This window comes from Streptomyces sp. NPDC000878, assembly GCF_053599695.1.
Window position 1 is genome coordinate 1 of record NZ_JBSFMT010000034.1, and the last position, 105,450, is coordinate 105,450.

General features: G+C 71.6%; 84 protein-coding genes and 1 rRNA gene. 50 read left to right on the forward strand and 35 right to left on the reverse strand.

The window, feature by feature from the left end:
* Positions 1 to 92 (reverse strand): 16S ribosomal RNA (locus ACWDR4_RS27220); the annotation flags it as partial.
* Between the two features lie 591 nt (positions 93 to 683).
* The gene (locus ACWDR4_RS27225; protein ID WP_450412537.1) at positions 684 to 1,691 is read right to left on the reverse strand and encodes a stage II sporulation protein M; all 1,008 of its coding nucleotides are present in this window, start codon (positions 1,689 to 1,691) and stop codon (positions 684 to 686) included.
* A 130-nt stretch (positions 1,692 to 1,821) separates the two neighbouring features.
* Here ACWDR4_RS27225 and ACWDR4_RS27230 point away from each other — a divergent pair, with 130 nt between their 5' ends.
* The gene (locus tag ACWDR4_RS27230) at positions 1,822 to 2,757 is read left to right on the forward strand and encodes an RDD family protein (RefSeq protein ID WP_450412539.1); all 936 of its coding nucleotides are present in this window, start codon (positions 1,822 to 1,824) and stop codon (positions 2,755 to 2,757) included.
* Here the strand turns inward: ACWDR4_RS27230 and ACWDR4_RS27235 are convergent.
* The 9 genes from ACWDR4_RS27235 to ACWDR4_RS27275 all read right to left on the reverse strand — a co-directional run bounded on the left by ACWDR4_RS27235 (position 2,754) and on the right by ACWDR4_RS27275 (position 12,921).
* The gene (locus ACWDR4_RS27235) at positions 2,754 to 3,371 is read right to left on the reverse strand and encodes a hypothetical protein (protein WP_450412541.1); all 618 of its coding nucleotides are present in this window, start codon (positions 3,369 to 3,371) and stop codon (positions 2,754 to 2,756) included. The two genes, ACWDR4_RS27230 and ACWDR4_RS27235, sit on opposite strands and share 4 nt — an antisense overlap.
* 152 nt (positions 3,372 to 3,523) lie before the next feature.
* Positions 3,524 to 4,981 (reverse strand): adenosylhomocysteinase, encoded by a 1,458-nt coding sequence (gene ahcY, locus ACWDR4_RS27240; RefSeq protein WP_450412543.1) that lies wholly within the window; start codon positions 4,979 to 4,981, stop codon positions 3,524 to 3,526.
* Positions 4,982 to 5,274: 293 nt separating this feature from the next.
* Positions 5,275 to 6,252, reverse strand: a complete 978-nt coding sequence (locus tag ACWDR4_RS27245) for a cation diffusion facilitator family transporter (RefSeq protein WP_450412545.1) — start codon at positions 6,250 to 6,252, stop codon at positions 5,275 to 5,277.
* Between the two features lie 105 nt (positions 6,253 to 6,357).
* On the reverse strand, positions 6,358 to 7,509 hold the full coding sequence (gene manA, locus ACWDR4_RS27250) for a mannose-6-phosphate isomerase, class I (protein WP_450412547.1): 1,152 nt from the start codon (positions 7,507 to 7,509) through the stop codon (positions 6,358 to 6,360).
* Positions 7,510 to 7,617: 108 nt separating this feature from the next.
* Entirely contained in the window at positions 7,618 to 8,757 is a 1,140-nt protein-coding gene (locus ACWDR4_RS27255; protein ID WP_450412549.1) for an SIS domain-containing protein, read from the reverse strand.
* A gap of 29 nt (positions 8,758 to 8,786) precedes the next feature.
* Entirely contained in the window at positions 8,787 to 8,957 is a 171-nt protein-coding gene (locus ACWDR4_RS27260) for a Trm112 family protein (protein WP_007382472.1), read from the reverse strand.
* Between the two features lie 229 nt (positions 8,958 to 9,186).
* Positions 9,187 to 10,554 carry a phosphomannomutase/phosphoglucomutase gene (locus ACWDR4_RS27265; RefSeq protein ID WP_450412551.1) on the reverse strand — a complete coding sequence of 456 codons (1,368 nt, stop codon included), beginning with the start codon at positions 10,552 to 10,554 and terminating at the stop codon, positions 9,187 to 9,189.
* Positions 10,555 to 10,697: 143 nt separating this feature from the next.
* A complete protein-coding gene (locus tag ACWDR4_RS27270) occupies positions 10,698 to 12,314 on the reverse strand; it encodes an L-lactate permease (protein WP_450412553.1) in 1,617 nt (538 codons plus the stop codon).
* 184 nt (positions 12,315 to 12,498) lie between these two features.
* Positions 12,499 to 12,921 carry a DUF3499 domain-containing protein gene (locus tag ACWDR4_RS27275; protein WP_450412555.1) on the reverse strand — a complete coding sequence of 141 codons (423 nt, stop codon included), beginning with the start codon at positions 12,919 to 12,921 and terminating at the stop codon, positions 12,499 to 12,501.
* Between the two features lie 280 nt (positions 12,922 to 13,201).
* Between ACWDR4_RS27275 and ACWDR4_RS27280 the strand changes: the two genes are divergently transcribed.
* Complete coding sequence (locus ACWDR4_RS27280) at positions 13,202 to 13,651, forward strand: metallopeptidase family protein (RefSeq protein WP_450412678.1); 450 nt, start codon at positions 13,202 to 13,204, stop codon at positions 13,649 to 13,651.
* Positions 13,652 to 13,672: 21 nt separating this feature from the next.
* Here ACWDR4_RS27280 and ACWDR4_RS27285 read toward each other — a convergent pair whose 3' ends face one another.
* From ACWDR4_RS27285 to ACWDR4_RS27295, 3 genes are all read right to left on the reverse strand, one after another.
* Positions 13,673 to 15,160, reverse strand: a complete 1,488-nt coding sequence (locus ACWDR4_RS27285) for a DUF5719 family protein (RefSeq protein WP_450412557.1) — start codon at positions 15,158 to 15,160, stop codon at positions 13,673 to 13,675.
* On the reverse strand, positions 15,157 to 18,825 hold the full coding sequence (locus ACWDR4_RS27290) for a glycosyltransferase (RefSeq protein WP_450412559.1): 3,669 nt from the start codon (positions 18,823 to 18,825) through the stop codon (positions 15,157 to 15,159). Before ACWDR4_RS27290 ends, ACWDR4_RS27285 begins: the two co-directional genes overlap by 4 nt.
* Before the next feature lie 208 nt (positions 18,826 to 19,033).
* On the reverse strand, positions 19,034 to 19,297 hold the full coding sequence (locus tag ACWDR4_RS27295; protein WP_010034659.1) for a WhiB family transcriptional regulator: 264 nt from the start codon (positions 19,295 to 19,297) through the stop codon (positions 19,034 to 19,036).
* Positions 19,298 to 19,979: 682 nt separating this feature from the next.
* On the opposite strand from ACWDR4_RS27295, the gene ACWDR4_RS27300 reads away from it, so the two are divergent.
* The 6 genes from ACWDR4_RS27300 to ppgK all read left to right on the forward strand — a co-directional run bounded on the left by ACWDR4_RS27300 (position 19,980) and on the right by ppgK (position 26,216).
* Complete coding sequence (locus ACWDR4_RS27300) at positions 19,980 to 20,510, forward strand: cysteine dioxygenase (protein ID WP_450412560.1); 531 nt, start codon at positions 19,980 to 19,982, stop codon at positions 20,508 to 20,510.
* 80 nt (positions 20,511 to 20,590) lie between these two features.
* A complete protein-coding gene (gene cofD / locus ACWDR4_RS27305) occupies positions 20,591 to 21,550 on the forward strand; it encodes a 2-phospho-L-lactate transferase (protein WP_405537111.1) in 960 nt (319 codons plus the stop codon).
* A 53-nt stretch (positions 21,551 to 21,603) separates the two neighbouring features.
* Positions 21,604 to 22,950 (forward strand): coenzyme F420-0:L-glutamate ligase, encoded by a 1,347-nt coding sequence (locus ACWDR4_RS27310; RefSeq protein WP_450412680.1) that lies wholly within the window; start codon positions 21,604 to 21,606, stop codon positions 22,948 to 22,950.
* A 72-nt stretch (positions 22,951 to 23,022) separates the two neighbouring features.
* The gene (locus tag ACWDR4_RS27315) at positions 23,023 to 24,030 is read left to right on the forward strand and encodes a DNA-3-methyladenine glycosylase family protein (protein WP_450412563.1); all 1,008 of its coding nucleotides are present in this window, start codon (positions 23,023 to 23,025) and stop codon (positions 24,028 to 24,030) included.
* A gap of 372 nt (positions 24,031 to 24,402) precedes the next feature.
* Positions 24,403 to 25,440 (forward strand): 4-hydroxy-3-methylbut-2-enyl diphosphate reductase, encoded by a 1,038-nt coding sequence (locus tag ACWDR4_RS27320; RefSeq protein ID WP_450412564.1) that lies wholly within the window; start codon positions 24,403 to 24,405, stop codon positions 25,438 to 25,440.
* A gap of 29 nt (positions 25,441 to 25,469) precedes the next feature.
* The gene (gene ppgK / locus ACWDR4_RS27325) at positions 25,470 to 26,216 is read left to right on the forward strand and encodes a polyphosphate--glucose phosphotransferase (protein ID WP_450412565.1); all 747 of its coding nucleotides are present in this window, start codon (positions 25,470 to 25,472) and stop codon (positions 26,214 to 26,216) included.
* Between the two features lie 54 nt (positions 26,217 to 26,270).
* On the opposite strand, the gene ACWDR4_RS27330 is transcribed toward ppgK, so the two are convergent.
* Positions 26,271 to 26,825: a DUF6542 domain-containing protein gene (locus ACWDR4_RS27330; protein WP_450412567.1), complete on the reverse strand. Its 555-nt coding sequence runs from the start codon at positions 26,823 to 26,825 to the stop codon at positions 26,271 to 26,273.
* Positions 26,826 to 27,067: 242 nt separating this feature from the next.
* Between ACWDR4_RS27330 and ychF the strand changes: the two genes are divergently transcribed.
* The gene (gene ychF, locus ACWDR4_RS27335; protein WP_450412569.1) at positions 27,068 to 28,156 is read left to right on the forward strand and encodes a redox-regulated ATPase YchF; all 1,089 of its coding nucleotides are present in this window, start codon (positions 27,068 to 27,070) and stop codon (positions 28,154 to 28,156) included.
* Here ychF and ACWDR4_RS27340 read toward each other — a convergent pair.
* The 3 genes from ACWDR4_RS27340 to ACWDR4_RS27350 all read right to left on the reverse strand — a co-directional run bounded on the left by ACWDR4_RS27340 (position 28,146) and on the right by ACWDR4_RS27350 (position 31,221).
* On the reverse strand, positions 28,146 to 28,358 hold the full coding sequence (locus ACWDR4_RS27340) for a hypothetical protein (RefSeq protein ID WP_450412570.1): 213 nt from the start codon (positions 28,356 to 28,358) through the stop codon (positions 28,146 to 28,148). The genes ychF and ACWDR4_RS27340 overlap by 11 nt on opposite strands.
* A 302-nt stretch (positions 28,359 to 28,660) precedes the next feature.
* Positions 28,661 to 30,988 (reverse strand): TOMM precursor leader peptide-binding protein, encoded by a 2,328-nt coding sequence (locus ACWDR4_RS27345; RefSeq protein WP_450412572.1) that lies wholly within the window; start codon positions 30,986 to 30,988, stop codon positions 28,661 to 28,663.
* A gap of 32 nt (positions 30,989 to 31,020) precedes the next feature.
* A complete protein-coding gene (locus ACWDR4_RS27350) occupies positions 31,021 to 31,221 on the reverse strand; it encodes a hypothetical protein (protein ID WP_389348495.1) in 201 nt (66 codons plus the stop codon).
* A gap of 249 nt (positions 31,222 to 31,470) precedes the next feature.
* On the opposite strand from ACWDR4_RS27350, the gene ACWDR4_RS27355 reads away from it, so the two are divergent.
* The 7 genes from ACWDR4_RS27355 (at position 31,471) to ACWDR4_RS27385 (ending at position 37,722) form a co-directional block, all read left to right on the forward strand.
* Positions 31,471 to 32,163: a tryptophan 2,3-dioxygenase family protein gene (locus ACWDR4_RS27355; protein WP_450412574.1), complete on the forward strand. Its 693-nt coding sequence runs from the start codon at positions 31,471 to 31,473 to the stop codon at positions 32,161 to 32,163.
* A complete protein-coding gene (locus ACWDR4_RS27360) occupies positions 32,160 to 33,011 on the forward strand; it encodes an alpha/beta hydrolase (RefSeq protein WP_450412576.1) in 852 nt (283 codons plus the stop codon). Before ACWDR4_RS27355 ends, ACWDR4_RS27360 begins: the two co-directional genes overlap by 4 nt.
* Entirely contained in the window at positions 32,996 to 33,643 is a 648-nt protein-coding gene (locus ACWDR4_RS27365; RefSeq protein WP_450412578.1) for a 4'-phosphopantetheinyl transferase family protein, read from the forward strand. The genes ACWDR4_RS27360 and ACWDR4_RS27365 overlap by 16 nt, the downstream gene beginning before the upstream one ends.
* Positions 33,644 to 33,762: 119 nt before the next feature.
* Entirely contained in the window at positions 33,763 to 35,313 is a 1,551-nt protein-coding gene (locus ACWDR4_RS27370; protein WP_450412580.1) for an amino acid adenylation domain-containing protein, read from the forward strand.
* Positions 35,314 to 35,454: 141 nt separating this feature from the next.
* Entirely contained in the window at positions 35,455 to 35,676 is a 222-nt protein-coding gene (locus tag ACWDR4_RS27375; RefSeq protein ID WP_450412582.1) for an MbtH family protein, read from the forward strand.
* Between the two features lie 42 nt (positions 35,677 to 35,718).
* Positions 35,719 to 36,657, forward strand: coding sequence for an ATP-binding cassette domain-containing protein (locus ACWDR4_RS27380; RefSeq protein ID WP_450412682.1), 939 nt, complete (start codon positions 35,719 to 35,721; stop codon positions 36,655 to 36,657).
* A 42-nt stretch (positions 36,658 to 36,699) separates the two neighbouring features.
* The gene (locus ACWDR4_RS27385; RefSeq protein WP_450412584.1) at positions 36,700 to 37,722 is read left to right on the forward strand and encodes an ArsR/SmtB family transcription factor; all 1,023 of its coding nucleotides are present in this window, start codon (positions 36,700 to 36,702) and stop codon (positions 37,720 to 37,722) included.
* Between the two features lie 131 nt (positions 37,723 to 37,853).
* On the opposite strand, the gene ACWDR4_RS27390 is transcribed toward ACWDR4_RS27385, so the two are convergent.
* The 5 genes from ACWDR4_RS27390 to ACWDR4_RS27410 form a co-directional block, all read right to left on the reverse strand.
* Positions 37,854 to 40,433, reverse strand: a complete 2,580-nt coding sequence (locus ACWDR4_RS27390) for an FtsX-like permease family protein (protein ID WP_450412586.1) — start codon at positions 40,431 to 40,433, stop codon at positions 37,854 to 37,856.
* Entirely contained in the window at positions 40,382 to 41,179 is a 798-nt protein-coding gene (locus ACWDR4_RS27395; RefSeq protein ID WP_450412588.1) for an ABC transporter ATP-binding protein, read from the reverse strand. The genes ACWDR4_RS27390 and ACWDR4_RS27395 overlap by 52 nt, the downstream gene beginning before the upstream one ends.
* 90 nt (positions 41,180 to 41,269) lie before the next feature.
* Complete coding sequence (locus ACWDR4_RS27400; RefSeq protein WP_450412590.1) at positions 41,270 to 41,791, reverse strand: flavin reductase family protein; 522 nt, start codon at positions 41,789 to 41,791, stop codon at positions 41,270 to 41,272.
* Positions 41,788 to 43,080, reverse strand: a complete 1,293-nt coding sequence (locus ACWDR4_RS27405; RefSeq protein ID WP_450412592.1) for a cation:proton antiporter — start codon at positions 43,078 to 43,080, stop codon at positions 41,788 to 41,790. The genes ACWDR4_RS27400 and ACWDR4_RS27405 overlap by 4 nt, the downstream gene beginning before the upstream one ends.
* 21 nt (positions 43,081 to 43,101) lie before the next feature.
* Positions 43,102 to 44,652 (reverse strand): tryptophan halogenase family protein, encoded by a 1,551-nt coding sequence (locus tag ACWDR4_RS27410; protein WP_450412593.1) that lies wholly within the window; start codon positions 44,650 to 44,652, stop codon positions 43,102 to 43,104.
* Between the two features lie 344 nt (positions 44,653 to 44,996).
* Between ACWDR4_RS27410 and ACWDR4_RS27415 the strand changes: the two genes are divergently transcribed.
* From ACWDR4_RS27415 to trpC, 12 genes are all read left to right on the forward strand, one after another.
* Positions 44,997 to 45,782 carry an AfsR/SARP family transcriptional regulator gene (locus tag ACWDR4_RS27415; protein WP_450412595.1) on the forward strand — a complete coding sequence of 262 codons (786 nt, stop codon included), beginning with the start codon at positions 44,997 to 44,999 and terminating at the stop codon, positions 45,780 to 45,782.
* A gap of 181 nt (positions 45,783 to 45,963) precedes the next feature.
* Complete coding sequence (locus ACWDR4_RS27420) at positions 45,964 to 46,899, forward strand: LysR family transcriptional regulator (RefSeq protein ID WP_450412597.1); 936 nt, start codon at positions 45,964 to 45,966, stop codon at positions 46,897 to 46,899.
* A 104-nt stretch (positions 46,900 to 47,003) separates the two neighbouring features.
* Positions 47,004 to 47,282 (forward strand): acyl carrier protein, encoded by a 279-nt coding sequence (locus ACWDR4_RS27425; RefSeq protein WP_450412599.1) that lies wholly within the window; start codon positions 47,004 to 47,006, stop codon positions 47,280 to 47,282.
* Between the two features lie 32 nt (positions 47,283 to 47,314).
* Positions 47,315 to 48,586 (forward strand): beta-ketoacyl-[acyl-carrier-protein] synthase family protein, encoded by a 1,272-nt coding sequence (locus ACWDR4_RS27430; protein WP_450412601.1) that lies wholly within the window; start codon positions 47,315 to 47,317, stop codon positions 48,584 to 48,586.
* A complete protein-coding gene (locus tag ACWDR4_RS27435) occupies positions 48,586 to 49,671 on the forward strand; it encodes a beta-ketoacyl synthase N-terminal-like domain-containing protein (RefSeq protein WP_450412602.1) in 1,086 nt (361 codons plus the stop codon). The genes ACWDR4_RS27430 and ACWDR4_RS27435 overlap by 1 nt, the downstream gene beginning before the upstream one ends.
* A 62-nt stretch (positions 49,672 to 49,733) precedes the next feature.
* On the forward strand, positions 49,734 to 50,480 hold the full coding sequence (fabG, locus tag ACWDR4_RS27440) for a 3-oxoacyl-ACP reductase FabG (RefSeq protein ID WP_450412604.1): 747 nt from the start codon (positions 49,734 to 49,736) through the stop codon (positions 50,478 to 50,480).
* An 18-nt stretch (positions 50,481 to 50,498) separates the two neighbouring features.
* Positions 50,499 to 51,203, forward strand: coding sequence for a DsbA family protein (locus ACWDR4_RS27445; protein WP_450412606.1), 705 nt, complete (start codon positions 50,499 to 50,501; stop codon positions 51,201 to 51,203).
* A gap of 47 nt (positions 51,204 to 51,250) precedes the next feature.
* The gene (locus ACWDR4_RS27450; protein ID WP_450412608.1) at positions 51,251 to 62,512 is read left to right on the forward strand and encodes an amino acid adenylation domain-containing protein; all 11,262 of its coding nucleotides are present in this window, start codon (positions 51,251 to 51,253) and stop codon (positions 62,510 to 62,512) included.
* Between the two features lie 145 nt (positions 62,513 to 62,657).
* A complete protein-coding gene (locus ACWDR4_RS27455) occupies positions 62,658 to 63,536 on the forward strand; it encodes an ABC transporter permease (RefSeq protein ID WP_450412610.1) in 879 nt (292 codons plus the stop codon).
* A gap of 30 nt (positions 63,537 to 63,566) precedes the next feature.
* Positions 63,567 to 64,814 carry a cytochrome P450 gene (locus tag ACWDR4_RS27460; RefSeq protein ID WP_450412612.1) on the forward strand — a complete coding sequence of 416 codons (1,248 nt, stop codon included), beginning with the start codon at positions 63,567 to 63,569 and terminating at the stop codon, positions 64,812 to 64,814.
* Between the two features lies 1 nt (position 64,815).
* A complete protein-coding gene (locus tag ACWDR4_RS27465; RefSeq protein ID WP_450412614.1) occupies positions 64,816 to 65,766 on the forward strand; it encodes a TauD/TfdA family dioxygenase in 951 nt (316 codons plus the stop codon).
* Positions 65,767 to 65,851: 85 nt separating this feature from the next.
* Complete coding sequence (gene trpC / locus ACWDR4_RS27470; protein WP_450412616.1) at positions 65,852 to 66,631, forward strand: indole-3-glycerol phosphate synthase TrpC; 780 nt, start codon at positions 65,852 to 65,854, stop codon at positions 66,629 to 66,631.
* A gap of 287 nt (positions 66,632 to 66,918) precedes the next feature.
* On the opposite strand, the gene trpD is transcribed toward trpC, so the two are convergent.
* Entirely contained in the window at positions 66,919 to 67,995 is a 1,077-nt protein-coding gene (gene trpD, locus ACWDR4_RS27475; RefSeq protein ID WP_450412618.1) for an anthranilate phosphoribosyltransferase, read from the reverse strand.
* Between the two features lie 99 nt (positions 67,996 to 68,094).
* Here trpD and pdxR point away from each other — a divergent pair, with 99 nt between their 5' ends.
* Positions 68,095 to 69,477 (forward strand): MocR-like pyridoxine biosynthesis transcription factor PdxR, encoded by a 1,383-nt coding sequence (gene pdxR, locus ACWDR4_RS27480; protein WP_450412620.1) that lies wholly within the window; start codon positions 68,095 to 68,097, stop codon positions 69,475 to 69,477.
* On the opposite strand, the gene ACWDR4_RS27485 is transcribed toward pdxR, so the two are convergent.
* Positions 69,470 to 70,051 carry an anthranilate synthase component II gene (locus ACWDR4_RS27485; RefSeq protein ID WP_450412622.1) on the reverse strand — a complete coding sequence of 194 codons (582 nt, stop codon included), beginning with the start codon at positions 70,049 to 70,051 and terminating at the stop codon, positions 69,470 to 69,472. The two genes, pdxR and ACWDR4_RS27485, sit on opposite strands and share 8 nt — an antisense overlap.
* Positions 70,048 to 71,574: an anthranilate synthase component I family protein gene (locus ACWDR4_RS27490; protein WP_450412624.1), complete on the reverse strand. Its 1,527-nt coding sequence runs from the start codon at positions 71,572 to 71,574 to the stop codon at positions 70,048 to 70,050. Before ACWDR4_RS27490 ends, ACWDR4_RS27485 begins: the two co-directional genes overlap by 4 nt.
* A gap of 175 nt (positions 71,575 to 71,749) precedes the next feature.
* Here ACWDR4_RS27490 and ACWDR4_RS27495 point away from each other — a divergent pair, with 175 nt between their 5' ends.
* Positions 71,750 to 73,102 carry a class II 3-deoxy-7-phosphoheptulonate synthase gene (locus tag ACWDR4_RS27495; protein WP_450412626.1) on the forward strand — a complete coding sequence of 451 codons (1,353 nt, stop codon included), beginning with the start codon at positions 71,750 to 71,752 and terminating at the stop codon, positions 73,100 to 73,102.
* A 15-nt stretch (positions 73,103 to 73,117) separates the two neighbouring features.
* Here the strand turns inward: ACWDR4_RS27495 and ACWDR4_RS27500 are convergent, their stop codons facing one another.
* The gene (locus ACWDR4_RS27500) at positions 73,118 to 73,846 is read right to left on the reverse strand and encodes a thioesterase II family protein (protein ID WP_450412628.1); all 729 of its coding nucleotides are present in this window, start codon (positions 73,844 to 73,846) and stop codon (positions 73,118 to 73,120) included.
* A gap of 234 nt (positions 73,847 to 74,080) precedes the next feature.
* On the opposite strand from ACWDR4_RS27500, the gene ACWDR4_RS27505 reads away from it, so the two are divergent.
* The 10 genes from ACWDR4_RS27505 (at position 74,081) to ACWDR4_RS27550 (ending at position 88,345) form a co-directional block, all read left to right on the forward strand.
* Positions 74,081 to 75,148: a cysteine synthase family protein gene (locus tag ACWDR4_RS27505; protein ID WP_450412629.1), complete on the forward strand. Its 1,068-nt coding sequence runs from the start codon at positions 74,081 to 74,083 to the stop codon at positions 75,146 to 75,148.
* Positions 75,145 to 76,620, forward strand: coding sequence for an argininosuccinate lyase (gene argH / locus ACWDR4_RS27510; RefSeq protein ID WP_450412631.1), 1,476 nt, complete (start codon positions 75,145 to 75,147; stop codon positions 76,618 to 76,620). The genes ACWDR4_RS27505 and argH overlap by 4 nt, the downstream gene beginning before the upstream one ends.
* Complete coding sequence (locus tag ACWDR4_RS27515; protein ID WP_450412632.1) at positions 76,617 to 77,858, forward strand: ATP-grasp domain-containing protein; 1,242 nt, start codon at positions 76,617 to 76,619, stop codon at positions 77,856 to 77,858. Before argH ends, ACWDR4_RS27515 begins: the two co-directional genes overlap by 4 nt.
* Positions 77,855 to 81,178, forward strand: coding sequence for a non-ribosomal peptide synthetase (locus ACWDR4_RS27520; protein WP_450412634.1), 3,324 nt, complete (start codon positions 77,855 to 77,857; stop codon positions 81,176 to 81,178). The genes ACWDR4_RS27515 and ACWDR4_RS27520 overlap by 4 nt, the downstream gene beginning before the upstream one ends.
* On the forward strand, positions 81,175 to 82,068 hold the full coding sequence (locus ACWDR4_RS27525; RefSeq protein ID WP_450412636.1) for a GHMP family kinase ATP-binding protein: 894 nt from the start codon (positions 81,175 to 81,177) through the stop codon (positions 82,066 to 82,068). Before ACWDR4_RS27520 ends, ACWDR4_RS27525 begins: the two co-directional genes overlap by 4 nt.
* Positions 82,069 to 82,156: 88 nt before the next feature.
* On the forward strand, positions 82,157 to 84,361 hold the full coding sequence (locus ACWDR4_RS27530; RefSeq protein ID WP_450412637.1) for an MMPL family transporter: 2,205 nt from the start codon (positions 82,157 to 82,159) through the stop codon (positions 84,359 to 84,361).
* Between the two features lie 50 nt (positions 84,362 to 84,411).
* A complete protein-coding gene (locus ACWDR4_RS27535) occupies positions 84,412 to 85,599 on the forward strand; it encodes a sensor histidine kinase (protein ID WP_450412639.1) in 1,188 nt (395 codons plus the stop codon).
* A gap of 2 nt (positions 85,600 to 85,601) precedes the next feature.
* Positions 85,602 to 86,249, forward strand: a complete 648-nt coding sequence (locus tag ACWDR4_RS27540; RefSeq protein WP_450412640.1) for a response regulator — start codon at positions 85,602 to 85,604, stop codon at positions 86,247 to 86,249.
* 168 nt (positions 86,250 to 86,417) lie between these two features.
* Positions 86,418 to 87,656 carry a sensor histidine kinase gene (locus ACWDR4_RS27545; protein ID WP_450412642.1) on the forward strand — a complete coding sequence of 413 codons (1,239 nt, stop codon included), beginning with the start codon at positions 86,418 to 86,420 and terminating at the stop codon, positions 87,654 to 87,656.
* 80 nt (positions 87,657 to 87,736) lie between these two features.
* A complete protein-coding gene (locus ACWDR4_RS27550) occupies positions 87,737 to 88,345 on the forward strand; it encodes a response regulator transcription factor (RefSeq protein WP_450412644.1) in 609 nt (202 codons plus the stop codon).
* A gap of 63 nt (positions 88,346 to 88,408) precedes the next feature.
* Here the strand turns inward: ACWDR4_RS27550 and ACWDR4_RS27555 are convergent, their stop codons facing one another.
* Together ACWDR4_RS27555 and ACWDR4_RS27560 are read right to left on the reverse strand one after the other, a co-directional pair.
* Positions 88,409 to 89,035 (reverse strand): NADH oxidase, encoded by a 627-nt coding sequence (locus ACWDR4_RS27555; RefSeq protein WP_450412646.1) that lies wholly within the window; start codon positions 89,033 to 89,035, stop codon positions 88,409 to 88,411.
* A 34-nt stretch (positions 89,036 to 89,069) separates the two neighbouring features.
* Positions 89,070 to 89,882, reverse strand: a complete 813-nt coding sequence (locus tag ACWDR4_RS27560; RefSeq protein ID WP_450412647.1) for an AfsR/SARP family transcriptional regulator — start codon at positions 89,880 to 89,882, stop codon at positions 89,070 to 89,072.
* Positions 89,883 to 90,331: 449 nt separating this feature from the next.
* On the opposite strand from ACWDR4_RS27560, the gene ACWDR4_RS27565 reads away from it, so the two are divergent.
* From ACWDR4_RS27565 to ACWDR4_RS27585, 5 genes are all read left to right on the forward strand, one after another.
* Entirely contained in the window at positions 90,332 to 90,895 is a 564-nt protein-coding gene (locus ACWDR4_RS27565; RefSeq protein WP_450412649.1) for a cysteine hydrolase family protein, read from the forward strand.
* Between the two features lie 346 nt (positions 90,896 to 91,241).
* Positions 91,242 to 91,388, forward strand: a complete 147-nt coding sequence (locus ACWDR4_RS27570; protein ID WP_450412651.1) for a hypothetical protein — start codon at positions 91,242 to 91,244, stop codon at positions 91,386 to 91,388.
* A 169-nt stretch (positions 91,389 to 91,557) separates the two neighbouring features.
* Complete coding sequence (locus ACWDR4_RS27575; RefSeq protein ID WP_450412652.1) at positions 91,558 to 94,239, forward strand: BTAD domain-containing putative transcriptional regulator; 2,682 nt, start codon at positions 91,558 to 91,560, stop codon at positions 94,237 to 94,239.
* 106 nt (positions 94,240 to 94,345) lie between these two features.
* Positions 94,346 to 95,263, forward strand: a complete 918-nt coding sequence (locus tag ACWDR4_RS27580; protein ID WP_450412654.1) for an LLM class F420-dependent oxidoreductase — start codon at positions 94,346 to 94,348, stop codon at positions 95,261 to 95,263.
* Positions 95,264 to 95,270: 7 nt separating this feature from the next.
* Positions 95,271 to 95,930 carry a hemerythrin domain-containing protein gene (locus tag ACWDR4_RS27585; RefSeq protein WP_450412656.1) on the forward strand — a complete coding sequence of 220 codons (660 nt, stop codon included), beginning with the start codon at positions 95,271 to 95,273 and terminating at the stop codon, positions 95,928 to 95,930.
* Between the two features lie 29 nt (positions 95,931 to 95,959).
* Here the strand turns inward: ACWDR4_RS27585 and ACWDR4_RS27590 are convergent, their stop codons facing one another.
* Entirely contained in the window at positions 95,960 to 96,175 is a 216-nt protein-coding gene (locus ACWDR4_RS27590) for a hypothetical protein (protein WP_450412657.1), read from the reverse strand.
* Positions 96,176 to 96,654: 479 nt separating this feature from the next.
* Between ACWDR4_RS27590 and ACWDR4_RS27595 the strand changes: the two genes are divergently transcribed.
* The 3 genes from ACWDR4_RS27595 to ACWDR4_RS27605 all read left to right on the forward strand — a co-directional run bounded on the left by ACWDR4_RS27595 (position 96,655) and on the right by ACWDR4_RS27605 (position 98,797).
* The gene (locus tag ACWDR4_RS27595; protein WP_450412659.1) at positions 96,655 to 97,017 is read left to right on the forward strand and encodes an ANTAR domain-containing protein; all 363 of its coding nucleotides are present in this window, start codon (positions 96,655 to 96,657) and stop codon (positions 97,015 to 97,017) included.
* Between the two features lie 194 nt (positions 97,018 to 97,211).
* Positions 97,212 to 97,961 carry a sigma-70 family RNA polymerase sigma factor gene (locus tag ACWDR4_RS27600; protein ID WP_450412660.1) on the forward strand — a complete coding sequence of 250 codons (750 nt, stop codon included), beginning with the start codon at positions 97,212 to 97,214 and terminating at the stop codon, positions 97,959 to 97,961.
* Positions 97,958 to 98,797: a DUF1206 domain-containing protein gene (locus ACWDR4_RS27605; RefSeq protein ID WP_450412662.1), complete on the forward strand. Its 840-nt coding sequence runs from the start codon at positions 97,958 to 97,960 to the stop codon at positions 98,795 to 98,797. Before ACWDR4_RS27600 ends, ACWDR4_RS27605 begins: the two co-directional genes overlap by 4 nt.
* 28 nt (positions 98,798 to 98,825) lie before the next feature.
* Here ACWDR4_RS27605 and ACWDR4_RS27610 read toward each other — a convergent pair whose 3' ends face one another.
* The 4 genes from ACWDR4_RS27610 to ACWDR4_RS27625 form a co-directional block, all read right to left on the reverse strand.
* The gene (locus ACWDR4_RS27610; protein WP_450412664.1) at positions 98,826 to 99,542 is read right to left on the reverse strand and encodes an ANTAR domain-containing protein; all 717 of its coding nucleotides are present in this window, start codon (positions 99,540 to 99,542) and stop codon (positions 98,826 to 98,828) included.
* A 78-nt stretch (positions 99,543 to 99,620) separates the two neighbouring features.
* On the reverse strand, positions 99,621 to 100,379 hold the full coding sequence (locus tag ACWDR4_RS27615; RefSeq protein ID WP_450412666.1) for an ANTAR domain-containing protein: 759 nt from the start codon (positions 100,377 to 100,379) through the stop codon (positions 99,621 to 99,623).
* 127 nt (positions 100,380 to 100,506) lie between these two features.
* Entirely contained in the window at positions 100,507 to 100,932 is a 426-nt protein-coding gene (locus ACWDR4_RS27620; RefSeq protein ID WP_450412668.1) for an STAS domain-containing protein, read from the reverse strand.
* A gap of 474 nt (positions 100,933 to 101,406) precedes the next feature.
* A complete protein-coding gene (locus ACWDR4_RS27625; protein ID WP_450412670.1) occupies positions 101,407 to 102,009 on the reverse strand; it encodes a YceI family protein in 603 nt (200 codons plus the stop codon).
* A 100-nt stretch (positions 102,010 to 102,109) separates the two neighbouring features.
* Here ACWDR4_RS27625 and ACWDR4_RS27630 point away from each other — a divergent pair, with 100 nt between their 5' ends.
* Together ACWDR4_RS27630 and ACWDR4_RS27635 are read left to right on the forward strand one after the other, a co-directional pair.
* On the forward strand, positions 102,110 to 102,964 hold the full coding sequence (locus ACWDR4_RS27630) for a helix-turn-helix domain-containing protein (protein WP_450412672.1): 855 nt from the start codon (positions 102,110 to 102,112) through the stop codon (positions 102,962 to 102,964).
* A gap of 166 nt (positions 102,965 to 103,130) precedes the next feature.
* A complete protein-coding gene (locus ACWDR4_RS27635) occupies positions 103,131 to 103,967 on the forward strand; it encodes an oxidoreductase (RefSeq protein WP_450412674.1) in 837 nt (278 codons plus the stop codon).
* 42 nt (positions 103,968 to 104,009) lie between these two features.
* Here ACWDR4_RS27635 and ACWDR4_RS27640 read toward each other — a convergent pair whose 3' ends face one another.
* Complete coding sequence (locus ACWDR4_RS27640; protein ID WP_450412676.1) at positions 104,010 to 105,122, reverse strand: pyridoxal-phosphate dependent enzyme; 1,113 nt, start codon at positions 105,120 to 105,122, stop codon at positions 104,010 to 104,012.
* Positions 105,123 to 105,450: the final 328 nt, after the last annotated feature.

Sequence of the window (105,450 nt, forward strand, 5' to 3'; positions counted from 1 at the left end):
CTAATCCACCCCGAAAGGCTTCATCGTTCGACTTGCATGTGTTAAGCACGCCGCCAGCGTTCGTCCTGAGCCAGGATCAAACTCTCCGTGAATGTATAACCGGTAATCCGGTCAACACGCATGAGAGCGGAACAGTCAGGCGGAATAAGCCCGACCGTTCACAGCGTCCTCGCTGTGTTGTATTACTTCAAAGGAACCTCGCCCCAACCGATAGTCGGCCGGGAACGGGGTATCAACAAATCTGGCGTTGATTTTTGGCACGCTGTTGAGTTCTCAAGGAACGGACGCTTCCTTCGTACTCACCCTCTCGGGCTTTCCTCCGGGCTTCCCTTCGGTCTTGCGTTTCCAACCTTACCAGACCGTTTTCCGTTCCGTTTCCGGTTGGGATTTTGATCCAGTACCCGTTGGAGGGCTTCCGCCTATTCGATTGCCTTCCGGCTCTCTTTCGGCGAGTCCGACTTTATCAGAAGTTTTCGGCCGGACTTACCGGCCGCTCATTCCTGAGGTAATCGGGAAGTGGTCCTCAAGAATCCAAGTCCTCGAGAAACCCGTAGATTTTCACTGCCGCCACCGAGCCTGTCCGGCTCTAGGCAACTGTTCTAATCTACCTCCCCACTCTCTCCGCGTCAACGGCTCTTGTGGGGCGAAGAGGAGACTAGCAGCCCGGCCGGTGTGTCCGCACATCAGGCAGCCGTGGGTACGACGGCGCTGCGCTCGACCGCGTCGAGGTCTCCCGTCTCGCCGGCGCGTGCCGCTCGACCGCCGAGGACATAGACGTATGCGAGGAAGGTCAGTTCGGCGACGACACCGATCGTGATGCGAGCCCATGTGGGCAGGCCGGACGGGGTGACGAAGCCTTCTATGGCGCCCGAGACGAAGAGGACCAGGGCCAGGCCTATCGCCATGCCCAGGGCTGCTCGTCCCTCCTCGGCCAGTGCCGTGCGGCGGGAGCGCGGGCCCGGGTCGATGACGGTCCAGCCGAGGCGCAGGCCCGTACCCGCGGCCACGAAGACGGCGGTCAGTTCCAGGAGGCCGTGCGGCAGGATCAGGCCGAGGAAGGTGTCGAGGCGGCCGGCCGAGGACATCAGGCCGATGCCGACGCCCACGTTGAGCATGTTCTGGAAGAGGATCCAGACGACCGGTAGGCAGAGGAAGACTCCCAGGACCAGGCACATCGCGGCGGCCTGGGCGTTGTTCGTCCACACCTGGGCGGCGAAGGACGCGGCGGGATGGCTGGAGTAGTACGTCTCGTACTCGCCACCGGGGCGGGTGAGGTCGCGCAGTTCGTCGGGCGCCGCTATGGAGGACTGCACCTCGGGGTGGGTGCCTATCCACCATCCCAGGAGGACCGCGACCGCTGTGGAGATGAGCGCGGTGGGGACCCACCAATGGCGTGACCGGTAGACCGCCGCGGGGAAACCGTGGGTGAGGAAGCGGGTGACGTCGCGCCAGGAGGCGCGGCGGGTTCCTGTCACGGCACTACGCGCGCGTGCCACGAGTTGGCTGAGCCGACCGATCAGCTGAGGGTCGGGGGCGCTCGACTGGATCAGCGAGAGGTGGGTGGCGGTGCGTTGGTAGAGGACGACGAGTTCGTCCGCCTCGGCTCCGGTGAGGCTGCGCTGGCGGCGCAGCAGTGCGTCCAGGCGGTCCCACTCGGCGCGGTGGGCGGAGACGAAGACGTCGAGGTCCATCGTTTTGCCTGCTCCTCGGCTGGTCGTCGACTGCGCGTCGTGGGTGTCGGCTTGTCGTACTGGGGCGCGATGCCCCTTCAGCTTGGCAGACTGGCGGTTCCAGGGGCAGGTCAGGTGAAGGGCGGCAGGCGTGAGTGAGCTGGTTACGGGCGAGGCGGTGACGCTGGAGCTACGTCCCGCGAAACTGCCCAGCAGGGCGCTGGCCGTGTTGCTCGACCTTGTTGTGGTCGGATTGGTCTACACCGTCGTCACCATTGTTCTGGTCATATCCACGGCTTCGCTGGACGAGGCGGCACAGTTCGCTCTCTCCATCGCCGCGTTCATTCTGGTGCTGGTGGGTGCGCCCATCGCGGTGGAGACGCTCAGCCATGGGCGGTCGCTCGGCAAGATGGCCTGTGGTCTGCGGGTGGTGCGGGACGACGGCGGGCCGATCCGGTTCCGGCATGCGCTGGTGCGGGGTGCGGTCGGTGTGGTCGAGATTCTGATGACGTTCGGTGTGGTGGCCTGTATCGCCTCGCTCGTCTCGGCGCGGGGGCGACGGATCGGTGATGTCGTCGCGGGCACGCTCGTCGTACGGGAGCGTGTGCCCGTCGGTCAGACCGCCTTCGTTCCTCCCCCGCCGCCCTGGTTGTCCGGACGGTTCGCGGAACTCGATCTGTCGGCCGTGCCCGACGGGCTGTGGCTGGCCGTGCGTCAGTACCTGACGCGCATGCGGCAACTGGATCCGCAGGTGGGCTGGGCCATGGCCGAGCGGCTCGCTTCCGATGTGGCGGCGCGTACGGGGGCTCCGGCGCCGCACGATGTTCCGCCGGCGGCCTATCTGGCGGCCGTGGTGCAGGAACGGCAGGTGCGGGAGGCTCGGCGGGCGTTCGGGAGCGGGGCGCCCAACAGCGGGCCCGGGGTGCCTGGCTCGTTCGGGGCTCCGGTCCAGCCTCAGGCGCCGGCTGCGGTTCCGTATCCGCCCGCCGCCGTCCCCCTCCCTCTCCCCCTCCCCGTCACCGAAGCCGCGCCGCAGGACCCGGTTGCCGATCGCCGCCCCTCCGGTGGGTTCGCGCCGCCTGCCTAGTCGGGGAACGCCGACGGCGGGGATTCGAGGTGTTCCAGCTCGATGCCCGGTGCGGCCAGGACCACGTCGCCGGTGATGTGCACGGCGTGCTGTTCGCCCGTGTCCAGGGCTGTGACCTGGTATTCGTCCACGGTCAGAGGGCCGTTGTCAGTGGCGTGTGCTTCTCTTTTCACCAAGGCCCAGGACTGGTCCACGGTGCGCGGGGCGAGGACCGGATCCGTGAGGGCTACGAGGCGTACGCGGGTTGCTGAAGAGGAGGGGGTGAGGCGTAGGAGCCGGGCGGTGGCGATCAGGAACGCGGGGGATGTGCCGGTGAAGGCGTGGGCGCGGACGGTGCCTTCGGTGGCGTGAGCGCCGGTGGGGTCGGTGCGGACCCAGGTGACGCCGTCCAGGGCGGCGCCGCGGACCTGCCAGCTCGACGCGTGGAGTTCGAGGCGGATGGGACGGCCCAGGTCGTCTAGGGCGAGGTCGACGGAGCCGGTGTGGTCGCCCGAGGGGGCGGTCAGCTGGGAGACGTAGCGCCAGCCGGAGGGACCGGGGGCGCAGTGGAAGTGTTCTTCTGCGAGGGGGGTGTGGTCGTGCGGATCGTGGAGCGAATAACGGCCGCGGGGCATGGGGGTCCTGGGTGATCTCGGGCTGTTCCTTGAGCCTCGCAAGGGGACAGGCCCCCGGCACGGGGGTGCGGGGGCCTGTCTCGGAGCGGTGGACCTGCTGGTGGTGAGCGTGTCAGTGCACGGACGTGCTCACCACCGGCGGGGGTGTCGGCTCAGTAGCGGTAGTGGTCCGGCTTGTACGGGCCCTCGACCTCTACGCCGATGTACGAGGCCTGCTCGGGGCGGAGCGTCGTCAGCTTCACGCCGAGCGCGTCGAGGTGGAGGCGGGCGACCTTCTCGTCGAGGTGCTTGGGCAGCACGTAGACGTCGGTCGGGTACTCGTCGGGCTTGGTGAACAGCTCGATCTGGGCCAGGGTCTGGTCCGAGAAGGAGTTGGACATCACGAACGACGGGTGACCGGTGGCGTTGCCCAGGTTCAGCAGGCGGCCCTCCGACAGCACGATGAGGACCTTGCCGTCGGGGAACTTCCAGGTGTGGACCTGCGGCTTGACCTCGTCCTTGACGATGCCCGGGATCTTGGCCAGGCCGGCCATGTCGATCTCGTTGTCGAAGTGGCCGATGTTGCCGACGATGGCCTGGTGCTTCATCTTGGCCATGTCGCCGGCCATGATGATGTCCTTGTTGCCGGTCGTGGTGATGAAGATGTCGGCCTTGTCGACGACGTCGTCGAGGGTCGCGACCTGGTAGCCGTCCATGGCCGCCTGGAGCGCGCAGATCGGGTCGATCTCGGTGACGATCACTCGGGCGCCCTGTCCGCGCAGGGACTCCGCACAGCCCTTGCCCACGTCGCCGTAGCCGAAGACGACCGCGGTCTTGCCGCCGATGAGGACGTCGGTGGCGCGGTTGATGCCGTCGATCAGGGAGTGGCGGCAGCCGTACTTGTTGTCGAACTTCGACTTGGTGACGGCGTCGTTGACGTTGATCGCCGGGAACAGGAGGGCGCCGTCGCGCTGCATCTCGTACAGGCGGTGGACGCCGGTGGTGGTCTCCTCGGTCACGCCGCGGATCTCCGAGGCGACCTGGGTCCACTTCTGCGAGCCGTCGGTGATGGTGCGGTCGAGCAGTTCGAGGACGACGCGGTGCTCGTCGGACTCGGCGGTGTCGGCCGAGGGGACCTTGCCGGCCTTCTCGTACTCGACGCCCTTGTGGACGAGCATGGTGGCGTCGCCGCCGTCGTCCAGGATCATGTTCGGGCCGCCGCTGGGGGTGTTCGGCCAGGTCAGGGCCTGCTCCGTGCACCACCAGTACTCTTCCAGGGTCTCGCCCTTCCAGGCGAAGACCGGGATGCCCTGCGGGTTCTCGGGCGTACCGTTCGGGCCCACCGCGATGGCGGCTGCGGCGTGGTCCTGGGTGGAGAAGATGTTGCAGGAGACCCAGCGGACCTCGGCGCCCAGGGCGACCAGGGTCTCGATCAGGACGGCGGTCTGCACGGTCATGTGCAGCGAGCCCATGATCCGGGCGCCGGCCAGCGGCTGGGTGGCGGCGAACTCCTTGCGGATGGACATCAGGCCGGGCATCTCGTGCTCGGCGAGGGTGATCTCCTTACGGCCGAACTCGGCCAGGGAGAGATCTGCGACCTTGAAGTCCTGTCGGGTGTCGACAGTCGTCATTACGGGCTGCTCCTCAAGGTTGGGGCGAGGTGGGTACGGCCGGTCTGCGCGGCGGCGGACACAGGGGTGCCCGAAGAGGGCACAGGCATGCCCGAGTACGCGCAGCGCAGTCCGTCGGAGGCCCTCTCTCCCTCGGCCGGTCCGCGAGGGGACCGACCGACCGCCATCAGCAGCGACGTCTGGCTCCGTCCCAAGCTACACCTGTCGGCCCGACCGCCCCCAGTCCGCCTACGAACACATCAGGACAGATCGAGACCGAGCGGAGGGATCGCGGAGGGGACGTGGAAGGGGACTCAATGGGCGGCGGGCCCGGCCGGACCGCCCGGGGTCGCCTCGCGGTCGGAGCCCTTGGCCGCTTCCGCCTCGCTGTAGATGTCCGGTTCGAGGTAGATGACGCGGGCGATCGGGACGGCGGCGCGGATGCGGGACTCGGCGGCGTTGATCGCGGTGGCCACCTCGGTGGCCGTGTCGTCGTGCTGTACGGCGATCTTGGCGGCGACCAGGAGTTCCTCGGGGCCGAGGTGGAGCGTACGCATGTGGATGATGCCGGTGACGGTGTCGCCGTCGACGATCGCCTTCTCGATCGCCACGACTGATTCCGCACCCGCGGCCTCGCCCAGCAGCAGGGACTTGGTCTCCACGGCAAGCACGAGCGCGATCAGGATGAGCAGGATGCCGATGCAGAGGGTGCCGATGCCGTCCCAGACGCCGTCGCCGGTGGCGAGGGCGAGGCCGACGCCGCCGAGGGCCAGGATCAGACCGACGAGCGCGCCGAGGTCCTCCAGGAGGACGACGGGCAGTTCGGGGGCCTTGGCGTGGCGGACGAATTCCTTCCAGGACTGCTGGCCGCGCAGGGGGTTGGACTCCTTGATGGCCGTACGGAAGGAGAAGCTCTCGGCGATGATCGCGAAGACGAGGACGCCCACCGGCCAGTACCAGTGCTCGATCTCGTGCGGGTGCTTGATCTTCTCGTAGCCCTCGTAGATCGCGAACATGCCGCCGACCGAGAAGAGCACGATGGAGACGAGGAAGGCGTAGATGTACCGCTCGCGGCCGTAGCCGAAGGGGTGTTGCGGGGTCGCCTCGCGCTTGGCCTTCTTGCCGCCGAGGAGGAGCAGGCCCTGGTTGCCGGAGTCGGCGAGCGAGTGCACGGACTCCGCGAGCATCGACGACGAACCGCTGAAGAGGAACGCCACGAACTTCGCTGCCGCGATCGCGAGGTTGGCGCCGAGTGCCGCCACGATCGCCTTGGTGCCGCCTGACGCGCTCATGTGTTCGCGTTGTCCCTTCAGTACGTACGCTGTCCCGGGCTTTGCCCGCCCTTTGCCGGTGGGCCATTGTTGCAGCACCCTCCGACAACGACGCGCCAGGTGGTGTCAGACGACGACCGTCGCCCGGAACACCGTGCCAGGACCGGACAGTTCGGCCTTTTCGTTCGCCGGCACGAAGACCGATTGGCCGGGGGCGAGTTCTATGTCCCCGGTACGGACCGAGCCTGCCGTGCAGAGCAGGATCTGCGGGGTCGGGAGGGTGAGGTCGCGGGCGGGCGTGCTCTCCGGGAGGACGTACCGGGAGAGGCGGAACTCGTCAATCGGGGTGTCGTAGACCTCCTCGCCGTCGGGGGACGCCTCCGGGCGCAGTACGCCGGGGTCGCTCGCCTCGAAGCGGACGATGCGCAGGAGTTCGGGGACGTCGACGTGCTTGGGGGTCAGTCCGCAGCGCAGGACGTTGTCGGAGTTGGCCATGATCTCGACGCCGAGGCCGTTGAGGTAGGCGTGCGGGATGCCGGCGCCGAGGAACAGGGCCTCGCCGGGCTGCAGTCGGACGTAGTTGAGGAGCATCGCGGCGATGACGCCCGGGTCGCCGGGGTAGTGGTGGGCGATGTCCGCGTAGGGGGCGTAGTCGCCGCCGAGGCGGGCGCAGGCGGTCGCGGCCTCGGTGACCGTGCGGGCCATGTCCTCGCGGTCGGCGCTGAGTACGGCCGTCAGGACCTCGCGCAGCGCCGCCTCCTCGGGGTGGGCGCGCAGCAGGTCGACGTACGGCTTGAGGGAGTCGACGTCCAGGGCCGCGAGGAGGTCGGCGGCCTGCGCGGGGTTGCGGAAGCCGCACAGACCGTCGAACTCGGTGAGGGCGCAGATCAGTTCGGGCTTGTGGTTGGCGTCCTTGTAGTTGCGGTGCCCGGCGTCCACCGGGATCCCGCGGCGCTCCTCGTCCTCGTAACCCTCCTTCGCCTGGGCGAGATCGGGGTGCACCTGGAGGGAGAGGGGGGCGCCGGCCGCGAGGATCTTGAGGAGGAAGGGCAGGCGGGGGCCGAACTTGGCGACGGCCGCCGCGCCGAGTTCGGCCTGCGGGTCGGCGTCGATGACCTCGACGAGCGTGCCGCGTCCGGTGCGCGAGGGGGCGCCGGGGTGGGCGCCCATCCACATCTCCGCCTGGGGTTCGCCGGTCGGCTCGGTGCCGAGGAGCGCCGGGATGGCGGTGGTGGAACCCCAGGCGTAGGGGCGGATGGTGTTGTCGAGGCGGTCCATAGCGGTCTTTCTGCGTGCGGGAGGCAAGAGGCGGGCGGGAAGGGGTGGGACGAAGTGGAGTGGGGTGGGGTGGGGTGGTTCGGAAGCTGTTCTGGCGGTTCCTGGTTGTCAGGTGCCTGCCGTCAGTGCCAGGTACACCGCCGCGAAGTCCGTGGTGGCGATCAGTTCCGCCAGGGCCTCCAGTTCGGCGCCGTCCTCCGGTTCGAGTTCGCTGATCGCCGTGTCGTGGCCGAGGGCGAGTTCGCGGGCGGCGGGGGCGGCGCTGAGGCCGCCGGTCGGGCGGTCGCGGAGGAGCACCACGCGCGCGTGCAGGGCGGGTGCCTCGTTCACCCGGTCCCGGAAGAAGTCGTCGGGGTCAGCGCCTGCGGCGAGGCGGCTCGCGAGCAGGGCGCCGTGCGCGGCGAGCGCCTCGGGGAGTTCGGCGGCGAGCGCGGGGCGGCCGGCCAGTTCGGCGAGGGCGGCGGCGAAACGGCGGCCCGCGGGCCCGGCGGACGTGCCCTCCGTCCAGATCACCGGGAGCGTGTCCGCGAGTTCGGCGGCGAGGGTCTTGGCCGGGTTGCTGTACGTCGCGATGGCCGGGCCGCACCGTTCGGCGATGTGGTCGAGGCGGTCGGCGACCTTCTCCAGGGCGTCCGGCGGGGCGGTGAGCAGGCCGGTGCGGTCGAGGAGGGCGAGCAGCGGGGTGAGCAGCGCCCACAGGACGCCGGGGGCGGATGCGGCGAGCGGCTGGTCCGCCTCCTCCTGCTCGTACGGGGCGGTCGCCATCCGTACGAACAGGCCGTGGGCCGCGCCCTGCACGGTCTCGGAGAGCGGGGTGCCGGCAGGCGCCACGGCGACGACCGTGCAGCCGCGGCGGTAGGCCTGCTCGGCGAGCAGGGACAGGCCCGGTTCGGTGCCGTCGGGGGTGGCGATCAGGAGCAGGTCCACGGAGCCGGCCCAGCCCGGCAGCTCCCAGCGCAGGGCGCCTGCCGCGGGGGCGACGCCGGTGGGGGCCAGGCGGGTGACGGGGGTGGTCGCGCCGGCGAGGGTGCCGAGGAGGTCGGCGACGCAGGTCGCTGCGGCTCCTGGGCCCACGATCAGGACGGCGCGGGGGCGGCCGTCCGGTTTCAGTTCGTTGATGCCCGCCTCGGCCGCGTGCCGGGCCGCGGTGCGGACGCGGGCGCCTGCTTCGGCGGCTCCGCGGAGGAGGCCGCGGTGGTCTGCTTCCGCCAACGCCTCGGGGGCGTCGAGCAGCGATTCGTCGAGCATGGGTGGCACCTCCGATCGCCGGGGCGGGGTTACGCGGGGCGGCGGGCCTCGTCGACGAGCAGTACGGGGATTCCGTCCCGGACGGGGTACGCCAGGCCGCAGTCCTGGCCGGTGCAGATCAGCTCGGTGTCCTGCTCCTTGAGGGGAGCGTGGCAGGCCGGGCAGGCGAGGATCTCCAGGAGGCCGGCTTCGAGCGGCATGTGGTGTCCCTTCGGGGGTGCGGTGATGTGGCCTGGTCAGGGTACCGCCGTGGGGGGGGGGGGGGGGGGGGGGGGGGGGGGTGCGGGCGGTGAGGGTTTTCGCCCCCGCCGCCCTTACCCGTCCCATCCCTGGGGGCTGCGCCCCCAGACCCCCCTTTGTCGCGCTGAACGCGCTCGTCCTCAAACGCCGGACGGGCTGAGTTAGTCAGCGCAGCCCCCAGGGGAGAAGTCAGCCTCGGATGATCGCCAGTGCCTCGTCCCGGACCTTCTCCATCGTTGCCTCGTCCCTCGCCTCCGCGTTGAGGCGGAGCAGGGGCTCCGTGTTGGACGGGCGGACGTTGAACCACCAGTCCGTCGCCGTGACCGTCAGGCCGTCCAGTTCGTCGAGGGTGATGCCCTCCTGGCCCTCGTACGCCGTCCTGATCGCGGCCAGGCGGGCTGTCTGGTCGGTCACCGTGGAGTTGATCTCGCCGGAGCCCGCGTAGCGGTCGTACTGGGCGACCAGGGCCGACAGGGGGCCGTCCTGGCCGCCGAGTGCGGCGAGGACGTGGAGGGCGGCCAGCATGCCCGTGTCGGCGTTCCAGAAGTCCTTGAAGTAGTAGTGGGCGGAGTGCTCGCCGCCGAAGATCGCGCCGGTGCGGGCCATCTCCGCCTTGATGAAGGAGTGGCCCACGCGCGTGCGTACCGGTGTGCCGCCCTGCTCGCGGACGACCTCCGGGACCGACCAGGAGGTGATCAGGTTGTGGATGACCGTCCCGGAGCCGCCGTTGCGGGCCAGTTCGCGGGAGGCCACCAGGGCCGTGATCGCCGACGGCGGGACCGGGTCGCCGTTCTCGTCGACCACGAAACAGCGGTCCGCGTCGCCGTCGAAGGCGATGCCGAGGTCGGCGCCCTCCTCGCGCACCCGCTTCTGGAGGTCGACGATGTTGGCCGGGTCGAGCGGGTTGGCCTCGTGGTTCGGGAAGGTGCCGTCCAGTTCGAAGTACATGGGGACGACGGTCAGGGGCAGGCCGGCGAAGACCGTCGGGACGGTGTGGCCGCCCATGCCGTTGCCCGCGTCGACGACGACCTTCAGGGGGCGGACGGAGGTCAGGTCGACGAGAGAGAGGAGGTGCGCCGCGTAGTCCTCCAACGTGTCACGCTGCGTGATCGTTCCCGGGGTCACGGGCTCCGGCTCCGGTGCGCCCTCGTCCAGCCAATTCTCGGCCAGTTCGCGGATCTCGGTCAGGCCCGTGTCCTGGCCGACCGGTGCCGCGCCCGCCCGGCACATCTTGATGCCGTTGTACTGGGCCGGGTTGTGCGAGGCGGTGAACATGGCGCCGGGCAGGCCGAAGGCGCCCGACGCGTAGTAGAGCTGGTCCGTGGAGCACAGGCCGATCTCGGTCACGTCGACGCCTCGTGCCGCCGCCCCGCGCGCGAAGGCCCGCGACAGGCCGGGCGACGAGGGGCGCATGTCGTGTCCGATCACGATCGCGTCCGCCCCGGTCACCTGGACGAAGGCGGCGCCGAACAGTTCCGCCAGCGGCTCGTCCCACTGGTCCGGGACCACACCACGTACGTCGTACGCCTTCACGAGCTGCGACAGATCTGCAGACACGGCCAACCTTCCTGAGCGTCCTATCGGTCACCCCAAACTACTCGCCCCCACTGACACCCCCGCCGACCGGAATCCCTGGTCACGCGCCCGCGCCTGCTCTCCCGTCCGCGCTCATGTCCACGCTCTCGTCCCCGCTCCCGTCCTCACGGCAGCATCCAGCCCAGCACCACCGTGCTCTGCCCCACCACGATCAGGCACATCACCAGCAGCAGCCCCAGGCTCCAGGGCAGCACCTTCCGCAGCAGGTCTCCCTCACGGCCGGCGAGCCCGACGGCCGCGCACGCGATCGTCAGGTTCTGCGGGGAGATCATCTTCCCGAGGACACCGCCCGAACTGTTCGCGGCGGCGAGCAGCTCCGGGGACAGCCCGGACTCCCGCGCCGCCGTCACCTGGAGGGCGCCGAAGAGCGCGTTCGCGGAGGTGTCCGAGCCCGAGACGGCGACGCCGAACCACCCCAGCACCGGCGACAGGAAGGCCAGCCCGGCGCCCGCCGCCGCCACGAAGTGACCAATGGTGGCGGCCTGTCCGGAGAGGTTCATGACATAGGCGAGGGCCAGTACGGACGTCACGGTGAGGATCGCGAACCGCAGTTCGTAGACGGTCGCCGCCCATTCCTTGACCGCCACGCGCGCGTGGACCCCGATCACGGCCGCCGTGCACACTCCGGCGAGCAGCACGAGCGTGCCGCCGGTCGAGACGATCGGCCAGGTGTAGACGTTGCCGCCGACCGCCTCCCCGTCGGGGTTCACGACGTTCAGGAAGGGCCAGTCGTACGTCCGGGTCGCCCCGGCCAGCCAGTCCTTGACCGCGGGGATCTGCGCGACGGAGAAGATCGCGACGATCAGGGCGTACGGGGCGTAGGCGCGCAGGACTTCGGGGCGCGGGTCCTCCTCGTCGAGGTCCTCGCTGCGGACACCGGTGAGCACGGCGACACGTACGGGTTCGGTGGCCGGCCTGCGCGCGTGCGGTACGGCCATCAGGGCGCCCGCGCCCGCCAACGCGGCGCCGATGTCGGCGAGTTGCGCGGAGACGTAGTTGGAGGCGGCGAACTGGGCGACGGCGAAGGCGAATCCGCAGGCCACGGCGGGCACCCAGGTCTCGCGCAGCCCGCGCCGGCCGTCGACGAGCCAGACGAGCACCAGGGGGACGACGAGGGCGAGGAGCGGGGTCTGGCGGCCGACCACCGAGGCCACCGAGTCCAGTGGCAGGCCGGTGACTTGAGCGAGTGTCACGACCGGCGTGCCCATCGCGCCGAAGGCGACGGGCGCCGTGTTGGCGACGAGCGCGACGACCGCCGCGCGCACCGGGTCGAAGCCGAGCGCGACGAGCATGACCGAGCAGATCGCGACGGGTGCGCCGAAGCCGGCGAGCGCCTCCAGGAGGGCGCCGAAGCAGAAGGCGACAACGAGGGCCTGGATGCGCGGATCGTCGGACAGGCGCCCGAAGGAGCGGCGCAGGATGTCGAAGTGCCGGGTGCGGACGGTCATCCGGTACACCCACAGGGCGTTGACGACGATCCACAGGATGGGGAAGAGGCCGAACACGGCTCCCTGGGCCGCGCTGGAGAGCGTCTGGCCCACCGGCATGCCGTAGGCGAGGCAGGCGACCAGACCGGCGGCCAGGAGGCCGATCAGGCCTGCCCGGTGCGCCTTCATGCGGACGCCGCCGAGCAGGACGAGAACGAGGACGAGGGGCAGGGTCGCGACGAGAGCGGACAGGCCGAGCGAGCCGGCGACGGGTTCCAGTTCCTGGACGTACACGGGCGCCTCCCCGGATTCCGTGATGCGGAAAACGATTTCTCACGGGTGCCGGAATGGTCGTGTCCGCGACAACCTCACGTCAATGCGCGTGCACCACTCAATGAAATCGCCGTACAGGAATCAGCCGTACAGGGATCACGGAAGTGGGTAGCGCGTTGCGACCCGAAGAACCCTGTAGCCGCGCTCAGTTGTCCGGGGAGCGCAGCACCCTCAGGTGTCCGCGGCGTGGTGCGACCTCGCGCGGGTCCGCCGTGCGTGCGCCGCCGGCCTCGGCCGCCCGACCCTGCGGACGGGCCGCTTCGCGGACCGCGTTGGCAAGCGCTTCCAGGTCGTCCCCGCTGGGACGCGCGGGAGCGGAGGAGTCGAGGAGCCGGACGACCTCCCAGCCGCGCGGCGCGGTGAGGCGCTCGGAGTGCTCGGCACAGAGGTCGTAGCAGTGGGGTTCGGCGTAGGTCGCGAGGGGGCCGAGGACCGCGGTCGAGTCGGCGTAGACGTACGTCAGCGTCGCGACGGCGGGACGGCCGCAAGCGGTGCGCGAACAGCGACGTACAGGGCTCACGACGTTGGACGGTACCGCACTCTTGAGCGGGCCGCGACGACTCCCCACCAGGTCACTCCCCCGTGTCGTGGTGTGAAACCGCCCACACGGGTCTTCCGGGACGCCTCGTTGACCTGGGGGAACACCGGGTTGCGAGATACCGAACAACCCTGACCCCGATCACTACTTGGTGTGAATCATGTCAATTACCGTGAAACAGACGGCCAAGACGGTCCAGGAGGGATACGAAATCAAGCCCAACCTTGGCTGGAATGATCATCCTGGACGCTGCCTGGCGCAGCGTGCCCGGCGCCCGTGCGGGGTTCGCGGGGACTACTCTTCGTCAGTGATGGACAACCCCGTACCGCCCCGCGCCGCAGGCCCCGGCCCCCGCCGCCGCGATCGCCACGGCCGTGGCATGCGCGGCCCCGTGGCGCCGCCGCAGGTTCCGCTCTCCGCGAGCCGGGCCGAGGCGTTCGCGGATCTGGTGCAGGACTCCGTGGAGCGGCTGGAGCGGCGCTGGCCGCAGCTCGCGGACATCGACTTCCTCGTCCTCGAAGTGCCGAGGCTCGAAGGTCCCCCCGAGGCCTGGGCCGACGAGACGGTCCCCCTGGGGGGCACGATTCCCGCCCGCGAGGGTCACTCCGCGCGCGTGGTGGTCTATCGCCGCCCGGTCGAGATCCGCACCAAGGGCCGCGACGAACGCGCGGCCCTGGTCCACGAGGTCGTCGTCGAGCAGGTCGCCGAACTGCTGGGGCTCACCCCGGACACCGTGGACCCCCGGTACGGCGAGGACTGACGACGACGCCCCCAAGGGCGGTCACTTCTGCAGGACCGACAGATCCTGCTCCGCGTCCGGCACCGCCACCGTCCCCCGGTCGTCCGGGAGCGTCTGGATCGTGAACGCCGGGACGCCGTCCGCCGGGGCCGCGAGGGTTCTGGACGCGTAGACGGCGCCTCCGGAGACCCGCTCGACCGTCAGCGCGTACGTGCCCTTCAGCCCGGCCGGGACCGGGAGTTCGACGTCCTGGGTGGTGCCGCCCTTGATCGTGTACGTCTTCGTCGCCGCCGTACCGCCCTCGCTGCCCACGGACGCCGTGACCTTGACCTGGGCGGCGCTGCCGGGGGCGGTCAGGGAGAGCGTGGTGCCCTTGGCGGTGTTGGCGGCGGCCGTCGCGCGCGCGGAGACCGGGCCCGTGGCCGGGATGAACGCGGTCTCCTGGTTGGCGCCCTTGCCGCGTACGACCTTCAGGGCGGCGACGAACGGCACCGAGTTGTCGGTCGGGGTGAGCACCAGGGAGCCGGCCTCCCCGCGCGTGACGTCGCCGAGGTCGACGGCGGCGGTCATGCCCGCCTTGATGTGCAGCGTCTCGTTCCCGGCCGGGGTGATCAGGCCGTTCGGGGAGGCCAGGCGCACCTTCAGGTCGGCGTCGCTCTCACTGGGCGTGAAGGCGATCAGGCGCACCGAGGTGGCGTCCTTGGGGATGCCCGGCAGGACCAGGCTGCCCGCCGGTTCGGCGGACGCGGTCAGCCAGTCGCCGCCGGTCTTGGCGTCCAGGGCCTGGACGGCCGCGCCGACCCGGCCGCTGCGCACGCTCACGTGCACGGTGAGGTCGGCCTGCGGTGCGTCGGTGAGCGTGGACAGCAGGATCGGCTCGCTGCCGTGCGGCGGGACGGTGATGCCCTCGCCCACGTCGGACTTGAGGGTGCCGTCCGTGCCGTACAGCTCGATGTCGACGACCGCGGCGGAGTCGTCCGGGTTGGTCAGGTGCACGTAGTCCGTACGGTCGGCGGCGGTGCTTGCGCCCGGGAACCAGAACTCGGTGTCCGGGACGGTGCAGTTGATGCCCAGCAGGCCGCGTCCGGTGCCCGCGGCGACCTCGGTGGTCTCCTGCACGGCCCAGCCCGGCGCGAACCTGCCCTCGGCGGTGCCGACGAACGCGGGCGTGTCACCGCCCGAGGTGTCCCCGGTGACCGGCTTGCCGGGCTCCTTGGGGGTGAGGACGGGCTTGACGGCCTTCGCCTTGCCCTTCGCTCCGGTGGCGGACTCGGCGGTGGCGGCGGCCAGTTCGGCCTTGCCGTCACTCCCGGTGCCCTCTGTGACGGGCGTGAAGGACGTGTACGTCGTGTCCGCGAGGTCGGAGGTGCTGGGAGCCGGGCAGAGCAGGTTCGTGCGCTCCACGGGCAGCTGGGCGGCTGCCTTGGCGGTGCCCGCGTCGGCCGTGTCCGGTGTGCTGAGCGAGGCGAACCCGGTGACGGCGGCGAGCGCGGTCGTGCCGGCGATCAGGGAGATGGTGGTGCGGTTCACTGCTGGCTCCCGTCGGGGTGCTCACCCTGCGGGTGGGGCTGGTGTGGCTGCGCCGGGTCGTACGCGGGGTCGTAGCCCTGGGTGTACGTCTGGTCGTAGGCCGTCGGCTGGGGCGAGGTGCCGTACGCGTACGGGTCGTACTGGCCGTTCTGGTACGGATCGCCCTGGTACGCCGGGTCGTAGGTGCCCGGCGGGTACTGCTGGGTGTTCTGGTACTGGTCGGCGCTGTAGCCGTCGTACTGGGTGCCCGTGTAGGCCGCGGTGTTCCATTCGTCGCCGTACGGCTGCTGCTGCGGGACCGCCGCCGGGACCTCCTCCGCGGGGGGAGGGACGTCCGTCGGGAACTCGGCCTGTTCGTCGGTCTGTTCGGCCTGGTCGGCCTCCGCCTGGGCGCGCAGGCGGCGGGCGCGGCGGCCCTCGCCGGTGGTGGCCTGGGCGGGGATCTCGCGCTCTTCCTCGGGCAGGTCGTCGTCGACGTCCCGGCGCCGGCCCGGCAGGGCCATGACGACGAGGACGACGGCGAGCGAGCCCTGCGCCCACAGCCAGGCGGTGTGGCCGATCGGGGTGTCGAAGGTGACGTCCAGCTTCCCTCCGGAGGAGGGAAGCTCGAAGCCCTGGGCCCAGCCGTCGAGGGTGGTGGGGGTGAGGGGCCTGCCGTCCAGGGTGGCCGTCCAGGCCTCGTCGGCGGAGTCGGCGAGGCGCAGGACGCGGCTGCCGGAGCCGGCCGGGATCGTGGTGTGGATGTCGACGGGTCCGGCGGCGACGGGCTGCGCCTCGCCGGAGCCGGACGCCGGGACGATGGCGGCGCGCGAGACCTCCTGGTCGACGCGCCACAGCGCGCCGCCGTCCTGCTGACTGAGCCTGCTCAGGCCGGGCGTGGCGTCCAGGACGCGGCTGACCTGGCGGGGCGCGCCCCGGTGGACGAGGACGTAGCGCACGGCGAAGCCGCCGAGTTCGTCGGCCTGGTCGGCGCCTGAGCCCGCGACGAGGTTGGCGACGACCTTGTCGAGGAGCGCGTTCTCACCGCTCTCGGCGGCGAGTTCGCCGTCTCCGAGACGGGCGCCGGAGCCACGGACGAGGGTGTAGCCGACGCGGGCGGTGGAGTCGCTGGCCAGGACCAGCGTGCGGGCCTGGTCGCGGGTACCGCTCTCCTCGGCGACGAACGCGGGCACCTGAACGGGGTCGCGTCGTTCCAGGGGGCCGTCGGCGCCGCGGATCATCCAGCCGGCGGCGAGCAGCAGCGGGCCCGCGGCGGCGGCGAACGCGATCAGCGCGGCGACCGGCTGGCGCCAGCCGAAGCTCTGCTCGGCCACGCGCGAGCGTGCCCCGTCGGCGCCGAGCGCGGCGGCGGCCAGCAGGGCGAGGCCGTAGACGAGGGTGGCGGGGCCGGCCCACGCCGAACTGTTCGACAGGACCGCGAAGACGAGCGCGACCAGGGCGACCGCCCAGGCGGTCCAGATGCCGAACTGGCGTTCCGTGCGCAGCAGGGCGGCCAGCGCCGCCAGCACGACGCCGATGAGCATCAGTCCGCTGACCGTGCCGGGGCCGCCCGGGTTGGCGCTGAGGAGGTCGAGGGCGCCCGCGGTGCCGGAGCCGTACTCCAGGCCGGCCTCCTGGAAGAAGCCGAACGGGAGCAGGGAGAGCGACCAGGGCGCGAGGACCAGCAGCGGTACGCCGAGCTGGGCCAGGAAGCGGAGGCCGTAGGCGGTGATCTCGCCTCGTCGTACGACGAGGAGCGCGACGCCGAGCAGCAGGGCGATGGGCCACACGATCGGCGTGAAGGCGGTGGTGACCGTCAGCAGCAGCGTGTACGCCCAGGTGGCGCGCCAGCTGCCGCGCGCTCCCGAGGCGTGCGTCAGACCGCTGGCCGCGATGCCCGCGCGGGCCGCCAGCGGGAGGAGGACGGCGAGTACGGCGGTGCCGATCCGGCCGCCCGCGAGGGCGCCGGTGGCGGCGGGCAGGAAGGCGTAGACGACGGCCGCCCACGCGCGCAGGAGGCGCGATTCGACGAGCGGGCGGGAGGCGAAGTACGCGGTGAAGCCGGCCAGCGGCACCGAGGCGATCAGCAGGACGGTGACCGCGAGGCCCGTCGAGCCGAACAGCGTGGAGGCGAGCATCGCGACGAGCGCCAGATAGGGCGGCGCCGACGAGGTGTCGCCCACGCCCACCGGGTGCCAGGCGTCCAGATAGCGCGCCCAGAGTTCGGCGGAGTCGGCCGGGGCGGGCAGCAGGGCGCCGCCCGCGAGGGCACCGCCGCCGAGCAGTTCACGGCAGGCGACGAGCGAGACGAACAGGAGGACGAGGAAGAGCACCGGGCCGGGCTTGCGGGCGACGCGCTTGAGCCGGACGAACTGCTCGACCTCCAGGAAGTCGGCGTCGTCACCCCCGGGACCCGACTCGACCGCGCCGCCGTGCCGCCCCGCACCGGAGGTCACCTCGGGGTCGGAGCGTCCGCCGAACTCGCCGGCGGCCTGTTCGATGGTGGCCCGCACGGTCGCGCCGGGCGGCGGGAACAGTGCGCGCAGCTCGCCCTTGTCGATCTGCGGAACGCCTCTGCGGCGACGCCCGGCGATGATCCGCTCGGGCCGCAGCAGGGTGCCCAGGAGGCCGCGGATCTCGTCGACGGCCTGTCCGGGTGCCTTGCCGACCAGATACGCCACGGTGCGCAGCAGGGTGCCGAGGACCACGCGCAGCAGCACCCAGGGCAGCTGTGCCGTACGGCTGTTGACGAGCAGGGTGTAGACGGCGCCGGCCTTGTCGACCTTGTGCGGGGACGCGGAGGTGCGGCCCACGCAGTCGACGGTGCGGCGCTCGCGGGAGGACGCCTCGGCGTGCCGTACGACCGCCTCGGGGGCGACGAGAACCCGGTGGCCGGCGGCGGTGGCGCGCCAGCACAGGTCGACGTCGTCGCGCATCAGGGGCAGCCGGCGGTCGAAGCCGCCGAGTTCCTCGAAGACGTCGCGGCGTACGAGCATGCCCGCGGTGGACACGGACAGCACCGGGCGGACGTGGTCGTGCTGGCCCTGGTCCTGCTCACGGCGGTCCAGGCCGGTCCAGCGGCGGCCGGAGTTGGCGATGGTGACGCCGACTTCGAGGAGCTGTCGGCGGTCGTACCAGCCGCGCAGCTTGGGGCCGACGACCGCGATGTCGTCCCCGCGGCCCAGTTCGTGCTCGGTCTCCACGACGCGCAGCATCTGGGCGAGGGCGTCCGGGTCGGGGGCGCAGTCGTCGTGCAGCAGCCAGAGCCATTGGACCGGCTCCCCGTAGGGCAGTTCCGGCATGTCGTACGCGTCGTCGCGCCAGCTGCGGGTGACGGGGTCCCAGCCGCTGGGGCGCTTCAGGTACGTCAGCTCGTCCGGGGTGAGGACGGGCGCGGTGCGGTTGGCCTCCTCGACGGCCTGGCCGAAGCCGGTGCGGCGGGCGAGGTGCAGGACGCGGTCGGCGCCGAGGGCGTCGGTGACCAGCTGGGCGGAGTCGTCCGCGCTGCCGGTGTCGGCCGCCATGACGTTCTGCACCGGGCGCTCCTGGCCGAGCAGCCCGGCGAGCGCGTCGGGCAGCCAGCGGGCGCCGTCGTGGGAGACCAGCACCGCGGTCACCACGTGACGCGGGAACTCGGGCGTGGTGGCAGTGCCGTAGTCGGCTGCCGTGTGGCTGTGCGCGGACATCGAGGTACGGGCCCCGGTTCGGTGGACTGTGGTGGACGCCTGAGCCCTCTGTGAGCGGCGGGGCGTCTCGGACGAGCAGCCACACTAGCGGCTGGGCACCACAGCGGCCCGCCGCCTGTGGATAACCCACCCGCGACGGGCCGTTCGCTGCGCTGTCCTGCGTTTGCGTTGCGTTGTGCCTTTTACGTGGAGCCCGGTGCCGTACGCCTCAGACGGCGGCCTTCTTCAGCCGGCGGCGTTCGCGCTCGGAAAGGCCGCCCCAGATGCCGAAGCGTTCGTCGTTCGCGAGGGCGTACTCGAGGCACTCGGAGCGGACCTCGCAGGCGAGGCAGACCTTCTTGGCCTCGCGGGTCGAGCCGCCCTTCTCGGGAAAGAAGGACTCGGGGTCGGTCTGGGCGCACAGCGCGCGCTCCTGCCAGCCGAGTTCCTCGTCCGCGTCGTCGACCAGCAGTTGCTGCACCGTCTCGGTCATGTGCGCCCCTCGTCCGTCTTTCGCGTCCCCGTGAGGTTGCCGTCAACCGATATCGGCCGAACGACACGAGTGAAATTACAAGTGTGCTGCTCCGGGCGAGTCAAGCCGAGATCTGCTATTGGGCCCCTTATTCACTCTGCGGAACCAAGGCCATGCGGAAAGTGTTCAAATCGGCATAAACCTTGACAGGCAGAGGAGGCCCCTGGAGGACGACCGCCCCCGCACAGAGCCTGTACGGGAGAGGACGCCCAGAAGTTCGATCTCGTTCCGAGATCGGTGCGCCTGGTTGTGCGCCATGTGTCCCCGAAGGTGCACGCACAAACCTTTCACCTCGGAGATGAACCGGATGAGGTGAAACATGTCCCACATACCGGGCGTCGAGTTGACAGTGAAGGTGTGAACCGCTGTTCTTGTGGGCATGCTCGCGAACTCGGCACTCACCTCGACCCGCCCCGTGCGGTCCCCCGGTGCTGCCCCTGCTCGCTGTAGCTGTTGTTGCTGTTCCAGCTGTTGAGCCCAACGCGCTCCGGCTGCCCTTGAGTCCACCGCGACTCGGCTGCTGTTCCCCCCGAAGCCCACATCAGGGCTCTGTTTTTCCCGGCCTTCCCGCCCGCGACCCGGGCGGACGGTACGCGACACCCAGCCAGCCCCCACACTTCTCCCGCCGAGGACCTCCGCATCCATGAACAGCGACAGCGACCTCCAGATCGCCGGCGACATCCTCGAAGTACCGCACCTCCTCCAGGCCCCGCGCGAGCACCCGGCCACCGTCGCCGACTTCGTCGGCCTGGCCCGCACCATCGCCGAGGACCGCTCCCAGTGGGCGCACCTCGTCCAGTACGACGCGACCTCGCGCTGGTACCACCGGCTGCGCACCGGCCCCGGCTACGAGGTGTGGCTGCTGTCCTGGGTCCCGGGCCAGGGCAGCGGGCTGCACGACCACGGCGGCTCGTCGGGCGTCCTGACGGTCCTGGACGGTCAGCTGACGGAGCGGACGGAGCGCGGCACGCGCGCGTTGCGGGCGGGTGCGGTGGGGGTCCCCCCGGTCGAGCGAAGCCGAGACTGGGGGAGGGTGTTCGCTCCGGGGTACGTCCACGAGGTGGTCAACGACGCGCTCGAACCGGCCGTGAGCCTGCACGTCTACTACCCGGGTCTGACGGAGATGCCGATGCACGCGGCGCGCTGCGCGCCGTCGGCGGCCGTGACCGGCTGAGGAGCGGGGTCGTACTCGTGTGAGACCGGTCTCCACGACCGGGGGACGCGTTGTCGTACCCGCCTGCAAGACTTGTCCGCATGCGCATTGTGGTTCTGGCAGGCGGCATCGGTGGTGCCCGGTTCCTGCGCGGTCTTCAGCGGGCCGTGCCGGACGCGGACATCACCGTCATCGGCAACACCGGGGACGACATTCACCTCTTCGGGCTGAAGGTCTGCCCCGACCTCGACACGGTGATGTACACGCTCGGCGGCGGCATCAACGAGGAGCAGGGCTGGGGGCGAACCGACGAGACCTTCCATGTGAAGGAGGAGCTGGCGGCGTACGGTGTCGGGCCGGAGTGGTTCGGCCTCGGCGACCGGGACTTCGCCACGCACATCGTGCGGACGCAGATGCTCGGCGCGGGCTATCCGCTGAGCGCCGTCACCGAGGCACTGTGCGACCGGTGGAAGCCCGGGGTGCGGCTCATCCCGATGTCCGACGACCGCGTGGAGACGCATGTCGCCGTCGAGGTGGACGGCGAGCGCAAGGCGGTCCACTTCCAGGAGTACTGGGTACGGCTGCGGGCGTCCGTGCCGGCCGAGGCGATCGTGCCGGTCGGCGCGGAGCAGGCGAAGCCGGCGCCGGGGGTCCTGGAGGCGATCGCCGACGCCGACGTGATCCTCTTCCCGCCGTCCAACCCGGTCGTGTCCGTCGGCACGATCCTGGCCGTGCCCGGGATCCGCGAGGCGATCGCCGAGGCCGGGGTGCCCGTGGTGGGCCTCTCCCCCATCGTCGGGGACGCGCCCGTGCGCGGGATGGCCGACAAGGTGCTCGCGGCGGTCGGCGTGGAGGCCACGGCCGCGGCGGTCGCCGAGCACTACGGCTCGGGGCTGCTGGACGGCTGGCTCGTCGACACGGTCGACGCGGGCGCGGTGGAGCGGGTGGAGACGGCGGGCATCCGCTGCCGTGCCGTGCCGCTGATGATGACGGACGTGGAGGCGTCGGCGCAGATGGCCCGTGAGGCGCTCGCGCTGGCGGAGGAGGTGCGGGGCGCGTGAGCGGTGAGCTTTTCGGTGAAGGCGGCGCGGTCGGTGGGGCCGCTGAGGGTGCCATTGGTCGCGGTGCCGTCGGTGGTGGTGCCATCGGTGGTGGTGTCGATGGCGGGTATCGGGTGTGGGCCCTGGGTGGGCTGCCCGAGGTTCAGCCCGGGGACGATCTCGCGAAGCTCATCGCCGCCGCTGCGGGGCCCGGGCTGCTCGACGGGGACGTACTGCTCGTCACCTCGAAGATCGTGTCCAAGGCCGAGGGGCGGGTCGTGCAGGCGGTGGACCGGGAGGCCGCCATCGACGCCGAGACCGTACGGGTCGTCGCCCGGCGTGGCCCACTGCGAATCGTCGAGAACCGGCAGGGGCTGGTGATGGCCGCGGCCGGCGTCGACGCCTCCAACACGCCTTCCGGGACGGTCCTGCTGCTGCCCGAGGATCCCGACGCGTCCGCGCGGGCGATCCGGGACGGGTTGAGGGACGCCCTGGGCGTCAACATCGGGGTCGTCGTGACCGACACCTTCGGGCGACCCTGGCGCGCGGGGCTCACGGACGTGGCGATCGGCGCCGCCGGCGTGCAGGTGCTCGACGATCTGCGCGGGGGCACGGACGCGTACGGCAATCCGCTCTCCGCGACCGTCGTGGCGACCGCCGACGAGCTGGCCGCCGCCGGGGATCTGGTCAAGGGCAAGGCCTCGGGGCTGCCCGTCTCCGTCGTGCGGGGGCTGGCGCATGTGGTGACCGACGGCGGCGAGGAGGCGGGGGCTCGGGCGCTGGTGCGCGACGCCCGCGACGACATGTTCCGGCTCGGTACGTCGGAGGCCGTACGGGAGGCGGTGACCCAGCGGCGTACGGTGCGGGCGTTCACGGACGAGCCCGTCGACCCCGGTGCGGTACGGCGGGCGGTCGCCGCCGCTGTCACCGCGCCCGCTCCTCATCACACGACGCCCTGGCGCTTCGTACTGCTGGAGTCGCAGCGGTCGCGGACCGAGCTGCTCGATGCGATGCGGGACGCCTGGATCGCGGATCTGCGGCGGGACGGGAAGAGCGAGGAGTCCATCGAGAAGCGGGTGCGGCGGGGTGAGGTGCTGCGGGGGGCGCCGTATCTCGTGGTGCCCTGTCTGGTGATGGACGGGTCGCACACGTACGGGGACGCTCGGCGGGACGGGGCCGAGCGGGAGATGTTCGTGGTCGCGACCGGGGCCGGGGTGCAGAACTTCCTTGTCGCGCTCGCCGGGGAGCGGCTCGGGTCGGCGTGGGTGTCGTCGACGATGTTCTGCCGGGATGTCGTGCGGGAGGTGCTGGGGCTGGAGGCCGGGTGGGATCCGATGGGGGCGATCGCGGTCGGGCATCCGGCGGAGGCTCCGCGGGCTCGGGTGGATCGGGATGCGGGGGCGTTTGTCGAGGTTCGGTGAGGTTGGGGGTGGTGGGGGCTTCTGGCTTCTGTCCCCTTAAGGGTTTGTTTCCTCCGGTTAGGGACGGCTTTCGTGGCAGGACGGTTCGCTCCTCGGCCCACTCGTACGACCGTGCGGGGTGGGCATGTCGTCGTGCCCGGCGGAGTGCCTCGGCAGGCCGTTGCTTCGGGGCTCGCTCGGACCTGGGCGCCCGGTGTGCCGCTCGATCTCGGGCTCGTTCTGGGGCCGTTGCGGCGGGGGCCGGGTGATCCCACGTTCCGGGCAACGCCCGACGGGTCCGTGTGGCGGGCCAGTCGTACGCCTGACGGGCCCGGAACCTTGCGGGTCGCTCTGCGGGACGGGGTCGTTCGGGGGGAGGCCTGGGGGCCCGGGGCCGAGTGGTTGCTTGAGCGGTTGCCCGGGTTGCTGGGGGCGGACGACGATCCCGAGGCGTTCGTGCCTCGGCACCGGGTTGTCGCGCTCGCCCGGCATCGGCGGCCGGGGTTGCGGCTGACCCGGACCGGGCTGGTCATGGAGTCGCTGATTCCGTCCGTGCTGGAGCAGAAGGTCACCACCGACGAGGCTTATCGGGCTTGGCGGTTGCTCGTGCGGAAGTTCGGGGAGCCTGCGCTTGGGCCCGAAGGCCTTCCCCAAGGGTTGTTCGTTGTGCCTGCTGCTCGGGACTGGGCTCTGATTCCGTCCTGGGAGTGGCATCGGGCCGGCGTCGACAACAAGCGGGCCTCGACGATTCTGCGGGCGGTTCGGGTCGCGGGGCGGCTGGAGGAGGCTGTGGCGCTGGATCCGGAGCGGGCTCGGGCTCGGCTGGAGGTGGTTCCGGGGGTGGGGCCGTGGACGTCGGCGGAGGTGGTGCAGCGGAGTCATGGGGCGGCGGATGCGGTGACTGTGGGGGATCTGCATCTGCCGGGGATTGTGGGGTTCGCGTTGGCGGGGGATCGGGATGCGGATGATGAGGTGATGTTGTCGTTGCTGGAGCCGTATGCGGGGCAGCGGCATCGGGCGGCTCGGTTGATTCTGCTGAGTGGGAGGGTGCCGGGGCGGCGGGGGCCTCGGATGCGCAAGGGGGATATTGGGCGGCTTTGATTTCGCCCCCGCCGCCCTTACCCGTCCCATCCTTCTGGGGGCTGCGCCCCCAGACCCCCCTTTGTCGCGCTGAACGCGCTCGTCCTCAAACGCCGGACGGGCTGGAGGGTGCGGGCCGGTGCTGAAGTGCGGCGGGGGCGGGTGGGCGGGGAAAAGGGTGGGCTGAGCGTGCTTGTCCTCGAACGCCGAGCGGCGCTTGACCTTTCAGCGCCGGCCCGCACCCCCAGCCCGTCCGGCGTTTGAGGACAAGGCCCGTTCAGGGCCGTGGCGGGGGTTCGGGGGCGCAGCCCCCGAGGATGGGACGGGTAAGGGCGGCGGGGGCGAAAAGCGCACAATCGCCACCCCGCCAACCGCGGCCTTACGATGGTGGACATGACCGCTTCGCCTGGCCGCCGTGTCCTGCTCGCCGCCCCCCGGGGCTACTGCGCGGGCGTGGACCGCGCCGTGATCGCCGTCGAGAAGGCCCTGGAGCAGTACGGGGCCCCCATCTATGTCCGGCACGAGATCGTGCACAACAAGTACGTCGTACAGACCCTCCAGAAGAAGGGCGCGATCTTCGTCGAGCGGACCGCGGAGGTCCCTGAGGGGTCGATCGTCATGTTCTCCGCACACGGCGTCGCCCCCGTCGTCCACGACGAGGCCGCCGCAGGCAAGCTCGCGACCATCGACGCGACCTGCCCCCTCGTCACCAAGGTCCACAAGGAAGCCGTCCGCTTCGCCAAGGAGGACTACGACATCCTCCTGATCGGTCACGAGGGCCACGAGGAGGTCATCGGCACCTCCGGCGAGGCCCCCGACCACATCACCCTCGTGGACGGTCCCAAGGACGTCTCGAAGGTCGAGGTCCGCGACCCGTCGAGGGTCGTCTGGCTGTCCCAGACCACCCTCTCCGTGGACGAGACGATGGAGACCGTCGACGCCCTCAAGGAGAAGTTCCCGCAGCTGATCTCCCCGCCCAGCGACGACATCTGCTACGCCACGCAGAACCGCCAGCTCGCGGTGAAGCAGATGGGCGAGGAGGCGGAGCTGGTGATCGTCGTCGGCTCCAAGAACTCCTCGAACTCGATCCGTCTGGTCGAGGTCGCGAAGCTCGCCGGCTCCCGCGAGGCGTACCTCGTGGACTTCGCCGACGAGATCGACGAGGCATGGCTGGACGGCGTGTCGACGGTCGGCGTCACCTCGGGCGCGTCGGTCCCCGAGATCCTGGTGGAGCAGGTCCTGGAGTACCTGTCGCAGCGCGGCTTCGAGGACGTGGAGCTGGTCAAGGCGGCGGAGGAGTCCATCACGTTCTCCCTGCCGAAGGAACTGCGCCGCGACCTGCGCGCGGAGGCGGCGGAACTGGTGGCCCAGCGCACGGGGTCCGCCCCCGTCACCCCCGCCACCACCACTACGCCCCCCTCGGGTGAGTGACTGTCAGTCGTACGCCGTAACGTAGAGCCATGCACATCTTTGGCGTGGACATCGGCGGGTCAGGGATCAAGGGCGCCCCTGTGGATCTGGACAGGGGCGACCTCGCGGAGGAGCGCTTCAAGGTGCTGACCCCGCACCCGGCCACGCCCGACGCGGTGGCGGACGGCGTGAAGGAGGTCGTCGGCCACTTCGGCTGGACGGGCCCGGTCGGGATCACGTTCCCGGGCGTGGTGACGGGCGGCTCGACGATCCGTACGGCGGCGAACGTCGACAAGAACTGGATCGACACGGACGCGCGCGCGTTGCTGAGCGACCGGCTGGGCGGCCTCCCGGTGACGGTGCTGAACGACGCGGACGCGGCGGGCGTCGCCGAGATGCAGTTCGGCGCCGGACGCGACCGCAGAGGCACGGTCATCCTCCTTACCTTCGGTACGGGCATCGGCAGCGCCCTCTTCTGCGAGGGCGTCCTGGTCCCGAACACGGAACTGGGTCACCTGGAGCTGCACGGCCACGACGCGGAGACCAGGGCGTCCACCAAGGTCAAGGACGACAACGAACTGACGTGGGAGCACTGGGCCCACCGCGTGCAGAAGTATCTGGCGCACGTGGAGATGCTGTTCTCCCCGGAGCTGTTCATCATCGGCGGCGGAGTCAGCCGCAAGTCCGCCAAGTTCCTGCCGCTGATCGAGGGCATCAAGGCGGAGATCGTCCCGGCGCAGCTGCAGAACAACGCGGGGATCGTGGGCGCGGCGATGCGGGCGGCCAAGGAGGCGTGAGGAGACGTAAGGGGGCGTGAGGGGGCGGTCGGCCGGGAGTGACCGAGGGCTGGCCTACGCGGTCCTGCCTGCCCGATTCCGGTCCGGCCGCCGGTTCATCAGGCGCACCTTCCGGACGGTCGCGATGACGCCCGCGACGAGTGTCCCCCCGTACAGCCACCCGGCCTGGGTGGCGAGTGCGGTGACGATGCCCATCAGGCGGGCGAAGACCCCGTCGCCGTCGGCCACGGGCAGCAGGCCCACGGTGAAGGCGATGGGGACGACGACGGGCGCGGTCACCAGGTCCGCGCCCCGCACCCAGGCCGCGGTCAGCACGCACACCGGCAGGAACAGCACGCCGTACGCCGTCAGGGACGCCCCGAACAGCAGCTGGTCGAGACAGCCGAGCGCGAACATCAGCGCGGCGCAGAACAGTCCGCCGCCGAGCCCGGTGAGCCGGGGGTTCGGCATCCGCCGCAGGGCCTGCACGACCGGCGGAGCGGGCCGTCGGCCACCGGCCGCGGGACGCCGGGATCCGGCCGCCGCCTGCCCCGTGCCTCCCCGGGCGCCGCGTACGGGCCGGGCCGGGCCGGAGTGCGGGGGACGGTGTCGGATCCTGTGTTGCTCCACTGGACCAACCTAGGTCGGCCTGTGCACGGAGCAGCCCCTCAGACACGCCGGGACACGTCGAAGCCGCGCCTGACAGCGCCCAGGACACACCGACGCACGGACCGCGAACAGACTGACGACCAGACTCACGAACAGGCCTTGGGCAAGCGTTCGATACGGCGCCGGGCAGGGGTGACGACAGCCCGTAGACTGAGGGACGGTCTCCACCCTCCTCACCCTCCTCTCGTACGGGAAGTCGCAACGTGTCGCTCACGATCGGAATCGTCGGTCTGCCGAATGTCGGCAAGTCGACCATGTTCAACGCCCTGACCAAGAACGACGTGCTGGCGGCCAACTACCCGTTCGCCACGATCGAGCCGAACGTCGGCGTGGTCGGCGTCCCGGACGCGCGCCTCGCGACGCTGGCCGAGATTTTCGGCTCGCAGAAGATCCTTCCGGCGACCGTCGACTTCGTCGACATCGCGGGCATCGTGAAGGGCGCCTCGGAGGGCGAGGGCCTGGGCAACAAGTTCCTCGCGAACATTCGCGAGTCCGACGCGATCTGCCAGGTCATCCGCGCCTTCCAGGACGAGAACGTCGTGCACGTCGACGGCAAGGTCTCGCCCAAGGACGACATCGAGACCATCAACACCGAGCTGATCCTCGCGGACCTCCAGACGATCGAGAAGGTCCTGCCGCGCCTCCAGCGGGAGTCGCGCATCAAGAAGGACATCGGTCCGAAGGTCGCGGCGGTCGAGGCGGCGAAGGAGATCCTGGAGAAGGGCGACACCCTGTTCTCCCAGGGCATCGTCCAGGGCTCGGGCAACGAGGAACTCCTCCACGACCTGCACCTGCTGACGACGAAGCCCTTCCTCTACGTCTTCAACGTCGACGAGGACGAACTGGTCGACGAAGCCTTCAAGGACGAGCAGCGCGCCCTGGTCGCCCCCGCCGAGGCGATCTTCCTCAACGCGAAGCTGGAGGCGGACCTCGCCGAGCTCGACGAGGAGGACGCGAAGGAGCTCCTGGAGTCGGTCGGCGTCGAGGAGCCCGGCATGGCGACCCTCGCCCGCGTCGGCTTCGACACCCTGGGCCTGCAGACCTACCTGACGGCCGGTCCCAAGGAATCCCGCGCCTGGACCATCAAGAAGGGCGCGACGGCCCCCGAGGCGGCCGGTGTGATCCACACCGACTTCCAGAAGGGCTTCATCAAGGCCGAGGTCATCTCCTTCGCGGACCTGGTGGAAACGGGCTCGGTCGCCGAGGCCCGCGCCAAGGGCAAGGCCCGTATGGAGGGCAAGGAGTATGTGATGCAGGACGGGGACGTGGTGGAGTTCCGCTTCAACGTCTGAACTCCACCACGTCGCTGACCTGGGGAAACAGGATTCCGAAGTACGGCTGGCCGGCGATGCCGGGTTGGTTCAGTCGGGCGTCGGCCGTTCGCTTCGTCTTCTGTGACTGCCTCGAAAGCGAGGCCGTCACAGATTGATCGTCCGGGCTTCGATCGGCCTGTTCCTGATGACGCATCACGTGGAATGCGTTGCCATCCTTCATGGGCTTCAGCCCTCCCTGTGGCCGCACTCTCGACGGCGGGATCAGCGGCTTCGCGATTGGTCCCGAGGGATGGAAGCGGTAACGAGCGCGGACGAGTCCGGGCCGGTCCTTGGGCAGAGCCCGTATGCGGCGTCACTGGCGGTGACGCGATGCCGACGTCTGGACTGCCCCCGGCTCTTTCGGGCGGGCGCACCCTGGGACCGCCGCCCCGCCGGACGCTGAACCGGTTCGATGCCGAAGGTCCCGTGCCCAACAGTGGTGGGTACGGGACCTTCGGCAGCTGTGAGGATGTTCCGCCGCTGTCAGACGAAGAGTGGTGTCGGGTTCAGCTTCTCGTACGAGGTCGGCTCTCGGAGACGACCGAGCGCCACCGGCACGTCGAACAGGCGGCCAGGCGCGAACCGGGCCCAGAAGTGCCGCAGGCCCGGCACGATCACCTTCACCACCGGCAGGCCCAGGTCGGGACGCAGCTGGTCGAGGACCAGGAGTTCCAGACCGGTGGCGTGGACCAGTTCGGTGATCGCGTGCACATCGTCGAGGAGGTCGGGGCGGTGCGGGGTCGGCCAGTGTCCGGGGCCGCGCGGCGTCACCTGCGGATCCGGCGTCAGGTAGGGCTGGTTGGCGACCGTGGCGTGCCGCCACCAGCGCGTCGGCTCGGGGTCGTCGATCCGGTATCCGGACCCGTCGGGCAGGACGTCGGACACCGCGGGAAGCAGTTGCCCCATCTCGGTGAGCGCGCGCCGCAGTGCCGTCCGCGGGTCGAAGTGGGCGCCGAACCCGAAGATGACGTCCTGGGCCGGCTTGTCGATGCGACGGGAGAGCGCCGCCATGACGGGGATCCCGAAGTCCGAGGTCAGGTCGAGGACCCAGATCTCCCGGTGGACGCGCCGGTATCCGTGGCGCAGCCGCTCCACGTAGGACTCGTCGAAGGCGTCCAGGTCGACCAGGGGCTGCCGGGTGCGGTTGTACCACCACAGGGCGACCGCGTCCCGCTCGACCAGTTCGAGGAAGCCCTGCAGGAGGGCGTCCTCGGGGCTGCTGCCGGCGGCGTTGCCGTTCGAGTCGGCCCACAGGCCGTCGTCGATGATCTCGGTGGCGGTCCCTGGGCCCGTCCGTGTTCCTGTCCCTGTCCGTGTCCCTGTTCCCGCGCCCGCGAAGTAGAGCATCGAAGTGGGCAACAGACGCCGGGTGTTGTGGGTCAGGGACCAGACGGGGGTCCAGTCGGTGGGCAGTGTCTCGTCGAAGGGGGCGCTGACGTGCTGGAACCGGGAGTGGGTCGCGTTCCAGAGCTCCCGCTGGGCGTACTGCCGGTCCGCGTACAGCTGGCAGTCGTTCGGGTGCACGGCCGCTGAGCCGAGGCCGCGGTAGGAGTCCCGTACCACCGGCTCGTCACCGTGCCGGGTTCCGCTGTAGCGCTCCACCGCCTCGCCCAGGGCGCTGGCGCGGGCCTCCGTCTCGTTCAGGCCCTTGCCGCCGCTGAGCGCGCGCAGGCCGGAGCGCAGCCCGGCGAGCGTCGCGGACCCCATCGCCAGGTTGTGACCGGAGACGTAGGAGGTGACGAAGTCCGGGCAGCCGGGCGCCTTTCTGATCTCCTTGACGACACCGGTCACCGGATTCACCAGATGACCGTACGTGCCGAGCATCTGCTGTGCCGTCAGCGCCCGGTGGCCGTTGCCGACGGTGACGGCCTTGAGGCGTGTGACCGGCCGGAACGGGGCGCGCACCCGCCGGGCGATCAGATCCGCGTCCCCGCACTCGGGACACTGCGGGCGTCGACTCACCGGATGCGAGGCGGTGCGCAGACGGACGGTGTCCATCGTGTGGATGTGGCCCTGCTCCGGATCGCGTACCCCGGCCAGCCACTTCGTCGTCTCCAGGACGGCGATGCCGATGGCGAGAGAACGTCCTGCGGCCAGGGACGCGACGGGGCGAGGGAGCGGCCCGTCGAGCCCGAGGGCCCGCTGCACCGGCACCTCCGAGTGGCGGTGCCCGCGCAGCCGTACGGAAAGGCAGTGCCAGCAGGGGCCGTTGTCCGGTTGGAACACCGGACCGACCCACGGGTCCGCCCCGCACAGCTTCGCGAGCAGCCATGGCTGCCCGGCGGCGCGGTGTGCCGCGTCCACCGCGGCGAGTTGGGGTGACAGATAGTCGTCGCACAGGACGAGGGACAGGTCGGCGTCGGTGCCGGGCGGGGAGATGGTGATCCCTTCGGCGCGACAGGCCTGCGCCACGGGATCCGCCGCCACTCCGGGCAGCGCCTCGACCGCGACGGTGGCGCCCGCGACGGTGGCCGCGGCTCGGCCGCCGTCCAGGCCGATCAGGTCCCAGTACGCCTCGGCGGCCGGGTCCGTGTGCTGCGGTTCGGGAACGTCGAACCGCAGCAGACCCGCACCGTCCAGGGCACGCAGTGCCGCCTCGGCGTCCTCGATGCCGAGCTCCGGGGCGGCCTCGCGCAGCACGGCATGCGGGCTGCGCGTACCGTCCAGAAGCGGCACCAGGACCTCTGCCGGGTGGCCGTGCAGTGCCGTGACGCCGCGGCGCGACACCAGGTACGTCGCGTCGTCCGGCAGGACCGTGGGGCGGAGGTGGCTCTTGAAACCCACCAGGACACCGTCCCCCGCAGCGAGCACGGGGGACCCGTCCTTCCGTACGTCGGAAGGGGTCACGCGCCGAGCCGCCCGGCCCTCCGCGCGGCGGCCGGGACAGCGCTCTCGGCCTGGATGCAGAACGTGGAGAGCGCGACCATGTGGTCCGCCGCCGAGTCGAGTTCCTCGATCACGAGGACGGACCGGGCGGACCGGGCGGGGCGGGCGGGAACGGCGCTGTCGGCCTTCAACTGAATGCCGGAGGAAAGCAGGTTCATGTCTCATCCCTCGTTGGTGTGGTGTGTGTTCCTTGGCCTCGGTGGTGCTGCGTTCTGCTCCATGGAAGATTCTGCGAAGTCGGCCTCGCTGCGCACAGTGCCGGTGTCATCACTGCGAGATGAAGAACTCACGTGGGGCCGGAGGTGGCCTTTTAAGGCTCCGCTTGATCACGGTGATCCGTCCGGCGTCGCGTGGCAGGCTCACGGGACGCTCCTTTTCTGCTTCCGTACGCGAGGAAGAAGGCCCCCGTGATTGCCGAGACCGCCTCCCCGCCCTACGGCCAAGTGCTTCGGCTCGACGAGCTGTTGCGGACTGCCCGCGTCCACGACGACGATGTGGACCACGTCCTTTTCCTGGCCACACACCAGTCCTGCGAGATCCTCTTCGCCGTCGCCCTGCGCCATCTGGAGGAGATACGCGCGGCCCTGGACACGGGCGACGCGGACAAGGCCGTGCGCAGGGCGGCCCCGTTGCCGCGGCTGATGGCCACGCTGACCCGGCACTTCGACGGGCTCGCGACGTTGACCCCGGCCGCGTTCGAGGGCATCAGGACAGCCCTGGGCGACGCCAGCGGATTCCAGTCCGCGCAGTTCCGCGAGATCGAGTTCCTCTGCGGCCTGCGCGACTCCCGCTACCTGACCACGGACGGTTTCACCGAGGAGGACCGGGCGCGGCTCGAAGCGCGGCTCGGGGAACGGACGGTGGCCGAGGCCTACGGGGACTTCGTCGACACGTGCGCGGACCGGGCGGCCGCCGAACGAGTGCGGCTGGCCCTCCTCGAGTTCGACGACGCCGCGGCCGTCTGGCGAGCCCGGCACGCTGTGCTTGCCGAGCGATTCCTCGGCACGGCCGTGGGCACCGCCGGATCCGAGGGCGCCGGTTACCTGTGGCGTGCCGCCCTGCGCCGGATGCTGCCCGAGGTCTGGACCCCACTGCAGTGACCGCGCCCGACACGGCGCGCACCGGCCTCGACCGGGAGTACTCGCCCAGCTCGCGCGTCACCGACCTCGACGTCCACCTCGCCCGGTACGCCACTGACAGCGCCCGCGCCCGCGCCGATCTCCCCGTCCACCTGGACGTGTCCTGCGGCCCCCTGCCCGAGCAGCGGCTCGACCTGTTCCCGGCGCCCGACCCGCACGCCCCCCTGTTCGTGTTCGTGCACGGTGGCTACTGGCAGGAACTCAGCAAGTCCGAAGCGGCCTTCGCCGCACGGGACTTCCTGGCCGCCGGCATCTCCTTCGCGGCGCTCGGCTACGGCCTGGCGCCGCGTCACCGCCTGCGCGCGATCACCGCGGCCGTCGGCGACTCACTGCGCCGTATCTGCACCGGCCGGGCCCAGCTGCCCATAGCGCCCAGGGCCGTTCACCTCGGCGGTCACTCCGCCGGGGCCCACCTCGTCGCGAGCACGCTCCTGGACGCCGACGCCCTTCGCCTCTCCGGAACGATCACCTCCGCGACGCTGATCAGTGGCGTCTACGACCTGGAGCCCCTGCGGCACACCTACGTCAACGACGCCCTCGGCATGGACGCCGACGAGGCCCGCGACTGCAGCCCGCTGCACCGCATGCCCACCCGGCTTCCCCGGCTCGTCGTCGCCCTGGGCGAGGACGAGACGGATGCGTTCACCGCGCAGCACCACCAGTTCGTCGGTGCCGCCCGCGAGGGCGGCACCGAGGTGACCGATCTCGTCGTACCCGGACGCCACCACTTCGACCTGCCCTTCGACCTCGCGGACCCGGACACGGTGCTGGGCGCCGCGGTGCTGGGCATCCTGTGCAACGGCCACTGATCGAGAGGCTGTTGCCGTCGTACGTCGCCGGGGCCGAGGCCCGCGCCGACGCGGCGGACGACGCCCTGCACCCCGAGGAGCGGGCCGCGGTCGCCGGGGTGAGCGAGGGGCGACGCCGCGAGTTCACCACGGTCCGGCACTGCGCCCGCCGCGCCCTGTCCGCGCTCGGCCACGCCCCCGTGCCCCTGATACCGGACGCGCAGGGGGTGCCGCGCTGGCCCGATGGGGTCGTGGGGAGCATGACGCACTGCCGGGGCTACCGGGCTGCCGTCGTGGCGCGGCAGTACGACGTGCGCGCACTGGGGGTGGACGCCGAGCCCTGGCGCCCGTTGCGCGAGGGTGTGCTCGGCACGGTCTCGCTGCCCGGGGAACGCGAACGGCTGGCGGCGCTGGAGGCGTCGCACTCCCGACTCGCCTGCTGGGACCGGCTGTTGTTCTGTGCGAAGGAAGCGGTCTACAAGGCGTGGTTCCCGGACACCGGGACCGAACTGACCTTCCGGGACGTGTCGGTGGCGTTCGACCCGGCCGACCACACCTTCCGAGCCACCGTCCTGGTCCCGGACCGGCGTGACTTCACCGGCCGCTGGCTCGCGAGGGACGGGCTTCTGGTGGCCGTCGCCTTCGACGGCTGACCGGTGAGTTTCGGCGGGGGCTTAAGAGCGTGGTCCGGGCGGCCGTGTGTTCCTACGCTGACGATCGTCCGGAAGACCGCGCCGCCGTCCTTGACCCGTCCGCACCCAGGAGCCCCGTCATGGTCCATGTACCCCACCCCAGCTCGGTGTCCGGCGCGGTGCGCCCCGTCGAGGAGGCGTCCGTCGTCCACATGGTCGTACGGCATGTGCGGACCCGGCCCGACACCGTGGCGGTGCGGTCGGCCCACCGTGCGCTCACCTACCGGGAGTTGTGGCGGCGGGCCCTCGTCGTGGCCGCCGCCCTGGGCGAGGCGGGCGTCGTCGCGGGGGACCGGGTGGCCCTCATCGCCGCGCGGACCCCGGACACCGTCGCGGGAGCCCTCGCGGTGATGGCGCTCGGCGCGGCCTATGTGCCCATCGACCCGGAGCACCCCGGCGAGCGCACCGCCGCCGTACTCGCCGGCGCCACTCCCACCGCGCTGCTGCACTCGGGACCCGACGCGACCGGGGGACTGCCCGCCCGATCCATACCGTTCATCGACATCGCGGCCCTGCCGGACGCCGACGCCCCCGACCGGAGCGCCACCCTGCCGGGCCCGGAGGACATCGCGTACGTCGTGTTCACCTCCGGCTCGACCGGCATCCCCAAAGGCGTCCGGGTGCCGCACGCCTCGCTTGCCAACTACGTCTCGTGGTGCGGCGAGTTGGTGGGCTCCGAGGGGACCGGCAGCCCCCTGTTCGGCAGCCTCGGCTTCGACCTGGCGATGACGTCGCTGTGGCTCCCGCTCGCGCAGGGCCGCACCGTCGTGACCGTCGCCGGGCTGTGGGACCAGAAGACGCTGTTCGGCGAGCGCCCGGAGAAGTACACGTTCGTGAAGATGACTCCCTCGCACGCCCGCTTCTTCGACGTCCTCGCACAGCCGCCCCGCTACGACCGGGTGACGCGGCTGCTGATGTTCGGCGGCGAAGGCCTCGACCCGGCGCTCATCGCCTCGCTGGGCGACCGCCTCGACGGGGTCCGGCTCGTCAACCACTACGGTCCGACCGAGACCACCATCGGCTGCTGTGCGTTCCCCTTCGACCGTGCGACGCTGCCCGCGACGCCGACCGTGCCGATCGGCCGGCCCGCCTGGAACACCCGGGCGTACGTCGTGGACGACCAACTGCGTCCGGTGGGGCAGGGCAGCCCGGGCGAACTGGTCATCGCCGGACGCGCGGTCGCGGCCGGCTACCTGGGCCCGCAGCCGTCGGGCGAGCGGTTCATCGACGAGGCCGAGCTAGGCGGGGCGGCCGGGCGTGCCTACCGCACGGGCGACACGGTGGAGCTGCGGCCCGACGGCACGCTGCTCTACCTCGGGCGCGCGGACGACCAGTTGAAGGTCAACGGTCACCGGATCGAACTCGGGGAACTCCGCCACCACGTGCTGTCCGTGCCGGGTGTCGCCGACGCGGTGTTCGACGTCGTGCGCGGCCCGATCGACACGCTGGAGCTGTTCGTACGGCCTGTCGCGGCGAGCGGCGTCGACGGCCTGGCCGACGCCGTCCGCTCCGCGCTCACGACGGTGCTGCCCTCCGCCCTGGTGCCGGAGGCCGTGCACACCGTGCCGGAGATCGTCGTGAACGCCAACGGCAAGCGTGACGTCGCGGCGACGAGGTCGCGCGTGGCCTGAACGGGACCGGCCGCCCACCACCAGGTCGCCCGCGGCGCACATCAGTGAGCAGTCAGCGTTTCGTCAGCGCAGGTCGAGATCCTCGATGAACCGGTGGACGACAACCGGCGACCGAAACCGACACGACCTGGAGTGTGTGACGTGGCGAACCCCTTTGACGACCCGGACGGAACCTTCCTTGTGCTGGTCAACGACGAGGGCCAGCACTCCCTGTGGCCCGCCTTCGCGGAGCGCCCCGGAGGCTGGACGGTGGCCCTCGACGAGAGCTCGCGCGACAAGGCGCTCGCGTATGTGGAGGAGCACTGGACCGACCTGCGCCCGCGCAGCCTGCGCGGCCCGTCCGCCGACGCTCCGGCCGCCTGACGAGCCCGGCCGAGTCAGGGCGGAGGAGCAGCGGTGGCAGCGGTGGAATGGGCGATCGAGGCCGAGGGCCTGTGCAAGCGGTACGAGCGACGACAAGCGCTGGGCGGAGTCGACCTGGCGGTGCCGTCGGGAACCGTGCTCGGCCTGCTCGGTCCGAACGGGGCGGGCAAGACGACCACCGTCAGAATGCTCTCGACCCTGCTCGAACCGGACGGCGGCCGGGCCCGGGTCGCCGGCTACGACGTGGTGCGTCAACCGGCCGAGGTACGGCGGCGCATCGGGCTCGCCGGACAGTACGCGGCGGTGGACGACATGCTCACCGGACGGGAGAACCTCGTCCTCATCGGTACGTTGACCCACCTGGGCCGGGGTGCCGCGCGCGCTCGGGCGGCCGAGTTGCTCGACCGGTTCGAGCTGACCGGTGCCGCCGACCGCCCGGCGCGCACGTACTCGGGCGGTATGCGGCGCCGCCTCGACCTGGCGGCCTGCCTGGTGGCGAGGCCGTCCGTCCTCTTTCTGGACGAGCCGACGACGGGCCTCGACCCGGTCAGCCGCTCCCGGCTGTGGGACGCGGTGAAGGAGCTGGTCGCCGACGGTGTGACCGTGCTCCTGACCACCCAGTACCTGGAAGAGGCCGACGTCCTCGCCGACCGGATCGCGGTCATCGACACCGGCCGGGTCATCGCCGAGGGCACCCCGGAGGAGCTCAAACGCACAGCGGGTGAGGAGCGGCTCGAAGTGTCCCTCACCCGGCCGGAGAGCGTGGCGCGGGCTGCCGACGCGCTGCGCCGCGTCGCCCCCGGCGAGCCGTCCGCGGACCTCGCCGACGGCACCGTGTCGATCGTCCTGAGCGACGGCATACAGAGCATCGAGACCGCTGCGGCAGCGCTGCGCCAGGCAGGTGTCGACGTCGCCGACTTCGCCCTGCGCAGACCCACCCTCGACGACGTCTTCATCTCCCTCACCGGCAAGTCGACCTGAGCGGCGGTTGCCGCCAGCAGCGCGACCAACGGGGGCATCACCATGCAACGAATCCACTTCATCCCTGCTGACTTCGCTCGGGTCCGGCTGCGGACGACCGTCGGCCCGCTCGTGGAGAGCGCCTTCGCGTACGGGTTGCTCGGGCGCGGCGTCGGTGCGCCGTTCGCCCGCTGGCGCAGCCAGGTCGGGGAGCGGCTGACCCAGTGGCCGCTCCCGCTGACCGGCGGCAGCGCCGCTCCCGGACTCGACGGGCTGATCGACCTCATCGAACGCGGTGGCCGCTACGTCGGCACCGACGCCTCCACCGCGCGGAACGCGCCCGGTCCGCCCTTCCACCCGGCGGCCGGCGATCTGTCGCTGGTGTGGCGGGTCGCCGTGGCACCGTACTGGGAGCATGTACGGGCCTATCTGGAGGCCGAGTGCGAGGCCCGCGGCCGCGTACTGATGGCCGGCGGGGTGGAACTGCTCCTGACCACCCTGCACTCCAAGATCACCTGGCGTGCTCCGGTCCTCGAGATCCACGACGGCCCCGACGAGGACATCCGCCTCGACGGGCGCGGTCTGGTGCTCGCTCCGTCCGTGTTCCTGGCACACCGGCCGGGCAGGGTCACCCGCCGCCTCGACGACAACGGTCCGGTCGTGCTCGCCTTCGCCGCGCCGCCCGACACCCACCAGGCGACCGGGCTGTGGGACGAGCCGGACGACAGTGGCCAGTCGCTCGGCGCCCTGGTCGGGCAGACCCGGGCCGCCGCGCTGCACGCCCTGCGCAGCAGTTGCACCACCAGCCAGCTGGCGGACCGGCTCGGCATCTCGGCGGCGGGCGCCAGCCAGCACACCGCGGTACTGCGCCGGGCGGGCCTCATCACCACCCGCCGCATCCGCAACACGGTGCTGCACACCCTGACCCCTCTCGGCGTCGCCCTCCTCAGGGGAATCTCCCCCCGCCCGGCGAAACCGGCCGCCGTGGGGGTCCCGGCCCCCCGCCGCCCGGCCGGCGCGGCGGTGGGCCACCGTGAGCCGCGCCCGGTGACCGACCTGACGGCACGCACGACTCCGGCCGCCTGAAGTTCCGTCGATCCCTCCGGCCCGGCGCCGGGGCGTGTTCTCCGCGCACTGCTGTGCGCACCCCGCTGCAACGCCGTCGGCGGTGCCCGGCACGAACCACCGTGCCGGGCACCGCCGAGGCGTGTGCTCCGCTACTCCTTGATGCCGGCCATGTCCCCGGGCCGGCCGCGCAGTACGGCGCCCGCCGCCAGCAAGGTCGTCGTGAGGGTCAGCGCCGCCGCTCCGGCCACCACCGCGACGAGGATCCACGGCGAGCCGCCGGGCAGCGCGGTGCCGAGGACGCTCATGCTCAGCGGCACCAGCGTCGCCCCGGCGACCAGGAGACCGAGGAGGATGCCGGCCAGGGCCACCAGGGACGCCTCGACCGTCATCATCTGCAGGACCTGGCGGCGCGTGGCCCCGATGAGACGTTGCAGCATGAACTCCTTGCGTCGCTCGGTCGTCGCGAGGATCTGTGTGTTGATCAGGGCGAGTGTGGAGTAGCCGACGACGACTCCGAGGACCAGGTACGCCATCCACGCCTGGGTGTCGTCCGCGTCGGCCTGCGCCGCCTCCAGGACCTCCCGTCCGACCACCTGGAGGCCGGGCTGCTGCTTCGCCAGCGTGGAGAGTGACGCGCTCAGCCGGGCCGGGTCCGTGCCGGCGGCCGCGCGCACCAGGATCTGCGGGACGAGCCCGCCGTCCGTGTGCCCGACGAGTACCGACGCCGGGACGAGCGCGGTCTCGTAACCGCGCCGCCCGTCGACCGTGGCGACCAGCTTCAGCTTGACCTGCGTGCCGTCACCGAGCCGCATCGGGACGAGGTCGCCGAGCTCACGGTCCTTGGCGTACGTGGCGGGCAGCGCCACGGAGTCGCCGCTCAGGGCGGTGAGGCTGCCCGTCGCGGCGTGGTACGCGGTCGTGCGGTCCAGGCCGTCGGGCGTGACTCCCTGCATCGACAGCTCGGTGGGCTGCGGGCCCTTGTCCTCGCCCTCGCTCGGCCGCATCGGCTCGTCCGGCTCGATGTAGCCGGTCGTGGGGATCTGCGCGGACGCCGCCGCCACCCCCGGCTGGCTGCGGACCGTGTCGACGAGGCCGAGCGGCAGACCACCGGAGGCCGATGTCACGACGACGTCCGCGCGCAGGTTCTCGTCGAATGCCTGCTGGGCACCGTCGGACTGCGTGGTCTGCATGTAGATCAGGCCGACCGCCAGACCGCTCGCCAGCATCACCGGCATCACGGCCGACGCGAGGCGGGCCGTGCGCGCCCGCGCGTTGTGCGCGGCGAGTTCACCGGCGAGCCCGGACACCTTGCTGACAGGACGGCGCAGCACGGCCACCATGGCGCGTACGACGACGGGTCCGAGGAGACCGAACGCCGCCGCCCACACCATCGCCGCCGGAGTGGCGACCCCGGCCGCGTCCGGCCCCGCCGAGCCCGCGGTGCCCCAGGCGAGGGCCCCGCCCCCGGCCAGGCACAGCAGCCCGACGACCAGCCGGAACGCGCTGAACCAGCGGCGCTGCAGCGTCGCTTCGGCCAGCGCCTCGGTCGGCCTGGTGCGCGCCGCGGCGTGCGCCGCGATGTACGCCGAACCGACAGCGGTGAGCAGCGCCGTGCCCACGCCGACGATCACCGGCACGGAACCGGCCCGGTAGGCGATCGACTCCGGTACGACACCCGCGTCCGCGAAGGCGTTCAGCAGCCAGTGTCCGAAGCGGGGGCCCGGGATGGTGGCGAGCCCGGTGGCGATGACCGCGAGGAACAGGGTCTCGCCGACGATGAGGCGGCGCAGCTGCCCCGGTGTCGTACCGATCGTGCGCAGCAGTGCCATCTCGCGCTGCCGCTGCTGGATGGAGAGGCCGAGCGTGCTGGCCACCACGAACACGGTGACCATCGCCGACAGACCGCCGAACGCGGCGGCGAGCGGGACCAGATCGCTGCCGTCGGCCACCACGTCCGGGTCCTCGGCGCGACCGCGTTCGTCCCCGGTCAGCACGGTGACGGCCGAGCCGTCGACGACCTCGCGGACAGCGGCGGCGACCTCCTGGGTGTTCGCGCCGGAGGCCGGGAAGACGCCGATGTTGTCGGTCGTGCCGACGCGGTCGGCGACCTCGGCGGCCTCGGCGTCGGTGAGGAAGACGTCTGCGCCGTCGTCGGGACCGGTGGCGAGTCCGGAGACCTGGTAGCTCTTCTCCACGCCGTGGACGAGGAGTTGGATCCGGTCGCCGGTCCTCAGCCCCGTACGGTCCGCCAGGTCCTCGCCCAGGACCAGCCGGCCGTCCGTGCCGGGGGCCGTACCGTCGGTGAGCCGGTAGGGGGAGAGCTTGGCGGAGGACCAGCCGTGACCGGTGACCGGGCCGCCCCTGGTGAGGGCCGCCGGGAACGACAGGTCCCGCACCGCCGCCTCGACGCCCGGGACCTCCGCGATCCTGTCCGCCCACTCGGCGTCCATGTGGAGCCGTTCGGGGAAGACGAGATCCTGCCGTGTGTAGGCGTAGCGCTGGTCGCCGGTGACGACGATCGGCGCGGCTGCCAGCCGGTGCGGCGGCGCCGCGTTGTGGATTCCGGTCTCCAGGAGCCCGCCGGAGCCGATGACGATGACGGCACCGAAGAACAGGGCCACGAACGAGGCGATGAAGCCGCCCTTGTGGAAGCGCAGGGTGCGCAGCGCGATGCGGATCACCGGCGCGCCCCGTGTTCCGGTCCCTGGAGCGCGAACGGGTCGCTCCATGTGCCCAGTTTCTGCATCTGCTCCGTGACCTGGTCGACGGACGGACGCTCGAGCGTGCCGATGAGCCGGCCGTCGGCGAGGAAGACGACCCGGTCCGCGTATGCGGCGGCCACCGGGTCGTGGGTGACCATCACGATCGTCTGTCCCACCACGTCCACCGACTGCCGCAGCAGCGTGAGCACTTCGGCGGCGGTGCGCGTGTCCAGGGCGCCGGTCGGCTCGTCGCCGAAGATCACTGCGGGCCGGGTGACGAGTGCCCGGGCGATGGCGACGCGCTGCTGCTGACCACCGGACAGCTCACCGGGGCGGCTGCGCCGCTTGTCGGACAGACCGACCTGTTCGAGGACTTCGTCGACGACGGCCTTCTTGGGGCGGGTGCCCGCCAGGCGCAGCGGCAGCGTCACGTTGTCCACGACGCTGAGCGCGGGAAGGAGGTTGAACGCCTGGAAGACGAAGCCGATGCGCTCGCGGCGGAACTTGGTCAGGGACTTCTCACGCAGCGGGGCGAGGTCCACCCCGTCCAGGTGCACCGACCCGGACGTCGGCCGGTCAAGGCCCGCGGCGCAGTGCAGGAAGGTGGACTTACCCGATCCGGAGGGGCCCATGACGGCGGTGAAGGTAGCCCTCTCCAGGCTGATGCTGACGTTGTCGAGTGCCGTCACCCGGTTCTTGGGTCCGCCGTAGAGGCGGCTGACGGATTCGAGGCGGACGACTGGCTGGGCGGGCGGGTCCTGTGTCCCGTTCATGGGTGTCCTTAGGGGCGTTGGATAGGCGGGGCCGGATCGGGGGTGCGGGGCGTGCCTCCGGAGGAGGCGGGCGCGCCCCGCACCCGGTGGTCAGGGGGTCGTGGGCCAGGCGGCGAACTGCCGTAGCCCGTACAGGAGCGGGGGTCGCCCGCTCGGTCGGCTGATGTGCCGCACCGTTCCGAAGACCGTCACGTGGTCGCCCATGCGCTGGGTCAGGGACACGGTGCAGTCGGCGATCGTGTGCGCGTGCCGTGGGAGGTGCGGTCCGGCGGCGCCGGCCGTCCGCTCCCAGTGGGTGATCCGGAACCGCTCGGGGTCCCCCGAGGCGAACAGTTCGGCGACGCTCCGGGCGTCCTCGTGCAGCAGGTTCACGGTGAACTCACCCGAGGCGAGAACGGCCTGGAGCGTGGGGCTGCCGTCCCGCAGGCACACCAGGAGGGTCGGCGGGGCCAGGGCGACGCTGCACACCGACGAGCAGGTCATGCCGCGCGGGGTGCCGTCGAGATCCTCCGCGGCGATCACCGCGACCCCGGTGGGGAAGCTGCCCATCATCGTGCGGAAGTCGTCGGACGGGATGGTGGCCGTTGTCGTCCGGACGCTGGACCGGGTCATCGGGTACCGCTTTCCGCCGCCGCGGCGACCGGTTCGGGGGTGCGAGCGGGCTCGGGTCCGCTCGCACCGCGGTCGAGGAGGCCGAGCAGCGGACCCGTCGCGGCGGTGGTGGCCACCGCCATCAGGGTCAGCGCGAGCACCAGGGGAGCTGTGAGGATCCCCGCGCTGAAGCCGGCCTGGAGCACGATCAGTTCGGTGAGCCCGCGCGCGTTCATCAGCACCGCGATCCGGCGGGATGCGCCGGGTGGCTGACCACCCAGACGCGCTCCGAGGTAGCCGCCGATCCCCTTGCCCGCACAGGCGAGCACGAGGGTCGTCACGAGCAGTGCCCAGGAGAGCTGGGAGAAGGCCTTGTCGAGCACGGTGATCCCGGTGACGACGAAGAACGCGGGTACGAGGGCCCGCCCGGCCCGGGTCAGGTTCGCCACGACCGGAGTCCACGGGGTGTCGTCGCCCGTCGGGATCGCGAGACCCACCAGGGCGGCGCCGAGGATCGCCGTCATGCCGAGGTGCTCCACGGCCAGTGCCACGGCGAGCGCCGCCGCACCGAGCACCACGGTGGCGGTCCGCGGCCGAAGCGCGCACGCCCGTCCCACGGCCGTCACCCGCACCCCGTACCGCACGGCGAGCGCGCCCGCCGCACCGACCCCGATGCCGAGGAGGGAGTGCAGGAAGCCCGTCGCGCTTCCGGTGTTCAGGCTGATCGCGAGCATGCACAACAGCCAGCCGACCGAGTCGATCGCGACGGCCGCGGCCAGCGCGAGCCGTCCGGCCGACGTGGTGCTCATGCCGCGGTCGGCGAGAATACGGGCCAGGACGGGTACGGCCGTGATGGACATCGTGACGGCGACCATCAGCACGAACGCGGGCAGCGGGGCGTCCCCGCGCACCGCGGGGTCGTCCTCGAGCAGCACGAACCCGGCGAGCAGCGTGCCCGCGAACAGTGGTGGGACCAGCGATCCGGCGGCCAGCCAGAGGGTGGCGCGCCGCTCGACGCCGGAACGGGCCCGCAGTTCATGGGCCAGCCCGACGAGGAACAGCACGAGCCCGGCCTTGGCGACGTATTTCAGCGCCTCCAGGGCGGAGCCGGGCAGTACCGCGTCGAACGTGTCCTGGCCGAGCAGACGGAGCACGGCGGGCCCGGAGAGCAGCCCCACCACGATCTCGCCGATCACCTCGGGCTGGCGCAGCCGGCGGGCCGCGCTCCGGCCCACGCGGGCGAGCAGCAGAACCACGGCGAGCAGCGCCACCAGGTGCGCGGCGTGGCCCAACGATTGCAGGGAGTCCATTGCGCAGCACCTTTCCGCCGGTCAGTGCTGCGCGGCGAAGTAGTCGTACGCCTTCGGCAGCGTCTCGGTCAGTCGGCGTGTCCTGTCGCGGATCGCCGCGAACTCCCGCTCCGCCGGGCCCGGGTCGGACAGGGCGAGGGCCGGGGAGGGCTTCAGTTCGATTCCGCCCATGCCGAGCAGGATGCACATGTACGAGTAGGGCGGCAGGCCGTGGTAGTAGGGGAAGACCGTTTCCGTGTCGGGGAGCTGGGTCTTCCACGTCTCGATGCGCTCCGCCAGCCCGTCCGGTATGCGCCGGGTCTTCGCGTCGCGCCAGTACTGCGTGTCGTCGCGTTTGGCGGCGACGTAGTGCAGGACGAGGAACTCCCGTACTCCGTCCATGACATGGGCGATCGAGTCGTTGTAGAGCTGCCGCTGGACGGGGCTCCAGGACTCGTCGGGGAAGTTCTTGGCGAGCTGTTCGATGGCGTGGTGGATGAAGAAGATGCCGGTGGACTCCAGGGGCTCGACGAAGCCGCTGGACAGGCCGATCGCGACGCAGTTGTTGACCCAGGAGTTCTCGCTGCGGCCGATCCGCATGCGGATGTGGTTGGCCTCGACGTCGGCCGCGGCCGGGCCGACGAACTCGCGCAGGGTGCGCTCGGCCTCCTCGGGGGACAGGTAGTCCTTGGCGTACACGTAGCCGGTGCCGATGCGGCCCATCAGCGGGATCGTCCAGATCCAGCCGGCGTCCTGGGCGGTGGCGGTGGTGCACGGCAGGATGCCGCGTGCCTTCATGTCCTGCGGGACCTGGAGGGCGACCGCGCTGTCGTTGGGCAGGGTGTCCGCGTAGGAGACGAACGGGACCTCGAGGGCCTTGTTCAGGAGCAGTGCGCGGAACCCGGTGCAGTCGACGAACAGGTCGCCCTCGATGTCGCCGTGCTCGGCCGTGGTGACACCGGAGATCCAGCCGCGCTCGTCCAGATTGACCTTCTCGACGTCGTCCGTGATGTGCGTGACGCCGCGCTCCACCGCGTACGTCGTCAGGTACTTGGCGAGCAGGGCCGCCTCGAACTGGTAGGCGTAGGGGAACTGCGTCTTGCCCTGGTGCTCGGACATCGTCAGGCCCTGCATCTCGTCAGCGCCCTCGACGAAGGGCTGGTCGATCAGCGTGCCGTCCAGGTGGCGGGGGCTGAGCCCGGCGTCGATGACGGAGGGCATCACGAAGCAGTCCCTGTCGAACCGGTCCGTGGGGCCCCCGCGCAGCCACCAGTCGGTCAGCGGGAAGCCGTTGACCGATCGCATCTGCTCGAAGGGGTGGTAGAAGGAGTGGCCCTTCTCGCGCCAGTTCTCGAACCGGACGGCGAGTTTGTACGTCGCGTTGCACGCCGGCATCCAGTCCCTCTCCTTGAGCCCGAGGAACTCGAAGAAGTGCCGGATGTCACTGAACGTCGCCTCGCCGACACCGACCGTGCCGACATTGCCGGACTCCACCAGCGTGATGTCGATCCGGTCCCCGAATGCCGCCTTGAAGTACGAGGCCGTCATCCATCCCGCTGTTCCGCCGCCGACAATCACAAGTCTGTTGAGCATGGATTGACTCCTGTTCGCTGGCCGATTTCCCGTACACGGGAGGAGCCTAGGAACCGGCCAAGGAGCGCAACAGGTTGTTAAGCGGGCGCTGAAACACGCCGGTTGAAACGGTTCGGTGGCCGGGATCCATCGGCGTCAGTGAACCGTCAGTGAGGTTCGGAATTATGCCCGCACGCCGCACGCGCGGCAAGGGGTGCCGGGGCGCGTGCGCGTACTCGGCAGGCCTGTTCCCGCTGTGGCCATACCGTCCGGGTGCTTGTCGGTGGCGCGAATGGTATTTCCCCCGACCGGTGGACACGGGTGATATTTGGCCCCACCAACCGACGAATACGGGGGCATTCTCAGTGGACATACTGGTTCTCGGTTCTGTTTCTGTGCGGTACGGCACCCGGCAGCACGCCGTGGTGTCGAAGCGTCTGACGGCGATCCTCGCCCTGCTCGCGCTCTCGCCGGGCCGCACGGTCCTGGCGGACCAGCTCGAGGACGAGCTGTGGGCGGGCCGCACTCTCACCAATGCGCGCAACGCGTTGCAGGCCAGCGTCGGCCGGCTGCGCAAACATCTGGGGTCGATCACGGGCCTGCGCGGCGACGAGCTGATCCGCACCGTGGGCGGCGGCTACCAACTCGACGTCCCCGCCGGCTCTGTGGACGCCCACCGCTTCCGTGAGCAGGCGCGCAGCGGTGCCGACCTGGTGACGGGCGACCCCGCTCTGGCCGCCGTCGTGCTGGAAGAGGCTCTGTCCCTGTGGCGCGGTCCAGCCCTGAGCGATGTCCACGACGGACTTCGGGTACGGATCGCGGCGGCCGATCTGGAGGAGCAGCGGATCACCGCGTACGAGGATCTGATCACCGCGCGTCTGGCGGTGGACCCGCACCGGATCTCACTGCCGGAACTGCGCGGGACGGCCGCCGAGCATCCCGAACGGGAGCGACTGAGCGAGTTGTTGATGCTGGTGCTCTACCACGCGGGGCGGCAGGCCGAAGCCCTCGATGTGTTTCATCGCGCGCGCCGCAGGCTCGTGGACGACATGGGGCTCGAACCGGGCCGCGCACTGCACCATGCCTATCAGGCGATTCTGGAACAGGACCCCAGACTCGGTGAACCACGGCAGGTTCTCGCCCACCGCTGAAGTCCTGCTGAGGGAATACTGAGGGGGTATTGAAGTACGGCAATAGGCGACTGTCCGTCCTCCCGCGTCGCAGTTAACGTGGATCGGCAGTGGATTCTCCGCCCCTTCCGGCTCCTGGATTTCCGAACAGGTCCCGGAAAGGGCGGAGTCCGTATGTCCGCTCTAGGACGTAAGGCGGCTCATGGACATCGAACTAAGGCATGCGCGGATCGTCGTCACCATTAATGAAGCCGGGAGCATTTCGCGCGGCGCCAGCGAACTCAATCTCCCCCAGCCGAGTCTCACCGCCCAGCTCAAACGTATCGAGAGGGCAGTCGGCGGCACCCTGTTCGTGCGGTCCCGAACCGGCGTCACGCCGACCCCTCTGGGGGAACGGCTGATCCCGTTGCTCGGCGATCTCGTGCAGCGTGCCGACGAGGTCGTTGCCCAGGCGAGCTGTGCCACCGCCGGCCAACTGCGCCTGGGCAACACCGAATGGACCCCGCCCACCCTCGGCGACGCCCTGCAGAGCGTGCTGCCCGATACCACCGTGGCGACCGAGACCCTCCCACCCGCCGCCGCGGTGGCGGGCGTGCGCCGCGGCGCGCTCTCCGTGGCCCTGGTGCCGGGCCTCGCTCTGCCGTCCGGCCACGCGTCCGACGTGGCCGATCCCGCCCTCGGCAGCGCGGTCGTCGTGCGCGAACCCGTCTGGCTCGCGCTGCCCGCGGACGGCGACCGGGTCGGACGGGTCTGGGTGCGCTACTCGCGCCACCACTGGCTGCACACCGTCGAGGAGCGGCTGCTCGGCCGGCTCGGCCGGGCCGGTCCCGCCACGGTGCTGCACCAGGTCAGCACGCAGCGCGAGGCGATGACGTGGGTGCACGACAGGGGAGCCGCGGCCCTGGCCACGCCCTCCGGTGCCACCGCCGACGTACGCCTGCAGCCGCTCCCCGACACCGAGCTCGTCGAGATGCTCCTGGTGTGGCGCCGCGGCGCGGTCACCGAGGAGACGCTGCGCCGCCTCGTGGACGCGGTCCGCGACTACTACTGCGCATACGCGCGCACGGTGCCCGGCTACTGGGAATGGCTCGTCGAGCATCACGCCGAGCTTCCCGAACTCCAGCCGTTCCTCACGTAGTTCCTCACAGGACCGCGGGACACAGGACCTCGGGGCGGAGCCTGTCAGCGTGCGGTCAGTGACTCGTCAGCGAGGGATCAGCGCGGTCCGCCAGCATCGTCGGCATGACAACAACGAATGAGATCGACGCCGAGGACCGCGCCAGGATCAAGGAGATCATCTGCGACATCCTGGAGATCGAACCGGAGGACATGACCGGCACCAGCCGCTTCAAGGAGGACCACGAGGCGGACTCGATGGGCGCCATCGAGATCCTCTCCCAGCTGGAGCGGGCCTTCGGTGCCGACATCGACCAGGCCGAGCTCTCCCGCATGGTCGACCTGGACAGCGTCGTGACCGTGGTCGGCGAGGCCGTCGCGGCCAAGCTCGCCCGGACCAACTAGCAACCGCGGCCTGACGGACACGACGGGAGAGCATGGTGTACGACGAGGAGCAGCGGCCGCGCCGGGTGGTCATCACCGGACTCGGCGCGGTCACCAGCATCGGGCTCGGAGCCCCGGCCTTCCTGGACGGACTGAAGTCCGGCCGCAGCGAGGTCAAGCCCATCACGGCCTTCGACACGACCGGCTTCGCGCATGCCAACGCATGCGAGGTGACCGACTTCGTGCCCACCGAGTGGATCCACCACGTCGACCCCCAGGAGCTGGGCCGGGCCACCCAGTTCTCCGTCGCGGCGGCCAACATGGCTGTCGCGGACGCCGGTCTGAGCGCGCGAGACCTGCGCGAGCGCAGGGTGCTGGTCTCGATCGGCACCACCGACGCCGAGTCGCGCGATCTCGACACCCTGGCCGGCATCCAACTGGAGGAAGGACCCGAGCGGTTGTCGCCCGGTCTGGCGCGCAGGGCGCAGGCCGGGCGCCTGTCCAGCGGTATCGTCCGGGAACTCGGCCTGGTCGATGTCGAGGCCCTCACCATCCCGACCGCCTGCGCCGCCGGCAACTACGCGATCGGCAGCGGCTTCGACGCCATCCGGCACGGAGAGGTGGAGACCGCACTGTGCGGCGGCGCCGACGCCGTCTGCCGCAAGACGTTCACCGGCTTCTACCGCCTGGGCACCATCGCCCCGGAGGTCTGCCAGCCCTTCGACATCGACCGCAAGGGCATCCTCACCGGGGAGGGAGCGGGTGTCCTCCTTCTGGAGAGCCTCGATTCCGCCCTCGCGCGCGGGGCGCGGATCTACGCCGAGGTGCTGGGCTACGGACTGAACTGCGACGCGCACCACCCCGTGTCGCCGGACCAGAACAGCCTCGCCCGCTGCATGGAGATCGCGCACCGCAACGCCGGCGTGGCGCAGGAGGACATCGACTTCATCTCCGCGCACGGTACGGGGACGCGGGCCAACGACGTGACGGAGGCCGGCGCGATCCGGCAGGTCTTCGACGCCCCGCCACCCACGGTCTCCATCAAGTCGATGCTCGGCCACTCCATGGGGGCGGCCAGCGCCCTGGCAGCGGCGGCCTGCGCCCTCGCCATCACCGAGAACTTCATCCCGCCGACCCTCAACCACCGTGAGACGGACCCCGAGTGCGCACTGGACTGCGTGCCGAACGAGGCCCGTCCGGCCGTCCTGAACGTCGTGCAGAACAACGCGCTCGCCTTCGCCGGCAACAACGCCGTAGTGATCCTCGGCCGCGTGAACCGCGTGTCCGGCCCGGAACGCGCGGAGCCCGTCAAGGAGGCTGCCTGATGTCGTCCCTCGTCATCTCCGCCTGGTCGGCGATCTCCCCCTACGGCGTCGGCAACGCCCCCTTGCGGAAAGGGCTCGCCGAGGGGCGCGACGCCGTGACCGCCCTCGACCGCGACATCTATGAGGTTCCCTTCCAGCAGGCCGCCCTGGTGCCGGACTTCACCGCCGCCCAGTACCTCGGCAAGAAGGGCACCCGGACCATGGACCGGGTGACCGCGCTCGCCGTCACCGCCGTCGGCGGAGTCGTCGAGGCCGTCGCCGAGGAACTCGCGGCCCGGCCCGAGCAGACCGCCCTGGTTCTCGGCACCGGCTCCGGCAGCGTCCAGAGCATCATGGACTTCACCAAGGACTCCCTCACCGGGGAGCGCCCCTACCACGTGGAGCCCGCCCGCTTCCCGAACACCGTGATGAACCGGGCGGCCGGACAGAGTGCCATCTGGCACCGCATCAAGGGCCCCAACACCACGGTGGCGGGCGGCTCGTTGACCGGCCTGCTCGCTCTCAACCACGCGCTGCGGCTGCACCGGGGCGGACACTGCACGCGCGTGTTCTGCGGGGCGGCCGAGGAGTTCACCACGCAGCGCGCCTGGCTGGAGTGGCACGGGAGGGCCGACGAGGAGCGGGGGACCCCGCTCGGTGAGGGCGCCGCCGTGTTCCTGGTCGAGCCCGCCGAGGACGCCGCGGCGGCGGGCCGCACCGCCCTGGCCCGCGTCGGAGCCGTCCGCTTCCGCGGCTACCAGGGGACCGACGGCCCCCGCGAGGCGCTCTCCGTGTGCGTTCGCAACGCGCTGGACACGGCGGGTGTGGCACCTGAGGACATCCGGTCCGTGGCCCCGCTCGGGGGCGGTGGGAAGCTCGCCGCCGAGGAGGAGCAGGCCGTCACCGATGCCCTGCCCGGCGCGCACCCCGAGTGGATACGTCTGCGCGAACGTGTCGGCGACACCTCCGCCGCGGCCACCGCGCTCCAGTTGGCCGCCGTCCTCGCCACGGCCGGTGAGCGGGGCCTCGGACCCGGTGAAGCGGCCCTGGTGACCGGTGTCGAGCGGGACGGCCAGGTCGGCTGCGCCGTGTTCGTCGGCGGCTGAGCCGTGCTCACATCCGTGCCCGAGCCGACGGAGCCCTGCCTCAGAACCTTCAGGAGACAAGCATGTCCGTAACCGATCGACCCGTCGCCCTCGTCAGCGGCGGCTCGCGCGGCATCGGCCGCCATGTGGTGACCCGGCTCGCCCGCGACGGCTACGACGTGGCGTTCTGCTTCCAGTCCGACAAGGAGGCCGCCGAAGCCGTCACCGAGGAGGCCACCGCCGTGGGCGCCCGTGTGTACGCGGCGCGTACGGACGTGGTCGACCACGACGCCGTACGCGACTTCGTCAAGGCCGCCGAACGCGAACTCGGTCCGCTGCGCACCGTGGTGTCCTGCGCGGGCATCGTGCGCGACAACCCGCTGGTGCTCCTCGCGCCGGCCGACTGGGACGCGGTCGTGCGGGTCAACCTCGACGGCACGTACAACCTCTGCAAGGCCGCGGTCTTCGCGATGATGAAGCGCAAGGCCGGTTCCGTGATCACGCTGTCGTCCGTGGCCGGCGTGTACGGGAACGCCACCCAGGCCAACTACTCGGCGAGCAAGGCCGGAATCATCGGTTTCACCAAGGCCCTCGCCAAGGAGTCGGGTCGCTACGGCATCCGTGCCAACGCGGTGGCGCCCGGCTTCATCGACACCGACATGCTCTCCGGCCTCGCCGCCGGGCACGTCGAGAAGATGACCGAGCGCATCCCGCTCGGCCGCCTCGGCCGCCCCGAGGAGGTTGCCGACCTGGTGGCGTTCCTCGCGTCCGACCGCGCCTCGTACATCACAGGACAGGTATTCGGAGTCGACGGCGGCCTCGTCGTCTGACCGGAAAGGGGCGCCACCATGCCCGAGAACAAGACGCCGCGGTTCTACTTCTCCCTGCGCAGCCCGTACTCCTGGCTCGCCTACCGCACGGTGATGGCCGAGCATCGGGACCTCGCGGAGCGCCTCGAATGGGTGCCCTTCTTCGAGCCCGACCAGCTCAGCGCACGGCTCATGAAGGAACAGGGCGGTCGGTTCCCCTACTCGGAGATGTCCCGCGAGAAGCACCGCTACGTGCTCCAGGACGTCGGCCGTATCACCAAGTCCCTGGGCATCAGGGTTGTCTGGCCGGTGGACCGCGACTCCATATGGGAGGTCCCGCACCTGGGCTATCTCGTCGCCCGCAGCCAGGGCCGCGGCCACGACTACATCGACGCGGTGTACCGGGCCAGGTTCGGCCAGGGCCGAGACATCTGCGACCGGCGGACCATCGAGGACATCGGCTGGGAGCTGGGCATCGACCCACTGCGCCTGTCCCGCGCCAGCGACCGGCCCGAGCTGCGCGCCGAGGGCATCCGCATCCTCCTGGACGTCTGCGCGGACGGTGTGTTCGGCGTTCCGTTCTTCGTGCACGGCTACAGCCGCTTCTGGGGGATCGACCGGCTCGACGCGTTCGTGGAGCACCTGCGCTCCCAGGAGGAGCCGGCCACCGCGGTACCGCTCGAGTTCACCGCCGCAGGCATCGGCACGGCCACCGACGACGGGCACGCGGGCGGCTGCGGCTGACCGCCCCCGCGCCCCCACCCGCACCATCTTTCACCTAGGGGACTGCTATGACACCTGTTCAGACGGTCGGCCTTCCGCTCACCGCCGGCCAGAAGGACATCTGGTTCGACGCGAAACTCTCCGGCGGGGGCGCGACCTACAACAACTCCGCCTACTGGGACATCCGCGGGCCGCTGGACCCGGACCTCCTGCGCACCGCGCTCGCGCGGCTCGTCGACGAGTCGGAGTGCCTGCGCGCCCGGTTCGACGAACAGGGCGGCGACCCGCGTCAGTTCGTCGAACCCATCGAGACGCTGCCGCTGGTCGTCACCGACGTCAGCACCGCACCCGACCCCGCGGCGGTCGCGCGGCAGGCGATCCGCGACGACCTGGCCGTGCCCTTCCCGCTCGACGACGAGGCCGACGGCACGGAAGGACACGGCCCGCTGTTCAGGCTGAGCGTGTTCGTGCTCGGCCCGGAGCGCACCTTCCTCTGCCTCCTCACCCATCACCTCGTCTCCGACGGGTTCAGTTACGTAATCTGCTTCCAGCGGCTCTCCGAGATCTACGACGCCCTGCTCGACGGCACCTCGCTCGACGAGGGCCGCTTCCCCGCACTCGTCGAACTGGTCGACGCCGAGGCGGCATCGACCGGTTCGACGAAGGGCGAGCGGGACGCGGCGTACTGGCGGGAGCAGGTGGGTGACGGCCCCGCGCTGATCAGCCTGGCCACGCGGGACGCCCAGCCCGCCCCGTCCTTCCACCAGGAGAGCGCGGTGCTGCCCGAGCGGACGGCCGAGCTGCTGCGCACGGTCGCCTGGAAGTCCCGGGTGATCTGGCAGAGCACGTTCGCCGCCGCCCTCTTCGCCTACACCGCGCGCACCGCCGCCATCGAGGACGTCCTTCTCGCCCTGCCGGTGACGGGGCGCCTCGGGGGCACGATGCAGCGCATCCCCGGCGTGGTCGTGAACACGCTGCCGCTGCGCCTGACCGTGTCCGCCGGCGCCACGCGCGCCGAACTGCTCGCGGCGACGCACGAGGTGTTCTCACAGGGGCTCAGACACCAGCGCCACCGGGTCAGCGGGATTCGCCGGGACATGGGTCTTCCCAGCGACGACCGGCGGCCGTTCGGCCCGTACCTCAACATGATCCCGCAGCCCGAGACGCTGGCCATCGGTCCGTGCGAGGCCACCATCTACACCCCCTCCACAGGACTCGTCGACGACCTGGAGATCACCGTCTTCGACAAGGGCGCCGCGGGCATCGGCATCGACCTCAGCGGCAACACCGCACGCTACGACCGTGCCGAGATCCGCACGCACCTGGACCGGTTCACCGCCTTCCTGGACGCCTTCCTCCAGGCCGCGCCCGACGCTCCGCTCGGCGGCCTCGACCTGCTCACCGCCGACGAGCGGGCCGGCCTCACCGCCGCGCTCACCGGGCCCGTCCGCGAGACGCCCTACCGGGGGGTCGTGGAGCGGGTACGGGAGCATGCGGCGCGGGCGCCGCATGCGGTGGCCGTCACCGACGACGGCGGAAGCGTCGACTACGCCGAGCTGATCGGCCGGGCCTCCGCCGTCTCCCGTGTCCTGACCGGCCACGGCCCGGTGGCCATCCTCTCCGAGCCGGGCCGGGACTTCGTCACCGCCGAACTCGCCGTCCTCGGCGCCGGACGCGCCTTCGTGCCCCTCGACCCCGGGGCGCCTGTGGCCCGGCTGACCGCACTGCTGCGCGACAGCGGCGCCGGTTTCCTGCTCACCCAGGACGAGCACGCCGGCCTGGCGCGCGCGGCGGCGGCTTCCCTGGCCGACCCGCTGCCCGTGCACGTCCTCGACGCCCGCGCCGACACCGCCGGTGAACTGGCCCCCGTCACCGGCGGCCCGCTCGACCTCGCCTACGTCATCTACACCTCCGGCTCCACGGGCAAGCCCAAGGGCGCCATGGTGCAGCGCGGCGGCATGGTCAATCATCTCCTCGCCAAGATCGAGGAGTTCGGGCTCACCGGCGCCGACGCGCTCGTCCACAACGCACCCGTCACCTTCGACGTCACCGTCTGGCAGACCCTGACGACGCTGCTCGTCGGCGGACGCGTCCGCGCCTTCGGCCGCGGTGACGCCGCCGACCCGGACGCCCTGTTCCCCGCCATCGGCGCCGAGGAGCTGACCGTCATCGAGGTCGTGCCGTCGCTGCTGCGCGCCACCCTCGACGTCTGGGACGCGGCGGGCTCGGCACCCGGACTACCCGCCCTGCGCTGGATGATCTCCAACGGCGAGGCGCTTCCCGCCGACCTCTGCAGGCGCTGGTTCGCCCGCTATCCGGACATCCCGCTCGCCAACCTCTACGGCCCCACCGAGTGCTCCGACGACGTCACCCACGCCTATGTCTCCACCACCGGCGACCTGGACGCGCCCGTCGTGCCGATCGGCCGGCCGCTGCGCAACACCCGCCTTCATGTCCTCGGCGCCGACCTGCGGCCGGTGCCGCGCGGCGCGCAGGGCGAGTTGTTCATCTCCGGCCGGGGAGTCGGCCGCGGCTACCTCGGTGACCCGCGCCGCACCGCCACCACGTTCGTGCCCGACCCGTTCGCCGCCGACGGCTCCCGCATGTACCGCACCGGCGACCATGTCGTCCTGCGCCCCGACGGACAGCTCGCCTTCGTGGGCCGCGTCGACCACCAGGTCAAGATCCGCGGCCAGCGCATCGAACTCGGCGAGGTCGAGACGGCCCTGCGCGAACTGCCCGGCGTCGCCGACGCGGTGGCCGCCGCCGTCACCGACCCGGCCGGACAGCAGCGGCTCGTCGGGTACGTCGTCGGGGACACAGCCCGCCCGGACACCGCGGCCGCCCGCGCCCTGCTGGCCGAGCGGCTGCCCGGTGCCCTGGTGCCGACCGTCCTCGTCGCCCTGGACGAACTGCCGCTGACCGCGCACGGCAAGGTCGACCGCTCATCCCTGCCGGTCCCCGACTTCGGGGCCTCCGCACAGGGGCGCGCCGCGCGCACCGACGACGAGCGCATCCTGTGCCAGGTCCTCGCCGAGGTCCTCGGTGTGCCCGAAGTCGGCCCGGAGGACAGTTTCTTCGCCCTCGGCGGTGACAGCATCAGCTCCCTCCAGGTGGTCAGCAGGGCGCGCAAGGAAGGCCTGGTCGTCACGGCCCGCGACGTCTTCCGGCACCGCACCCCGGCGGCCATCGCCGCCGTCGCGGGACACACCGGACAGGCAGCGCCCACAGCCGAGGAGGACGGCATCGGAGAAGTCGAACTCCTGCCCGTGGCTGAGCAGTTGCGTGAACTCCTGTCCCATCTTCCGGACGAGACCAAGGAGTTCGCGCAGCACTTCGCCGTGACCGTGCCCGCCGCGGTGGACGCCCCAAGGCTGGAGCGCGCGCTGCAGGCCGTCCTGGACCGCCACGACACGCTGCGTCTGCGCCTCGCCTGCCCGGTTCCCGGCCTGTGGTCCCTGAGCACCCGGCCCCCGGGCGCCGTCGCGGCGTCCGACGTACTCACCACCGCCACTGTTCCCGAGGGCGCCGACCGGGCCGTACGTCTGGCCGAGGAACTGGCCGCGGCCCGCGCCCGCCTGCGTCCCGAGGACGGCCTCGTCGCGCAGGCGGTGCTCCTGACGGAGGAAGGCACCGGCACCCTGCTCCTCGTCGTTCACCACCTCGCCGTCGACGGCGTGTCCTGGCGGATTCTGCTGCCCGACCTCCAGGCCGCCTGGGAAGCCGTCGCCGAGGGCCGCGAACCGCGGCTCGACCCCGTGCCGACCTCCTACCGCCGCTGGGCGAAGGCCCTGTCCGAGGAGGCCCGCACCGCGGACCGCATGGCCGAACTGCCGCTGTGGACGCAGCAGTCGAGCGGGGCGTCCGCAGCGCTCACCGAACAGCCGCTGGACCCGGCCCGTGACGTGCACGGCAGCGCCGGCCGGCTGCGCGTCGAACTGCCGGCCGAGCACACGGCGGCCCTGCTCACCCAGGTGCCCGCCGCCTTCCACGCCGAGATCAACGAGGTGCTCCTGACCGGTCTCGCCCTCGCACTCGTCGAGCGGGCCCGCCGCACCGGAGCCCCGCATGCCACCCGAGCGCTGATCGAACTGGAGGGACACGGCCGCGAGCAGATCGCGGGGGACCTGGACGTGTCCCGTACGGTCGGCTGGTTCACCAGCGTCTTCCCCGTCGGCCTCGACGTGGGCGAGCTGGACCGGGCCGACGTGTGGCAGGGCGGCACCTCCCTCACGGCCGCGCTCAAGCGGGTCAAGGCCACCCTGCGCGCGCTGCCCGACCACGGCATCGGCCACGGCCTGCTGAGCCACTTCAACCCGCAGACCGCCGCCGTTCTCGCCCGCACCCCCGTCCCGCAGCTCGGCTTCAACTACCTGGGCCGGTTCGCCGCGAGCGGCGGCGACTGGTCCATGCAGGCCGGCGGGGCGGGCCAGACCGCGGCCCCGAGCACACCGCTGCGTCAGCCCGTCGACCTCGTGGCCGTCGCCGAGGACCGCCCCGAGGGCCCCGTCCTCGTCGCCGAATGGACCTGGGCCTCCGCCCTGCTCGACGAGGCCGACGTACGGGATCTCGCCGAGACCTGGTTCCGCGCCCTGGAAACCCTTGTCGGGCACGCGGACCGGCCGGGCACCACCGGGCGCATTCCGTCCGACTTCCCGCTCGTCCAGGTCGAACAGCGGGAGATCGACGCGTACGAGAGCGAACTGCGCGGTGTCACCGACATCCTGCCGCTCTCCCCGTTGCAGCGCGGACTGCTCTTCCAGGCCGAGTTCGACCGTCAGGGCATGGACGCGTACACCCTCCAGGTCGTCATGGACGTCGGCGGCGCCATGGACCGCTCGGCACTGCGGGCCGCCGCCGTCACGCTCCTCGACCGCAATCCGGCGCTGCGCGCCAGTTTCCGCGAACGCGACACCGGCGACCCGGTCCAGCTGATCCCCGAGCACGTCGAACTGCCGTGGACGGAGGTCGACCTGACCGGCGTCGCCGCAGCCGACGTGGACGCCGAGGTGGCCCGCCGCACCGACGAGGAGTGGCTGCACCGCTTCGACGTCACCCGCGGTCCGCTGACCCGGTTCACCGTCTACCGGATCGCGGACGACCGGCACCGTGTCGTGTGGACCACGCATCACATGCTGGTCGACGGCTGGTCCCTGTCCGCCGTGCTCGCCGAGGAACTGGTCACCCTGTGGTCCAACGGCGCCGACACCACCGCCCTCGCCCGCGTCGCCCCCGCCCACCGTCATCCGGAGTGGTCGGCGGCCCAGGACAAGGACGCCGCCCGCGAGGCATGGCGCGCCGAACTCGCGGACATCGAAGAAGCAGGCGGTGCGACTCGGCTCGGCCCCGCGGACCGCGACCGCGTCTCCGTCCTGCCCGAGACCCTCGTGGCCGACGTGCCCGCCGAGGTCACCGCCGCGCTCACCCCCTGGGCGCACACCCGCGGTCTCACCATGAACACCGTGATGCAGGGCGCCTGGGCCGCGGTCCTGGGCGCGCTCACCGGACGACGGGACGTCATCTTCGGCGCCGTCGTCTCCGGCCGGCCGGCCGAGCTCCGGGAGGTGGAGCGGATGGTGGGCGCGTTCCTGCACACTCTCCCGGTCCGTGCCCGGCTCGATGCCGCGCAGCCCTTCGAGGCGATGCTCGCCGACCTCCAGGACCGCCAGCTCGGCCTCGAACCCCACCACCACCTGGGCCTCGCCGAGGTACAGCAGTGCGCAGGCACGGGCGAGCTGTTCGACACCGTCGTCAGCTTCCACAACTATCCGACGGGCGCCCTCGACCGCATCGGCGAGCACATCCCCGGACTGACCATGCTCGGCTGGAAGGCGCGCGTCGTCGCCGAGTACCCCCTGGCGATCGGCGTCTTCCCCGGCCCGGACGGCGAGTTGAGGGTGGAGGCCCAGTACCGGCCCGACGTGTTCACCGAGAAGCAGACGGACGCGTTCGTCCGCCGCTTCCTCCGTGTCCTGGAGCGCCTGGCGGCCGACCCGGGTGTCCCGCTCGGCCGCCTCGACACCCTCGACGAGAACGAGCGGTGCCGGCTCACCGCGGACTGGGCGGGGGCCGAGGCCGCACTGCCCGAGCCCGCCCTGCTCGCCACCGAAACCTTCGAGCGGTGGGCCACCTGGTTCCCGGACAAGCCCGCGGTCTCCCTCGGTGCCGAGGTCCTCGACTACACCGAGCTGAACACCCGGGCCAACCGGATCGCCCGGCTTCTCGTCGCCCGAGGGGTGCGCCCCGAACAACCGGTCGCCGTCATGCTGCCGCGCTCCGTGGAGCTGGTGGTGGCGGCCCTGGCCGCGCTGAAGGCGGGCGCCGTGTTCCTGCCCGTCGACGTCGACTACCCGGCCGACCGCGTCGGCCACCTCCTCGACGACGCGTGCCCCGCGGTGCTGCTCACCGACACCGCGACCACCGCCCGTGCGACGGGACTGCCGCAACGGCCGGGCCGCACCGACGTGCCCCTGATCCTCGACGCACCCGACACCGTGGCGGAGCTGGACGGACTCTCCGGCGCCGACCTCACCGACGCGGACCGGAACGGAACGCTGCACCCGCTGCACACCGCGTACATGATCTACACCTCCGGCTCCACCGGCCGGCCCAAGGGCGTGACCGTGCCGCACACCGGGCTGATGGCGATGGTCGACAGCCTCACCCAGCGATTCGATCTCGACCACGACGTGCGCGTCCTGCAGTTCGCGTCCTTCAGCTTCGACGCGTCGGTCTTCGGCATCATGCTGGCGCTGCTCAACGGCGGCACCCTCGTGATCGCCGACGAGGAGCACCGCACCCCGGGCCGTCCCCTGGTCGACCTGATCAACGACGCCCGTATCAACCTGGCGGCGCTGCCGCCCGTCGTCGTCGGCGCGCTCCCGGAGGGCAGCACGCTCCCCGCGGACCTGCGCATGGTGGTGACCGGCGAGGCGGTCCCCACCCAGGTCGTCGACCGCTGGGCGGGCTCCGTGCGGATGTTCAACGGGTACGGCCCCACCGAGGCCGTCGTCGGCTGCACCGTCAGCGGCCCCCTCGCCCCCGGCCGCGGCCGGCCGCCGATCGGCCGCCCGACCAACGCCCACCGCGTGTACGTCCTGGACCGCGCGCTGCGGCCCGTACCGGTCGGCTGCGTCGGTGAGCTGTACGTCGGCGGAGGACTGGCCCGCGGGTATCTCGGCAGGCCGGGGCTGACCGCCCAGCGGTTCCTGGCCGACCCGTACGGGCCGGCCGGCAGCCGCATGTACCGCACCGGCGACCTGGTGCGCTGGCTGCCCGACGGCGAGCTGGACTACCTGGACCGCGCCGACGACCAGGTGCAACTGCGCGGCATCCGCATCGAACTCGGCGAGATCTCCGCCGCGTTGACGGCCATGCCCCTGGTCGAGCAGGCCGCCGTGGTGATGCGCGAGGACGAGGCGGGGGAGCGGCGCCTGGTGGCGTACGTGGTCGCTTCCGGGGCCGGGTCCGGGGCGGACACCGGAGTACTGCGCGACCGCCTCGCCCGGGAACTGCCCGACTACATGGTGCCGTCCGCCGTCGTCGCCCTGGACTCGCTCCCGCTGACCGCCCACGGAAAGCTGGACCGCGCCGCCCTGCCCGACCCGGACCTCGGCGCCGGTGCGCGAGGCCGCGCCCCGCGCACGCCCGTCGAGGAGATCCTGTGCGGCCTGTTCGCCGACATCCTCGGCCGCGACCAGGTCCACGCCGACGACGACTTCTTCGAGATCGGCGGGCACTCGCTGCTCGCCACGCGGCTGGTCAGCCGGGTCCGCGGAGTCCTCGGCGCCGAACTGCCCATCCGCGCCCTCTTCGAGGCCCGCACCGCGGCCGCCCTCGCCGCCCGGGTGGAGCAGGCGGACCGGGCCAGGCCGCCGCTGGCACCCGCGCCCGCCGGAACCGAGAGGCCGCTCTCCTTCACCCAGCAACGGCAGTGGTTCCTCAACCGCCGCGAGGGCACAGCGGACGGGTCGTACAACTCGGTGCTCGCCTTCCGGCTCACCGGGCAACTCGACACGGACGCCCTGCGGGTCGCGCTGCGCGACGTCGTCGGGCGGCACGAGGTGCTGCGCACCGTCATGCCGGACACCGACGGGGTGCCGTCGCTGCGCGTCCTGGACACCGCCGCGGGCGCGCCCGCCGTCAAGGTGGTGTCGGTGCCGGCCGCCGAGGTGACCGAGGTGGTGGCCGCCGATGCCGACCGCGGCTTCGACCTCACAGAGGAGGCCCCGCTGCGCGTCCGGCTCTTCCCGGTGGGACAGGACGAGTGCGTGCTGTTGTTCGTGATCCACCACATCGCGTTCGACGGCTGGTCGATGGGCCCGTTCCTCGGCGACTTCGCCGCCGCCTACCGGGCCAGGAGCGAGGGCCGCGCCCCCCGCTGGGAGCCGCTGCCCGTCCAGTACGCGGACTTCGCCGTCTGGCAGCGCGAACTGCTCGGTGGCGGGGACCCCGACGATCCCGACGGCCTCGCCACCGAACAGCTCGACTTCTGGCGCGACGCGCTCGCGGGCCTGCCCGACGAGACACCGCTGCCCGCCGACTTCACCCGCCCGGCGCGGGGTACGCGGGAGGGCGACGCGGTGCTGTTCGACGTGGACGCCGACCTCCGGTCGGCGATAGGGAACTTGGCCCGCGCCACCGGCACGACCGAGTTCATCGTCTTCCAGGCGGCGCTGTCGGCGCTGCTGACCCGGCGTGGCGCGGGTACCGACATCCCGGTGGGTGTCTCGGTGGCGGGCCGCACGGACGACGCGCTCTCGGACGTCGTCGGCATGTTCCTCAACACCCTGGTGCTCCGCGGCGACACGAGCGGCGACCCGACCTTCCGCGAACTGCTCGACCGGCTCCGGGAGACCGACCTCGCGGCCTTCTCCCACCAGGACGTGCCGTTCGACCAGGTCGTCGACGCGCTGCGGCCGTCCCGCGCACTGAACCGGCACCCGCTGTTCCAGGTGTCGCTGACCGTGCAGTACGACGGCGTACGCGACCTCGGCCTGCCCGGCCTGACCGCGCGCCCCGAGTACGTTCCGTCCCGGCAGGCCAAGCTCGACCTCGTCGTCGAACTGGTGCCGTGGCCCGACAAGGACGGCATGCAGGGGCTGCTGACCTTCAGCAGGGATCTGTTCACGAGGGAGACGGCCGAGAGCCTGGTACGGCAGTTCACGCGGGTACTGCGGGACGCGGTGGCCGATCCCGGCGTACGGATCGGGGACCTGGAGATCGAGGGCGCGGACGAGCCGACGGTGTCGGCCCGGCCCCCGGAGACCTCCGCTCAGGACTTCGCCGAGGTCGTACGGGAGCTGCCCGAGGTGACCCTGATCGACCTGTTCGCCGAACTGGTCGCGGAGAAACCCGACGCCGTCGCCACCGGCAGCGGGCCCCAGGCGCTGACCTACGCCGAACTCGACCGGTGCGCCGACGTGTTGGCGCACACCCTGGTCGCGGCCGGGGCCGGACCCGAGCGCACCGTGGCGCTCGCCGTGCCGCGCGCGGCCGACCAGGCCCTCGCGGCGCTCGCGATCCTCAAGGCGGGCGCGGCGTACGTGCCGCTGGCCGCGGACGAACCGGGTGACGGGATCCGGGCCCTGTTCGCGGATACCGACCCGGTGTGCGTCCTGACGACGGTGGGCATGGCGGGACGGCTGCGGACGACCGGGGTGCCGGTGCTCGTCCTCGACGTCCCCGGGCTGCGCGGCACGGCCGGCGACGAGGACCGGCCCGTGACCGCCACGGCACGGCCCGAGCAGGCCGCGTACGTGATCCGCGGCGGCACGGCGGGCACGGTGGTGGAGCACCGCACGGCCGCCGCCCGGGTCGCCGCCGCGCTCGACGGCGGACGGCCCGGCGAGGCCGGGCTGTTCGGGGCGCTGCTCGCCGGGACCGGCGTCGCCACCCGGGAGCGCCCGCCCGCCGCATGGGCCGCACCGGACACGTTCCCGGCGGACACGGACCGATGGCCGGCCCACGGCTACGTACTGGACGAGGCGCTGAGCCCGGCCCCGGAGGGCGAGCTGTATCTCGCGGGGGCGGCCGTCGCCCGGTCCTACGCGGGCCGGGTCGGCGTCACCGCAGAGCGGTTCGTCGCCGATCCCTGGGGCGAGGCGGGGGCCCGGATGTGGCGGACGGGCCGGAAGGTGACCCGGGGCGACAACGCTTTGACGCAGCCGGCGCCGGCGCAGCCGGCCGCCGACGCGGCCGACCCGGTCGTGGCCCGGCTCTGCGAGATCGTCGCCGAGGTGGTCGGGGCGGAGTCCGTGGCCCCGGCGGAGAACTTCTTCGAGACCCGGTCCATGGACAGCATGACGTCGCTGCGCCTGGTGGCCCGGGCCCGCAAGGCCGGCATCGAGCTCAGCATCGCCGACGTGTTCACCCACCAGAGCGTGGCCGCGCTCGCGACGGCGCTGCGCCCGCAGCCGGAGCCCGGGACGGCGCAGGAGCCGACGGCCCTCGCCCCCAGGGACACCATGCGCCTCGCGGCCGAGGCGATCGAGGAGACCGACAGCCTCGATCACGCGGACCCGTTCGCACCGATGCTGTGCATCCGTCCGACCGGCGGGCGCCCGCCCGTCTTCTGCGTCCACAGCGGTGTCGGCCTCGCGCTCTCGTACCTGCCGCTGGCCCGCTACATCGGGGCGGACCATCCGGTCTACGGCATCCAGTCGCCCAGCGTCGTCGACGGCGCGCCGCTGCCCGACAGTATCGAGGCGAACGCCGCCGCGTACATCGACCTCATCCGCCAGGTCCGGCCCGAAGGGCCGTACCACCTGCTCGGCTGGTCGTTCGGCGGACTGCTCGCGTACGAGATCGCGGTGCAACTGCGGGCCGCCGGACACCAGGTGGGCCTGCTGGCGAACCTGGACTCCTACCCCCGGACCGGCGCCGTCGACGAGCGGGACGTGCAGGGCAGCCTGGCCTGGCTGCTGGAGGGCATCGGGCACAGCCGCGACGAGTTCGGCGACCGGGAACTCACCCCGGCGGACATCGTCGACGCCCTGCGCCGCGACGGCAGCGCTCTGGCCCGGACGGGGGAGCAACGGATGGCCCGCATGGTGGATCTGATGGCCCGCCACCAGATCCTCAACACCCGCTACCGGCCCCGCGGTTACGACGGCGAGATGCACCTGTTCCTGGCCGACCGCTCCCCGTGGGGCGAGGAGACGGACAAGGAACGCCTCTGGGCCCCGTACACCAACGGCACCGTGACCACGCACCACGTCGACTGCGCCCACGACGACATGCTCAGCCCCGGCCCGCTGGACGAGATAGGACGCGCGGTCGCGGCCCAGCTGGAACGGCTGCACGCGGAGTCGGACAGGAGCGAGCGGTGACGGCGGCGGGCTCCCGCGCCCGGGCCAGCTGGAAGGGAGTCCTCCTGACGCCGGGCCCCGGCGCGGCACGGGACACACACGACGGCCCGTCGCCCCGCGCGCCGCAGCGGCCGGCGGACCCCGCCCTGGACGAACGGAAGCCATCATGACGACCACCCTCCCGCAGGCGCCGCCCCCCGCGGCGCCCGACCCCGGCCGGGCCCCCGTCGCGAATCCCCTCCTCGACGGGGCCCGGCCGGGCGGAGCCCGGACCTTCGGGACCGAGGTGCTCGCCGTGATGGGACGCAGGCTCAGGCGGCTGCGCCGGGGGCCCGGCCGGGCCATCGGCGTCGTGCTCAACCCGCTCGTGTCGATGGTGCTGCTCGGCTATCTGTTCCGGGACGCCATCACGCTGCCCGCCGGCGGAAGCTACGTGGAGTACGTCTTCGCCGGCGGCGCCGTCCAGGTGGGGCTCGCCTGCGTGGGACCGACCGCTGTGTCGATGGCGATGGACCTGCAGGGCGGCATCATCGACCGGTTCCGTTCGCTGCCGATCAGCCGGTCCGCCGTGCCGTTGGGGCACACCGGCGCGGACTTCCTGGTCGCCCTGGCCGCGCTCGCCGTCACCACGGGCGCCGGGCTGCTGCTCGGCTGGCGTTCGCACACCGGGCTGCTGCCCACGCTCGCGGGGTTCGCGCTGGTCGCGGTCTTCACGTACGTGATGCTGTGGCTCGGCGTGCTGCTCGCCATGACCCTGCGCAGCATCGAGACGATCAGTGTCGTCGCGCCGTTCATCGTCGTCGTGCTGCCCTTCCTGTCCAGCGCCTTCCTCTCCCCGCAGTCCATGCCGGGTGCGATCCGCCCGATCGCCGAGTGGAACCCGGTCAGCGCCGTCATCGCGGCCTGCCGCGACCTGTGGGGCAACCCCGCCACCACGAGCCCCGGCTTCGTCGGCGAGCATCCGCTGGTCGTGGTCGCGGTGACCCTGAGCGTGCTGTTCGCGGCCTGCCTCGCCCTCAGCCTGCGCCGATTCCGAAAGCCCTGAGCCTCCCCGAAGCAGTGAGGAACACCCACCATGCCTGTCACAGAACGCGAGGCGGCACCCGATCCCGCCTCGCTCGACCTCACCGATCCGCAGACCTTCCTCGACGTCGACCAGCACGCCATGTGGCGCAGGTTCCGCACCGAGAGCCCCGTGCACTGGCACCCGGCGGGCCCGGCCGGCCCCGGCTTCTGGGTGATCTCCCGGTACGCGGACGCGGTCGCCGTCTACCGCGACAACAAGCGGTTCACCTCCGAGAAGGGGACCGTCCTCACCACGCTGCTCCAGGGCGAGGACTCGGCCTCCGGCAAGATGCTCGCCGTCACCGACGGAGTGCGCCACCGCGAGATCCGCAACCTGATGCTGAAGTCGTTCTCGCCGCGCGTCCTCGCGCCCGTCGTGGACGGCGTGCACCGGCACACACGTGAACTGCTCGGTGCGGCCGTCGAGTCGGACCGGATCGACTTCGTCACCGACGTCGTCGACCACATCCCGATGCACACCATGGGCGACCTTCTCGACATCCCGGCCGCCGACCGCCCGCAGCTGGTCGAGTGGAACACCCGGACGCTGTCGCGGCACAGCTCCGAGGAGAGCGAGTTCGAATCGCTCCTGGCACGCAACGAGATCCTGCTCTACCTCTCCCAACTCGCGGCCGAGCGCCGGGCGAAGCCGGGCGACGACGTCCTCAGCACCCTGGCCACCGCCACCATCGACGGCAGACTCCTGACCGACGACGAGATCGTCCTCAACAGCTACAGCCTCATCCTCGGCGGCGACGAGTCGACCCGGATGTCGATCACCGGCGGGCTCATCGCGCTGGCCGAGAACCCCGGACAGTGGCGCCGCCTCAAGAACGGCGACGTCACCTCGGAGTCGGCCACGGAGGAGGTCCTGCGCTGGACGACGCCCGCCATGCACTTCGGACGCCGTGCCCTGGCCGATGTGGAACTCGGGGACCGGGTCATCCGGGCCGGTGACGTGGTCACACTGTGGAACGCCTCCGCCAACTTCGACGAGGACGTGTTCACCGACCCGTGCGCCTTCGACGTCGGCCGCACCCCCAACAAGCACGTGGTCTTCGGCCACGGCCCGCACTTCTGCCTCGGCGCCTTCCTGGGCCGGGTCCATGTGAACGCCATGGTGGAGGCGCTGCGCGCCATGGTCGCCGACATCACGCTGCTCGGCCCCCCGCGGCGCCTCTACTCCAACTTCATCCAGGGCTACAGCGGCCTGTCCGTCGCACTGCGCGCGGAGCCGGCCGCCGAGGAGGTTCGCTGAGATGCGGCACACGACACGGACCACGGGCGGCACCACGCTCGCGATCCTGCACACCGAGACCCCGGCCGACGCCTGGGACGAGGCACGCTGGGAGGAGGTGCGCGGCCGGACGCGGGTGCTGCTCGACTCGTACGGGGTGGTCCTGCTGCGCGGCGCCGGCATCCCCGACGCCACCGCGTTCCACGCCGCCGTCAGCGGCTTCGGCGGCGACCTCATCGAGAGCTACCGCGGCGGCAACACCCCCCGCAAGACGCTCTCCGACGGCGTCTTCACCTCCACCGAGTACCCGGCGCGCTACGACATCACCCTGCACAACGAGCTGTCGTACGCCCGTAGCTGGCCCGACCGGCTGTACTTCTGCTGCCTGGACGCACCCGACACCGGCGGCGCCACCCCGGTCTGCGACGGCGAGGCACTGCTCGGCGCGCTCAGCCCCGAGGTGCGGGAGCGGTTCGCCGCCGGGGTCGTCTACCGCCAGTACCTGCACGGCGGGGCCGGGCTCGGCAAGTCCTGGCAGGACACCTTCGAGACGGACGGCAGGGCGGCCGTCGAGGAGTTCCTCACGGAGTCGGGCGCCGACTTCGTGTGGACGGCCGACGGCGGCCTGCGCGTCAGCCAGCACCGCCCCGGTGTCCGCAAGAACCCGCGCACCGGCCGCGACACCTGGTTCAACCAGGCCGACCAGTGGCACCCCTCCAACCTCCCCGACGACGAAGGGGAGTTGCTCCTGTCCCTGACCGACTCGGTCGACGACCTGCCGCACTGGGTGACGTACGCCGACGGCACCCCCCTCCCCGACGAGGACCTCGCCGAGGTCCGCGCGGCGCAGCGCGAGCACATGCTGACCGAGCCCTGGCAGCGGGGCGACGTGATGATCGTCCACAACCTCTCCGTCCTGCACGGCCGGGAGGCGTTCACCGGCACGCGCAAGGTCGTCGTCTCGATGACCTGAGCGGGGCGCACCGGACGGTTCGGAGCGGCCCGGCGGAGAGCGCCGGGTTCCTCCGGCACGGCAGACAACCAGGGGGAGCGTACGGATGACAGTGCTCGACGACATCGTGGCGGGGGCGCGCGAGGACCTCGCGGAGCGCCGGCGCTCCGTGCCGGAACGAGAGGTGAGGCAGCGGGCGTCGGCGCGCGGCCGGGGTGTGGACTGCGTGCCCCTGCTGAGGGCCGCGGACGGGCGCCCCCGGGTCATCGCCGAGGTGAAACGCGCGAGTCCCTCCCGCGGTCCGCTGGCCGCGATCGAGGACCCGGCCGGGCTCGCCGCGGCGTACGAGAAGGGTGGCGCGGCCGCGATCAGTGTGCTGACCGAGCGTCGCAGGTTCGACGGAAGCCTCGCCGACCTGGACGCGGTGCGGGCCAGGGTCGCCCTGCCGGTGCTGCGCAAGGACTTCGTCGTGGACCCGTACCAGGTCTGGGAGGCTCGGGCACACGGCGCGGACCTGGTGCTGCTGATCGTGGCGGCGCTCGAACAGCCGCTGCTGGCCGATCTGTCGGCACTCGCCACGGAGATCGGCCTGACGCCGTTGGTGGAGACCCACGACGAGGCGGAGGCCGAGCGCGCGCTCGAGGCCGGGGCGCGGGTGATCGGCGTCAACGCGCGTGATCTGCGAACGCTGAGTGTGGACCGGTCGACGTTCGCGCGGGTCGTTCCGCACCTGCCGGCCGACGTCGTGCGGGTCGCGGAGTCGGGTGTGCGGGGGTCTGCCGACGTGGCGGGGTACGGGGCGCTCGGGGCGGATGCGGTGCTGGTGGGCTCGTCGCTGGTCGCCGAGGGTGACGCGGCGTCGGCGGTTGAGCGTCTGCGGGGCTGATGCGGCGATGGCGGCTGAGTGTCTGCGGGGCTGATGCGGTCGGCCGTCCGCGGGTGCGTCGTGGCCGTTCGCGCAGTTCCCCGCGCCCCTGAGATGCGCGGCTCCGCCGCGCACCCAGAGGGCGCGGGATGCGCGCCCTGACACGGCGCACGGAGTGCGCCGTCAAGGGGCGCGGGGAACTGCGCGACCAGCCACGACGCACCCGCACCCGCACCCGCACCCGCACCCGCACCCGCACCCGCACCCGCACCCGCACCCGCACCCGCACCCGCCCCGCACCCGGACGCTCAGGCCACCGCAACCCGCCCCGCCCGCCCTGCAAGGGCCACCCACCGCTCCAGCACCCCCGCCGCCGCCCCCGAATCCACGGAGTGCCCCGCACGGACCAGACCGGACGCCAGGCGTTCGGTCAAGGGCGCCGTACCGCCCTCGAACGCCGCCAGCCCCGCCGCCGCCGACAACAGCACCGCATCCCTGACCGGCCCCCGAGCCCCGGCCAGGACGTCCCGGGCCACCCGGGCGTTGTACACCCGGTCCCCGCCGCGCAGCGACCCCGCGGCGGCCCGCGGGACACCGATGTCCCGCGGATCGAACGACTCCCGGCGCACCTCGCCGCCGGTGACCGACCACACGGTGGAGGTAGTGGTGACCGTCAGCTCGTCCATCCCGTCGTCGCCGCGGAACACCAGCGCGTCCGTGCCCCGCCGCGCGAGAACCTCGGCGATGCGCTCGGCCAGTCCCGGGTCGGCGACCCCGATCGCCTGGGCCGCCGGCCGCGCCGGATTGGTCAGCGGACCGAGGGCGTTGAACACCGTACGGATGCCGAGTTCGCGGCGCGGCCCGGCGGCGTGCCGCATCGCCGGGTGGAACAGCGGGGCGAAGCAGAACGTGATGCCGGTCTCCTCGACGACCGCTCCCACCTCGGCGGCCGGCAGGTCGAGTGCCACCCCCAGCTCCTCCAGCACATCGGCCGATCCGCACGCCGAGGACGCGGAGCGGTTGCCGTGCTTGACGACCCGTGCGCCGGCCCCGGCCGCCACGAGCGCCGACATCGTGGAGATGTTCACGCTGTGCGAGCCGTCGCCGCCGGTCCCCACGATGTCGAGGCAGCGGCCCGGCACGGTCAGCGGCACCGCGTGCCGGAGCATGCCGCGCGCCAGGCCCTCGATCTCCGCGGCCGTCTCGCCCTTCGCGCGCAGGCCCATCATCAGGGCGGCGAGCCGCGCCGGACCCGCCGCACCGGACATGGCCTCGTTCATCGCCCATTCGGTCTGGGGCGTGGACAGGTCCTGGCGGGCCAGCAGAGCGTTCAGCAATTGGGGCCAGTTCTCCACGGCGTTCTCCTCCTGCACGAATGGGTTCACTTTTCCGTCCGGTTTCAGTCTGGGAAATGCGACGGGTCCTTTCCAGACCACCGCCGCATTGTTCGTGCGGTCCAATTCGGCGAAAGGGATGTGAGCCGCATGCAGGTGGCGATGAACGTCGTCCGGGACTCCGAAGTTCCGCTGACGTCACAGATCCAGCGATTCATCAAGAGCGAGGTCGCTGCCGGAGTGCTGCACCCGGGCAGCCGGCTGCCTTCCAGCCGCAGCCTCGCCGACGACCTCGGCGTCTCCCGCAGTGTGGTCGTCGAGGCGTACGGACAACTCGTCGCCGAGGGCTATCTGGAGGCGGTGCAGGGCGCGGGCACCCGCGTCGTACGGCATCTGCGGCCCGAGCCGGTCGTACCGACCCTGCTGGAGGACTGCCGGGTGCCGGACGTGCGCTGGGACCTGCGTCCCAACGCCCCCGTGTTCCCGCACTTCCCGCGCCGCGACTGGCTCACCTGTTACCAGCGGGCCCTGCAGTCCGCGGACCCGGCCGACCACGACTACCCGCCGCCCGCCGGGGTGCCGGCCCTGCGCACCGAACTCGCCCACTACCTGGGCCGGGTGTGCGGTGTGCCCAGCGCACCGGACCGGATCATGGTCGTCGCGGGCTTCGCCCAGACCCTCGGGCTGCTCGGCGCGGCGCTGCCCGAACTGGGCGTGGACGCCCTGGGAATGGAGAACCCGGGGCATCCGCGCCTGCGCCGGTTCGTGCGCGAGTGCGGACTGCGGCCGGTGCCGCTGCCGGTCGACGCGGAGGGCCTCGATGTGGCGGCGTTGCGGGCGTCGGGGGTGCGTGCCGTGCTCGTCACGCCCGCCCACCAGTACCCGACCGGTGTCACCCTCTCCATGCGGCGGCGGGCCGAACTCGTCGCGTGGGCACGGGAGACCGGGGGCTGGATCGTGGAGGACGACTACGACGGCGGCCTCTGGTACGAGCGCGGCACGCCCCGGCCGCTCGCCCTGCGCCGGCTCGCCCCGGACCACGTCGTCTACGCGGGCACCGCCAGCAAGACGCTCGCCCCCGGCCTGCGCCTGGGCTGGCTCGCGGCACCGCCGGCCATCCTCGCCCCGCTGCTGCGTGCCCGCGCCCGGCACGACCTGGGTACCGACAGCCTGGCGCAGCTGGCGTTCGCACAGTTCCTGCGCAGCGGCCTGTACGACCGTCATCTGCGCCGCCTCAACTCCCTGTGCCGGGACCGCCGACAGGTCCTGGACACGGCGGTGCGACGGCATCTGCCCGGTGCCACGGTCCTGGGACCGGCGGCCGGACTGCACGCCTGCGTACAGCTGCCCCCGCGCACCGACGAGGCGGCGCTGGTGGCGGGGGCGCTCAGCCGCTCCGTCCTGGTGCGGGGCGCGGCGGCGTTCCACGCGCGGCCGGGGGAGGGACCGCCCGCGCTGGTGGTGGGGCATGCCCAGCTTCCGCGTACGGGGATCGGGGAGGCCGTCGCGGAGCTGGGCGCGGTCCTCAACTGACGGGGGAGGTGCGGAGCTCCAGGAAGTTGCGCATCATGGTCAGCCCGCCCGTCGTCATCACGGACTCCGGGTGGAACTGCACCCCTTCGACGGGCAGTGTCCGGTGCCGCAGCCCCATCACATAGCCGTGGTCGGCGGCCACCGCCGTGGTGACGAGCTCCTCCGGCAGCGGCTCGGCGACCAGCAGCGAGTGGTACCGGGTCGCCTCCAGCGTGTGACCCAGCCCCTGGAACAGTCCCGCCCCGTCGTGCCGCACAGTGCTGGTCCGCCCGTGCATCACCCGCTCGGCCACCTCGATCCGCCCGCCGTACGCGAGCCCGATGGCCTGGTGCCCCAGACACACGCCGAGCAGCGGCACCCGCCCCGCGAACTCGTGCACCAGTTCCACGTGCCCCGAGTCGGCCGGATGCCCGGGACCCGGCCCGAGCACCACGGCGTCCGGTTCGAGCCCCGCCAGAGCGGCGGGTGTCCGGGTCGCGGAGCGGACGACCAGGGTGTCGGCGCCGAGGGTGCGCAGGTACTGGTCGATGATGTGCACAAAGCTGTCGTACGCGTCGATCAGCAGTACCTTCACGGCAGCAGTTCCTCTCCGGTCAGCGCCCAGTACGCCGCGCCCATCTTCGCCAGGGTCTCCTGCCACTCCGCCGCCGGATCCGACTCGGCGACCATGCCGGCCGAGCTCTGCGTGGAGTAGACGGCGCCGTCGTACTCGATCGTGCGGATGCACAGGGCGAGTTCGCACCAGCCCCGTACGTCGATCAGACCCACCGCGCCCGCGTAGCTGCCGCGGCGTTCTGCCTCCAGGCCGTCGATGATCTCCATGGCGCGCACCTTGGGCGCCCCGGTCATGGTTCCGGCGGGGAACGTCGCGCGTACCGCCTGCCACACGTCCACGTCCGGCTCCAGACGGCCGGAGACCGTCGACACCAGGTGGAAGACGTGCGAGAAGGTCTCCACCTCCATGAGCCGGTCCACCGGCTGGGTGCTGGGCCTGCTGATCCGGCCGATGTCGTTGCGGCACAGGTCGACGAGCATGATGTGCTCTGCCTGTTCCTTGCTGGACTCCCGCATCTCCTTGATGCGACGCCGGTTGACCTCGTCGTCGGGGCCGCGCCGCGCGGTGCCCGCGATGGGGCGCATCACGATCTCGTCCCCGGTGAGGTCGTCGGGTTCGATCCGGAAGAACAGTTCCGGGCTCGCACCGATGAGCGTGCCGCCCGCTCTGGGCATCAGATACATGTACGGCGACGGGTTCCGCGCGCGCAGCCGCCGGTAGACGTCGAGCGGCTCCAGGTCCGTGGTGACGTCGATACGGTGCCCGATCTGGATCTGGTACAGGTCGCCGACCGCGATGTGCCGCAGGCAGCGGTCCGCCCGGTCCAGGAACGTGTCACGGCCGACACTGTCGCGCACCGAGCGGGGTGCGGGTGCCTCCGGTGCCGCCACGGCAGCGGTCCGTGCCGCCTCGGCGGCGGCCGAGGAGACGTCGGCCGCCGGTCCGGCGTCCGCGAACGCCGCGCTGTGCGCCCGCAGATGACGTGGTGCTCCGCCCGCGGCGTCGTACCGGACGGTGTCCCGGAAGAGCGAGAGCGTGATGTCGGGGCCGTGCGGCTCCTTGGTCCGGCCGGGCAGCGTCTCCATGTGCCAGGCGGACTCGTACGCGAACGACGAGAGGAATCCGAACGCGTGACCCTGCTCGGGCAGTTCACCGTGCACCGCGAAGACGCGCCGGGCCCGGTCGAGAGCCGCCCACAGCATGTCCTGGCCCGAGAAGCGCAGACGGTGCGGGTCGCCGGGCTCGGGGCCCGGCGGCGCGTCCTCGGTGAGCCCCGCCGATCCGGCGGCCCGGGCCAGGGCCGCCGCCACGGCCGGCACGCCGTCGATGTCGAGATACCGGTCGTACACCCGGATCTCGGCGAGCCGTCCGACACCGACGACGGCCGAGCGCGGGTCCTCGCCGTGGTCCGGCAGATTCTCCAGGAGGAACACGTCCGCCGAGGGACGGCCGCCGGTCAACAAGGCGTAGAGCGCAAGTGGTTCATGCCGGGGCAGACGGGCAGCGGCCATCCGCACCTCAATGGTTCCCGTTCCGTTCAAGACGAACTCCCCACCGAATTGGGTGTCATGCCGGGAAGAGTCAATCAACCGCCCTGCGAACAGAGCCAGACCAATTCCGTGGAGCCGATGCGGTCCATTCTCGAATTGCTTGACCGGGTGCCGGAGGTGGATATGTAGTGGGTGCATATTCGACACCCACAGGGAAGGCTCGGCCATGGAAGTCCTGGAAGGGAAGACCGCAGAATTCGCTGAACTCCGGCGCAAGTTCCCGGCCGTTCAGCAACCCGATTGGCCCGACCCCGCCGCGTTGCGCGACGTCACCGACCGGCTCGCCGCCGACGCACCGCTGGTCACCGCCGGCGAGTGCGCCGACCTGCGGGGGCGCATGGCGGCCGTGGCCCGCGGCCAGGCGATCCTGTTGCAGGGAGGCGACTGCGCCGAGACCTTCGCGCAGGTGACCCCCGACTCCGTGCGCCGCAAGCTGAAGACGCTGCTGCAGATGGCCGTGGTCCTCACGCACGCCACCGCCCTGCCGGTCGTCAAGGTCGGCAGGATGGCGGGCCAGTACGCCAAACCGCGCTCCAGCCCGATCGAGCGGCAGGGCGATCTGACCCTGCCGTCGTACCGCGGGGACGCGGTCAACGGTCTGGAGTTCACCGCCGGGGCCCGCAGACCCGACCCGGCCCGCCTGCGCACCATGTACGAAGCGTCGGCGCGCACACTCGACCTGGTCCGTTCCCTCACCACGGGCGGTTTCGCCGGTCTGAGCCAGGTGCACGCCTGGAACCAGGGGTTCGTCGCCCGCTCACGCGCCGGTGAGCGGTACGAGTCGCTCGCCGACGAGATCGGCCGCAGCCTGGCCTTCATGCACGCGTGCGGCATCGACACCCGGGAGCTCGGCACCGCCGAGTTCTATGTCAGCCACGAAGGGCTGCTCCTGGACTACGAGACGGCGCTCACCCGCACCGACCCGGCGACCGGCCAGGTCTACGCGGGCAGCGGCCACCTGCTGTGGATCGGTGAGCGCACCCGCCAACTCGACGGCGCCCACGTCGAGTTCTTCTCCCGCATCAGCAATCCGATCGCCGTCAAGCTCGGCCCGTCCGCCGCCGCCGACGATGTGCTGAAACTGATCGACCGCCTCGACCCGCATCGCGAGCCGGGCCGCCTCACGTTCGTGGTGCGGGCGGGAGCGGAGCGCGTACGTGACGTGCTGCCGGTCCTCGTCGAGAAGGTCGGCGCCGAGGGAGCCCAGGTCTGCTGGGTCAGCGACCCGATGCACGGCAACACGACAACGGCGCCCAGCGGCCACAAGACCCGCCGCTTCGAGACGGTGCTCGACGAGGTACGCGGCTTCGTGGAGGTCCACCGCGCCCTGGGCACCCACCCGGGCGGCATCCACGTCGAGTTGACCGGCGACGACGTCACGGAGTGCGTCGGCGGCGGCAACGCGCTCCTCGTGGAGGAACTGCCGGTCCGGTACGAGACGGCCTGCGACCCGCGCCTGAACCACACGCAGTCGTTGGACCTCGCGTTCCTGCTGGCGGAGATGTACCGCGACCAGTGACCGGGCCCGGTCGGGCTACTCGCCGTGTCGCGTCCCGGCCACCGTTTCGTACGGTGGATCCTGCTCCAGGTAGAAATGCCCTCCGGGCAGGGTCCGCAACTGGAACCGCCCCCGTGTGACCTCCCGCCAGGCCGCCGACTGATCGCCGGTCACCCGGGGGTCGTCGGTGCCGACCAGCGCCGTGACCGGGCAGGTGAGCGGCTCGGCGGGGCCACGCCCGTAACCGGCGAGCATCTGGAAGTCGGCACCGATGTACGGCAGGACCAGGTCCACGAACGCCCGGTTGCCCAGCAGTTCCGGGTCGGTGCCGCCCAGTTCGATCAGGGTCCTGACGACCGCGGCCTCGTCCCAGGCGGTCGCCGCAGCGGCGTCCGGCACGTGCAGCTGCGGGGCGCGGGCGCCGGAGGCGAACAGATGGTGCACGGTGCGGCCCGCCGCCTCCAGGGCCCTGGCCACCTCGTAGGCCACGGTCGCGCCCATGCTGTGGCCGAACAGGGCGAGCGGGCGGGGGTCGTCGTCGGTCAGCAGTTCCGCCGCGATCCGCTGTGCCATCGGGGCGAGTTCGGTGGCGTACGGCTCACCGAAACGCTCGGCGCGCCCCGGATAGCACACCGCACGCACCTCGAACCCGGGCAGAGCCTTGCTCCAGCCACGGAAGAAGTAGGGAGAACCGCCGGCGTGCGGGAAGCACACCAGGCGCCGCCCGGCGAAGGGCCTCGGTTCCACGACCTGCGTCCACAGCATCCTGCCCCCAGGGGTCGTCAGTCGCTCCGGCACCCACCGGTGCCCGGGCGATGGTCTCGATCCGCGCTGACACCCCGCTGACAAGGCGGCCCCGCCCCGGTGTCAGTCCCGTGTCAGGCCGGCGCGTCAGCATGGACCGCACGGGAGTGTTCGCCCGAAGAGGCTCGTATCCGTCCGAAGAGTCTCCGCCTTCACCCCGGGAGCCTCGAGCCCGCCCACGATCCCAGGAGCACCATGCCTCCGGCCACCTCGACGTACCCCTCGATCACCGAGGCCACGATGATGCCGCGCCTCATCCGGATCGACTCAAACCTCTACGGTGCCGTCTTCACCCTGATGAAGCTGCTTCCCGCCCACTACATCCTGCAACGCGCGCAGGAGAAGGGCGAGTTGGGGCCGGACACGGTCATCGTCGAGACCACCTCCGGTACTTTCGGACTCGCCCTGGCCATGCAGGCAGCCCTGATGCGCCGGAAGCTGATCCTGGTCAGCGACCCGGCCATCGACGCCAACCTGTACCGCAGGCTCACCGATCTCGGTGCCCGCGTCGAGATCTGCCGGGAGCCCGCGCCGGTCGGCGGCTACCAGGCGGCCCGGCTCGACCGCCTCGCGGAGATCCGGGCCGAACTGCCCGACACCTTCTGCCCCGAGCAGTACAGCAACCCGGACAACCCGCGCTCGTACGGTACGGTCGCCGACCAGTTGCAGCGCACTCTCGGCACGGTCGACTGCCTGGTCGGCCCGGTCGGTTCGGGCGGCTCCATGTGCGGTACCACGCGCGCCCTGCGCGCCCGTACCCCGGACACCGTCGCGCTCGGCGTCGACACCCACCACAGCGTTCTGTTCGGCCAGCCGGACGGCCCGCGGGAGCTGCGCGGCCTCGGCAACAGCCTGTGGCCGGCCAACCTCGACCACGGCGTCTTCGACGAGGTGCACTGGCTGTCCGCCGCGGAGGCGTACGCCAGCACCCGCGCGCTGCACGCCCGGCACGCTCTGTTCCAGGGCCCCACCAGCGGCGCCGCCTACCAGGTCGCCCGCTGGTGGGCCGCGCGCAACCCCGACCGGACCTGTGTCGTGATGCTCCCCGACGAGGGTTACCGCTACCAGGCCACGGTCTATGACGACGCCTGGCTCGCCGCCGGCGGCCACACGGCGGTGGACCGTCCGGCCGAGCCCTCCCGGGTCACCGGGCCCGGGGCGGCGGGGGACCGCTGGTCCCGGCTCGTCTGGCGACGGCGTTCCTACGACGCGGTGCCCGGCGTCGTCCCGCGCGCCCCGCTGGCCGAAGGAGCCCTGTCATGAGCCCCCGGAGCAAGCACACCGGCCGCCTCACCGGCACTCTCGCCCCCCGTACCCGCCGCATCGTCTACGGCGAACAGAGCCCCGGTGAGATCCGCCGCGAGCTCGAACCCATCACCACCGTCGACCTCGCGCACGTGGTGATGCTCGCCGAGAGCGGACTGCTGCCGGCCGAGGCCGCGGCCCGGCTCATCGAGGCCGTACGGCGACTGCGGGCGAGCGGCTTTCGCGAACTGGAGGGCCTGGACGCCCCGCGCGGCGCCTACCTCATGTACGAGGGCCACCTCTCCGCCGAACTGGGGGCCGACGTCGGCGGCAAGCTGCACACCGCCCGCTCCCGCAACGACCTCAAGGCGACCGTCACGGCGATGCGACTGCGCGACGAACTGTCCGACCTCCACGGGCAGCTGATGCGCCTGCAAGGTGTCCTCCTGTCCCGGAGCCGCGCGCACGCCGACGTCGTCATGCCCATCTACACCCACTTCCAGCCCGCGATGCCCGTGACCTACGGCTACTACCTGGCGGGCGTCGCCGCCGCTCTGGACCGGGACCTCGCGGCACTGCGGCACACGGTCGACGAACTGGACCGCTGCCCCCTCGGGGCGGGCGCCGTCGCCGGTACCGACCTACAGGTCAACCCGGAGCGCACGGCCGTTCTGCTGGGCTTCACAGCGCCGCCGTTGCACGCGACCGACGCGGTCGCCGCCCGCGACACCCTGCTGCGCGGGCTCGCCGTGGTCGCGTCGGCCGCGGTCACCCTCAGCCGGCTCGCCACCGATCTCCAGCTGTGGAGCACACAGGAGTTCGGCTTCGTCGACTTTCCCGAACGGCTCGTCGGGGGCAGCTCCGCGATGCCGCAGAAACGCAACGCGTTCCTGCTCGAACACGTCAAGGCGAAGGCGGCGATCGCCATCGGCGCCTGGACGGCGGCGGCCTCGGCGATGAAGTCGACCCCGTTCACCAACTCCATCGAGGTCGGCACGGAGGCCGTCTCGGTGGCCTGGCCCGCCCTGGCCGCCGTACGGGACGCGATCCTGCTCGGCCAGGTGCTGGTCTCCGGGGCCCGCCCGGTCGCCGAGCGGATGGAGGCCCGCGCCCATGAGGGCTTCGTGACAGCCACCGTGGTCGCCAACCGGATGGTCGCGGGGGGCGTCCCGTTCCGTACGGCGCACCACGCCGTCGGCGCGGCCGTACGCAGGGCGGTCGAGTCCGGCTCCACCGAACTCGGCGCGGCGGACCTGTCGCACGAGGGCCTGGGAACGCCGCTCCCCGAACTGCGCGAGGTGGTCGCGGAGCTGAACCGCGGCGGCGGCCCGGGGGAGTGCGACAAGGTGGTCGACTCCCTGCGGGGCCGTCTGCACGACCACGCGGAGTGGGCCACCGCCCACCACGCCCGCCTGCGGGAGGCACGCCGGCGACTGGACGCCGAGGCACAGGCGATCGTGGCGCGGTACACGCCGGGAGGCACCCGATGAGCGGCGGCTGGATGGCCTTCGTGGAGAGCAACACCACGGGTACGGGACGGGAGTTCTGCGCCGCCGCACGCACGCGGGGCCTGCGGCCGGTGCTGCTCGCCCGCGACCCGGGACGGTATCCGTACGCCGTCGAGGACGCCGTCGACACCCGGACCCTGGACACCACCGACCCGGACGCGGTGCTGCGTACCCTGACCGGCCTGGCCGCGGCCGGCGGCCTCGCGGGAGTCACCTCCAGCTCCGAGTACTACGTCGCGGCAGCGGCCCGCGCCGCCGCGGTGCTCGGTCTGCCGGGTCCCGACGGTGACGCGGTGGCGGCCTGCCGCGCCAAGGACGTGCAGCGGGAGCGGCACCGCGCGGCCGGGGTGCCGGTGCCGGGGTTCGAGGCCGTCGCGGACGCCGCGGCGGCCGTCGCCGCGGCCGAGTCCCTCGGATACCCCGTCGTGCTCAAGCCGGTCAGCGGCTCGGGCTCGGTCGGCGTACGCCTGTGCCGGAACGCGGACGACACCTTTGACTGGGCCCACCGGCTCCTGGACGACGGCGCGAACACCCGCATCCTGGTGGAGGAGGCGGTGGCCGGACCGGAGTTCTCGGTCGAGACGTTCGACGGCCGGGTCGTCACGGTGGTCGCCAAACACGTGGGCCCGGTCCCGTACTTCGTGGAGACCGGCCATGACGTCCCTGCCGCCGTCCCCGGGCCCACGGCCCGCGCCCTGGGCGAGACGGCCGTGCGAGCCCTGTCCGCGCTGGGCCTCGGCTGGGGCGCGGCCCACACCGAACTGCGCTGGTCCGCCGGCGGCCCGGTCGTCATCGAGGTCAACCCGCGCCTGGCGGGCGGCATGATCCCGGTCGCGGTACGAGCCGCTCTGGGCGTGGACCTGGTGGACGCCGTGGTGGCCCGTGCCGCAGGCCTCCCGGCGGCGGCGCCGGCCCCCGGCGCGGGCCACGCCGCGGTGCGCTTCGTCCGGGCGACCCGGGAGGGCCGCGTGACAGCGGTACGCGGGCTGCCCGAGGCCGCCGCGGCCCCCGGCGTCCTGGCCGTGCGGGCGACCACCGCACCCGGCCGCGACATCCGCATCACCCACTCGTTCCAGGACCGTCTGGCCTGCGTGGTGGCCGTGGCACCCGACCCGCTGAAGGCGGCCCGCCGCGCCCTGGCGGCAGCGGACCTCATCGAGGTCGACCTGGATCCCGTACCCGCCCCGCACCCATCACGAGAGAGGGCCGCGACCAGATGACCGCGACGAGCCTTTCCGGCCGGGCACACCAGGACCACGCCCGGCACCCGGGTACCGGGGACGGACGCCCGCCCGAGCCCTCCACCGCCGGGTTCACCGCCACCGTCCCCCGCTGGCGCGCCCCGCACGCGGGCGGTCCCGGCGCCGGCACACACCGGACCACACTCCCTCCCGGCCTGGCCGGCGACCTGGAGCGCACCGCACGCGCCCTCGGCACCGACCTGCCCGGCCTCCTGCTCACCGCGCATGCCCGGGTCCTGGCCACGCTCACCTCCGAACGCGGCGTCGTCTCCGGTTACGTGCCGCCGCCGAGGGGGTCTTCACCGCGCGCGCTGCGCCTGACCGTCGACCCCTCCACCTGGGCCGAGCTGGCCGAAGCCGTCTCCCTCGCGCCTCAGACGGCGCCCGGCGCGACCGACACCGTGCTCGACCTGTCCGGCCTCACGACCGGCACCCCCGGCCACGGTCCGGGCGCCGTGGTGCGGTTCGCGTGGGCTAAGGGCCCGGACGGCCTCGCACTGCACGTGACGTACGACCTCGGAGCCTTCGACGGCGACCACGCCGCACGCCTCGCCGGATACCAACTGGCCGCCCTGCGCCTGCTCGCCGAGGACCCGTCGGCCCGTCACGACCGCCGGAGCCTGCTGTCCCCCGAGGAGACCGCGACCCAGCTCTACGGACTCGCCGGTCCGCGCGACGACCCGCCCGGCCTCACCTTCGTGGACCTGTTCCGGCAACGGGCACGGGAACGCCCCGGCGCCCCCGCCGCCGCCCACGGCGACCGGACCTGGACCTATCGGGAGCTCGACGAACGCTCCGACCGCGTCGCGCATGCCCTGATCGCGGCGGGAGCGGGCGCCGAAGACGTGGTCGCGGTCGTCATGGACCGCACCCTCGACTGGATCGCGAGCGCCATCGGCGTCCTCAAGGCGGGGGCCGTGTACCTCCCGATGCCACGCGACCTGCCCGTGGAACGCGTGGCCGTCCAACTCGAGGAAGCCGTCTGCGTGCTGGCCCTCACCGACCACCACTGCGAGTCCGTGGTCCGCAAGGCGGCCGCCGAACTCGAAGGCGGGCTCCCCGTTCTGACGCTCGACCACATGAGTGACGTCTCCCGGGAACGCTCCCTCCCAAGGCCGCCCGCTCCCGCCCAGGCCGCCTACATCTACTTCACGTCGGGCTCCACCGGCACCCCCAAGGGCGCCCTGTGCGAGCACGCGGGCCTGGTCAACCACCTCTACGCGAAGATCGACGACATGGGGCTCGCGCCGGGTCACGGGCAGGTGGTGGCGCAGACCGCGTCCGTGGGATTCGACATCTCCCTGTGGCAGTTCGCCGCGCCGCTGCTGGCCGGCGCGACCACCCGCATCATCGACACCGACGTGATGCTCGACGTCTCCGGGTTCCTCGGCGAACTCGTCGACCGCGACGTGACCGTCGCGCAGACCGTACCCTCCTATCTCGACGTCCTGCTGCGCCACCTGGAGCGCCACCCGCGCGACCTCGGCGCCCTGCACACCCTCTCCGTCACCGGCGAGGTCCTCGGCCTCGAAGCGGTCCGCCGCTGGTTCGCCGCCCACCCCGGCATCCGCCTCGTCAACGCCTACGGCGCCACCGAGGTGTGTGACGACACCATGCACGAGATCCTGGACGGCGTTCCGGAGCGCGGCTTCGTGCCGCTCGGGCGGCCCCTGCGGAACGTCACCACGTACGTGCTCGACCACAATCTGGAGCTCGTCCCCCTCGGCACGACCGGCGAGATCGCCTTCTCCGGCGTCTGCGTGGGCCGCGGCTACATCAACGACGAGGAACGCACCCGGCAGGCCTTCGTCCCCGACCCGTTCCGCGCCCACACCCGCATGTACCGCAGCGGCGACTTCGGCCGCTGGCTGCCCGACGGCCGCCTCGAGTTCCTGGGCCGCCACGACGAACAGGTGAAGATCCGCGGCTACCGGATCGAACTCGGAGAGATCGAGCACCAGTTGGCGACCATGGCGGGTGTGCGGGACGTGGCGGTCGTCATCGACGGCGACCTCGGTGCCACCCGCACCCTCGTCGCCTTCTTCACCACGGACGAGACGGACGCCGCCGCCCCCGACACCGCGGCACGGGCACGCGACTTCCTCGCGGCCCGGCTGCCCGACTACATGGTGCCCACCTACTGCCACCGGCTCGACCACCTCCCGCTGACCGCCAACGGCAAGGTCGACAAGGCGGCGCTGGCCGGACTCGCCGGCACTCTCGGCCACGGCGGAGTCACCCGCACCGCCCCGGCCACACCCGACGAGCGGCGCCTCGCCGTGGCCTGGGCCGAAGTGCTCGGCGTCCCCCTGGAACGCATCGGCAAGGACGACAGCTTCTTCGCGCTCGGCGGCACCTCCCTGGCCGCCGCCCGGCTCATCGCCCACCTCGGCCGCCGCCTGACCGTCGCCGACCTGGTCGCCCATCCGGTCCTCGCCGACCTGGCCCGCGTCCTGACCCGCCGCCGCGACGGCGGGCCCCGCCGACCGCACCGCCACCGGCTGCTGCATCCGCTGCTTCCGGTGCGCAGCCCGCACCACACCCTGGTCTGCTTCCCGTACGCCTCCGGGAACGCCGTCAACTACCGGGCGCTCGCACAGGAGTTGGAGCGCGACGGCGTCGCCGTGTACGGGGCCGAACCGCCCGGCCACGACTTCGCCGCCCCCGACGAACCTCTGCTGGACGTGCCCGAGCTGGCCCGCCGCGCCAGGGACGAGATCCTCGCCCACCTCACCACACCCGTCCTGCTGTGGGGCCACTGCGCCGGCGCCGCGGCCGCCCTGGAGACCGCCCGGCTCCTGGAGGCGGCGGGCCGACCCGTCGAACGGGTCTTTCTCGGCGCCCAACTGCTCCCGGACGCCGAGGCGTTGAGAACCGAACTGGCCGAGCTCGCGGGCGTGGACCGGCGCACCCTGCTCGGCCGGCTGCGCGGCGGCCACGCCTACGTGGAGCTGGACGCGTACCAGCCGGAGCGGGCCGAGGTCGCCGACCGCGCCTACCGGCACGACGTCGACACCTCCCACCGGCACCTCATCCGGCTTCAGGAACAGCCGCACCCGCACCGCCTGGCCGCCCCGGTGGACGTCGTCGTCGCCCGGGACGACCCGCAGACCGCGGACGCGGCCCGTGCGGTCGGCGCCTGGCGGACCCTCGCCGAGCGCGTCACGCTCCACGAACTGGACGACGGCGGCCACTACTTCATCGGTACCAGGCCGGCCCTCAGCGCGGCCCGCGTACGAGAGGCGACCACCCGGACACACGCGCAGAGCAGACCCGTACAGGACAGGAGTCGCACGTGACCACGACCGACTACCGCCAGGTGGCGGCCACCGGGGTCAGCACGGCCTTCGGCACCTTCGGTGAACTGCTCCAGGGTGTGCTGCCCGAGGAGGACGGAGACTTCCTGGTCACCCTGCCGGTGGCCCGCTGGTCCACGGCTCGCTTCGTACTCGCCGCGGACCAGGCGGAGGTGGTCGTCGAACCGGCCCACAAGAAGAAGGCGCTGCGGCTGGCCGGGATGATCCTGGAGGACGCCGGAGGACCCGGCGGCGGGGCGCTGGTCATCGACAGCACCCTGCCCGAGGGCAAGGGCCTCGCCAGTTCGTCCGCCGACCTGGTGGCCACGGCGCGGGCCGTCGCCAACGCCCTCGGCGAACCCATGCCGCCGCGTCGTATCGAGTCGTACCTGGCCCGCATCGAACCCACCGACGGCGTTCTGTACCCGGCGATCGTCGCCTTCCACCACCGCAGCGTGCGGCTGCGCGCGAAACTCGGTTCACTGCCTCCGATGACGGTCGTCGGCATCGACGAGGGAGGCGCGGTCGACACGGTCGCCTTCAACGCCATCCCGAAACCGTTCACCACGGCCGACCGGCGGACGTACGCCCGTCTCCTGGACCGCATCACGCGCGCCGTGGCCCGCAGAGACCTGGCCGAGGTCGGCCGGGTGGCCACCGAAAGCGCCCGGATGAACCAGGTGCTGCGCCACAAGAGGTCGCTGGAGCCGATGATCCGCGTCTGCGAGGAGGTCGGCGGTCTCGGTGTCGTCATCGGCCACAGCGGCACCTCGCTCGGGATCCTCCTGGACACCACGGCGCCCGACAGCGGGAGCCGGCTCGCCGCCGCCGCGCAGCGGTGCCAGGAACTGGAGGGCAACGTGACGGTTTTCCACACCCTCAGCTTCCACTGAGCCGGACGGGGGTCCACCAGTCGGTGGACCTCAAGTTCAACCGGTCGCTGCTGTCGGCACCGCACCCCCGACGAAGAGCATGGACGACATGAAGAATCTTCCCGTACGCATGGCTCGTTGGAGCGCCGTCCACCCCTGGCGGGGCATCGTCGGCTGGTTCGTGTTCGTCGTCCTGTGCCTCGGTATCGGCATCTCCGTCGGCACCAACGCGGCGACCACCGAGGACTTCCGCATCGGAGAGGCGGGACGCGGCGAGACGATCGCCGCGGAGGGCGGGTTACAGCAGCGCCCCGTCGAACACGTCCTGATCACCGCGAAGCCGGGCACCGGAAAGCTCGACATCGCCGCGGCCGACTCGGCCGCCGCCGACGTCGCCGCCCGGATGCGCAAGCTGCCCGAGGTGCTCTCCGTCACCGACCCGGTACGCGCCGCGGACAACACGGCGGTGCGGGTCACCGTCACCATGAAGGGCCCGGAACTGGAGGGCAAGGAGCACGTCGACCCGCTGCTAGAGCAGAGCGCGGCCGTACAGAAGGCCAACCCCGGGCTGCGCGTCGAGGAGACCGGATCGCCTTCCATCAGCAAGGGCGTCGACAAGCTGCGCGGTGACGATCTCGCGCGCACCGAGATGATCGCCCTGCCGGTCACCCTCATCACCCTGCTGCTGGTCTTCAGCTCCGTGGCGATGGCCCTCGTACCGCTGCTGCTCGCCCTGTCCTCGATCGCCGCGGCCGTCGGCCTGACCATGGTGGCCTCGCACGTCTTCCCCGACAACGGCATCAGCACCAACATCATCCTGCTCATCGGCCTCGCGGTCGGCGTCGACTACACGCTCTTCTACCTCAAGCGCGAACGTGAGGAACGGGCCCGCGCCGGCGGCAAACTGAGCCCGCAGGCCGTTGTCGAACTCGCCGCCGCGACGTCCGGCCGGGCCGTTGTCGTCTCCGGCCTCGCGGTCGCCGTCTCCAGCGCCACCCTCTACCTCGCCGACGATGTCATCTTCTCGTCCATCGCCACCGGCGCGATCCTGGTCACCCTCGTCGCCGTCATCAGCTCCCTGACCGTGCTGCCCGCTCTCCTCGCCAAACTGGGCATGCGCGCCGAGCGCCGTGCCGAGCGCCGGGCGGCCCGCGGGCTCGCGCCGAAGAAGCAGAAGACGCACAACACCGGCCCCGGCCGCCTGACCGCGGCGGTGCTGCGCCCCGTCGCCAAACACCCCGTCGCCACGCTCACCGTCACCGTTGTCGCGCTGCTCGCCCTCGCCGCCCCGGTCCTCGGCATCAAGCTCACCGACATGGGCCGCGAGACACACTCCCGCTCCATCGAAGCCATGCAGGTCTACGACCGGCTGAACGAGGCCTACCCGGAACTGAAGTCCATGCACCAGGTCGTCGTCCGCGCCGACGCCGACCGTTCGCCCGAGGTGACCGCCGCCCTGCGCGAACTCGCCGCCGACGTCAAGGACGACCCGCGCCTGAGCGGCACCTCCCAGCTGACCACGTCGCCCGACAAGCGGATCAGCATGCTCCAGCTACAGGTCCCGCACTACGTCAGCAGCGACGAGGCCCAGTCGTCGCTGGGGGACATCCGCGACACGTACCTCCCGCAGACCGTCGGCCAGGTGAAGGGTGCCGAGTCCGCGGTGACCGGTGACGTCGCCCGCTACACCGACTACCCGGCCCACCAGGAACAGAAGCTGCCCCTCATCATCGGGGCGCTGCTCCTGGTCACCTTCGCCATGACCGTCTGGGCGTTCCGCTCCGTGGTCCTCGGCCTGGTCGGCATCATCCTCAACCTCCTCTCCGCCGCCGCCTCGCTCGGCATCCTCGTCATGGTCTTCCAGCACACCTGGGCCGAAGGCCTGGTCGACTTCACCTCCACCGGGTCGATCGGCACCCGTGTCCCGCTGTTCCTCTTCGTGATCCTGTTCGGCCTGTCGATGGACTACCAGGTCTTCGTGATCAGCCGGATCCGGGAGGCCGCCCTGCGCGGAGTCCCCACCCGCAAGGCCGTGATCGAGGGCATCGGCAGCTCGGCGGGCGTGGTGACCAGTGCGGCCGCGGTCATGGTCACGGTCTTCGCCAGCTTCGCGGCCCTGCACCTGATCGAGATGAAGCAGATCGGCTTCAGCCTCGCGGTCGCCGTCCTCCTGGACGCCTTCGTCATCCGTATGCTCGTTCTGCCGGCCATGATGCTCCTGCTCGGCGAGGCCAACTGGTGGCCCTCCCGTGGAGTGCGCCGTGCCCGCCGCACCACCGAACAGGCCTCCCGCCCCCTGGAATCGGTAGGCTGACCGACTCGACCGCCGGGCCCTCAACTCCCTTACGAACGAGGTGAATCAGCGTGAGTCAGTGGCAGCAGCAGCCGGGTGACCGGCTCACCCCGGACCGTATCCGTCGCTGGAACTCGGCAGGCTGGATCCTGTTCGGGCTGCTGCCCCCGGCCCTCGCCGTGTTCGACGCGTCGCCGACCCGGAGGTACTGGCTGCTCGGCCTGCTCGCCCTGATCGCGCTGTGTCACACCGTCGTTCTCACCCGGCCGGACAACCCCGTCCTGCGTCCCCGTACCTACCTCGCCGTCCTCGTCCTCGTCCTGGGCGCGACGGCCTACCTCCTGGACGGCGGGGCCGCCTTCTACATGGTGTCCCTGCCGCAGTTCTGGCTCTTCGCCCGCGCCCCGCGGGACGCGATCACGCTCAGCGGGGCCGCCGCGGCCCTCACCGTGTCCGGCGGCATGCTCGGCCAGGGCTGGAGCTCTCAATTCCTCACGGGGAACGTGGTGCTCACCGTCGTCGCCTACGCCGCAGGCGTGGGTCTGGGGCTGTGGGTGCACCGCTTCGTCGGTCAGAGCAACGAGCGGCAGGACCAACTGACCGCAGAACTGACCGTGACCCAGGAGGAGTTGGCGACCGTGTATCAGCAGCAGGGCGCGGCCGAAGAGCGCGAACGGCTCGCCCGGGAGATCCACGACACCCTCGCCCAGGGATTCGCCTCCATCGTGGTGCTCGCGGAGGCCGCCCGCGCCGCCGCCGTCACCGACCCCGTGCGCTGCGTCGAGCAGCTCACCTCCATCGAGCAGACCGCGCGCGAGAACCTGGCCGAGGCCCGGGTGCTCGTCGGCTCCGCCCCCGAGAGCGGCGTCGCACCCGGCTCGCTGGCCACCACCCTGCGCAGAACCCTGGACCGCTTCGTCCAGGACACCGGCCTCACCGTCACCGCCGAACTGCCCGACATGGACCTGGACCAGCGCACCCGCGTCGCCCTGCTGCGCTGCACCCAGGAGTCCCTCGCCAACGTGCGCAAACACTCGGGCGCCTCCACCGTCGGCGTCGTCCTCACCGAACTCGCGGGCGGAGTCGAGCTGGAGATCACCGACGACGGCTGCGGCTTCGTCGTCGAGGATTCCCAGGGTTTCGGCCTCGACGGCATGCGCCGACGGCTGGCCGAGCTCGACGGTGAACTCGCCGTCACCAGCTCCCTCGGGGACGGCACCCGTGTCCTCGCCAGCCTTCCCACGCAGAGTCAGGACTGACCATGACCGACACCGCAAACGGCCGGATCCGCGTGGTCGTGGTCGACGACCACGCCGTGATGCGCGCCGGAGTCATCGCCCTGCTGGCCAACGAGCCCACGATAGAGATCGTCGGCGAAGCGAGCGACGGCCGCGAGGGCGTCGACCTCGTCGAGCGGCTCGCTCCCGACGTGGCCCTCCTCGACCTGCGCATGCCGGTGCTCGACGGCGTGGCCGCCACCACCGAGATCGTCGCCCTGCCGATGGCCACCCGGGTGCTGATCCTCACCACGTACGACACGGACGTCGAGATCGAACGAGCCGTGGAGGCCGGCGCCGTCGGCTACCTCCTCAAGGACACCACCCGCGAGCAACTCGCCGACGCCATCCGCTCGGCCGCGCGCGGTGAGACGGTCCTCGCGCCCAAGGTCGCGGAGCGTCTCGTGGCCCGGATGCGCCGCCCCGAGCCGGTCGTGCTCACCGCCCGCGAGCGGGATGTGCTGGACGCGGTCGCCGACGGCCTGTCCAACGCCGAGATCGGCCGTCGCCTGGTCATCGGCGAAGCCACGGTGAAGACTCACCTTCTGCGGGTCTTCGCGAAACTCGACGTCAGCGACCGCACCCGCGCCGTCGTCGTCGCCCTGGAACAGGGGCTGCTCGCCCGCCCCTGAACCCGGGGTGCCCCACCGCCCCTGAGGCGCCGTTGCCCTCCGCCGGCCCGATCCGCCGGACAAGCGCTTGCTGCACAGCCGCCTGCCGCGCCGTAATCCTTACGTGACCCACATCCTGCTCGCTTATGCTCCGCACGGGGACGGGGCTGTGCGAGAGGGGATTCACACATGACGTATCGACATCCAGGCTCGCACGAGGCGGCCGAGGACGCCTGGCAGCCAAACGAACTGCTGGCCAGGAGTGGCAACATCCCCGCACCCCGGCTGGGCCGGCTCGTTCTGCTCGCGGCGCTGTTGTGCTACTTCAGCATCACCTTGCTCAACATCGTGAGCTCACACTCCTCGGCCGTCCCTCTGACCGCGGCGGTCGTGTGTCTCCTCGGGATCCTCGGACTGCAATTACTGCACTCCAGACCCGGTGCGCACCTCGCGTCCACCAGCTGCAAGATCCTCACTCTGAGCGCCCAGGCACTTCTGACCTACCTTCCCCTCCTCGTCTTCAAGGAACAGTGGGGCTCGATGGCGGGTTTCCTCGCGGGCTCCTTACTGCTGCTCCTGCCCCCACGCCAGGGCTGGCTCCTGTACGGGGTGGTGGGCGCCTCGATGCTCGCCCCGCCCCTGCTTCGAGGCCTGCCTGTGGTTGAAACGTTCTACTACGTCCAGTCCACCCTGCTGACCGGCCTCGTGATCTTCGGCCTCACCCGACTCGCCGACCTGATCCGCGTCCTGCACGAGACCCGCGGTGAACTCACCCGCGTCGCGGTCACCCAGGAACGCCTCCGCTTCGCACGAGACCTGCACGACCTGCTCGGTTACAGCCTCTCGGCGATCACGCTCAAGGGCGAGCTCATCCACCGCCTGCTGCCCGCGCATCCTGCCCGGGCCAAGGCCGAGGTCGAGGACGTGCTCACCATGTCCCGCCAGTCGCTGGCCGACGTGCGCAGTGTGGCCAGCGGTTACCGTGACATGTCCTTCAAGGACGAGATCGGCTCGGCCCAGTCCGTGCTCAGCGCCGCCGACGTGCGCGTCACCGCGCGCGTGCGGATCGGGCAGCTGGAGCGGGAGCTGGACACCGTGTTCGCGACGGTGCTCCGCGAGGCCGTCACCAACGTACTGCGCCACAGCCGCGCGACGTACTGCGAGATCGCCGCGGAGGGAGCCGCCGGCCAGGTACGGCTGACCATCGTCAACGACGGTGTGGTGAAGGGCTATCGGGACACGTCCCCGCACAGCGGAAGCGGCCTCGGCAACCTGCAGACGCGACTGAGCGCGGTCGACGGCAGCCTGGGCGTGGAGCAGAGCGACGGAACGTTCCGGGTGGTGGCCCAGGCCCCCGAACAGCGAAATCCGGACAGCACCGCCGACGCGGACCGGTACCGCGCGGACGACAGCAAGTCGGCAGCCTGACCTTGAACTGCCCACCTGGGTATGCCAGTTGATACCCTGGCAGTCGTATGCCGCTGTGCCAACGGGGGGTGAGCGCTGCGATGATTCGGATATTGCTCGCAGAAGACATGAACATGGTCCGGGGAGCGCTGGTGGCGCTTTTGAACATGGAGAGGGATCTCGAAGTCGTCAGTGAACTGGAGCGTGGGGACGAGATCCTCGACGCGGCCCTCGAGGTCAGACCCGACATCGCGGTGATCGACATCGACCTGCCGGGCCTGGACGGCCTGAGCGCCGCCGTCCAGCTTCATGAACGTCTGCCCAGCTGCAAGACGCTCATACTCACCAGCCTCGGTCGCCCCGGCACCCTGCGCCGGGCGCTCAACGCGAAGGTGCACGGTTATCTCCTCAAGGACGAGTCGCCGGCCGAACTGGCCCACGCCATCAGGCGGGTCGTCGCGGGGCATCTGGTCATCGACTCCAAGCTGGCCCTCGCCTCGTGGAGCGGTGCGCAAAGCCCGCTGACCGAGCGCGAGACGGAGGTGCTGCGCCTCGTCGCGGAGGGCTCGGAGGCCAAGGAGATCGCCTCCGCTCTGCACCTGTCCGCCGGGACCGTGCGCAACTACCTCACGACGGTGGTCGCCAAGCTGAACGCCCGCAACAGGGTCGACGCGATCCGCATCGCCCGGGACGCCGGCTGGCTGGTCTGATCGAGGGGACCGGGGAGGAGTCCCCGAAGGAGAAGGACCCGGGCGGTACAGGAGGCCGGTGGTTCAGACGTCGTCGTACGCGTCGTCGTCCACGGGCGACGCCATTCCTGCCGCTGCCAGATAGCGGATGATGCCCTCGGTCATCTGCAGCGGCAGCGGCAGCGCGGCCTTCGCCTTGTCCGGAGTGACCGGCCAGGCCAGCATCGCCATGACGAGCGCGGCCTCGGGCCGGTGCAGCACGACCCGGTGCGGACTGTCCTCGGCCTCCAGCGAGAGCCCGGAGTCGAGCACGGTCAGAACCATCCCGCGGGGCAGCCGCAGGGCCCGCCGGTCCGGCAGCAGAACCAGGGTGAAGAGTGCGTCCTGTGCCACCGGGAACACCGACAGCAGCGGGCCCCTGAGGTCGCCGACGCCGAGCGTGTGCACCACCAGATGGGACAGCTTGTCCAGCACCGGGATCAGCACCGCGTTCAGGTCGACGTGTTGATCAGCGGCGTTGGCGAGGACCACGGGCCCCAGCTCCATCCGTCGCAGAGCCTCCCGGACCTCGGGCCCGGGCCGCTCCAGACAGTCCGTGCCCCAACGGCTCCTGATCACCACCTGGTCGCGCCCTTCGTCGTGTTCGACGGTCACGTCTTCGGACAGCGACCAGAGGCGGATCGTGACGACGTCAGCAGGAGTGTGTGACATGGCCTGGCCTCCTTTCGAGGGGACCTGACGTCGGTCAGAACGCGGTCAGGGTACGGACCCGGGCATCGAGGAGCGGCTCACCGGCCAGTACCCAACGGTGCAGCTCCTGAAGCCGCCGCGACGGCTCGATCCCCAGCTCCCGCACGGACTCCGCACGCAGCCTCCGGAACGCCTCCAGCGCCTGTGAGGAACGCCCACTGCGATGGAGCGCGACGATGAACTGAGCGTGCAGATGCTCCTGAAGCGGATGCAGGGTGGTGAGCGCCGTCAACTCGCTCACCAGATGCACATGGCGACCGAGCCGCAGGTCGGCGTCGATACGCGACTGGACAGCGGCGAGCCGTACCTCGTCCAGTCGCAGCGCCTCGGCCCGCAGGACCCCCGACATCCGTACGTCGCTCAGGGCCTGCCCACGCCACAGGGCGAGCCCCTCGGACAGCAGTTGGACACCCTGCTCGTCCTCACCACGGTTGACGGCCTGCTCGCCCTGTCGTACGAGACTCTCGAACTCCCGGGCGTCCACCCGCACTTCGGGCATGTCGAGCCGGTAGCCGCTGTGCCCGCGACTGAGTACCTCCTTGGGATCGACACCCGGAGTGAGCCGGGAGACAGCGGTGGCGATCCGCTGCCGCAGTTGCTTCACATACGTCTGCACGGCGGCCGACGGGCCGGCCGGAGGGCACCCCTCCCACAGCTCCTCGGCGATGACGGCCATGCTGATCTCGCGTCCGCAGCCGACCGCGAGCAGCGCGAGCAGCCTGCGCTGCTTGGCCGCGCTGGGGACGATGGACGCACCGCCCACCGAGGCCGTGAACGATCCGAGCAGCCCAATATCCAGATAAGCCATGCCAGTTCCCTTCTCTCCGGATGGCGCGAGCCTGGCACGCAGCGTCGGGAGGACAACAGTGAGGGCGCCACGAGAAGGGGGTGAAGGCTGAAAGCCCACGGGTATGAAATCTTCATACGGCGCAGGTGGCGGCGATTGCGGCGGTTCCTCCTGGCTGAACCGCCGGCACCGTCAGCGGTGACGGCCACCCGGATGATCGCCGACCCGTATCTGGTGGGAACGCGCCTGCGTCCGCGACGCGCCGAGTGGCCAGACTGCGGTTGCGAGCTCAAGCTCACCCAGAAGGTGCCGGTTGCTCGGCCGGGCGCGGTCCAGGGACTGATCACGAACACGGACTGGTCCTGGCGGAGGCCGAGTTCACCACCGATGAGGATCTCCGGAACCTCCACTGCGGCTCGGTTGTTCCACCAGACTTGCTCTTGTTTCCCAACGGAGAAGGGACGGCAGGCATGGCGAGCAGCGCACTTCTGGTGATGGACGTCCAACGGGACATCGTGGCCGTCGCCGACGACGGTTCCGGATATCTGTCGCGCCTGCGCAGGGCGATCGACGGTGCCCGGGCTGCCGGCATCCCCGTGATCTACGTGGTGATCGGGTTACGGCCGGGCGATCCGGAAGTCAGCCCTCGCAACAGGGTGATGACCAACGCCGTGCGGGCCGGCCTGTTCACCGAGGGTGCCGCTGGTACCGAGATCCATGACGACGTCGCGCCCCAGCAGGGCGACGTCGTGGTTACCAAGAGGCGGGGGAGCGCGTTCTCGGGCAGCGACCTCGACTTGATACTCAGGGCTCGCGATATCGACAGCCTTGTTCTCACCGGCATCGCCACCAGCGCTGTGGTGCTGTCCACCCTGTGGCACGCCATCGACCTGGACTTCGGTCTCACCGTCCTGGCGGATGGCTGCCTCGACACCGACCCCGAGGTGCACACGATGCTCACCGAGAAGCTGTTCCCGCAGTGGGCCGATGTCGTCGCCGTCGAGGACTGGCTCAAAGCCATCGCACCGCAGTAGCGGGAGGCCGTCCGGACCCTTGAGTGCGGGGCAGGACGGCATCGCCTCCCGCCGGCCGGGTGAGGTCGGCCAGCGGCGTTCTGTGCTGCTGTTCGGGCCTGGGTGAGGGCCAGGCGGTAGGAGTCGGTGCCGGTCTGTGCCTTCACCGTCCGGAAGCCCACCCCCGTACTCGCGCTGCACGGCCCGGTTCGCCATCCCAGCCCGGGCGTCGCGTCGGATCGCCGCGTACGGATCGACCTTGGACTTCGGTGGCACCGGCGCCCCGTCACCACGCAGAGCATTCCAAGCGTCCCCACGCAGACACCCAAGTGCTGCCAGAGCCGCGACCCGTGGCGGAACCGTCGTCATGGTCGGCCTCCTGCCGACCGGGCCGATCGTCACCCACACCTTCCCCGTCGGCGACGCGCTGGAAGCCTTCGCAGTCGCCTCCGACGCCTCGATCTCGGGCAAAGTGTTCCTCGCCTGGGCGCGCGGATGCTCGGACGCCGCGTAGGTGCTGAACTGTTCGACGCCGCCTTGTTCGAACCGGTGCTGATTCTGTGCTGACCCGGGTCTCGCAGATATTCGTTTCCGCAGGTGAGAGCGTTGTAGTGAACGTTGCGCTTCAACGTCTGAGTTCTCCGTGACGTGCTGCCGGCGCTGACGCCTCTAGACTCCGTCGGGTGGCAACGGCGGTGGAAGGGTACGAGTTCGGGCTGCTGGGGCCGCTGAGTGGCCGTCATGGCGGGCGCGAGCTGGAGCTGGGCAGTCCGCTGCAGCGTGCGGTCCTGGTTCGGCTGCTGCTGGGAGAGGGACGTCGGTGCGGCCTCGACCACCTCATCGCCGCGCTGTGGGAAGAGCCGCCGGGCAACGCGGTGCGCTCCGTGCAGACGTACGTCTACCGCATCCGCCTCTCGTTGGGCGGGGAACGTTCCCGGCTGGAGACCACACAGGGCGGATACCAGCTCGACATCCCTGAGCAGGCCGTCGACGCCCTCCGGTTCGAGCGACTCGTCCGGGAGGGCGAGGAACTGCGGGCCGCTCGGCGGACCGGCCCCGCCCTGCGCGCGTTCGACGCCGCGCTGGCGCTGTGGTCGGGGGAGCCGCTGTCCGGCGTACCCGGGCCCTACGCCCAGCGGCACCGCCGACGGTTCGTCGATCTGCGGCTGAACGCCCAGGTGGCGCGGCTGGAGTGTGCCGACGAGCTGGGTGAGCACGCCCGCGTGGCGACGGAACTGATCTCGCTGATCGCCGACCATCCGCTGCGGGAGGACCTGTACGCACTGCGCATGCGTGCGCTGTACCAGGCCGGGCGGGCGGCGGAGGCCCTGGCGGTCTACGCCGCGGCCCGCGAGACCATGGTGGCCGAGCTGGGCATGGATCCGGGGCCGGAGCTGCGTGAGTTGCAGGTACGGATCCTCAGCGGGGTCGGGTCCGGGGCCGAGCCCCTTGAGCCGCGTCCCGGGGGACATCGCGCCGGTGCCACGCCGTCGATCGGTGGCACGGTCTCGACTCCTGCTACGACGTCGACCGGTGCCACGAACCCCGCCGGTCAGGGGCAGCGCGTCGAGTCGGGTGCCGGTGACGGAGTCGACCGGTCCGCTGCGGCGCAGGCCGAGGAGGTCTCGGGCGGTGTCCGTCCGCAGCAACTTCCTCCGGCGCCGGGCGACTTCGTCGGGCGGGAGCGGCTGCGGGAGCGGCTCGGGCTCGCGTTGCAGCCCAGCGGGGAAGCGGTCGCGCTCACGGTGCTCAGCGGCATCGGCGGCGTGGGGAAGACCGCGCTCGCGCTGCGCGTCGCCCACGGTCTCCGCGGCGACTATCCGGACGGGCAGCTCTACGTGGACCTGCGGGGCGACGGCGACCAACCCGCCGACCCCGCCGACGTGCTGGTCGACTTCCTCCTCGCGCTCGGCATGCCCGCCGCCCAGATCCCCGCGACGCCCACCGCCCGCGCCGGGGCCTGTCGCAGTCTGACCGCCGACCGCCGGATCCTGGTGCTCCTGGACAACGCCTCCGACACCGCCCAGGTGACCCCGCTGCTCCCGGGCACACCCGGCAACGCCGCGCTGATCACGACCCGGCACCGGTCGCTCGTACCGCCGGGCGCGACGCGTTTCGAGGTACCGGTGCCCGATCAGGAGGAGGCGGTGGCCATGCTGGGCCGGTTCACCGGTGATGCCCAGATCGCCGCCGACCCGGAACTCGCGCTCGAACTGGTCAGCGCGTGTGGGCAGTTGCCGTTGGCGCTGCGGATCATCGGCGCCCGTGCGGCGGCCCGTCCCGGACGCGGGCTCGGCGCGCAGTTGTCGCGCCTGCGGGCCGAGGAGAGCCGGCTCGACGAGCTGCGGGCCGGCGGCATGTCCGTGGAGGCCACCTTCCAGGTCGGATACCGGGCCCTCGCCCCCGATCGGGCCCGGGCGATGCGCCTGTGCGCGCTGCTCGACGCCGCCGACTTCCCGGTCGCGGTCGCGGCGGTGCTGCTCGACCGGCCCGCGCAGGAGACCGAGGAGCAGCTTGAGCATCTGGTGGAGGCCGGGCTGCTCGAACCGCATTCGGCCGACCGCTACCGCTTCCACGATCTCGTACGGGCGTTCGCCGCCCGGCGTGCCGATCGCGAGGATCCCGTCGCGGACCGCGAGGCGGCGCTGGTGCGGCTGACGATGTTCCTCCATGCCACCCTGCTCCAGGCCATGAGCGCGACCGAGCGGGCCGGTTCGCTCAGCCACCATCTCTTCTCCGTGCCCCTGACCGGACTGCGGTTCGCCGACGCCGAGGCGGCGCGTACCTGGCTGCTGGCCGAGCACACGCTGCTGGTCTCGGTGTTCTCCCGGGTGCTGCGCGACATCCCGGCCGCCGTGCGGATCGTCGTCGCCGCGCTGTCGGTGATCGCGTCCAGCGGACTCTTCGCCGGGCCCGCACATCAGCGGGAACTGGAACGCATCACGGACCAGGCGGTCACGGCGGCCGAGCTGGGCGACGACCCGACGCTGGAGGCGCAGCCCCGGCACATACGGGCCTGGCTCGCCTTCATCCGCGGTGATCTGACCGCGGCGGAGACCGATCTGCGCGAGGCGATCCGGCGTGCGCGCGACGGCCACGACCAGATGACGTTCTTCATGTCCAGCCGGCTGCTGTCGGTCGTACTGGCGGACCAGGGGCGGACCGCGGAGGCCGTCGAGTACTTCGCCGAGTCGGAGACCGTCGCCGGCGCGGAGGACGATCCGAACAGCCCGGCCTACTTCCTCCAGGAGGTGGCCCGCCTGTTCACCGCCCTCAGCTCGGACCGGGCCGAGGTGAACATCTCCGCGGCACAGCATGTGTACGAGGTGAGCGATCGCCTGCGGGAGGCAGCGGCGACGCGCTGAGCAGCGCTTTCACCCGTCGTCGACCGTACGTTGATCCGTGTTCGGCACGGTGGTCCGAGAACGGACCGCAGCATCTCCTCGAACAGGTGACCAACAGGTGACAGACATGATCAAGATCGGTCTGGGAGCTCCCCAGTACGGATTGTTCACCGACCCCTCCACGATCAGCGGGTTCGCCGCCACGGTCGAAGCGATCGGCTTCGACAGCCTGTGGGTGGGCGACCGGGTCCTGGTGCCGACGCGGCCCCGTGACCCGTATCCAGGCGGTGGCCCCGTACCGGAGGAGTACCGCACCTTCCTGGACCCCGTCGTCACCCTGTCCTTCCTGGCGCACGCCACCCGACGGCTGCGCCTGGGGACCAGCACGCTCAACGCGCCCTTCTACTCCCCACTGCTGCTGGCCCGTTCGCTGGCGTCCGTCGACATCCTCAGCGAGGGGCGGCTCGACATCGGATTCGGGCTCGGCTGGTCGTCCGACGAGTACGAGGCCATCGGCGTGCCGTGGCGGCGGCGCGGGGCACGGCTGGACGAGATCCTGGACGTCCTGGACCACGTCTGGTCCGGTTCGTCGGCGGAGTACGAGGGGGCTCTGTGGACGATCCCGAGTGCGCACATCGAGACGCTCCCCGTGCAGCGCCCCCGCCCGCCGGTGCTCCTGGGCGGTTTCGCTCCGGCCACGCTGGAACGTATCGGCCGGCGCGCGGACGGCTGGGCGGGAGTCGGGCTGCCGGTGCCGCAACTGGCGTACGTCATCAGCCAGATACGGCAGATCGCGGAGGCCCACGGCCGTGACCCCGACACCCTGCGCACCGTCGTCCGGGTGAACCCCGTGGTGACGGCCGAGGACGCACCGAGCGACGCCGTCCCGCACCGGGGAACGGTCGTACAGGTCTCGGACTACCTGCTCGCCGCCCATGCGGCCGGGGCCGACGAGGTCCTCATCGACCTGCAGCAGACCGCGCGGACCGCGGAAGAGCTGACGGACCTGGCACACCGTTTTCACGAGCAGCTGAGCAAGGGTTAGGAGCACCGTGTCCGAGGTAGTCAGCTCGAAGCCGGATGTCCACGACATGGTGGTGGTGCATCGAACCTTCCGTCGCTCGTGCGCGGAACTGCCGGATCTGGTACGCGGATTGCGGCCCGGCGACACCGAGCGGGCCGCGCTGGTCGTCGACGCGGTGCGGTTCATGCTCATGGGCCTGGAAGCCCACCACATCAGCGAGGACGAGTTCCTCTGGCCCCGGCTCACGGCACGGACGGTCGGCCCGGCCGAGGCGATCGCGCGCATGGAGGAACAGCACCACCGCCTCGAAGAGCTGGTGGTGCAGGTGACGGGCGCGCTGGACGGGCTGGCCGCCGATCCCCGCCGGCCCCTCTGCGAGCAGGTGGCGGCGCGACTCGACGAACTGGGCTCGGTGTTGACCGCGCACATGGACGAGGAGGAGAACACCGTCCTGCCGTTGGCCGCCGAACACCTGAGCGTCGCCGAGTGGGAGGAACTCGGCGAGATCAGCCTGGCGAAGCTGGACAGGAAGCATCTGCTGCGCGCCTTCAGCGCGTTGATGGCAGTGGCGACTCCCGAGGAGCAGCGAACGTTCCTCACCAAGGCACCACTGCCCGCCCGCCTCCTGTGGCGCGTGTCCGGCCGCCGCTCGCACGCCCGTCGGGAGGCTCGCCTGTACGGGGTGTGACCGGCCCGGCGCTGCCCGCGCCACGCGCCCTACCGCTTCAACGCCGTGTCGACGCGGGCGAGTTCGGCGAGCAGGGCAGGGGCGGCCGGGGCGAGCGGAGCTTCGGCGGGAGCTTCGGCCGGCTCCGTCGGCGTCGGAGTTGGCGGCGGCGTCGTCGGCAGGATGTGGTCCTCCCACCAGGACAGGCCCATGACGGTGGCGAGGAGGACGAAGGGGAGCGCTGCCGGAACGATGAGTACGTACATGCGTGACACCTGCGGTGGGGTGCGTGCGACGCGGCGGGCAGCAGATGGACGGTGCCCGCATGGGGCGCATCGAGTCCGTGCCGGGACGGCATGGCGACGGCGGGTGCGAGAGCGGCCCGCCGGCGCGGGGAGTGTTCCGGCACTGATGCGCGAGGTGCGCCCTCGAAGGGGCGCGAGAGGTGATCGACGCTGCCGGGGACTCGGGCCGTACCGTGCATGCTAGTCCTCGCCGAACCCCCTGGACAGGCGGCAAGTGGCCATCCCGTCCCGGGGAACACCCAGGTAGCGGCCGCTGTCCGCGAACCTCAGGGGAGGACTAGTCTGTCCGCACAGGCCCCGGCCCCCGGCAGTGCTGTCTTTTCCGCTCCCGGGAGGCCCGTCGTGTTCGTCCCGCTTCTCGTCGTCACCCCGATCCTGTGCGGTTTCGGGTTCCGCCCTCCCCTCCGGTGGCCTGCCACGGCCGTGGTGAGGTACGGGCCATGCGCCAGGTGACCACGCCCCGTCAGGAACGGCGGCTGCTGACGGCCGTAGCCGCCTCGGCGGAGGAAGCGGCCCCGTCGGCCGAGCTCGTCGAACTGCGCGCCAGGAACGAGCAGTTGGAGCGGGCGCTGGCGAGCCGTGCGGTGATCGACCAGGCGCGCGGCATGCTCATGGTCCTGGCGCCGTGTTCCAGCGACAGGGCCTGGGACCTGCTGGTGGACGTTTCGCAGCGCTGCAACATCAAGCTCCGTGACGTGGCCGTCGCTCTGGTCGCCACGACGGACGGCCAGAGGCTGCCTGAGCCGATGCAGCGGGAGCTGCGCCGGGGGCTGCGGCGCCTTCGTCAGGCGGGCCGGCGGTGACGGCACGTGTCCGGTGGCCGGCACCGGGGCCGTGGCCCGTCTCTCCGGGCGCTGTTTGAGAGCGGGCCGCCCGGGGACTCGGCCGAGGTGCTTCGGACCGGAGGCACGCCCGTGGGAGCGGCTGTCGCCGCTCCCTTGGTGCGCAGCGGTCCGCCGGCTCCCACGGTGGGTGACGCCACCGACGAGGGAGAAACATGTCGATGCCGGACGTACGGACGCAGGGTTCACGACGCGCGCACCGCTACGACGGCACACCCGACACCGCTGCGGTGTTCCGCCGTATCGCGGCTCTGCCGGACGGCCCCGAGAGGTCCGTGCTGCGGCAGGAGATGGCGTGTGCCTGGATGCCGATGGCCGTGCGGCTCGCCCGGCGCTTCCGCCATCGCGGCGAGACGTTCGAGGACCTCAGGCAGGTCGCCCAGCTGGGCCTGGTCAAGGCGGTGTCCCGCTTCGACCCCGGCCGTGGCACCGCCTTCCCGAGCTTCGCCATCCCGACGATCCTCGGCGAGATGAAGCGGCACTTCCGCGACGACCTCCGGGGGGCGCCGGAGAGCTTAGCCGCCCTGCCCGTGGACGCCCTGCCGGTGGACGTCCCGCCCGTGGACGTCTTACCCGCGGGCGTTCTGCCTGCGGACGTCGGTCCCGGCCACCGCGCGGACAGCGACCCGCCGACCGACCCGCTGGGCGACCTACTGGGCGGCACGGACCCCGGCGCCGACCGGACCGCCGTCGATCGTGAGGCGCTCCGGCCGCTGCTGCGGGCCCTGCCCGAAGGCGACCGGCAGATCCTGTACATGCGGTTCTTCTGCGAGATGACGCAGGCCCGCATCGGCCTGCAGCTCGGGGTCTCGCAGATGCACGTCTCCCGACTGATCACCCGCATCCGTGCCCGCCTGCGCGACCAGGTGACGGCCGACACCCGCGCTCCGAGGAGGCGATCATGACGACATCCCGGATACCCGGACGGCACCGGGCCGCCCGCCCCGGCACCCGTCGCCCCGCGGAGAAGCAGACCCTGACCGCCGCCGGACAGGCGGGCTTCGCCGCGCGAGGCGTGGTGTACGTCCTGATCGGTGCGCTGGCCGTCCGGATCGCCCTCGGCAGCGGCGGCGGCGAGTCGGCGGACCGCCAGGGCGCGCTGGCCCAGATCGCGGCACAGCCCTTCGGGAAGGCGATGCTGTGGGCACTGGTCGTCGGCTTCGGCTGCATGGCGTTGTGGCGGGGTTCCCGCGCGGTCCTCGGCAGGGGGCCTCGACGCAAGGCGGCCTCACGCGCGCTCGACGGTGGCCGGGCCATCTTCTACGCCGTCGTCTGCTGGGCCACAGCGACGTACGCGGCCGGCGGCGGCCAGGGTTCCAGTGGCAACGCGCAGTCGCGGGACTGGACGGCATCGGCGCTCGAACTGCCCTACGGCCGGGTGCTGGTGGGTGCCGCGGGCTGCGTCCTGATCGGCATCGGCGGGGTACTCGCCGTCCGGGCGGTTCTGCGGCGCTTCCTGCGGCAGCTGGACACCGGCGCCATGAGCCGGCGTACGAAGCAGGTCGTCACCGCCCTGGGGGTCGGCGGTGGTGTGGCACGTGGTGCGGTGTTCGCCGCGGCCGGGATCTTCGTTCTGGCGGCAGCCGTCCGCTTCGACCCGCGCGAGGCCAAAGGCGTGGACGCCACACTCCGCAGCTTCACGCAGACACCGGTGGGGCCATGGCTCCTGGTCGCCGTCGCGATCGGGCTGATCCTCTTCGGTGTCTTCTCGTTCGCCTCGGCACGCTGGCGCCGCATGTAGAGCGGCCCGGCCTGCCGGGGCCGTCGGGTCAGGCCGCCAGTCCGGGGAGGGGTTCGGAGTTGTCGATGAAGGCGCGGGCCAGATCGGACAGCCGGCGGTTGTGCGCACGGGCGTAGGTGCGCAGGGCGGTGAAGGCCTCCTCCATGTCGATGCCCTGGCGTTCGGCGAGTTTCCCCTTGGCCTGTTCGATCAGCACGCGGCTGTTCAGCGCGTTCTGCAACTGTTCGTTGAGGACGGTGCTGCGCTGGGTGGAGCGCTGCTGGAGCAGGCTGATGGTGGCGACGTCGGCCAGGGCCTGGGCGACCAGTGTGCCGACCGGGTCGAAGGGGCCGGGGGCGGCGTGGAAGAGGTTCAGGGCACCGACGGTCTCGTCCCGCAGGCGCATGGGCAGCGCCTGGACGGCTCCGAAGCCGCTGCGGTGGGCCGCCGCGACGAAGCGGGGCCAGCGGTCGATCTCCCGGGGCAGATCGGTGATCGCCACGGGTGCGCCGGTGCGGAAGCACTCGAGGCACGGGCCCTCGTCGTTCTGGAGCTGGAACAGCTCCAGCAGGCGTACCCGTTCGTCGGAGGCGGCCATGACGCGCAGTTCGCCGTCGCGGTCGGCGAGCAGCACGCCTGCGGCGCTCGCGTCGAGCATGCCCACGCAGCGGTCGGTGAGCAGGCGCAGGAAGTCGATGAGGTCGAAGTCGGCGACCAGGTTGTCTGCCAGCTCAACGAAGGTCTTGGCCAGGAGCTGTTGATTCATCGTGACACCCTCGATTGAGACTAGTCCCGCCGGGAGCGGGCGGGAAGCACAGCACGTTCATCGGCCGGCACCGGTGCGTCAGGTTTCGTCGTCGGTCCGTTGGGGTTCAGTGTCCGGTGGGAGGCGGAGCCGGCGGGCCACCACGTCGGCGGCCACGTCGGCGAGCCGCCTTCCCTGGGCGTAGGCGTGGGCGCGGAGCCGGACGAAGGCTTCGTCGATACCGACGCCGAGCTGGACGGTGAGCATGCCGGTGGCCTGGTCGATCTCCGCCCGGTATCCGCCGAGATCCTCGGAGCCTCGGCCTCTCAGCGCTCTGTCGACCGGTGCGCGCGTCTCCTCGATCCGCGCGTCGAGCAGGAGCAGCGTCGCGAGATCGGCGAACGCCTGTGCGTCGGCCAGCTCCCCCGCGTCCAGCATGGTCGGGACGTCGGCGTACAGGTCCAGGACTCCCGGGCTGATCGCTCCCATCTGCAGGGGGAGTGCGAAGACCGCGCGTGCCCCGGTTTCCAGGGCCGCGTCGGCGAACACGGTCCAGCGGTCGTGAGCCTCGCCGGTCAGCAGATCGGGCACCAGGACGGCGGAGCCGTGGGTGAAGGCGTCCACGCACGGTCCCTCGCCCAGGGTGAGCTGGAGTTCCTCCAGTCGCTCGCTGATGCCGTCGGTGCTGCACAGCGGATGGCTCGCCGCGGTCCGGGACATCGCCGACACCCCGGCCCCGCGGACCGGCAGCGCGGACACCGCCGCCGCGCACACGTCCACCACACCGACCCGGGCACCACGCAGCGCCGCCTGGCCGGCGACCAGCACCTGGATCCTGGCCGACCGACTCCCGGGCATCACCTGGGCCACCGGCTCCAGGCATCGTGCGCGAGACCCACCGGCCTCGCCGCGCTTCGTTGCCCGTCGCGGTCCCGCGGTCCGCCGCCGTGGTGCCCGTACAGCCGCCTCTGCTCCGGCCGGGCCGTCATCGCACCTCGCCCGGGAAACCGGAGGCGAGGGGAACAGACAGGGGCGGCGGGGTTTGGGTGGCCGGGGCGGGGACACCTCCGAGAAGAGGCGGCAACTGCCCGAACGGAATGTCGAGGAGCAGGAACCCGGAGCCGGTGAGTTCGAGTATGAGGGCCAGCATTGGAGGCGGGTTGTGCAGTCGCAGGGCTCCGCCGGCCTCCGTGGTCTGCTGCGAGGCGTACAGGAAGGCGTTGAGGCCACTGCAGTCGCAGAAGGTGACGGGACTGAGGTCGATGTCGATGGTGCGTATGCCGTCGCGCAGGCACTCCGCCAGTGCCGTGCGCACCAGTGGCGCCGATTCCAGGTCGATCTCACCGGCCAGGGTGACCAATGCTCGTTTCCTTCGGTCATGACGGTAGAGGGTGAGCTGCGGAATGGGCATGACGCCTCGGTTCACAGGACTGTCCGGCAGCGCACGCGGTGACACGGGAATTCCCGGCCCTCTGGGCGCACTCTCGGCAGGGACATACGTTCGAAGAAGGCGGAGGAATGCCGGTCCGGCAGTCTGTACGAGCGGACAGTGGACCCGTCCAGTTCCCTCCAGAGATGCGCCGAGTGGCGGACAGAAGATCCGCTCCCCCCAGCCATCTGTATTGAGCAACCGCTAGCCGCCGGGGTCTGGGACGTCCTTCACGCAGCATAGCCGTCCGCCCGCCCCGGTGGACGGCCGGAAGCCGCCGAATCCCGGGTGTGAGCAGTGCTGTCGAACACGTGGCTGGTTCTGACTGTTCCGAGGGCAACTCGGCCCCGCTGATGGGAAATCCACACGGCGAGGACGGCGACGACGACGAGTCCGGCGAGCACGAGGCTCGTCGGGCTGAGGATCACCTGGGTCGTCCGGCCCGTGGATCGGCCGTCAGCCGTCCTGGCCCTGCGGTCCGATGAACTGCATGTCCAAGTGGATCTTGACCACGTCGCTGAGGAGCCCGGTCCCGAAGTCCAGGCCGAAGTCGCTGCGCCGGATCTCACCCGTCGCCTCGAAGCCGGCGTGCTCCCTCTGGTCCAGCGGGGAGACGGCCACCCCGCCCAGGTCCACGGCGAAGGAGACCGGGCGGGTCACGTCCCCGATGGCCAGGTCGCCCTCCATCGTCCAGTCCTCGCCCGCCCCGGACACACGCGTCGAGCGGAACGTCATCGTCGGCCGCTTCTCCACGTCGAGCAGATCGGCCGAGCGGGTGTGCGCGTCCCGGTCGGGGTTGCCGGTGTCGACGGAGGCCAGGGCGATCTCGGCGCTCACCCGTACGTCGGCGGCCGTCTCACCGACGTACAGCGCGGCCTCCAGCCCGGTGAACCGGCCGCGCACCTTGGTGATCCCGAGATGGCGGATGGTGAAGTTGGCGGCCGAGTGGAGGCGGTCGAGTTCCCAGTCGCCGGGGGAGAGGGGCAGCTCGGAGACGGAGGAGGCGCCGGAAGTGGCGACCGAAGTGGCAGTCACGTCGGTGGAGTTGTCGTTGCTCATGGCCTCAGCGTGCGGGCCCCGCGCCGGGCGAGGGAGGCCGGGCGAAGGCTGGTAGTCGCGGGGCCATCCTCCGCGACGGCACCCGTTGTACGTTCGACGGGTGAGCGACAACGAGTTGGGCACCTTCCTGCGCACCCGCCGCGAAGCCGTCACCCCCGCCGAGGTGGGGCTGCCCCCGGGCTCCCGTCGTCGTACACCCGGGCTGCGCCGGGCCGAGCTGGCCACCCTCGCCGGTATCAGCGTCGAGTACCTCACCCGGCTCGAACAGGGCCGCGACCGCAACCCGTCGCTCCAGGTCCTCGCCGCGATCGGCGAGGTGCTGCGGCTGCCGATGCCGGACCGTCTCCTGCTGCACCGCCTGGCCAGGGAACACGGAGAGGGCCAGTCGGTGTGCCTGACGGTCACCGCACCGCTCGTGCGCACGGTCCGCCCCACACTCCGGGCACTCCTCGACAGCCTGGAGCCCGCACCGGCCGTCCTGCTCAACCGGTTGGGCGACATCGTGGCGTACACCGAGGGCTACGAGCGGTACGCCCGCCCGCTGGGCCTGCTCGACGGAGACCCGCCCAACGTCCTGCGGTACCTGTTCACCGACGACCGGGCCCGCGCGGTGTACCCCGGTTGGGACAGGCTGGCCGACGAACAGGTCGCCCAGCTGCGCGACGAGACCTCGCTGAACGACCCCCATGTGGCCGCCCTGGCCGAGGAACTGGCGGCGGCGGGGGCGCCGTTCAGGAACCGGCTCGCCGCCGTCCCGGTCACGCCCGCCCGGTTCGGGACCGACCTGGTGAACCACCCGGAGGCGGGACGACTGCGTCTGTCGTACGAGACGCTCGCGCTCCGGGACGAGGGGCAGCGTGTGGTGGTGCACATCCCGGCCGACGAGGCCACGGCGACCGCCCTCGACCGCCTCAACGGCCGCAGGCCCGGAGCGCTGCGGGTGGTGAGCGGCTGATCGCCGGCGGCCTCCACCGGCCGGCGGCTCGCCGACCAGGGACTCTATTCGGCCCTGTGAAGGCTTACGCCACCCTGCGGAAGCCGCTCTCCCTCTAGGCTGCTGCCCGAGCTGCCGATCAGGTTGGCGCAGTGAGCGAACAGCGGTCTACGGGAGGGCTGACCTCATGAGCAGGGTCTGGTTCATCACCGGTGCGAGCAGTGGCTTCGGGCGGGCCGTCGCCGAGGCGGCGGTCGCCGCGGGCGATGTGGTCGTCGGCGCCGCTCGGCGTACGGGCGCCTTGGACGCCTTCGTGGCCGCCCACCCCAAACAGGTCCAGGCACTGCGCCTGGACGTCACCGACCTGGCCGCGATCCGGACCGCCGTGGAGGACACGGTCGCCTGGCACGGGCGGATCGATGTCCTCGTCAACAACGCGGGGCGGACGCACGTCGGTGCCTTCGAGGAGACCACCGACGCCGAACTGCGTGCCCTGTTCGACCTGCATGTGTTCGGGCCCGCCGCGCTCGTACGGGCCGTGCTGCCGCACATGCGGCAACGGGGCTCGGGCACGATCGTGCAGATGAGCAGCGTGGGCGGGCAGTTGTCCACGCCGGGCTTCGGGGCGTACAGCGGAACGAAGTTCGCGCTGGAGGGCATGTCCGAGGCGCTCGCGGCGGAGGTCCGGGGGTTCGGGATCAAGGTGCTGATCGTCGAACCGGGGGCCTTCAGGACCGAGTTGTTCGACCGCGGCCGGGCGGGCACCAGCCGGGACCTCGGCGCGTACACCGGTACGGTCGGCGCGACCCGCCGCATGGTCGCCGAGAACGACGGCACCCAGCCCGGCGACCCGGCGAAGGCGGCGGCCCTGATCCTCGCCGCCGTCGACGCCGAACACCCCCCGCTGCGCCTGCCCCTCGGCGACGACGCGGTCACCGCCGTGCTCGATCATCTGGAAGGCGTACGGGGTGATGTCGCCGGTTGGGAGAAGCGGACCCGGGCGACGGCGTTCGACGAGGCCTGAGGTTGGACGAAGCGCATCTGCAGATGTGCGGGTATGCGGATGTCAGGCGGGCGCCAGGCCTGTCTTGAGTCCCGCTCCGCACAACGGCACCACCGCCGTTCGCGCCCCGAGCGCCCCCTCCCGTACCGCCGCCCAGCAGGCCACGCCGGTCGACTCCACGTACAGGCCCTGTGACGCCAAGTCCCTTTGCGCGTGCCGGATCTGATCCTCCGTCACCGTCAGGAACGTGCCGCCTGAATTGCGTACCGCGCGCAGGATCTGGCGGGCGCGGGGCGGGTTGGGGATCGCGATGCCCTCCGCGAGCGTGGGGGACGGTGGGGGAGGGGCGGTGCCGGTCAGGTCGGTGGCACCCTCGGCCCAGGCGTGCGCCAGCGGGGCGACCGCCGCGGCCTGGACGGCGTACAGGGCGGGGCGCCGGTCGATGAGGCCGGCTCCGTGCAGCTCGGCGACGGCGAGGGCAGCGCCCAGCAGCAGGGTGCCGTTGCCGACCGGGACGACGATCACCTCGGGGAGCCGGCCGCCCATGTCCTCCCACAGCTCGTGGACGTACGTCTTCGTGCCGTGCAGGAAGTACGGGTTGTAGACGTGGGAGGCGTAGAAGGTGCCCGGGGCGTCGGCTGCCGTGCGGGCCGCTGTTGCGGCGGCGTCCCGGTTCCCGTCGACGACCTGGACCCGGGCCCCGTGTGCCTCGATCTGCTCCAGCTTCTTCGCGGAGGTGCCCTCGGGGACGTACACCGTGCAGGGCAGGCGGGCGCGGGCGCAGTAGGCGGCGATCGCCGTGCCCGCGTTGCCGCTGCTGTCGGCGACGACCTGCTGGGGGTTCAGCCGGAGGGCGAGTTCGGCGAGGAGTACCGCGCCGCGGTCCTTGAAGGAGAGGGTCGGCATCAGGAAGTCGAGCTTCGCCGAGATGCCGTCGCGGAGTTCGACGAGGGGGGTGCGGCCCTCTCCGAGGGTGGTCGTGGGGGTGGGGAGCGGGAGGGTTTCCGCGTAGCGCCAGAGGGAGTTGACTCTGCCGGTGAGGGATTTGAGGGGTGCGGGGGTTGGTGCGAAGTCGAGGTCCAGGGGGCCTTGGCAGAGGGGGCAGCGCCAGGTGAGGGAGCCCGCGGGGACGCGGGTGCCGTCCACGGGGCAGTAACAGTCCGGCAGTGGGGTCATGCACGCAGAGTAGTTGCGTGCGCGCCCGGTTTGTTCTCGCCCCCGCCGCCCCTACCCGTCCCATCCTCGGGGGGCTGCGCCCCCCGAACCCCCGCTACGGCCCTGAACGGGCCTTGTCCTCAAACGCCGGACGGGCTGGAGATACTGGCCGACGCTGAAAGATCAAGCCCCGACCGCAACCCTCCAGCCCCGGCCGGCACCATCCAGCCCGTCCGGCGATTGAGGACGAGCGCGTTCAGCGCGACCTTCCCACCCACCCCGCCGCACCTTCACCCCAGATCCCAGGCACCCCCAGCCCGTCCGGCGTTTGACCTGATCGCCCTCGGCC

Coding starts and splice junctions, on each gene's coding strand:
- ACWDR4_RS27280 (WP_450412678.1), top strand. CDS start 13,202: ATGGACAACCCCGTACCGCCCCGCGCCGCAGGCCCCGGCCCCCGCCGC.
- ACWDR4_RS27385 (WP_450412584.1), top strand. CDS start 36,700: ATGCAACGAATCCACTTCATCCCTGCTGACTTCGCTCGGGTCCGGCTG.
- ACWDR4_RS27625 (WP_450412670.1), bottom strand. CDS start 102,009: ATGAGCAACGACAACTCCACCGACGTGACTGCCACTTCGGTCGCCACT.
- ACWDR4_RS27460 (WP_450412612.1), top strand. CDS start 63,567: ATGCCTGTCACAGAACGCGAGGCGGCACCCGATCCCGCCTCGCTCGAC.
- ahcY (WP_450412543.1), bottom strand. CDS start 4,981: ATGACGACTGTCGACACCCGACAGGACTTCAAGGTCGCAGATCTCTCC.
- ACWDR4_RS27580 (WP_450412654.1), top strand. CDS start 94,346: ATGATCAAGATCGGTCTGGGAGCTCCCCAGTACGGATTGTTCACCGAC.
- ACWDR4_RS27635 (WP_450412674.1), top strand. CDS start 103,131: ATGAGCAGGGTCTGGTTCATCACCGGTGCGAGCAGTGGCTTCGGGCGG.
- cofD (WP_405537111.1), top strand. CDS start 20,591: ATGCGCATTGTGGTTCTGGCAGGCGGCATCGGTGGTGCCCGGTTCCTG.
- ACWDR4_RS27245 (WP_450412545.1), bottom strand. CDS start 6,252: ATGAGCGCGTCAGGCGGCACCAAGGCGATCGTGGCGGCACTCGGCGCC.
- ACWDR4_RS27505 (WP_450412629.1), top strand. CDS start 74,081: ATGCCTCCGGCCACCTCGACGTACCCCTCGATCACCGAGGCCACGATG.
- ACWDR4_RS27400 (WP_450412590.1), bottom strand. CDS start 41,791: ATGACCCGGTCCAGCGTCCGGACGACAACGGCCACCATCCCGTCCGAC.
- ACWDR4_RS27420 (WP_450412597.1), top strand. CDS start 45,964: ATGGACATCGAACTAAGGCATGCGCGGATCGTCGTCACCATTAATGAA.
- ACWDR4_RS27395 (WP_450412588.1), bottom strand. CDS start 41,179: ATGAACGGGACACAGGACCCGCCCGCCCAGCCAGTCGTCCGCCTCGAA.
- ACWDR4_RS27530 (WP_450412637.1), top strand. CDS start 82,157: ATGAAGAATCTTCCCGTACGCATGGCTCGTTGGAGCGCCGTCCACCCC.
- ACWDR4_RS27610 (WP_450412664.1), bottom strand. CDS start 99,542: ATGAATCAACAGCTCCTGGCCAAGACCTTCGTTGAGCTGGCAGACAAC.
- ACWDR4_RS27560 (WP_450412647.1), bottom strand. CDS start 89,882: ATGGCTTATCTGGATATTGGGCTGCTCGGATCGTTCACGGCCTCGGTG.
- ACWDR4_RS27500 (WP_450412628.1), bottom strand. CDS start 73,846: ATGCTGTGGACGCAGGTCGTGGAACCGAGGCCCTTCGCCGGGCGGCGC.
- argH (WP_450412631.1), top strand. CDS start 75,145: ATGAGCCCCCGGAGCAAGCACACCGGCCGCCTCACCGGCACTCTCGCC.
- ACWDR4_RS27445 (WP_450412606.1), top strand. CDS start 50,499: ATGCCCGAGAACAAGACGCCGCGGTTCTACTTCTCCCTGCGCAGCCCG.
- ACWDR4_RS27495 (WP_450412626.1), top strand. CDS start 71,750: ATGGAAGTCCTGGAAGGGAAGACCGCAGAATTCGCTGAACTCCGGCGC.
- ACWDR4_RS27320 (WP_450412564.1), top strand. CDS start 24,403: ATGACCGCTTCGCCTGGCCGCCGTGTCCTGCTCGCCGCCCCCCGGGGC.
- ACWDR4_RS27545 (WP_450412642.1), top strand. CDS start 86,418: ATGACGTATCGACATCCAGGCTCGCACGAGGCGGCCGAGGACGCCTGG.
- ACWDR4_RS27405 (WP_450412592.1), bottom strand. CDS start 43,080: ATGGACTCCCTGCAATCGTTGGGCCACGCCGCGCACCTGGTGGCGCTG.
- ACWDR4_RS27550 (WP_450412644.1), top strand. CDS start 87,737: ATGATTCGGATATTGCTCGCAGAAGACATGAACATGGTCCGGGGAGCG.
- fabG (WP_450412604.1), top strand. CDS start 49,734: ATGTCCGTAACCGATCGACCCGTCGCCCTCGTCAGCGGCGGCTCGCGC.
- ACWDR4_RS27455 (WP_450412610.1), top strand. CDS start 62,658: ATGACGACCACCCTCCCGCAGGCGCCGCCCCCCGCGGCGCCCGACCCC.
- ACWDR4_RS27615 (WP_450412666.1), bottom strand. CDS start 100,379: ATGCCCGGGAGTCGGTCGGCCAGGATCCAGGTGCTGGTCGCCGGCCAG.
- ACWDR4_RS27370 (WP_450412580.1), top strand. CDS start 33,763: ATGGTCCATGTACCCCACCCCAGCTCGGTGTCCGGCGCGGTGCGCCCC.
- ACWDR4_RS27590 (WP_450412657.1), bottom strand. CDS start 96,175: ATGTACGTACTCATCGTTCCGGCAGCGCTCCCCTTCGTCCTCCTCGCC.
- ACWDR4_RS27565 (WP_450412649.1), top strand. CDS start 90,332: ATGGCGAGCAGCGCACTTCTGGTGATGGACGTCCAACGGGACATCGTG.
- ACWDR4_RS27235 (WP_450412541.1), bottom strand. CDS start 3,371: ATGCCCCGCGGCCGTTATTCGCTCCACGATCCGCACGACCACACCCCC.
- ACWDR4_RS27300 (WP_450412560.1), top strand. CDS start 19,980: ATGAACAGCGACAGCGACCTCCAGATCGCCGGCGACATCCTCGAAGTA.
- trpC (WP_450412616.1), top strand. CDS start 65,852: ATGACAGTGCTCGACGACATCGTGGCGGGGGCGCGCGAGGACCTCGCG.
- ACWDR4_RS27410 (WP_450412593.1), bottom strand. CDS start 44,652: ATGCTCAACAGACTTGTGATTGTCGGCGGCGGAACAGCGGGATGGATG.
- ACWDR4_RS27295 (WP_010034659.1), bottom strand. CDS start 19,297: ATGACCGAGACGGTGCAGCAACTGCTGGTCGACGACGCGGACGAGGAA.
- ACWDR4_RS27515 (WP_450412632.1), top strand. CDS start 76,617: ATGAGCGGCGGCTGGATGGCCTTCGTGGAGAGCAACACCACGGGTACG.
- ACWDR4_RS27465 (WP_450412614.1), top strand. CDS start 64,816: ATGCGGCACACGACACGGACCACGGGCGGCACCACGCTCGCGATCCTG.
- ACWDR4_RS27340 (WP_450412570.1), bottom strand. CDS start 28,358: ATGAAGGATGGCAACGCATTCCACGTGATGCGTCATCAGGAACAGGCC.
- ACWDR4_RS27425 (WP_450412599.1), top strand. CDS start 47,004: ATGACAACAACGAATGAGATCGACGCCGAGGACCGCGCCAGGATCAAG.
- ACWDR4_RS27435 (WP_450412602.1), top strand. CDS start 48,586: ATGTCGTCCCTCGTCATCTCCGCCTGGTCGGCGATCTCCCCCTACGGC.
- ACWDR4_RS27390 (WP_450412586.1), bottom strand. CDS start 40,433: ATGGAGCGACCCGTTCGCGCTCCAGGGACCGGAACACGGGGCGCGCCG.
- ACWDR4_RS27600 (WP_450412660.1), top strand. CDS start 97,212: ATGTCGATGCCGGACGTACGGACGCAGGGTTCACGACGCGCGCACCGC.
- ACWDR4_RS27620 (WP_450412668.1), bottom strand. CDS start 100,932: ATGCCCATTCCGCAGCTCACCCTCTACCGTCATGACCGAAGGAAACGA.
- ACWDR4_RS27595 (WP_450412659.1), top strand. CDS start 96,655: ATGCGCCAGGTGACCACGCCCCGTCAGGAACGGCGGCTGCTGACGGCC.
- ACWDR4_RS27570 (WP_450412651.1), top strand. CDS start 91,242: ATGGTCGGCCTCCTGCCGACCGGGCCGATCGTCACCCACACCTTCCCC.
- ACWDR4_RS27225 (WP_450412537.1), bottom strand. CDS start 1,691: ATGGACCTCGACGTCTTCGTCTCCGCCCACCGCGCCGAGTGGGACCGC.
- ACWDR4_RS27260 (WP_007382472.1), bottom strand. CDS start 8,957: ATGCCGCTCGAAGCCGGCCTCCTGGAGATCCTCGCCTGCCCGGCCTGC.
- ACWDR4_RS27605 (WP_450412662.1), top strand. CDS start 97,958: ATGACGACATCCCGGATACCCGGACGGCACCGGGCCGCCCGCCCCGGC.
- ACWDR4_RS27555 (WP_450412646.1), bottom strand. CDS start 89,035: ATGTCACACACTCCTGCTGACGTCGTCACGATCCGCCTCTGGTCGCTG.
- ACWDR4_RS27290 (WP_450412559.1), bottom strand. CDS start 18,825: ATGTCCGCGCACAGCCACACGGCAGCCGACTACGGCACTGCCACCACG.
- ACWDR4_RS27520 (WP_450412634.1), top strand. CDS start 77,855: ATGACCGCGACGAGCCTTTCCGGCCGGGCACACCAGGACCACGCCCGG.
- ACWDR4_RS27450 (WP_450412608.1), top strand. CDS start 51,251: ATGACACCTGTTCAGACGGTCGGCCTTCCGCTCACCGCCGGCCAGAAG.
- ACWDR4_RS27255 (WP_450412549.1), bottom strand. CDS start 8,757: ATGCTCGACGAATCGCTGCTCGACGCCCCCGAGGCGTTGGCGGAAGCA.
- pdxR (WP_450412620.1), top strand. CDS start 68,095: ATGCAGGTGGCGATGAACGTCGTCCGGGACTCCGAAGTTCCGCTGACG.
- ACWDR4_RS27540 (WP_450412640.1), top strand. CDS start 85,602: ATGACCGACACCGCAAACGGCCGGATCCGCGTGGTCGTGGTCGACGAC.
- manA (WP_450412547.1), bottom strand. CDS start 7,509: ATGGACCGCCTCGACAACACCATCCGCCCCTACGCCTGGGGTTCCACC.
- ppgK (WP_450412565.1), top strand. CDS start 25,470: ATGCACATCTTTGGCGTGGACATCGGCGGGTCAGGGATCAAGGGCGCC.
- ACWDR4_RS27350 (WP_389348495.1), bottom strand. CDS start 31,221: ATGAACCTGCTTTCCTCCGGCATTCAGTTGAAGGCCGACAGCGCCGTT.
- ACWDR4_RS27640 (WP_450412676.1), bottom strand. CDS start 105,122: ATGACCCCACTGCCGGACTGTTACTGCCCCGTGGACGGCACCCGCGTC.
- ACWDR4_RS27430 (WP_450412601.1), top strand. CDS start 47,315: ATGGTGTACGACGAGGAGCAGCGGCCGCGCCGGGTGGTCATCACCGGA.